Genomic DNA, 114,557 nt, shown 5'->3' with positions numbered 1-114,557 from the left:
GTCTTCGCCGGCACCAGCGAGCAGGCCTGGTATTGGGCCTTGCCGCTGACCTTGGGCAAAACCGTGGTGCTGTTCTTCGGCCTGCTGCTCGCCAGTCGCTGGTTGCTGCCACGGCTGTTTCATGAGGTGGCGGCCTCGCGCTCTGCGGAGCTGTTCGTCCTGCTGGCGCTGGTGATCGTGCTGCTGACTGCCTGGCTCACGCACTTGTTGGGGCTGTCGCCTGCACTCGGCGCTTTCCTCGCCGGCATGTTGCTCGGGGAAAGCCATTATCGGCACCAGATCGAAGCTGACATCCGGCCCTTTCGCGACATTCTGCTCGGCGTGTTCTTCGTCAGCATCGGCATGCTGATCGACCTGCAATTGTTTGTCAGTCACAGCATGTTGATCATCGGCCTGACGCTGGGCCTGATGCTGATCAAAGGCATCGTGGTCGCGCTGCTGGTGAAGTGGCGCGGCAGTGACAGCGAAACCGCATGGCGCAGCGGTCTCGCCCTGGCCCAGGGCGGGGAGTTCTGTTTTGCCTTGATGGCGCAGATGCAGCAGAACAGCCTGTTGCCGGCCGAACCGGGCGCCCTGCTGCTCGCGGCGACGTTCTGTTCGATGCTGCTCACGCCACTGCTTTTGCGTGCGGCGCCGCGCATCGCCGCCGTGCTGCACCGCAAGCCCAATCAGGAAGCGCAGATCGAACAAATCAGCGCGCTCAACGCCGACCTCGACCAGCACGTGGTGATCTGCGGCTACGGTCGCGTCGGCCAGTCCATCGGCCGCTTCATGGGCAATGCCGGGCAAGCCTATGTTGCGCTGGACAACGATCCGGTGCGGGTGCAGGAAGCCGCATCTGCGGAAAGCGACGTACATTACGGCGACTCGGCGCGTGGCGATCTGCTTACTGCGGTTGGCCTGTTGCGCGCCAGGCTGCTGGTGATTGCCGTGGATCAAAGTGACGTGGCGTTGCGCATTCTGCGCGAAGCCCGGCGACTCAACCGACAGGTGCCGATTCTGGTACGCACCCGTGACGACAGCCAATCGGCGGAACTCAGAGCCGCCGGCGCCACCGAGGTGGTGCCGGAGCTTCTGGAGTCGAGCCTGATGCTCGCTTCACACGCGCTGATCATGCTCGGCCTGCCCGCGCACAAAGTGCAGGAGAAGGTCGATCAAGTGCGTATCGATCGCTATCGCCTGCTCCACGGTTTCTATCCCGGAGCCAATGATGAGGAAATCTAGTCCTGACTCACCGCGCCGATCTTGTGCAGCGACAGGTCGGCGCCGTAATACTCTTGTTCCTGACTCAGGCGCAGCCCATGCAATGCCTTGATCGCGCCGTAGACGACGAAGCCTCCGACCAGCGCGACCGCGACGCCAAGCGTAGTGCCGATCAACTGGCTGATCAGGCTGACACCGCCCAGGCCACCCAGCACAGACTGACCGAAGATGCCGCAGGCAATCCCGCCCCACACGCCACACAAACCATGCAGCGGCCAGACACCCAAGACATCATCGATACGCCATTTGACTTGCGCAGCGGTAAAGCACCAGACAAACAAGGCTCCGGCAATCGCGCCCGTTACCAGCGCACCGACCGGATGCATCAGGTCGGATCCGGCACAAACCGCCACCAATCCCGCCAACGGACCGTTATGCAGAAAGCCCGGGTCATTGCGCCCAACGATCAACGCCGCGACGGTACCGCCGACCATGGCCATCAGCGAGTTGACCGCGACCAGGCCACTGACGCCTTGCAGCGTCTGCGCGCTCATCACGTTGAAGCCGAACCAGCCGACAATCAGGATCCACGAGCCCAGTGCGAGAAACGGAATGCTCGACGGCGCGAACGCGACCAGGCGTCCATCGCGATAGCGACCATTGCGCGGGCCGAGCAGCAGAACAGCGGCCAACGCCAGCCAACCGCCCACGGCATGCACCACCACCGAGCCGGCGAAATCATGGAATGCCGCGCCAAACTGCGCCGTCAGCCAACCTTGCAAGCCGAAGTTGCCGTTCCAGATCAGCCCTTCGAAAAACGGATAGATAAACGCCACGATCAGCGCCGTCGCGCACAACTGCGGGACGAAACGCGCGCGCTCGGCAATGCCGCCGGAAATGATCGCCGGGATGGCGGCAGCGAAGGTCAGCAGAAAGAAAAACTTCACCAGTCCGTAGCCATGGTCAGCCGTGAGCACCGCTGCCGGTTGCATGAAGGTGACGCCATAGGAGATCCAATAGCCTATAAAGAAATAGGCCAGGGTCGAGACGGCGAAGTCGCTGAGGATTTTCGCCAGCGCGTTGACCTGGTTCTTCTGCCGGACCGTGCCGACCTCCAGAAAGGCGAAACCGGCGTGCATCGCCAGTACCATCACCGCACCGATCAGAATGAACAACGTGTTGGAGCTGTGAACCAGCGTGTCCACAGCGCTTTGCAGATTTTCCATGAGGAGGCAGACCCAAGGCTAAAAGGCACCAAAGCGGTTCATACAGGCATTTCATGCACCAAATTACGACTCACCAGTCATTCAACGGCAGGGTCGATGAACTGATTTGGCGCATGAATCGATGTCCGAACACGAACCGCCGGCAAATGAATTAGAGTTTTTCTGCTTGGACGCCCGGCAACAGCGCACCTACGCCGAGCGACGCACCACGACACAGCAAAAGTTGTACCAGGCATTTGCACTGAACCTTCGCGCAAGGCTCATACTCGAACGCTTCAAAGCCACCTACGGAGATCCACCCATGGCCAGCATCAAGGCAAAGACTGCTCAAGAAATCCTGATGAACGACTTCCAGACTCTGGTCGCCGACACCGAACGCTTGCTCGAACACACCAAGACCCTCGCGGGTGATCAGGCCGATGAGCTGCGTGCCCAGATTCATGACAGCCTGCTGCGTGCCCGGGAAACCCTGAAGGTGACCGAAGACACCCTGCGCGAACGCGGTCAGGCGGCGGTCACCGCTACTGAAGACTATGTATCGGCCAACCCATGGCAATCGGTGGGCATCGCTGCCGGCGTCGGCTTTCTGATCGGCCTGCTGGCAACTCGGCGCTGATCATGTCGATCGGTGAATCCGGCCCGACTGCGGGCACCGCCTCCTCCACGCGTCGCCTCGGCGCCGCCGTTCTGGGCCTGCTGCACAGTCATGTCGAGTTGTTCGGCATCGAATTGCAGGAACAGAAATCACGCACCGTCAGCCTGCTGCTGTTCGCCGGCCTGGCGCTGGTGTTTGCCCTGCTGTTGCTGGTAGGTCTGTCGACGCTGGTGATGATCATCTTCTGGGACACCTACCGCCTGGCAGCGATCATCGGCCTATGCGTGTTTTACACGCTGGCGTCGATCTTCTGCGGCCTACGCCTCAAAGCGGCGATTTTCGATGAGTCCTCGCCTTTCCACGGCACGCTCGAAGAGCTGGCCAACGACCGGGAGCGCCTGCTGCCATGAGCCTGCCTGAACTTCCGCACAACAGCTCGCGCCGGGAAATGCGCAAGGCGCTGATCCGCCTGCGCATGGAAATGCACCGTCAGGAGATCCGCCACGAAACCGCGCAAGTGCTGCAACCGTTGCAGCGCATGCGTGGCATGAAGCAGAACGTGCAGGATGGTTTCGGCATCAAGCATGCGCCGTTGTGGGGCGTGGCGGCGGTGACGCTGCTGGGCTTCCTCACCGGTAAAGGCTCGAAACGCAGCGGTGGTGGCGGTTTGACGCGACTGCTGCGTCTGGGCACGACGCTTGGGCCGCTGATCAGACTGGTCATGCACAGCTCAGGCAAACGCTGAATCGCCCTTCTGGCTACATTCTTGCAGTAGCGCCGGGATGAATCTCCTTATCGGGAGATTCCATCCCGCGTGCCTATCCGGCAAGCGCGGCCAAACCAAAAACAAGATTAAGGACTTGCCGTGATCGACGGGCAACCGCTCGCCTGTTTTCAGCCTTTCATCGATACCGCCACCGGCCGCATTGCAGGCGTCGAAGCATTGGGTCGCCTGCGTCAGAGCGATGGTCAACTGACCTCGGTAGGACCGTTGTTCGCCGATCCGCGCACGCCGGCCACTGCCTTGCGCCGTCTCGACCGGCAAATCCGTGATCACGCCCTCAGCCGCCTGCATGAAGCGCCGGCCGAGTGGTTTCTCAGTCTGAACATGTCGCCACGCTGGATCAGCCGCCTGCGCGCCGATCAAGCGCTGCCAAGCCTCAAGCAACTGGCGCGACACCAGGTTGATCCGCAGCGCATCGTTTTCGAAATCACCGAACTGGGCGGTAACAGCGAACGCTTGGCCCACGTGGTCGGGCGCTACCGTGACGCAGGGGCAAGAATCGCCATTGATGATTTTGGCGCAGGCTATTCGCAGCTGGATCGGGTACTGGCCCTGCAACCGGACATTCTCAAGCTCGACATGCGCCTGTTTCAGGCTGCTGCCCTCGGCGGACCGAGCAGCGATGTGGTCAAGGCTCTCGCCCAGATGGCCGAGAAAACCGGCTGCTGGATCATCGCCGAAGGCGTCGAAACCGAAGCGCAGCTGAATTTCGCGCTGGAGTGCGGCTCGCGCTATGTGCAGGGATTTCTCTTCGCCCGGGCACAAGAAGAATTCTTCGCTACCGATGCCTTCGTTGCGCATTTCGCGCAATTGCGGCAACGCTACGTGAAGCAGAAACTCAGCGAGCGCGGGCGGCTGATGCAAATGCGTCAGCAGCTCAGCGAGCTGATGGCGATTCTGCAGCAATGGGCGCAGGCCCGGGCGCCGCTCAGCGCCTTGCCGCAATTGCAGGCGTTTCCCTGGCTGCTGCGCTTTTATCAGTGCGACCGCCACGGCACGCAACTGACGCCCAACCTCGAATGGCGCCATGACGGCTGGTTCGCCGATGACCGCTATCTGGGACACAACTGGTCGTGGCGACCGTACTTCTATCATCTGCTGGCCGAAGGCTGGGAAGAACGCCGCCTGACCCTGTCGAACACTTATCGCGATGCCACCAGCAACCAGTATTGCCTGACTGCGGGGCAGTTTTTCGATAACGGCGAACGGCTGTTGCTGATCGATATCGATGCGGCGGGTCTGTAGTTCCGCTTGCAGGCGCGCAGCCGAACCGGGAAGCTAGGGTGATCAGTCACCAGACGGAGAGAATCAGCCTTGGATTGGCCTACCCTGCTCAACCGCGAACGCCTCGGCAAGCCGCTGCACAGCCCGCAAGAACTCGGCCGCAGCCCTTTTCACAAAGACCATGACCGCATCATTTTCTCCGGTGCCTTCCGCCGCCTCGGGCGCAAGACCCAAGTGCACCCGGTCACCAGCAACGATCACATTCACACCCGCCTGACCCACTCGCTGGAAGTCAGCTGCGTCGGCCGCTCGCTGGGCATGCGTGTCGGTGAAACCTTGCGCAGCGCGCTGCCAGACTGGTGCGACCCGGCCGACCTCGGCATGGTCGTGCAATCGGCTTGCCTGGCGCATGACATCGGCAACCCGCCGTTCGGCCATTCCGGCGAAGACGCCATCCGCCACTGGTTTCAACAAGCCGCCGGGCGCGGCTGGCTGGACGGCATGAGCGAGGCCGAGCGTGGTGATTTCCTCAATTTCGAAGGCAATGCTCAAGGCTTTCGCGTGCTGACGCAGCTGGAATATCACCAGTTCGACGGCGGCACGCGCCTGACCTACGCGACGCTGGGCACCTATCTGAAGTACCCGTGGACCGCGCGCCACGCCGACTCCCTCGGCTACAAGAAACACAAGTTCGGCTGCTATCAGAGCGAGCTGCCGCTGCTCGAACAGATCGCTCACAAGCTCGGCCTGCCGCAAATCGAAGACCAGCGCTGGGCACGCCATCCGTTGGTGTACTTGATGGAGGCGGCCGATGACATCTGCTATGCGCTGATCGATCTCGAAGACGGTCTGGAAATGGAGTTGCTCGAATACGCCGAAGTCGAGTCACTGCTGCTCGGTCTGGTCGGCGACGATTTGCCGGAAACCTATCGCCAGCTCGGCCCGCAGGATTCCCGGCGGCGCAAACTGGCGATCCTGCGCGGCAAGGCCATCGAGCACCTGACCAACGCGGCGGCGCGGGCATTTGTCGAACAACAGGATGCTCTGCTCGCCGGCACGCTGCATGGCGATCTGGTCGAACACATGCACGGGCCGGCGAAGCGCTGCGTGTTGAACGCCAAGGACATCGCGCGCAAGAAAATCTTTCAGGACAAACGCAAGACCCTGCATGAGATCGGCGCGTACACGACGCTGGAGATCCTGCTCAATTCGTTCTGCGGCGCCGCGCTGGAGCAGCACAACGGTCGCACGCCGTCGTTCAAGAGCCGGCGCATCCTCGATTTGCTTGGCAACAATGCGCCGGATCCGCAGGGTTCGTTGCACAGCTCGTTTCTGCGCATGATCGATTTCATCGCCGGCATGACCGACAGTTACGCCAGTGACATGGCACTGGAAATGACCGGGCGTTCAAGCCACTGAGTCTGGTGGGGTCAGCCGGTCACTGATCTGACCGGCTGACCACCATGAGAGTTTTCGCTGAATGCCCCTGTGAACCAGGTGAGATTCAACTACGCTTGACCCATTAACCCGATCAAATAAACACCGCTAATTAAACGCAACTTTAAACATCGACAAATAATTGAATATCAATATTGGCCTTCGGATCATTTCAATCTTCGGCCAATTGATTGCTCGCCCTTCCTTACGCCGAACCTAATTTCAACGTAGTCTCTTTCCTCATTACGCGTAGGATTAATCCGATAACGTAGTCGCGACACTACCAGTCCATGCGAGTGCTCATGCATCTGAGCTAAGGTGCGCGCTTTATTCATGCTTGCATGGGACTCTATTTATGAACTCCGTTTTTATTGTGGACGATCATCCGGTCATCCGCCTCGCCGTGCGAATGCTCCTGGAACATGAAGGCTACAAGGTCGTCGGCGAGACCGATAACGGTGTCGATGCCATGCAGATGGTCCGTGAATGCATGCCCGACCTGGTCATTCTCGATATCAGCATCCCCAAGCTGGACGGCCTCGAAGTGCTGGCCCGCTTCAACACCATGGGTTCGAATTTCAAGATTCTGATTCTGACGGCGCAGTGTCCTACGCTGTTCGGCATTCGTTGCATGCAATCCGGCGCATCGGGATATGTCTGCAAGCAGGAAGACTTGAGCGAATTGGTCAGCGCAATCAAAGCGGTACTTTCCGGTTATAACTATTTCCCCAGTCAAGCGCTTAATCCGGTGCGCGCCGACGACACTCGATACGCTGAACTTGAACTGTTCAAATCCGTCAATGACCGCGAACTGATGGTATTGCAGTTATTTGCTCAGGGACGTACCAACAAGGAAATAGCCAAGGGCATGTTTCTGAGCAACAAAACCGTCAGCACTTATAAAAAGCGTCTGATGCAAAAACTCAAAGCCAGATCCCTTGTAGAACTTATCGAGATGGCCAAACGTAACGCACTCGTGTGAGACTCCGCATGCCCAGCCGTGTAAAGGACTACCTGATTGCCTTGAGCGCTGTTCTGTACCTGAGCGCCAATGCCCTCGCCGCGCCAAGCGCTTCACCGGACTATGCATTGCTCAGCCGCTCGGCCACCGAGGCCGTGCAAACTGTCCTGCAGCCGTCACAACGGCAATGGCTGCAGACTCGCAGCGAACTGAAACTGGGTACCTCCGCACCTGATTACCCGCCATTCGACATGACCGTCAGTGGCCAGGACTACGAGGGACTGACCGCCGATTACGCTGGGATTCTCGGTCAGGCCACCGGTTTGCCGATTCGCGTGCAACGCTTTCCCTCGCGCGAGGCTGCAATTCGCGCCTTGCTCGATGGCCAGATCGACCTGCTTGGCACAGCCAACGGCTACGAAGCAGGCAATGCCAACCTCGCGCTTTCCAGACCCTATGCGGTCGATCAGCCGGTACTGGTAACCCGCGAGGACGAAACCCGCTCGCTGACCGAAGGCCTCGCCGGGCTGCGCCTGAGCATGGTGTATCACTACCTGCCGGTGCCCGAGATCAAAGCGCTGTATCCCAAAGCGCTGATCACTTGCTATCCGTCCTACCAGAACGCAATCAACGCGGTGGCCTTCGACCAGGCCGATGTGTTTCTCGGCGACACCCTCTCCACCCATTACATGATCAACAAGGGCTATCTCAACAATGTCCGTATGGCCAACTTCGGCAAGCAGGAAGCCCATGGCTTCAGCTTCGCCGTGCGGCGCAGCAATCCGCAGCTGCTGGGCATCATCGACACGGTGCTCGCAGCGATCCCGGGCAGTCAGCGCGACGACATCGCCAAGCGCTGGAGCGCCGGCAGCGACCTGCTGCTCACTGACAGAAAACTGCAGCTGACTGATCGTGAGGAAAACTGGCTCAAGCAGCATCCCGTCGTCAGCGTGGTGGTCAATGAAGCTTACGCACCGTTGACCTTCTTCGACAGCGCCGGCAATTTCCGCGGCATCAGCGCCGACCTGCTCGAGCTGATCCGCTTGCGTACCGGCCTGCGTTTCGAAATCCAGCGCAGTCGCAACGATGCGGAAATGATCAGGCAGATCGACAATCACAAGGCCGATCTGATTGCCGCCCTGCTGCCCAGCGCCGAACGTGAAAAAAACCTGAATTTCAGTCGCCCCTACCTGGAAAACTCCTACGTGCTGCTGACCCGCAAAAGCGCCGACAGCCCGACCAACTTGGCCCAACTCAAAGGCAAGCGTCTGGCGATCGCCCAAGGCAATCCGCTGGTCGCCTACTTGCATGAGAATTTTCCGGGCATCGAACTGATCGAAACCCCCGACACCTTCAGCGCCGTGTCGATGCTGGCCGACAATCACGTCGACGGCGCGGTGAACTCGCTGGTGATCGCCAACTATTTCATCTCATCGCGCATATTCGATCGGCCACTGCAAATCACCACCACCATCGGCACCAGTCAGGCCGCCTTCTCGCTGGCGACCGCCCGTGACAACACCGAACTGGCCTCGATCATCAACAAGGCGCTGCTGAGCATCGCTCCCGAGGAGCTCGGCGTGATCAACGGCCGCTGGCGAGGTTACTCCACGGCATCACAGAACATCTGGCAAAACTACCAGCGCCTGTTCTACCAAGTAGTCGCAGCCGCCGGCCTGATCCTGCTGCTGTTGTTGACCTGGAACGCCTACATGCGCCACCAGATCAAACAACGCCAGGCTGCCGAACGAGCACTGAACGATCAACTGGAGTTCATGCGCTCGCTGGTCAACGGCACGCCGCACCCGATCTACGTGCGAGATCGCCAGGGTCTGCTGCAAAGTTGCAACGACAGTTATCTCGAAGCGTTCAACGCCAGACGCGAGGACATCATCGGCAAAGGCGTGATGCAGGGCACCCTGAGCAACGCGTGCGAGGCCGAGGCATTCCAGGCCGATTACCAGAGAGTCATTGCCGAAGGCACTCCGTTGATCCTCGACCGGCCCCTGCACATCGGCAACCGCCGGTTGACGATTTACCACTGGATTCTTCCCTACCGCGACTCCAGCGGTGACGTTCAAGGGATTATCGGCGGCTGGATAGACATCAGTGAACGCCGCCAATTGTTTGAAAAACTGCGTGCAGCCAAAGAACAGGCGGATGAGGCGAACCGGGCCAAAAGTACCTTCCTGGCAACCATGAGCCATGAGATCCGTACGCCGATGAACGCCGTGATCGGCATGCTCGAACTGACCCTGCGACGCATCGATCCGCAACACCCCGATCGCGCATCGATCGACACGGCCTACCATTCGGCCAAGGATCTGCTCGGGCTGATCGGCGATATCCTCGACATTGCCCGCATTGAGTCGGGACGTCTGAGCCTGTCCCCGGAGTGGATCAATCTGGTCGACACAGTAACCTCCGTTGCACGCATATTCGACGGCCTCGCGCGGCAGAAAAACCTTGCCTTGCAAGTCGTCTTCAACCCGCCGCACCCGGCTGTGGATGTACATCTGGATCCGCTGCGCTTCAAGCAGGTGCTGTCCAACCTGGTCAGCAACGCTATCAAGTTCACCGAAAGCGGCCACGTGCGGATCACCCTCGACCTGATCCCGGCAGACGCTGCTGGTCGAATATTGATGCAACTGACCGTGCAGGACAGCGGCTCAGGCATCAGCGCCGAAGATCAACAGCGCTTGTTCGAGCCATTCTCGCAGGCGGAAAACGGCAGTCGGCAGGCAAAAAACGGCGCCGGACTGGGGCTGGTCATCAGTCGCAACCTGTGCGAAATGATGGGCGGACAACTGCAGTTGAGCAGCCAGCCCGGCATCGGCACTCAGGTGTGCATATCGCTGCCGCTGGACAGCCTGCCGGCAAAGGCGAATCCGCCGAAAAGCGAACCGATGATCAAGCCTGCGACAACGCCGTTACATGTCCTGGTTGTCGACGACCATCCAGCCAACCGTTTGCTCATGTGCCAGCAACTGGAGTTTCTCGGACATCGCTTCAGCATTGCCGAAGATGGCTGCAGCGGCCTCGAGCGGTGGAAGGCCGATCATTTCGATCTGGTGATCGTCGACTGCAACATGCCCTTGATGAACGGCTACGAGATGACCCGTGGGATTCGCCAGCTTGAACTGCAAAACCATCGCCCGCCGTGCACCGTGCTGGGTTTCACCGCCAATGCCCAGCCGGAAGAAGTCCAGCGCTGCAAGCTCGCCGGCATGGACGACTGCCTGTTCAAACCGTTGAGTCTGACCCTGCTCGGACAGTGGATCGACGGCATCACGCCGGCTTCACCGGCCTCGGTGTTCGATCTGCAAAGTCTGAGCTTGCTGACCGGCAACAACCCCGGGCAAACCCGACGCATGCTGGTGGAGCTGCTCAAGAGCAGCCGCCTCGACCGCGAGGAACTGCTCAGGCTGTCACCCGAGGATGATCGCGAAGCGCTGGCGGTGGTTGCGCACAAGATCAAGGGCGCAGCACGCATCGCGCAGGCCTCGCGGTTGATCGAATGTTGCGATGAGCTTGAGGCCGCTTGCGAGCAAGCGCTCGCATCACAGGAGATTGCCCGTCGCTGGGCGGCAACCAGCCAGGCGATGCTCGAACTGGCGCAGGCCCTGCAGCAGCAATTGACCCTGGCCGATCAAGGCACAGTCAGCGAGTCTTAACTATGCTTGGACGCTGAGCAGTGAGTTAAACATTCATGGAGAGCCTGCAATGCACAGCCCACTGCGCCCCGAGCAACGCCGGTTGCCGCTGCACGTGCACATCAGCGTCATGTTCACCTTTCTTTTATTGCTCACGGGCGTGGTGCTGGGCCTGTTCAATTACCACCAGACCACGCAGATCATCCTGTCGAGCAGCGAAAAGCTGTTTGACCGCATCGAGCAGGATGTACGCCTCGATCTGCAGGCAACCTATCAGCCGATCCGCAACCTGCTGAGCCTGCTGGCAGACACCCCGGCGGCCCAGGCGAGTAGTCTGGAACAACGCCTGCCGTTGCTCAAACCCTTCAGCCAGTCGCTCACCGACAACCCGGCGCTGGCATCGCTGTATCTGGGTTATACCAATGGCGATTTCTTCATGGTGCGCGCGCTGCGCACTCCGGCTCTGAAGGCACAGCTTCAGGCGCCGGAAGCGGCGGCCTATCAAGTCTGGAGCATCGAGCACGAGCCGCAAGGCACTGTACGCTCGCAATCACTGTTCTTTGATCAGGCGCTGACGCCGCTCAGCCGCCGCGATCATCCAGGCGAGCCATACGATCCGCGCAGCCGGACCTGGTTCAGCGACGCCCTGCAACAGGCCGGGCAAATCACCACCGAGCCCTATGTATTTTTCTCGACCCACAATGTCGGCACCACGCTGGCCCGGCGCAGCGGCGAGAACGCGGTGATCGGCGCCGATCTGACCCTCGCTTCGCTGTCGACCGCCCTGGGCAAGCACCGGGTCACGCCTTCGACAGAGATCGCATTGTACGACACCGATGGCAACGCCGTGGCCTACCCCGACAGCCATCGCCTGATCATCGATGACCGCACTGCGCGTCTGGCCAGAGCGGCCGATCTCAGCCCTGAGCTGAACGCGCTGCTCAGCTCCGACACGATCGGCAAGCGTCTGCAAGTAAACGACCGGCAATGGATCGTCGCGCGCACCAGCATTGAGGAAGGCGGGCCGAAAGGCCTGCAACTGGCGCTGCTGGTGCCGGAAGACGAATTACTGGTGGATGCGTTCCGGATGCGCTGGCAAGGCGCGCTGATCACCCTGGCCATCCTGTTGCTGTGCCTGCCATTGGGCTGGGTGATTTCGCGGATTCTGGTCAAGCCGCTGCATGCCTTGGTCAAAGAAGCCGACGCGATCCGCAGCTTCGACTTCAGTTCTCCGCTGGCGCGCCGCTCGCCCGTACTGGAAGTCGATCAATTAAGCCTGTCGATGGCGCGGATGAAAGAAACCCTCGGCAGTTTCTTCCGCATCACCGACAGCCTGTGCGCCGAAACCCGTTTTGCCCCGTTGCTCGAACGCGTGCTGTTCGAAACCGTACAGATTGCTCAGGCACAGGCCGGTCTGATCTACCTGCGCGAAGCCGACGGCGCGCGCATGGAACCCTATGGACTGGTGATTGATGGCGTGCCGCAGAAGCTGGAGGCGTTCGACATTCAGGGACGCGAGCTGCATAAAAACACTGGCCCGGCGTGGTTCGAGCAACTGGCCAGCGCCAACAATACCGTCAGCCATCTGGGCTTTGATCAGGCCGGCGACTTGCAGAAAATCCTCTTGGCCATGGAATCACCGCGCATTCACCTGATCGGCATCCGCTTGCACAACCAGCACAATGAAACCATCGGCCTGCTGGTTCTGCTGGTCAATGACAGCGGCGCGCCGGGCGATCTGGAAAAGCTGCGCCCCGACCGTATCGCCTTCTTGCAGGCGGTGTCCGGCGCGGCGGCGGTGAGCATCGAAAGTCAGCGTCTGCAAGCGCGGCAGAAACAACTGCTCGACGCCTTCATCCAACTGCTGGCCAGCGCGATCGACGCCAAGAGCCCCTACACCGGCGGCCATTGCCAGCGGGTGCCGGAATTGACGCTGATGCTCGCCCAGGCTGCTGCGGCAAGCCATGACCCGGCGTTCAGCGGCTACCAGCCGAGCGAGGATGAATGGGAGGCGTTGCACATCGCTGCGTGGCTGCACGATTGCGGCAAGGTCACGACGCCGGAATACGTGGTCGACAAAGCCACCAAGCTCGAGACCATCAACGACCGCATCCACGAAATCCGCACCCGCTTCGAGGTGCTCAAGCGTGACGTGTGGATCAACTACTGGCAGACGCTGGCAAGCGGTGCAGACGAAGCGGCGCTGGCCCGCGACCGTGATAGTGAGTTGCTGATGCTCGACAACGACTTCGCCTTTGTCGCCCGCTGCAATCTCGGTGGCGAGGCCATGGCCGAGGCCGACCTGCAACGCCTCGAGCGAGTGGCGCAACGCAGATGGCTGCGCACACTTGATGATCGCCTCGGTGTGTCATGGGAAGAAAACCGCCGCCAGGCAAAAACACCGGCGGCGACGCTGCCCGTCAGTGAAACACTGCTGGCCGACAAACCCGAGCATCTGATCGAACGCGACAAGAACGAGCTGATCCCCGAGGACAACCCCTGGGGCTTCAAACTCGATGTACCCGCGTACAAGTACAACCGCGGCGAGTTGTACAACCTGAAGATCGCCCGTGGCACGCTGACCCGCGAAGAGCGCTACATCATCAACCATCACATGGTGCAGACGATCATGATGCTCAGCCACCTGCCCTTCCCCGGTCACTTGGACAGCATTGCCGAGATCGCCGGCGGCCATCATGAAAAAATGGACGGCACCGGGTATCCGAAACGGCTGAAGCGCGAGGAAATGAGCCTGCCGGCGAGGATGATGGCGATTGCCGATATTTTCGAAGCGCTGACTGCCGCCGATCGCCCTTACAAGAAAGCCAAGTCGTTGAGCGAGGCGCTGGGGATCATGGCGACCATGTGCCGTGAAGCGCACATCGATGCGCCGCTGTTCGGCCTGTTCATCAATGAGGGTGTGTACATGCAGTACGCGACGCGGTTTCTTGATCCCGCGCAAATCGACAGCGTGGATACGGCCAGCCTGTTGCACAAGGCTGGCCTCAGCGGTTGATCAGCAGTCGGTCAGGCGCAGGAAAATCGCCGCCAGTTGCTCGATGCCGGCCTGATCCTCGGCGCCGAAACGCGCCAGCTTCGGGCTGTCGAGGTCGAGCACGCCGATCAGGCGACCGTCCTTGACCAAAGGCACTACCAGTTCGCTGTTGGAAGCGCTGTCGCAGGCAATGTGGCCCGGGAAGGCATGTACATCCTCGACGCGCTGGGTTTGCAGACTGGCAGCAGCGGCGCCGCAAACACCGCGCCCGAACGGGATGCGCACGCAAGCGATCTGGCCCTGAAACGGGCCGAGCACCAGCTCTTCGTTACGATTGAGGTAGAAACCGGCCCAGTTCAAATCATCGAGCTGGTTGAACAGGAACGCGGAAAACTGCGCGGCATTGGCGATGAAATCGCGTTCGTCCGCCAGTAGCGATTCCAGTTGCGCGGCCAACATACCGTAGCCTTCGAGGCCCTGGCCGCTTTGTTGCAAATCAATCATGCCTTGTGCTCCAGCAATTTCAGTCCCACCCAGTAGCGGGCGAATTGATACGCGCAACGTCCGTTGCGATTACCGCGGCCGGTGGCCCAGCGCACGGCGAGGATGTCCAGTGCTTCGTCGCGCTGCCAGCTCAGGCCGGCCTTGGCGGCCAACTGGCCGATCCAGTGCTCGACGACGTTGAGAAAATGTTCCTGGGTAAACGGGTAGAACGACAGCCACAGACCGAAACGGTCAGACAGGGCGATCTTGTCTTCCACCGCTTCGCTCGGGTGCAGTTCGCCGTCGACGCGCTTCCAGTTTTCGTTGTCGCTTTCCTTTTCCGGCACCAGGTGGCGGCGGTTGGAAGTGGCGTACAGCAAGACGTTGTCGGGTGCCTGCTCGAGCGAACCGTCGAGCACGCTTTTCAGCACGCGGTAGTCGCCTTCGCCGGATTCGAACGACAGGTCATCGCAGAACAGCACGAAACGTTGCGGCAATTTGGCGACTTGCTCGACCACCCGTGGCAGGTCAGCCAAGTGATCGCGTTCGATCTCGATCAGACGCAGGCCGGCAGCGGCGTGCTCAGCCAGCAACGCACGCACCAGCGAAGACTTGCCGGTACCGCGCGAGCCCCAGAGCAAGGCGTGGTTGGCCGGCATGCCATCAAGAAATTGTTGTGTGTTGCGCCCCAACTGCTCCAGCTGCCGGTCGACGCCGATCAGGTCGGACAGACGCATGTCGAGGCTGACCTCCAGCGGCAACAGGTAGCCGCTGCGACCGTCACGCTGCCAGCGCGCTGCCAGGCATGTGTTCCAGTCAATGACGGGGCGCGGTGCCGGCAACAGTGGTTCGATTCGCGCCAGAACCGACTCGGCGCGTTCAAGAAAAGCATTCAATCGGGAATCCACGTCTTCTCCTCGGGCACTTTCACAGTGATGATGACGATCCAGCGACGACACACAGATAAAATCGCCTCAGCAAGCCTTGTTACAAGGCGATTCGGGAACCTCGGTATCCCTGCATGATCGACTATGCTTGAGCAGCGAAGGGAAACGGAAGTGGTTCAACAACCCATGGATATCAAATTCACCCACCGGCTGTCTTACAAGCAAGCCAGGCTTACCGTGCTGGTCGGGTTCATTCTGGGCACCCTGCTCAGTCTGCTGCAGATCGGCATCGATTATGCCAGCGAAGACGCTTCCATCAACCGGGAAATCCTCGCACTGCTGGAAATCAGCCACAATCCGGCCTCGCGCATCGCCTACAACATCGATGCCGAACTGGCGCAGGAGCTCACCCTCGGCCTGCTGCGCTCGCCGGCGATCATCGCCGCGCAATTGATCGACAACAACGAGACCGTCCTGGCCAACGTCAAACGCCCGGAACTGCAGAGCAGCTATCGGCTGATCAGCGACTTCCTGTTCGGCGCCAAGCGTCATTTCGAAGATCGCCTGTACCTCGACCATTTGCCCAACGAATCCCTCGGCGTCCTCAAGCTTGAAGTCGACACTTACGCCTTTGGCAGCCGCTTCTTGCGCCGCGCGGAAGTCACCCTGCTCAACGGTTTCGCCCGCAGTCTGCTGCTGACCGGCATCCTCCTGGCGCTGTTCTACGTGATGCTGACCAAGCCACTGGTGCGGGTCATCCGTGAGCTCAGCGGCCGCGACCCGCGCAGCGCCGAGCCGACCACGCTCGAGTGCCCGGCCGGCCACGGCAACGATGAGATCGGGGTGCTGGTCAAGGTCGCCAATCAGCAGTTCGAAAACATCGCCACCGAAATCCAGCAACGGCGCACCGCGGAAAACCGCCTGACCGAATACCTCGCGCAACTGGAAGACATCGTCTCGGCGCGCACCGCCGAGCTCAAGGCAATCAACGCCCGCCTCAGCCAATCCAACGAAGAACTGGAAGTAGCACGCCGCACCGCGCTGGACATGGCCGAAGCGCGTTCGGCGTTTCTGGCCAATATGAGCCATGAAATCCGCACACCGCTCAATGGTTTGCTGGGGATGATCGCGCTGTCGCTGGATGGCCCGCTCAACGCCGAGCAGCAGCAACAGCTGTCGATCGCCCACGACTCGGGCAAGGTGCTGGTGGAACTGCTCAACGATATTCTCGACCTGTCGAAATTCGACGCCGGGCAACTGGAGCTGGAAAACATCCCGTTCGACCTCGGCTCGCTGATCGAAGACACCGCCAACCTGCTCTCGCAGAACGCCGCGCCGAGCGTCGAGCTGACCTGCCTGATCGAGCCGCACTTCCCGGCGCTGGTACTGGGCGACCCGACCCGGGTGCGGCAGATCGTCAGCAACCTGCTGTCCAACGCGCTGAAATTCACCCGCTTCGGTCGGGTCGATGTGCGTCTGTCGGCGTACAAGGGTGGCGTGCGCATCGAAGTCTGCGACACCGGCATCGGCATTGCCCAGGAAGCGCAGGTGAAAATCTTCCAGCCGTTCACCCAGGCAGGCGCCGGTATCACCCGTCAGTACGGCGGCACCGGGCTGGGACTGGCGCTGACGTACAACCTGTGCGAGGCGATGCAGGGTCGGCTGACCATCAGCTCCGAAAGCGGCTTCGGCAGCCAGTTCTGCGCCGAACTGCCACTGCCCTCTCACACCCGCGCGCTGCCGCCGATACCGTTACGCGGCAAGGTTCTCGCCATCACCGCTGCCAGCAGTGGCTTGGCGGAATTGCTGAAAAGCCTGTTGCCGGTGTGGGGCCTGGAATACACGCAGCGCACCATTGATGATTCGCTGCTGGGCCTGAATCCGGATGTGCTGATCACCGATTGTCCGGAATGCCTGTTCGGTCTGCGCCCGAGCATCACTGCGCCGATTCTGCTGGTGACTGCTTACGGCAGTTTTCTGCCCAGCGAAGAAGCCGCTGCCCTCGCGCCCTTGCAGCAGCAAGCCCGGCCGCTGGCGCGCAACGCGCTGTACCAGCATCTGCGACGGATTCTGCAACCGGAGGTCGCCGCCCTCACCGAAGCGCAAGCGGACGCCTCGCCATCCGCGCGCCGGGGCAAGGTGCTGCTGGTCGAGGACAACCCGGTCAATCAACTGGTGGCAAAAGGCATGCTTGGCAAGCTTGGCTGCGATGTGGTGGTGGCGGGGCATGGCGCCGAGGCGCTGGATCAGCTGGAGTTCGCCGATTTCGATCTGGTATTGATGGACTGCAACATGCCGGTGATGGACGGCTATGAAGCCAGTCGGCAGATTCGCCAGAGCGGGCGCTGGCCGAATCTGCCGATTGTCGCGCTGACCGCCAATGCCATGTCCGAGGAACGCGAACGCTGCCGCGCGGCGGGCATGAGTGACTATCTGGCCAAACCGTTTCGCCGCGAAGAACTCGCCGCGCTGCTCGATCAGTGGATGCCGACTACGCCAGCGCTTTGATTTCTCCGAGCAAGTGATCGAGGCCGGCGCGCAAGTCGTTGAGCCGGTCCAGATCAACGCCACTGTCGCAGAGCAGGCGAGCTTTCAGCGGACCGACCCGCTCGCGCAATGCGGCTCCGGCAGGCGTCAGGCTCAGGTGCATCTCACGTTCGTCGCGCGCCGAGCGCCGACGCCGGACCAGATCGATCTGCTCCAGACGCTTGAGCAATGGCGTCAACGTCCCCGAGTCCAGCGCCAGACGTTCGCCCAAGGCCTTGACCGTCGGTTGCTCCGGCGCAGCATCCTGCCATTCCCACAGCACCAGCATCGCCAGGTACTGCGGGTACGTCAGGCCCAACTGATCGAGCATCGGCTTGTAGGCACGAATCACCGCCCGCGAGGCCGCGTACAGCTTGAAGCACAACTGGCTGTCGAGCTTCAGCGAGTCACCCGGCTGGCTCATTTCAGCAAAGCTTCGATCTCGCCGCTCAGGTCCTGCGGCTTGGTCGTCGGGGCGAAACGCTTGACCAACTGGCCATCCTTGCCGATCAGGAACTTGGTGAAGTTCCACTTGATGCCCTGCGAGCCGAGCAGGCCCGGGGCGCGCTTCTTCAACTGCACGAACAGCGGGTGAGCATCGGCGCCGTTGACGTCGATCTTCTTGAACAGCGGGAAGCTGACGCCGAAATTCAGTTCGCAGAACTCGCTGATGGCGCCCTCATTGCCCGGCTCCTGTTTGCCGAACTGGTTGCAGGGGAAACCCAACACCACCAGCCCCTGGTCCTTGTAGGTCTGCCAGAGTTCTTCGAGGCCCTTGTATTGCGGGGTGAAGCCACACTTGCTCGCGGTATTGACCACCAGCACGGCTTTTCCGGCGAAATCGGCCAAGGTCTTTTGCTCGCCCTTGATGGTGGTGCACGGGATATTCAGCAGGTTGTTGCTCATGGGTCGGCTCCGCAATGGTCAGGAAGCGCAAACATAACGAGCAATTGAATTGTGTGCAATCTAATTGCTTGATAAAAAGGCGACGCGATGTCGCCTGTTTCGGTTATTCCCGCGGCTCGAGATTCAGGCACACCGAGTTGATGCAATAACGCAAGCCAGTCGGTGGCGGGCCATCCGGGAACACGTGCCCCAGATGCGCATCGCATCGCGCGCACTTCACTTCAGTGCGGATCATGCCGTGGCTGGTGTCGCGGATCTCAGTCATCGCGCTATCGCCGATCGGCGCGTAAAAGCTCGGCCAGCCGCAGCCGGAGTCGAATTTGGTCTTGGAGTCGAACAGCGGCTCGTCGCAGCAGACACAGTGGTAGACACCGTCGGTTTTGGTGTCGTTGTATTTGCCCGAGAACGGACGCTCGGTGGCACTCAGACGGCAGACGTTGTATTGCTCGGGGTCGAGCATGGCACGCCATTCTTCCAGGGTTTTCTGCAACTTTTCCATCATCACACCTCAGCGGCTGAAAAAGCCCGATCTGTACCTTTTCCACGGATCGGGCGGCACGTATGATTGCGCCTCGTCACGCGCCAGTCTGGCAGCCAGACCGGGCGCATTCAAACGGATTCTGAGCGCAAAAGCGCCAGACCTCCGCCTGTGCGAAGACGCAGCAATCCCAGTACGGTTGTCCATTTGCCGCCTGGATCGTTCATTTTCGGGATCACATCGCCATGCAGTTCAGCAAATCGAACAAGCTCGCCAACGTCTGCTACGACATTCGCGGCCCGGTGCTCAAGCACGCCAAACGACTGGAAGAGGAAGGCCAGCGCATCCTCAAGCTGAACATCGGCAACCCGGCGCCGTTTGGTTTCGAAGCGCCGGACGAAATCCTCCAGGACGTGATCCGCAACCTGCCGACTGCGCAGGGCTACAGCGACTCCAAAGGCCTGTTCAGCGCGCGCAAGGCGGTGATGCAGTACTACCAGCAGAAGCAGGTTGAAGGTGTCGGCATCGAAGACATCTATCTGGGCAACGGTGTGTCCGAGCTGATCGTGATGTCGCTGCAGGCGCTGCTCAACAACGGCGACGAAGTGCTGGTGCCAGCCCCGGACTATCCGCTGTGGACCGCTGCCGTCAGCCTCGCTGGCGGTAACGCTGTGCATTATCTGTGCGACGAAGGCGCCGACTGGTTCCCGGATCTGGCCGACATCAAGGCCAAGATCACCCCGAACACCAAGGCCATGGTGATCATCAACCCGAACAACCCGACCGGTGCGGTGTACTCGAAGGAAGTGTTGCTGGGCATGCTGGAAATCGCCCGGGCGCACAATCTGGTGGTGTTCTCCGACGAGATCTACGACAAGATTCTTTATGACGACGCCGTGCACATCTGCACCGCTTCGCTGGCGCCGGACCTGCTCTGCCTGACCTTCAACGGCCTGTCGAAATCCTACCGCGTGGCCGGTTTCCGCTCCGGCTGGATTGCCATTTCCGGGCCGAAACACAACGCGCAGAGTTACATCGAAGGCATCGACATGCTGGCCAATATGCGCCTGTGCGCCAACGTGCCGAGCCAGCACGCGATCCAGACCGCGCTGGGCGGCTACCAGAGCATCAACGATCTGGTGCTGCCGCAGGGTCGCCTGCTGGAGCAGCGTAACCGCACGTGGGAACTGCTCAACGACATTCCCGGCGTCAGCTGCGTGAAGCCGATGGGCGCGTTGTATGCGTTCCCGAAAATCGACCCGAAGGTCTGCCCGATCCATAACGACGAGAAATTCGTGCTTGATCTGCTGCTTTCCGAGAAGCTGCTGGTGGTGCAGGGCACAGCGTTCAACTGGCCGTGGCCGGACCACTTCCGCGTGGTCACCCTGCCCCGCGTCGATGATCTGGAAATGGCCATCGGCCGCATCGGCAACTTCCTCAAGTCCTACCGCCAGTAATGCGCCAGCAGTGCGCAACGGATTGGCTGTTGCGCACTGTCTGATTCAGCAACACATCTTTGCTCAGCGCCTTTGCAGCCCTTCTACACTTGCGATGCGAGCCGTACAGACGTATCTGACCTAATGGCGGCGGGGCGAAAGGCTGTGTCATCCGTGTCGGAATCGAGGGTGGGAATTTTCTTTTTGCTCAGGAAACCGCTGTAGGACACAGTTTGAAATAGTCACTCGGTTGAATAGCCCGGTGCCGCACCTTATATACCCCGCAGTACGCTACATCTTTAGCTTGAGGAGAGTTCTACAACCATGATGCGCATCCTGCTGTTTTTGGCCACTAACCTGGCGGTCGTGCTGATAGCCAGCATCACCCTGAGCCTGTTCGGCTTCAACGGGTTCATGGCGGCCAACGGGGTCGACCTCGACCTCAGTCAGCTGCTGGTTTTCTGTGCGGTCTTTGGTTTCGCCGGCTCGCTGTTCTCGCTGTTCATCTCCAAGTGGATGGCGAAGATGAGCACCGGCACGCAAATCATCAGCCAGCCACGCACCCGTCATGAGCAATGGCTGCTGCAAACGGTCGAGCAATTGTCCCGCGAAGCCGGGATCAAGATGCCTGAAGTCGGGATTTTCCCGGCCTACGAAGCGAATGCTTTCGCTACCGGCTGGAACAAGAACGACGCGCTGGTCGCGGTCAGCCAGGGCCTGCTCGAGCGATTCTCGCCCGATGAAGTGAAAGCCGTACTGGCCCACGAAATCGGTCACGTCGCCAACGGCGACATGGTCACGCTGGCGTTGATCCAGGGCGTGGTGAACACCTTTGTAATGTTCTTCGCGCGGATCATCGGCAACTTCGTCGACAAGGTCATCTTCAAGAACGAAGAAGGCCAGGGCATCGCCTACTACGTGGCGACCATCTTCGCCGAACTGGTGCTGGGCATCCTCGCCAGCGCAATCGTCATGTGGTTCTCGCGCAAGCGCGAATTCCGTGCCGACGAAGCCGGCGCCCGCCTGGCCGGTACCAGCGCGATGATTGGCGCTCTGCAACGTCTGCGTGCCGAACAGGGCCTGCCGGTGCACATGCCCGACACCCTGAACGCCTTCGGCATCAACGGTGGCATTAAACAGGGCTTCGCCCGCATGTTCATGAGCCACCCGCCGCTGGAAGAGCGTATTGACGCACTGCGTCGTCGCGGTTGATTTGATCGCAATAAGAAAGAAGGCCCGCAGTGATGCGGGCCTTTTTTTGTATCTTCAGATCATGCGTTGTCGGCAAAATCCCATTCGCGAGCAGGCTCGCTCCCACCTTTGAAATGCATTCCCCTGTGGGAGCGAGCCTGCTCGCGAAGACGCCGGAGCTGCTGACAGAAAACCATCAGGCAGAAACCCGATAAACCCGCTCCACCAACCACTCAACCCCGCCCTGCACAAACTTGGGGCTCTCAGCCAGAATATCTCGCTCTTCCAGTTTCTCCAGCTGCCAACCCTGGCCCAGCAGCCGCTGCGCCTCATCATCATTCACCGCAAACGGCGGCCCGGGAATCTGCGTCTGATCGTAATCCAGGGTAATCACCAGCCCTTTCATCTCCGGCGCCAGCAACTGCTGCAGATGCGCCGCATAGCGCTGGCGCATCGCGTCCGGCAAGGCAATCAGCGCGGCGCGGTCATACAGCGCGGTGCAACCGGCAACATCCTCTGCCGTCAGCGCGAAAAAATCCCCGCACCACAGTTCGATGGCATCACTGCGATAAATCTTGAATGCGCCCTTCTCGCTGATCTGCGGCTGCAACTGATGTTCGCTGAAAAACTCCTCGACAGCCTTTTCCGCTAGCTCCACTCCAAGCACCTGATGTCCCTGCCCGGCAAGCCAGAGCAGGTCCAGACTCTTGCCGCACAGCGGCACCAGCACGCGTGCTGACGGTGCAATCGCCAGCTCCGGCCAATAGCGCTGCAAATACGGGTTGGCCTCGGCCTGATGAAAGCCGATCTGGTTCGAATCCCATTTCTTGTACCAAAACTCAGGCTGCATGGATCACTCCCGAATAACCGATGAAAAACCGCAGAAACTTATATTGGATTCAGATCGATGATCTGACTGAAGATGGTTCATCTTAGCGCTCAGGAGCCCGTCCATGTTGCCCAGCCTGTTTATCTCCCACGGTTCACCGATGCTGGCGCTGGAGCCCGGTGCCAGCGGCCCGGCACTGGCGCGACTGGCCGCCGAACTGCCGCGTCCCAACGCCATCGTCATCGTCTCTGCACACTGGGAAAGCCAGGAACTGCTGGTCAGCAGCCACCCGCATCCGGAAACCTGGCACGACTTCGGCGGTTTCCCCCGTGCGCTGTTTGAAGTGCAGTACCCGGCCCCGGGTAATCCGCAACTGGCCGCAGAGGTGGCTGAGCGGTTGAACACCAATGACCTGCCGGCGCGGCTCGATCCGCAACGACCGTTCGATCATGGTGTCTGGGTGCCGCTGTCGTTGATGTATCCGCAGGCCAACATTCCGGTGGTGCAAGTCTCGCTGCCGAGTCGTGGCGGGCCGGCGTTGCAGACGCGAGTTGGCCGCGCGCTGGCGATCCTGCGCGAACACGGCATTCTGTTGATCGGCTCCGGCAGCATCACCCACAATCTCCGCGAGCTGGACTGGCATGCCGGCCCGGAAAGCATTGAACCGTGGGCGCGGGATTTTCGTGACTGGATGATCGACAAACTGGCGGCCGACGATGAAACGGCGCTGCATGATTATCGCCAGCAGGCGCCAAATGCGGTGCGCAGTCACCCGAGTGATGAGCATTTGTTGCCGTTGTATTTTGCTCGCGGCGCGGGCGGGGTTTTCAGCGTGGCACATCAGGGTTTCACGATGGGGGCGCTGGGCATGGATATTTATCGCTTCGGTTGAAGCCTTCGCGAGCAGGCTCGCTCCCACGGTAGCCAATGAACAGGCAAAAAAAATCCCCGAACCAGTCGGGGATTTTTTATGTTCGATCAATCAGCCCAAGGGCGGATCAATCTTCGCGGTAGCGACGCAGCTTGAGCTGCTTACCAGCCACGCGAGTGTCCTTCAGCTTGGTCAGGAGCTTTTCCAGACCTTCTTCCGGCAGCTCGACGAGGCTGAAGCTGTCACGCACCTGGATGCGACCGATCGCTTCACGGGCCAGACCGCCTTCGTTGAGGATGGCGCCCAGCAGGTTTTTCGCAGCGATACCGTCACGCGCACCCAGCGCGGTACGGCAACGAGCGCGGCCTTCGCCCAAAGGCATTGGCGCGCGACGCTCGCGGTCACCACGATCAGGACGATCACCGGAACGCTCAGGACGGTCGCCACGCGGTGCGTTGTTCGGCACCAGTGGACGTTCCTTCTCGATCGCGGCCAGGTTCAGCGCTTGACCGTTGGTAGCCTTGCGCAGCAGCGCAGCAGCCAGTGCACGCGGGGTGCAACCGATGTCGGCAGTCAGGCGATCAAGCAGCTCACCGTGAGTCGATTCGGCATCAGCAACCAGCGGCGACAGGCTGTTGGTCAGTTTCTTGATGCGAGCATCGAGAACGGCTTGAGCATCCGGCAGACGCACTTCAGCAACTTTCTGACCGGTTACGCGCTCGATCACTTGCAGCATGCGGCGCTCACGTGGAGTCACCAGCAGCAGTGCACGACCTTCGCGACCGGCACGGCCGGTACGGCCGATACGGTGCACGTAGGACTCCGGATCGTACGGCATGTCAACGTTGAACACGTGAGTGATGCGCGGAACGTCCAGACCACGGGCAGCAACGTCGGTCGCGACAACGATGTCCAGACGACCATCCTTGAGCGAGTCGATCACGCGCTCACGCTGGTTCTGGGCGATATCACCGTTCAACGCGGCGGCTTTGTAGCCTTTGGCGTCGAGGGCGCTGGCCAGGTCCAGGGTCGCTTGCTTGGTGCGCACGAACATGATCAGGGCGTCGAAGTCTTCGACTTCCAGCAGGCTGAGTACGGCCGAGGTTTTCTGGTCAGCGTGAACCAACAGGTGAGCCTGTTCGATCGCGGTAACGGTCTGGGTCTTGGTCTGGATCTTGACGTGTTGCGGATCGCGCAGGTGGCGTTCGGCAATGGCGCGGATCGACTGCGGCAGGGTCGCCGAGAACAGCACGGTCTGGCGGGTCGATGGCAGAGCCTTGAAGATGACTTCCAGGTCATCCATGAAGCCCAGCTTCAACATTTCGTCAGCTTCGTCGAGAACCAGATGGTTCACGGTCGACAGGACTTTCTCGTCGCGACGCAGGTGGTCGCACAGACGACCCGGAGTAGCGACAACAATCTGTGCGCCATTACGGATTGCCTTGAGTTGCGGGCCCATCGGCGCGCCGCCGTAGACAGCCACGACGGTGACGCCTGGCATTTGCTTGGCGTAGGTTTCAAAAGCGGTTGCTACTTGCAGCGCCAACTCTCGGGTTGGCGCCAGGATCAGGGCTTGCGGTTCGCGCTTGGCAGGATCGATGCGGTGCAGAATAGGCAGTGCGAACGCGGCGGTTTTACCGGTACCGGTTTGCGCCTGGCCAATCATGTCCTGGCCGGCCATGATGATCGGGATCGATTGCTGCTGAATCGCCGAAGGCTCTTCGTAGCCAGTCGCTGCGACGGCTGCAAGAATATTCGGGTTGAGATTAAAAGCGGCGAATCCGCCGGTTTCCTGGGTCATGGGTCTGCCTCTAAGTGCATCCGCAAAGACCCATGCTCCAAAGCTGCGCATGCCGTGTTGAGACTCAAGAGTCGCCCTGGCAGCTTTGTCGGCGGGGATTTGCGAAAACGAATGAATGAAGATGAATCGTCAAGGAAGAGCCCGCAATGCGGACGTGCAGCCGAAGCTGACTTCGGGAAATGCGCTACCTAAACGCGGCCCGGTTAAAGGCCGGCGCGCACTATACCGGATTTCGCCCGAAAAGGGAGCTTTTTTTGTGGCCCTTATCCGTGTGTCACCGCCGTGTAACGGGGTTTTGCGGATAATCGCGCAACGGTCTATTTTGCAAAGGCCCGGCCCTGCGGGCGATGACGCTTAAACGGTTCACCGACCTGCGGCAAAGCGCCGCGCACCCGCCCTTCCCGCTTGAGGATTTAGCCATGAATCAGCCCTGCGCCGGCCGCGTCAGCCGAGAACGTCGTGGTCATGTGCACTTGATCGGCCTCGATCGGGCGGCCAAGCGCAACGCTTTCGATATCGACCTGCTCAACGACCTGAGCCTGGCCTACGGCGAATTCGAAGCCGACCGCGAAGCGCGGGTCGCCGTGGTGTTCGGCCATGGCGAGCACTTCACCGCCGGGCTCGATCTGGTCAATGCCAGCGCAGCCCTGGCCGAAGGCTGGCAGGTTCCGAGCGGCGGTTGCGATCCCTGGGGTGTTTTCGTCGGCCCGAGAGTGAGCAAACCGGTCATCGTCGCCGCGCAGGGTTACTGCCTGACCATCGGCATCGAGCTGATGCTGGCGGCGGACATCAACCTGTGCGCGAGCAATACTCGCTTCGCGCAGATGGAAGTGCAGCGTGGGATCTTTCCGTTTGGCGGCGCTACTTTGCGTTTCCAGCAGATCGCCGGCTGGGGCAACGCGATGCGCTGGTTGCTGACTGGCGATGAATTTGATGCCCACGATGCGTTGCATCTGGGCTTGGTCCAGGAAGTGATGGCCAGCGAAGACTTGCTGCCCCGCGCGATCGAGCTGGCCGAACGGATTGCCCGGCAGGCACCGCTGGGCGTGCAGGCGACCTTGATGTCAGCGCGACAGGCGCGTTATGAGGGTGAGACAGCGGCGGCGCAGGCATTACCGGCGCTGGTGAAGAAGTTGCTCGCCACTGAGGATGCCCGGGAGGGGGTGCGGTCGTTGGTGGAGCGGCGTCCGGGGATCTTCAAAGGCATCTGAAGATTCTGCTGCCTGTCAGGGCCTTTTCGCGAGCAGGCTCGCTCCCACAGGTAGAACGCATTTCAAATGTGGGAGCGAGCCTGCTCGCGAAGGGGGCGGTCCTGCCGGCTCAGGTCGCCGGGCGAATCGCGTTGATCAACGACTGCAACGAATAACCCAGCTGCGGCGCCAGCGCTTCGGCCCGCTGGGTCAGCGCCTGCATGTCCAGCGCCTGATCGAGATCCGCAGGAACGATCAGAATCACGTTGCCCTCCTTCACCGGCAACTCCCAGTAATGCCGGTGATAGAGCCCGCGCAACAACGCCGCGCCCAGCGGTTTGCCATCGTCGGTGGCCCACTGGTTGATCACCAGCCAGCCGCCCGGATTCAGGCGCTTCTGACAATCGCCGAGAAAACTCCAGGCCAGATGCCCGACACCGGGACCGACATCGGTATAGAGGTCGACGAAAATCAGATCCGCCGGCTCGGCAGTCGGCAGCAATTCCAGCGCATCGCCGACGCGGATATACAACCGCGGATCATCATCCAGACCGAGATATTCAATGGCCAGGCGCGGCACGTCCGGGCGCAGTTCGATGGCTTCGACGTCTTCCAGCGGCAGAAACTTCAGGCAAGCCTGGGTCAGCGTGCCCGCACCCAAACCGAGAAACAGCGCGCTCTCCGGCTGCTCGTGGCACAGCGCGCCGATCAGCATGGCGCGGGTGTAGTCGTACTCCAGCCAGCTCGGGTCGGCAGTGAACACGCAGCTCTGCTCGATCGCATCGCCGAACTCGAGAAAGCGGTAATCGGCCACTTCCAGCACGCGAATCACGCCGAACTCATCCTGTACTTCGGCGAGCAGATGCTCGACGCGCTCCTCAGTCATTTCGTCTCCTGATGGTCACCGGGCGCGGTGACGCGATGGCACCGCTGTGGCGCCGTGGCAAAGCGGCGATTGTCGGCGATGGGGCGGGAGCAGGTCACGCACTAATTGCTGCTAACATGGCGCTTCCCTGCGTACGAACTTCGAGACCGTGATGAGCCAACCGTGGAGCCCTGACAGCTGGCGCGCCCTGCCGATCCAGCAACAACCGCAATACCCCGACGCCGCGCACCTGCGCCAGGTCGAGCAAACCCTGGCCAGCTATCCGCCACTGGTGTTCGCCGGCGAAGCGCGCGAGCTGCGCCGCCAGTTCGCCGAAGTCACCCAGGGTCGCGCGTTTCTGTTGCAGGGCGGCGATTGCGCGGAAAGCTTCGCCGAATTTTCCGCCGCGAAGATCCGCGACACCTTCAAAGTGTTGCTGCAAATGGCAATCGTCATGACCTTCGCCGCTGGCTGCCCGGTGGTCAAGGTCGGGCGCATGGCCGGCCAGTTCGCCAAACCGCGTTCGGCCAACGACGAAACCATCGGCGGCGTAACCCTGCCGGCCTACCGTGGCGACATCGTCAACGGCATCGGCTTCGACGAAAAGAGCCGCGTGCCGGATCCGGAGCGTTTGCTGCAGTCCTATCATCAGTCCACAGCAACCTTGAACCTGTTGCGCGCTTTCGCCCAGGGCGGTTTTGCCGACCTGCATCAAGTGCACAAGTGGAACCTGGATTTCATCGCCAACTCGGCGCTGGCGGAGAAGTACAGCCACCTCGCCGACCGCATCGATGAAACCCTCGCGTTCATGCGCGCCTGCGGCATGGACAGCTCGCCGCAACTGCGCGAAACCAGTTTCTTCACAGCCCACGAAGCGCTGCTGCTGAACTACGAAGAAGCCTTCGTCCGCCGCGACAGCCTGACCAACGATTACTACGATTGCTCGGCGCACATGCTGTGGATCGGCGACCGCACGCGTCAGCTCGACGGCGCGCACGTTGAATTCCTGCGCGGGGTGAACAACCCGATCGGGGTCAAAGTCGGCCCGAGCATGAACCCTGATGACCTGATCCGCCTGATCGACGTGCTCAACCCGGACAACGATCCGGGGCGTTTGAACCTGATCGCGCGGATGGGTGCGAACAAGGTCGGCGATCATCTACCGGCACTGATCCGCGCGGTCCAGCGCGAAGGCAAGCAAGTGCTGTGGAGCTCCGACCCGATGCACGGCAACACCATCAAGGCCAGCAGCGGCTACAAGACCCGTGACTTCGCGCAGATCCTTGGCGAGGTGAAGCAGTTTTTCCAGGTGCACGAAGCGGAAGGCAGTTATGCCGGCGGCATTCATATAGAAATGACCGGGCAGAATGTCACCGAGTGCATCGGCGGCGCGCGGCCGATTACCGAGGATGGCTTGTCCGACCGTTATCACACCCACTGCGATCCACGGATGAATGCCGACCAGTCGCTGGAATTGGCGTTTTTGATTGCCGAGACTCTGAAGCAAGTCCGCCGTTAGACCGCGTCGCCTCCCTTCGCGAGCAGGCTCGCTCCCACACAGGACCTGTGGCCTACACAAAACCAATGTGGGAGCGAGCCTGCTCGCGAAGGGGCCAGCTCAGATACCCTCAACCTGCGCGAACGCGACTCTGAGCCGAGCCGCACTCTCGCGCTGACAATTCAACTGCACCCGCTCAAGCCCCAACCAACCCGCCATCCGCCGCAAATTCAGCGCCAGCGCCAGCATCCCCTCCTCGTCCAGTCCCGATTCTTCCTCATGCACCGCATGCACCGCCAACTGCCCTGCCGCCCGTTCGGCGCGCAGATCAACCCGCGCGGCAATCCGCTCGTTGTGCAAAAACGGCAGCACGTAATAGCCGTAAACCCGCTTGGGCTGCGGTGTGTAGATTTCCAGGCGATAGCGGAAATCGAACAAACGCTCGGTGCGGCTGCGCTCCCAGATCAGCGAGTCGAACGGCGACAGCAGCGCACTGGCAATGACCTTGCGCGGCACTTTGGGCTCCGGCAGGCAATAGGCGATCTGCCGCCAGTCGGCGATTTCACACATCTGCAATTGACCAGCTTCAACCAACTCAGTCAGACGCGGGCGCGCATCCGCAGGGTTCAGGCGAAAGTAATCGCGCAGGTCTTTTTCCGTACCAACGCCCAATGCTTGCGCCGCATGCAAGAGCAAACCGCGTTGCGCCTCGGCCTCGTCCGGCGTGGGCTGTTGCAGGATCGCTGCCGGAATCACTCGCTCAGGCAAATCGTACAAGCGCTCGAAACCGCGTCGCCCCGCCACTGTGACCTCACCGGCGGCGAACAACCATTCCAGCGCATGTTTCTCGGCACTCCAGTCCCACCATGGCCCGGCCTTGTCTTCGCGGGTCGACAGACTGCCGGCGCCGAGCGCGCCCCGCTCCTCTACCGCAGTCAGCACGCGGCGAATGGTGTCCCGCTGTTCGCGACCGAACTTTGCCAATTGCTGATAGATGTCTTCGCCACGCTTGGCCCGTTGCATGCGCCAGCCCAGCAACGGGTACATCGACAGCGGCAACAGCGACGCTTCATGGCCCCAGTATTCGAACAGCGTGCGCCGACGGCCCGAACTCCAGGCAGCCTGGTCGAGCAAGTCAGATGAATAGCAACCGAGACGGGAAAACAGCGGCAGGTAGTGCGAGCGCACCACGGCATTGACGGAATCGATTTGCAGCAGGCCCAGCCGTTCGATCAGCCGGTTGAGATGACTGGCATTGACGTTCGGCGGCTGGCGCCCGTTGAACCCTTGGGCAGCCAGCGCCAGACGTCGCGCCTGTTTGAGGGAAAAGGACACTGTCGCGGGCATTTATTCCTCCATGTCTGCTCGCAACCTACCTCACCTGAAAGGGGTTTGTGTAGCGATAGCCTCATCATTTATGCATCGGGTCGTCCCAGAACGGCCGCACGGTTTCATGCTCCACATCGGCGCGGCTGATGCCGATGTCCTTCAGCGCTTCGTCGCTGAGCCCGGCGAGCATTTCCCGCTCGCGATGTAACTCGTACCAGCGGCTGAATTTGTGCAGCAGATCGGACACGATATGGCCATGGCCGGACAGCTGTTCTTCGCTTGCATACTCTCTTTGACCTTTCATCGTCTTGCCTCCTTTTGTGGATGGCTCAAGTCTCGCGCTGGCGCTAAGATCAATCCAACGAATGTTTCTGATGGCATGCATCACGGAGATTCATCAATTGTCCGCCTACCCCAGTATCGATACCGATGTCCTGCGCACCTTCGTCGCGATTGCCGATCAGGGCGGTTTCACCCGTGCCGGCGAGATGGTCAACCGCACCCAGTCGGCGGTGAGCATGCAGATGAAACGTCTGGAAGAAGACGTGTTGCAGCGCCAGCTGTTCGAGCGCGATGGCCGTCAGGTGCGCCTGACGGCAGAAGGCCAAGTGCTGCTCGGTTATGCGCGGCGCATCCTCAAACTGCACAGTGAGGTGTTCAACACCCTGCGCGAGCCGCACATGGTCGGCACCGTGCGCATCGGTACGCCGGATGATTATGTGATGCGTTTTCTGCCGGGAATCCTGTCGCGGTTCGCGCAGTTCTATCCGCTGATCCAGATCGAGGTGCATTGCGAGTCGAGCAAGCAGTTGCTGCAACGCACCGATCTGGACTTGTCGATCGTCACCCGTGAGCCGGGCAACGAGATCGGCCAGTTGCTGCGCAAGGAGCGCTTTGTCTGGGCCGAGGCGCAGAACTTCAGCGCCCATGAACAGACGCCGCTGCCCCTGGCGATGTTCAACAGTGATTGTTTCTGCCGCTTGTGGGCGTGCAATGCGCTGGACGCTATGGGCCGCGATTACCGCATCGCCTACAACAGCAGCAGCCTGTCGGCGCTGATGGCGGTAGTCAGCGCGGGGCTGGCGATCACCGCGCAACTGGAAAGCCTGATCACCCCGGACATGCGCATCCTTGGCGCCGCCGAAGACCTGCCACTGTTGCCCGAGGCGAGCATCATGCTGATCCGCAATCTGAACAACCCGTCGCCGATCACCGAGTGCCTGGCCGAGCACATCGTCGAGGGCTTCAAACTTTAAACGCGAGCATCACCGCACACAGCACCAGAAAACCGCAGAACAGCCCGCGCAGAATTTTTTCCGGCATGGCGTGGGCAACTTTCACGCCCCAACTGATGCTGAGCAGACCTCCGACCGCCAGAGGCAGACCGATCATCCAGTCGACTTCATGGTGCACGGCGTAGGTCACCAGGGTTACACCAGTGCTCGGCAGGGCCAGCGCCAGCGACAATCCTTGAGCAACCACTTGGCTGGTGCCGAACAGGCTGGTCAGCACCGGCGTGGCCACCACTGCGCCGCCGACGCCGAACAAACCGCCCATTGTCCCCGAGGCGGCGCCGAGCACGCCCAACCACGGCCACGAATAGCGCAGCTCGGCAGTCGGCGCTGGTCGCGGACCGAACATCTTCAACAGGTTGTAGGCCGAAAGTGCTACCAAAAAGGCGACAAATCCGATGCGCATGGTCTGCGCATCGATGCCCACCGCCCAGATCGAGCCGAGCCAGGCAAAGCAGAAACCCATCACCGCCAACGGCAGCGCATGGCGCAATTCGATGCGATTGCGCTGGTGATAACGCCACAGCGCCAGCATCACGTTCGGCACCACCATCACCAGTGCCGTGCCTTGGGCGATCTGCTGATCAAGCCCAAACCACACGCCAAGCAATGGGATCGCAATCAAGCCACCGCCAATGCCAAAGATCCCGCCCAATGTGCCCAGGGCGGCGCCGAACAGCAGGTACAACAGAAAATCCATCACAACGGTAGTCCTCTAACGACAGGTGGCCAATGCTACGCACTCGCGCCTAGCGGGGAAACGCATAGCAACGCACAATGGCTGTGCCGATTTTGCACAAGCGTGGTTTCCATGAATCCCAACCAATTGACCGATCAGCTCGGCCTGTTTCTCGATGTGCTGGAGAGTGGCAGCTTTTCTGCCGCTTCGCGCCGCCATCCGCTGACACCTTCCGCCGTAGCCCGGCGCATCGACAGCCTGGAAAGTGCCGTCGGCAGTCAGCTGTTCGTGCGCAGCACCCATGCCGTGCTGCCGACTTCGGCCGGCCTGGCCTTTGCCGAGCGGGCGCGACGGATCATCGCCGAGTTGCAACTGGCGCGTGCCGAAGCGGTGTCGTTAAGCAGCGCACCGGAAGGCCTGATCCGCATCGATGCGCCAGCAGCCTTCGGGCGGCGGCATCTGGCGCCGGTGATTGCCGATTTTCTCCTGCTGTACCCGGGACTGGATGTGCAGATGCATCTGATCGACAGCTTCAGCGACATGGCCGGCAGCAGCCTGGGCAAAGTCGATCTGGTGCTGCGGACCGGACAACTGGCCGACTCGCGCCTGGTCGCCACGCCATTGGCGAGCATGGTCCGCGTCGCCTGCGCCAGCCCTGACTATCTCAAGCAGCGTGGCGTGCCCGAGCACCCGGCGCAGTTGAGTGAACACGACGGGCTCGACTGGGAAGGCCTTGCGCCGCCCTTTGCCTGGAAATTCGAAGTGGACGGGCAAATGCAACTGCACCGACCATCACGGGTGCGCCTGAGCGCCAACAATGCCGAAGCTCTGGCGTGTGGCGCGGCGGCGGGTCTGGGCGTCGCACACCTGCCGACCTGGCTGGCCAGCGAATACCTGCTGCGCGGCGAGCTGGTGCCGCTGTTTTGTGAAAATGGCCTGCCGCCGCCGGAGTCCACCGGCATTTACGCGCTGCGCATGGAACAGCAGGTCCATTCGCGCAGTCGGTTGTTGCTGGAATACCTGAAAACCCGCTTCAGCCCGGTGCCGCCGTGGGATCTGGCGTTGCAACGGCAATTCGCCCGGCACTGACGCCGGACTTATTTATCTGGCGCCTTAAAGATTCGAGCGCTAGATTAAAAAACGATCAACGATCAAGGCTTTGACAATGACTTGCGAACGCGACAACTGCGACGACCTTCTGCTCGACAATCAGGCGTGCTTCGCCCTGCATTCGACCTCGCTGATGATGACCAAGGTCTACAAGCCGCTGTTGCAAGCGCTGGGCCTGACCTATCCGCAATATCTGGCGATGATGGTGTTGTGGGAGAAGGACGGTCTGACTGTCGGAGAAATCAGCGCACGCCTGCTGACCGATCCGGGATCGCTGACGCCATTGCTCAAGCGTCTGGAAGCCGAAGGCCTGCTCAGCCGCACCCGTAGTCGCGAAGATGAGCGGGTGGTGATTGTCGAACTGACCGCAGCAGGCCGCGCCTTGCGCGACAAGGCGCAGACCGTGCCGCAGTGCATTCTTGGCGCCAGTGGCTTCACCCTTGAACGTCTGCAGAAGTTGCAGGCCGAGCTGCAAGCGCTGCGCGGACATTTGCAAGACAGCCTGAATTAAGCCCCGCTACATTCCCCTGTGGGAGCGAGCCTGCTCGCGAAAGCGTCCGATCAGACAGCGAGTCGTTGAATGTTCCACCGCCTTCGCGAGCAGGCTCGCTCCCACAGTGATTTCAGCGCCAACAAAAAAAAATTTTCCCCGCCTGCATTCCCTCGCCAAGCGCTCTAAATCAAGCCTTACCCGCCCCTTCCACGCTATGCCCTTGAGCAAAACGCGATTTTTATTAAAAATTTATCTTGCGCGCTAAACATTAGCGCTATACATTCTCTTCACACCTACTTAGCGCGCAAACAATTAGCGCACAAAACCACAACCAATGAGGCTCACACCATGCAAACTCTCTACACCGCAATCGCAACTTCCACTGGCGGCCGTGACGGTCGTGCGATCTCCAGCGACAACGTACTCGACGTCAAACTGGCCACCCCGAAAGAACTCGGCGGTGCTGGCGGTGCGGCGACCAACCCTGAGCAACTGTTCGCTGCCGGTTACTCGGCCTGCTTCATCGGCGCACTGAAATTCGTTGCCAGCCAGACCAAGCGCAAGATTCCTGACGACGCATCGATCACCGCCCATGTCGGCATCGGCCAGATCCCTGGCGGTTTCGGTCTGGACATCGATTTGCACATCAGCCTGCCGGGCCTGGAACAAGCCGACGCGCAGTCGCTGGTCGACGCCGCTCACCAGGTCTGCCCGTACTCCAACGCCACCCGTGGCAACGTCGATGTGCGTCTGCACGTAACCGTGTAATCACTCAAGTCTCCGGCCCGAACAAGGAAATTGAACATGAACACTTTCAGCAAAGTCTTGACCGGTACCCTTCTCGCCCTGTCGGTACACAGCGCTTTCGCCGGTGATGTCGAACACAACACCCAGGCATTCCTCGATGCGCTGAATTCAGGCAGCGGCAAGCCGATCGAGCAGCTGTCACCCAAGGATGCCCGCGCCGTGCTGGTCGGCGCGCAGTCCGGGGTCAAGTTGACGTTGCCCAAAGCCGATGTCAGCGAGAAGACCATCCAGGTCGATGGCCAACCGCTGAGCCTGACCATCGTCCGGCCGGCCGGGGTCAAGGGTGAGCTGCCGGTGTTCATGTTCTTCCACGGCGGCGGCTGGGTGCTGGGGGACTTCCCGACTCACGAACGTCTGGTGCGCGATCTCGTGGTCGGTTCGGGGGCGGCGGCGGTGTTCGTCAATTACACCCCTTCGCCGGAAGCGCATTACCCGGTGGCGATCAACCAGGCCTACGCTGCGACCAAATGGGTGGCGGAACACGGTAAAGAGATCAATGTCGACGGCAAGCGCCTGGCCGTGGCCGGCAACAGCGTCGGCGGCAACATGGCCGCAGTGGTTGCGCTGATGGCCAAGGACAAGGGCACCCCGGCGATCAAATTCCAGGTGCTGCTGTGGCCGGTGACCGATGCCAACTTCGACACCGGTTCGTACAACCAGTACGCCGAAGGGCACTTCCTCACCCGCAACATGATGAAGTGGTTCTGGGACAACTACACCACCGACGCCAAGCAGCGTAACGAGATCTACGCTTCACCGCTGCGCGCCACCACCGCGCAACTCAAAGGTCTGCCGCCTGCACTGGTGCAGACTGCCAGCGCCGACGTGCTGCGTGATGAAGGTGAAGCTTACGCACGCAAACTCGACGAGGCCGGAGTACCGGTAACGTCGGTGCGCTACAACGGCATGATTCACGATTACGGTTTGCTCAACGTGGTCAGCCAGGTACCGGCGGTGCGCTCGGCGATGTTGCAGGCGTCTGAAGAACTGAAGCAACACTTGAAGTAACCACCGTCCCACATGGGATAGGTGTGAAACTCAAAGCGCAGGCACAAAAAAACCCGACTCAATGGTCGGGTTTTTTCTTTCCGCAAAAAACAGTGCTTATTTCGCACGGCCTTTGTAGGAACCGCCTTCGCGGGTATCGATCTCGATCATGTCGCCGATTTCGATGAAGTCGGCAACCGACAGCTCGGTACCGTTCTTCAGTTTGGCAGGCTTCATCACCTTGCCGGAAGTGTCACCGCGAGCGGAGCCTTCGGTGTAGTCAACCTGACGCACGATGGTGGTCGGCAGTTCTACGGAAACCAGACGCTCTTCGAAGAACACGGCTTCGCAAACGTCGGTCATGCCTTCTTCAACGAAAGGCAGAACGCTTTCGATGTCTTCGGCGTTCAGCTCGTACATGGTGTAGTCAGTGGTGTCCATGAACGTGTAGGTGTCACCGCTGATGAACGACAGGGTGGCTTCTTTACGATCCAGGATCACGTCGTCCAGTTTGTCGTCCGCACCGTAAACGGTTTCGGTCTTGTAACCGGTCAGCAGGTTCTTCAGCTTGGTCTTCATGATCGCGCTGTTACGGCCCGACTTGGTGAATTCAGCTTTCTGAACCAGCCAAGGATCGTTGTCGATACGGATCACGGTACCGGGTTTGAGTTCTTTACCAGTTTTCATTGCGAATATCCGAATTTGGATGGGATTTACAAAAATCTAGGCCGCGTATCATATCCAATTTACCTAAAACTGTACCAGCGCCGTGGCAAGATCCGCTTGCAAGGCCTGTTCCAGACACCATGCCTCGGCGTTTTTCTCGAGTTCCGGCCAATGATTTCGCGCCGCCAGCCAGTGCTCGCCGATCGGTTGCCCGGCACTCCACGCTCGCCACAGACCGTTCATCGCCTGCGCCGCAGCGGGCGAAAGGCCGTGAGTGTAGAGCGCGAGAAAAGCATCGAGCTTGTCCAGATGGATGTCATCGTCCTGCTGATAGATGTGCCAGAGCATCGGCCGCCCCGCCCATTGCGCGCGCACGAATGAGTCTTCACCGCGCACCGCGTTGAAATCGCAACACCAGAGCAGGTGGTCGTATTGATCCTGACGGACGAACGGCAGCACCTGCACGGTGAGCGAATCGCGCACGTGAATCGCGCCGACCGTCAGGGTTTCTACCTCCAGCCAGCGCGCCACATCGCCGAGAATCCGCCCTTCCGGCACCAGCAGGTGAGTCGGCCGTGCATCGGCCGCCAGCACATCCAGCCAACTGGCCAACCCGGCGTTTTCATAAGCAAACAGCGAGATCAGTTGCGCATCGGGCGCGGGATCAATACCCAGACCTTGCAGGAAATGTCGCTGAGCCGGTCGATCCTGCTGAAACTGCCGACGCTGTTCGAGCAGTCCGCATTCGCGCAGCAGGCCACCGGTGCCCGGCTTGAAGCCCGGAAAGAAGAAGAACTTCTGCACCGATTTGTATTTCACCGACGGCAAGCCATGGCAGCCGGTGACCCAGTCTTCGGCGCTGAGATAATCGAGGTTGAGCCACAGCGGCGGCGTTTCCCGCGCAGCCATGCTGTCCATGTAATCAGTGGGCAACTGACAGGCGAAGGCGGCGATGACTACGTCGGCCGCCTCGGCGTGCAGCCATTCGCTCGGCCACTGTCGCACCTCGACGCCCTGCTGCCACTGCTGCGCAAGTTCAATATCGATCTCGGGACAGAGGCGCTCGAACGCGCGCAGATCATCCACCCACAGGCGCACCGGCAAGGCATGTTCGGCCACCAGTTGCCGGGCCAGGCGCCAGGTCACGCCGATGTCACCGAAGTTATCGACCACGGTGCAGAAAATGTCCCAGCGGGGTTTCGCTTCAGGCATGCCGTTCTCCCGTTGGCAAAAGACCTCGATTGTCCGCATAAATGCGCTCGCGCAGAAGAGCCGACGGCGATTAATCTTCGTGCGACAATCGCCACTTGCCCGCAACCATCCGCCAGGAGGCCGCCATGCCCTACCGTCCGAATCCGCGTCGTCCCTTGCCTGTTCAGCTTAGCGCGCTGCATCTGACCGGCAGCATTGCGCTGGGCCTGTGGCTGGGGTTCCTGGCGATTGCGCTGACCTGCTGGCTGCTTTCGCGCTTTATCTTTCCCGAGCAACTGGCCCCTGTCGCGCAAGCGGTGCAGCAGCGCGTCAATCCTCCGGCTGTGGCGCCCGTACAGGTACAGCCGGACATTCCACCGCAAAGTCCGCTGTTCCAACAGTACGAAGAAAACCTGCGCAAGAATGAACAGCAGGCCCGACTGGATCAGGCGCGCGCCAATTCGCGTAACGCGTCCAATCCGAAATGCCAGTTCTGGCTGCAGCAGGACCAGACCGCGCCGACCGAAAAGAGCCGCGCCAACGTTTTGCAATTCTGCGATTGATCATGAACAAACACAGCGTCCACCAGTTGATTCTCGACAAGCTGCGCATCGACCTCGACATCGCCGAACGCGCCGCGCAAACCGCTTACGAAACCGCGACCCACGAAGAAAACATCGCCGAAAACAAGTACGACACGCTGGGGCTGGAGGCGTCGTATCTGGCGGCGGGTCAGGCGAAGCGGGTTGAGGAAATCCGTCAGTCACTGGCGCTGTGCCAGAACCTGACCTTGCGTGCCTACGATGAAAATCGCGGCATCGAAGTCGGCGCCCTGCTCGGTCTGGAGGACGAAAAGGGTCGCGAGCAATGGCTGTTTCTGGCGCCGGATGCGGCGGGGCTGAAAGTCGACGTGGTCGGTCAGCCGGTTACCGTCATCACCCCGCGCTCGCCGCTGGGCAAAAGCCTGCTGGGCAAGTTCGAGGGCGATGAGGTGGAGATTCTGGTGGCGGGCACCCGGCAACAGTTTGCTGTCACCGAGGTGCTCTGAAGCGGGTGTTTAGTGAACGGGCAGTTCGACGCCGTCGAACAGCTCTTCGAGCTCTTGCTTGTTGTGGCACTGAATGGCCTTGGCCATGACTTCGCGGGTCAGGTGCGGGGCGAATTTCTCGATGAAGTCGCACATGAAGCCACGCAGGAAAGTGCCACGACGGAAACCGATCTTGGTGATGCTCGACTCGAACAGCTCGCTGGCATCCAGCACCACCAGGTCGTTATCGAGTTTGGTGTCGACCGCCATTTTAGCCACGATGCCCACGCCCAGCCCCAGACGCACGTAGGTTTTGATCACGTCGGCGTCAGCAGCGGTGAACACCACTTTCGGCGTCAGGCCACGATGGCTGAAGGCTTCGTCGAGCTTGGAACGGCCGGTGAAACCGAACACGTAAGTGACGATCGGATATTCGGCCAGCGCTTCGAGGGTCAGCTTCGGCAGCTTGGTCAGCGGGTGGCCGTGGGGTACGACCACGCAGCGGTTCCAGCGATAGCACGGCATCATCACCAGATCACCGAACAGCTCCAGCGCTTCAGTGGCAATGGCGAAATCGACGGTGCCGTCAGCGGCCATTTCGGCGATCTGCATCGGCGAGCCCTGATGCATGTGCAGGGCCACGTCGGGATATTGCTTGATGAAATTGCTGATCACCGGCGGCAGCGCGTAACGTGCCTGAGTGTGGGTGGTGGCGATCGACAGGGTGCCCTTCTTCTCGTTGGAGAATTCCTGGGCAATCTGCTTGATGCTTTCGACTTTGCGCAGGATCTCGCCAGCGGTGGTGATGATACGCTCGCCGGCCGGGGTGACGCGGGTCAGGTGCTTGCCGCTGCGGGCGAAGACTTCGACGCCCAGCTCGTCTTCCAGCAGGCGGATCTGCTTACTGATGCCCGGTTGCGAGGTGTACAGGCTTTGAGCGGTAGCGGAAACGTTGAGGTCGTGGTGCGCCACTTCCCAGATGTAGCGCAGTTGTTGAAGCTTCATATCAATCCCTCAAAGCAGGTAGACGCCACGGGCATCAGCGACGGTATATAACTATATTAATGGTTCGAAGAATAAATCTAGAACTTTTTTATCAAAACGCCATTATTCCTGCTTCAGCGATCCTCACGCCGCCGACGTTCCATCAGCGGCACCAGATAGACCGGCACCTTGGCCAACTGCAGGACCCGCGCCGCCGTGCGCCCCAACGGCGTTTCCGCGCCGACGCCATGGCTGTGACTGCCGACGATCAGCAGATCGACCGAGAGCTTGTGCACCTGATCGAGAATCACCTGCGACGGATCACCCTGCAGCACGCGCACCGCGCGAATGCGCTGCAGATCCTGTTCGCCGTCGTCCCCCAGCTCTTCACGAAAGCTGTCGAGCACCCGTTGTTCGATATTGGCGATGACTGTTTTCAGACCCTGACTATGGAATTCGTTCAATGCCTGTTCGTCGAGATAGCTTTGCAGCACCGACTCGGCAAACAGGCCCATGGGTTCCACCGCGTGCACTACATACAGATCGGCATTGAAGGTGCGCGCCAAGGCCAAGGCATGCTGCATCACGAACGGTGCGTACAGACCGAGGTCGGTGGCATACAGCATTGAGCGAATCATGGGACCTCCTCGCGAGCCAACGATGGCGGAGATTGATTCAGCTTAGCAGTGCCTTGGCGAGTACGACGTGCGACGCAACGTCCTGAATGAAAAGGCTCTAGATCGGCGGTTCGTTGCTGATGCCGTGGGGCACATGGCCGGTGGCGACCACTTCGCGAGCCAGTTCGCAATGGCCGGTCTGGTCATCGAAGAACACGTCGGCGGCGAAGGCTTCGAGGAACGCCGATTTGGTCAGGCCACCGAGAAACAGCGACTCATCGAGACGAATATCCCATTCCCGCAAGGTGCGAATCACCCGCTCATGGGCCGGCGCCGAACGCGCGGTAACCAGCGCCGTGCGGATCGGGCAATCGTCATCGGGAAACTCGCGCTGCAACAGATTGAGCGCTGCCAGAAAGCCCTTGAACGGCCCACCACGCAATGGCTCGCGTGCCGATTCGCGTTCCTTGGCCTGAAACGCTTCCAGCCCTCCGGACTGATAGACGCGCTCGGACTCGTCGGAGAAAATCACCGCGTCACCGTCGAAGGCAATACGTAATTCATCACTGGCCGCACGGCTCGCGCCACCGGACAGAATCGTGGCGGCGGCGAACCCGGCGTCCAGCGCCGCACGCACGTCTTCGGCGTGAGTCGAGAGAAACAGGTCGCAGCCAAACGCTTTCAGATAAGGGTACGGACTGCGCCCACCGACGAACGCCGCACGAGAAATCGCCAGCCCGTAATGATGAATCGAATTGAACACGCGCAGCCCGGTGTCGGCGCTGTTACGAGAAACCAGAATCACCTCGACCCGCGCGCGACCGAGGCGGCTGTTCAGGCTCAGGAGTTTTTCCACCAGCGGGAACGCATCGCCCGGCGCGAGGATTTCGTCTTCGTGCTCGATCTGATATTGCCGATAGGCTTCGACGCCGCTCGACAGGTAGACCTTGTGGCTTTCGCTCAGGTCGAACAAGGCGCGCGAGGAAATCGCCAGCACCAGTTTGTCATCGATGTTATTGGCCATGCCTTCCCCCAGAACAACCGACTCAGGTATTGCGTCGGTCGATAAAACCCAAATGGCGATACAACGCCTCGATGCGCGGCAACTCGCACCCCGCCGCTTTCGCCGCCGCCAGTGGCCGGGCGTAGATCGCCTCCAGCTCCAGCGGGCGTTTGTGTGCAAAGTCGTGGTACATGCTCGGCCAGTAATCGGGCATTTTCTCGGTCATGGTGAACAGGTACTCGGCATAGCCGGGCGGGATCTCGTATCCACAGGCCCGGGCGCCCTGCACCACTTCCGCCATCAACGCCTGAATCGACAGGCGGCTGTCAGCATCAGCCATCAGCGCTTCGGTTCCCGCGCCGAGCAATACCGAAAGTCCGTTATAAGGAATATTCCACACCAGTTTCTGCCAGCGCGCCTGATGCAGGTTGGCCATCGCCTGCGAGTCGATGCCGGCGGCACGGAACAGTCCGGCGCCCTCCTCGACGATCGCCATGCGCGCTACTTCATCAATGGCCGAGCCGCTGTGATAACCGACATTCACCGCGCCAAGGGCCTGATGGGTAATCTGCCCCGGCCCCTTGCGGTGCACGCAGATCAGGCACAGACCACCGAGCAGATGCAGTGAATCCGGCAACAGTGGCCGCAGGCTGTCTTCGACATCCAGACCGTTCTGCAGCAACAGCACTTTTGCGTCAGGTTTGGCGGCCTGAATGATCGCCGGGGCCAGCCCGGCGTTACTGGTGGTCTTGGTGCCGACCAGCAGCCAGTCACAGGGCGGCATGTCTTCGGCAGCGGAATAGGCATTGGCCGGATTCAGCGTCAACGGCCCGTGCACCGCACTGTTGATCTGCAAACCGCGCTCAGCCACGGCGGAAAATTCGCTGCGCAACAAAAAGTGCACCTCAAACCCGGCACGCGCCAGCATCACCCCGTAGAACCCGCCGATTGCACCGGTGCCGATAATCCCCACCACCGGTTTGCTGACTGTCTCGCTCATGGCAACTCCTCTGCAATTCGACTCAGCGATTGCGCCACCGCCTGGTTGAGTTGATCAACCGTCAGGCGAGTGTGCACTGCGCCAAAGAACTCGCCGTCGCGCACCACAAACAGCGCCGGCAAATGAAACACCTGATAACGCTCGACCAGGCCGCCGTTGTTGCCGGCGTCGATCCAGCACAGCCGATCGATCGCCAGCGGCAATCCCGGCAACACCTCGCGGGCATAACGACAACTGGCACAGCCGACGCTGGTGAAGATCACCAGAGAAACCCCGCGCATCGCCAGCAGCCGCTGGTCGGCGTCGAAGTCGGTCAGCTCGGATTCGACCACTATACTGGGGGAAACAATGTCAGATGGCCGACACAGGGAGTCTGTGCTCATGGGACGTTTCATTCCTCATCCGGACGAAGTGCCGGTTGAATTGACGTTACTCAAGCCTGAATGCATTTCCAGACAACAGCTGCACACTATCAGCCTCGGCGGCATCGCTTGCAATTACCACCGCGCCTGGCGCCACGGCACTGCGCTGCAAGTGCGCATGCCGACGCTGAATGCCGACTTCTGTTATCCGGGCTATGTGGCCTGGTGTCTGCGGCGTAAAAAAGGCTATCTGGTGGGCATTGCCTTCACTGACGAACAGACCCTGTTCAGCGCGCGAATGGGTGAGCAGGTGTGTCAGATCGAACGCTATTCACGCATGCAGGACAGCCACGACGATCTGCAGGATAGTCAGGCGCTGGCCCTGCAGTGGGTCGAGGAGCACGCCGAAGAGTTCTCCCACGACAACCTGCGCAAGGCTTTTGCGCAGCCAGCGCTGGACTAAAGCACGGTTTGCCCATTGTCGAGCCGCCTCTGACGCGCTAAGGTTCGGCTCCCCCGACGCGCTAAATCTGCTGTGCTCCGCCGCGCGGGGATCGCTGGCGGCCGGCACCCGTGACCTGACGAGTAAACGATGGCTGATTTACCGATCAACGACCTAAACGTCGCCTCTAACGAGACCCTGATCACTCCCGATCAGCTCAAGCGTGATATCCCCCTGAGCGACGCCGCCCTGCGCACCGTCACCAAGGGCCGCGAAGTCATTCGCAACATTCTCGATGGCACCGACCACCGTCTGTTCGTCGTGATCGGCCCGTGCTCGATTCACGACATCAAGGCTGCCCACGAATACGCCGATCGACTCAAGGTGCTCGCCGAGGAAGTCTCCGACACCCTGTATCTGGTCATGCGTGTGTATTTCGAGAAGCCGCGTACCACCGTCGGCTGGAAAGGTCTGATCAACGATCCGTATCTGGACGACTCGTTCAAGATCCAGGACGGTCTGCACATCGGTCGTCAGTTGCTGCTCGACCTGGCCGAGAAAGGCCTGCCGACTGCCACCGAAGCCCTCGACCCGATCTCCCCGCAGTATCTGCAGGATCTGATCAGCTGGTCGGCCATCGGCGCGCGTACCACCGAATCGCAGACTCACCGCGAAATGGCTTCCGGCCTGTCCTCGGCGGTCGGCTTCAAGAACGGCACCGATGGCGGCCTGACCGTGGCGATCAACGCCTTGCAGTCGGTGTCCAGCCCGCACCGTTTCCTCGGCATCAACCAGGAAGGTGGCGTGTCGATCGTTACCACCAAAGGCAACGCCTACGGTCACGTGGTGCTGCGCGGCGGTAATGGCAAGCCGAACTATGATTCGGTCAGCGTGGCGCTGTGCGAGCAGGCGCTGAACAAGGCGAAGATCAAGCCGAACATCATGGTCGACTGCAGCCACGCCAACTCCAACAAGGACCCGGCCCTGCAACCGCTGGTGATGGAGAACGTCGCCAACCAGATCCTCGAAGGCAACCAGTCGATCATCGGCCTGATGGTTGAGAGCCACCTGAATTGGGGCTGCCAGGCGATTCCGAAAGACCTCGCCGACCTGCAATACGGCGTGTCGATCACCGATGCCTGCATCGATTGGTCCGCCACCGAAAACACCTTGCGCAGCATGCACGCCAAGCTCAAGGACGTATTGCCGAAGCGTCAGCGCACGTAAGCACGGTTTTACGGATATAAAAAAACGCCGGACATTGTCCGGCGTTTTTGTGTGTGCGATTCAGATCTTCGCGGCGCGACGCTGATGGCGTTCCATGTAGCGCTCGACGTAGGAGCAAGACGGGATCACCGTGTAGCCCATTTCTTCGGCGTATTGCAGCGCGCGTTCAGTCAGCGCTGCGGCAATGCCACGGCCACGCAGGGCATTGGGCACGAAGGTGCGGTAGATATCCAGGGTCTGCTTGCCCAGATCCATGTAGGTCAGGTAAGCACGATGACCGTCCACAGTGGTCTCGAATTGATGACCAGCCTGGTCATGGTGGATGGACAACGCCTCGCTCATCACTACTCCTCGCGGGTCTTGAATTGTGACCCCTACCTTACCGATGTTTTTCCGGCGAAGGAACATCTACGCCACCCCGTGCCTGATGGACACTGAGAAGAGCCACACCGATCTCGCGCAATCTGACACCTGCTGAATAGTAGGCACCATTGTCGAAAATGCTCAAGGTACGCTCGTCATCGGATGGTTTGCGTGCATTGGCATCGATGGTCGCAGGTTCGGTCGCAAGACAATCTTTGCGTGCCGTTTGCCTGAACATTGCCGGAATGTTGAGACTTAAGACGTGCAACCTTTTTTAAAGTCACCTGTACATCAACAAAGATACGCGAAGCGCTTCGCAGAACCTGAACAAAAGTGTGGACGAATTCATTTAGAAAGACTTTAGCCGAAGTCGCAAAAACAGCGCGCGAGGGCGGGAACTTTTTCCGTTTGAGTCGCTCACGCCGGGGCTTGCAGCTGGATATTTTTTATACAGCGCAGTTAAAAGTTGCTCGAAAAAGAATCAACGCCTACAATTTTTTTTGCTTCTTGCGCTACGTCAGTTTACTTACTACAAGTAATGGGTAGTATGTACGCCGGCTATTTCCTCAATCGTGAGGAGACAGCCACTTAATTTGAAAGTCCTTGAAGGGGAACACGATGAACAACGTTCTGAAATTCTCTGCTCTGGCTCTGGCCGCAGTTCTGGCTACCGGTTGCAGCAGCGCATCGAAAGAAACCGAAGCACGTCTGACCGCTACTGAAGACGCAGCTGCTCGCTCCCAGGCTCGTGCAGACGAAGCTTACCGTAAAGCTGATGAAGCTCTGGCTGCTGCTCAAAAAGCACAACAGACTGCTGACGAAGCTAACGAGCGTGCTCTGCGCATGCTGGAAAAAGCTAGCCGCAAGTAATAATCCCTCGGGATTGTTATCGAGCCGATCCGGTTTTCCGGGTCGGCTTTTTTGTGCCCGGTGCTTTTCTCCGGGCAATAAAAAACCCGCCGACACTGCACGCATCGGCGGGTTTCGATCAGCTCTTATTGCTGCAGGTCGATCGGTGCACTGCTCACCATTGGCGCCGAGGTATTCGGCACGGCGATCTCTACCGGCAAGCCGTCTTCGGCGGCGACCACATCACGCACCACATCCCAGTTCATGCGCAGGTTGCTGGTGATGTCTTCACGCTTGAGCATCGCGTTGATTACCGCCGTGTGCTTGTCGACCACCGACGGGTTGCCCTTGTCGTCGAGCGGCGTGTGCGCTTCCAGATAGACCTTGCCGCCACTGCGACCGAACTTGTACGGGTCGTTGATGATGCGCACCGAGGTGCCGACCGGGACCATACCGGCCATTTCCAGCACGTTGTTGTTGAACATGCGGAAACAGCCGTGGCTGGTGCGCATGCCGATGCCGAACTTCTTGTTCGAACCGTGGATCAGGTAGCCCGGCGTGCCGAGGGTGAACTTGAACGGCCCCAGCGGGTTATCAGGACCGGCCGGCACCACATTCGGCAGCGGATCACCGTCAGCAGCGTGTTCGGCCTTGATCGAAGCCGGAGGCGTCCACGTCGGGTTCGGTGTCTTGGCGATGATCGAGGTGTGCGCGATCGGCGAGCCCCAGCCTTCGCGGCCGATACCCAGCGGGAACGTGTACACCACGTCGCGGCCTTTCGGGTAGTAATAGAGACGGTATTCGGCGAGGTTGATGACGATGCCTTCACGCGGGCCCGGCGGCAGGATGAAGCGCGTCGGCAGGACGATCTCGGTACCGGCGCCCGGCAGCCAGGCATCGATGCCCGGGTTGGCCGCAACCATTTCCGAATAGCCCAGATCATAGGTGGTGCCCAGGTCGGCGAAGGTGTCTTCGTACTTGGCTTTGATCACCTGCACCTGGCCGACGATGTCCTCGCCGGGTGGTGGCAGGGGAAGCTCCAATGCAGCAACGGGACCGGCCACACACAGGGCGGCAAGTGACAGGCAGCGGGTGACGGCAGGAAAGCGCGGCAACATCCGGAAAATCCTTCGCATGATCATCAAGGGTATAAGGGCGCGATTGTACACCGCGGCTTGGGGATTCGGGGAGGTAGCACCGCTATTGGCGACAGGGTGCGTTCAAGGTGGGAGCGAGCCTGCTCGCGAAAGCAGTGTATCAGCGACCATAAATGTCGATTGATAAAACCCCTTCGCGAGCAGGCTCGCTCCCACACTTTGATCTTCAGCGCTCAGAGTTCGAAACGCAGCTCAGGCCAGATCGGCGAGGTGCCGCGCTTCTGCGATTCGAGAATCGCCCGGCACAGCGAGCACAGGCGCTGATCCTGGAACACCCGCCGATCAACATTCGACCAGCGCGGTTGCGCCGGCAGCAGAGTGCCGCAGAGCGTGCGATCGGCCGAGCCGCCGAGTTCCAGCTGCCGCGTCACCAGATGCACCCGCACTTCCTGGCAGGCGAACAGATCCAGCTGCTCGTCAGGCTCGATCAGTTGGTAGGCAAACAGGGACCAGGCAGGACGCGGCATCGGGGGCTCCAAATTAGGGGGCGCCACATTAGCCGAAAGCCTGCCTCTAGAAAAGCCTCATAACAGCGGTTTTAGCGTCGGCCAGACATTTTCCAGCAACTTGCCCTGAGCCCCGGCGGCCGGGTGCAGACCGTCGGCCTGCATCAGCTCCGGATGACCACCGACACCTTCGAGAAAAAACGGCACCAACGGGATGTTTTTCTCTTCGGCGAGCTTGCCGTAAACCTCGGCGAACGAATCGGTGTAGCGCTTGCCATAATTGGGTGGCAACTGCATGCCGAGCAGCAGCACTTTCGCGCCGCTCTGCCGCGAGCTGTCGATCATCGAGGCAAGATTTTGTTGCAATTGCGTTGGCGGCATCCCGCGCAGGCCGTCATTGCCACCCAGCTCGAGGATCACCAACTCCGGCTTATGCTCTGCAAGCAGCGCCGGCAGCCGCGCCTGGCCTCCGGCGCTGGTGTCGCCACTGATCGAGGCGTTGACCACTTTATCGTCGAAACCCTCCTGTTTGAGCCGCTGCTCGAGCAGCGACACCCACCCCAGACGGGTATCCAGGCCGAAACCGGCGCTGATACTATCGCCAACGATCAGGACAGTACCCGCCGCTGCGTTCTGGGCCATGCACATCAAGGCCAGGCCAGCACTCAAAAACCATACACGCATCGGATTCTCCATGGGCGCAAGCATTCTCACCGCGAAGAACCTCAGCAAAGTGGTCCCTAGCGCGGAAGGTGAACTGACTATCCTGCACGAACTCAGCCTGGAACTGAACAAGGGCGACAGCCTGGCCATCGTCGGCGCGTCCGGTTCCGGCAAATCCACCCTGCTCGGCCTGCTCGCCGGCCTCGACCTGCCGAGCAGCGGCGAAGTCACTCTCGCCGGCCAGGGCCTGAGCAATCTCGACGAAGACCAGCGCGCACGAATCCGTGCCGAGCACGTCGGGTTCGTCTTCCAGTCGTTCCAGTTGCTCGACAGCCTCAACGCGCTGGAAAACGTCATGCTGCCGCTTGAGCTCGACGGCCGCAAAGATGCCCGCGAGCGCGCCACGCAATTGCTTCAGCGCGTCGGCCTCGGGCAGCGCCTGACCCACTCGCCGCGCCAGCTCTCCGGCGGTGAACAGCAGCGCGTGGCCATCGCCCGCGCCTTCGCGGCCGAACCGGACGTGCTGTTCGCCGACGAGCCGACCGGCAACCTCGACAGCCACACCGGCGAGCGCATCAGCGACTTGCTGTTCGAATTGAACAAGGAACGCGGCACCACCCTGGTGCTGGTGACCCACGACGAACGCCTGGCCCATCGCTGCCGGCGCCTGATCCGTCTTGAAGCCGGGCTGCTGGTCGCCCCTCTGGAGCCTTGATGGCACGTCTGCCGCTGTTGCGTCTGTTCAGTCTTGCCCTGCGCCAGCTCATGCGCGATGCCCGCGCCGGTGAGTTGCGCGTGTTGTTCTTTGCGCTGGTGGTGGCCGTCGCGGCGAGCACCGCGATCGGCTATTTCGGCGCCCGCCTCAATGGCGCGATGATGCTGCGCGCTACCGAGTTTCTCGGTGCCGATCTGGTCCTTGAAGGCAGCTCGCCGGCCCGCGAGGAGCAAATCCGCAGCGGCACCGAACTGCGCCTCAATCATGCGCAAGTGGTGGAGTTCTCCAGCGTCATTGCCACCGACAACGGCATTCAGTTATCCAGCATCAAAGCCGTCGACCGTGCCTATCCACTGCGTGGCGAGCTGAAGAGCGCGCCCGCACCCTTTGCCCAGGAAGAAGTCGGCGGCGAACCGCAACCCGGTGAAGCCTGGGTCGAGGCGCGTCTGCTGACCGCGCTGGATCTGAAGATCGGCGACAGCATCGACGTCGGCATGAAGACGCTCAAGCTGACCCGCGTGCTGACCTACGAGCCGGATCGCGCTGGCAACTTCTACAGCCTGACGCCACGGGTACTGATCAATCTTGACGACCTCACTGCCACCGGCGTGGTGCAACCGGGCAGCCGGGTAAGCTATCGAGAACTGTGGCGCGGTGAACCGCAGACGCTGGAAACCTATCGTGAATTGATCAAACCGGGTCTCGCTGCCAATCAGCGAATCCAGGATGCCCGCGACGGCAACCGACAGATTGGCGGCGCGCTGGGCAAGGCCGAGCGCTACCTGAACATGGCCAGTCTGGTCGCGGTGTTGTTGGCTGGCGTGGCCGTGGCGCTATCAGCCAACCGTTTCGCCAGTCGGCGTTTCGACGCCAGTGCCTTGCTGCGCTGCCTCGGCTTGTCGCGCCGGGAAACCATGGTGCTGTTCAGCCTGCAACTGACGGTGCTCGGCCTGATTGCCGCCATCAGTGGCGCCCTGCTCGGTTGGCTGGCGCAGTTGGGTCTGTTCGCCCTGCTGCATGATTTGCTGCCAAGTGACGTGCCACCGGGTGGCCTGTTTCCGGCGATGGCCGGGATTGGCACCGGGCTGGTGGCGCTGGCGGGTTTTGCCTTGCCGCCATTGGCTGCACTGGGTCGCGTGCCGCCGCTGCGGGTGTTGCGCCGCGACATGCTGCCGATCCCCTCAAGCACATGGATGGTCTACGGCGCGGCGCTGGGGGCGCTGGGCCTGATCATGTGGCGTCTCAGTCTGGATCTGCTGCTGACCTTCGCCCTGCTTGGCGGTGGCGTAGTCGCCGCGCTGGTACTGGGCGGCCTGCTGTTGTTGCTGCTGCAAAGCCTGCGCCGCCTGCTCGCCCGCGCCTCGTTGCCATGGCGTCTGGGCCTTGGCCAGTTGTTGCGGCATCCATTGGCGGCAGCCGGGCAGTCGCTGGCGTTCGGTCTGATCCTGTTGTCGATGGCGCTGATCGCACTGCTGCGCGGCGAGCTGCTCGACACCTGGCAAAACCAGCTACCGAAAAACGCGCCGAACTATTTCGCGCTGAATATCCTCCCGGCTGACAAGCAGGCCTTCGCCGATCACCTGATCAAGGTGTCCGCGCAAGCGGCGCCGTTGTATCCGGTGGTGCCAGGACGACTGATCAGCATCAATGGCGAAGCGGTGCAGCAAATCGTCAGCAAGGACTCGGCCGGTGACCGCGCCATCCAGCGTGACCTGAGCCTGACCTGGGCGGCGGATCTGCCGGCCGGCAACAAGCTCACCGCCGGCTCGTGGTGGAGCGGCCAGCCGTCCGATGATGTGCCGGGGGTTTCGGTGGAAGGCAAGGTTGCCGAAAGCCTGAAACTCAAACTCGGCGATCACATGGTGTTCAGTGTCGGCGGGGTCAATCGCGAAGCGAAGGTCACCAGCCTGCGCGAGATCAACTGGGACAACTTCCAGCCGAACTTCTTCATGATCTTCCAGCCTGGCACCTTGAAGGATCTGCCGGCGACCTACCTGACCAGCTTCTATTTGGCCCCTGGGCATGATCAGCAGATTGTCGAGCTGTCGCGGACCTTCCCGGCGGTGACCATCCTGCAAGTCGAAGCCTTGCTCGAACAGCTGCGCAGCATCCTCGCTCAGGTCACCCTGGCGGTGGAATATGTGTTGTTGTTTGTTCTGGCTGCGGGGATGGCGGTGCTGTTCTCCGGTCTGCAAGCGACGCTGGATGAACGCATCCGCCAGGGTGCGCTGTTGCGCGCGCTGGGCGCCGAGCGGCAGTTGCTGATCAAGGCGCGGCGTATCGAATTCGGTTTGTTGGGTGCGGTCAGCGGTCTGCTCGCGGCGATCGGTTCGGAGGTGGTCAGTCTGGTGCTGTACCGCTTCGCCTTCGATCTGCCATGGCATCCGCATCCATGGCTGCTGGTGCTGCCGTTGATTGGCGCCGCACTGATTGGTGGCGCCGGTGTGTTCGGCACTCGCCGGGCGCTGAACGCCAGCCCGCTGACAGTGTTGCGCGAGGGTTGATAGACTCACGCGGTCTTAATCACAAGAAGTCGCCATGAGCCGTTATCGCCCTCCCCGCACCGCCGGCACCGCGCTGATCACCCCCGAGGGTGAAGCGCGGATGCGCGCCGAATTCCATGAGTTGTGGCATGTACGTCGCCCGCAGGTCACCCAGGCGGTGAGTGAAGCGGCGGCGCAGGGCGATCGTTCGGAAAACGCCGAGTACACCTACGGCAAGAAGATGCTGCGCGAAATCGACAGCCGCGTGCGTTTTCTCACCAAACGCCTGGAAGCGCTCAAGGTAGTCAGCGAAAAACCCAGCGACCCGCACAAGGTCTATTTCGGCGCTTGGGTAACCATCGAAGACGAAGACGGCAAGCAATCGCGCTACCGCATCGTCGGCCCCGATGAACTGGACCTCAAACAGGGTTTGATCAGCATCGACTCGCCGCTCGCCCGCGCGCTGATCGGCAAGGCACTCGACGCAGAAGTGCGGGTGCAGACGCCGACCGGCGAGCAGTTCGTTTACATCGTTGCGATTGAATACCCGTAAGACTGATCAGCGCCGAGTGATCAGGCCCTGCCGTGCAACGCGGGTCAGTTGCTTGATCATTTCCGGCGCATCTTCTGCGCTCGGCGCCTGAATCACCGCCAGATCGAAGCTGTCCGTAGCGAAACGCGCCAGCGACTCGCCGTCATCAACAAACTGGATCAGGAACGCGGCAGGACCGCCGCTGCGACGTGGCCAGCCATCGAGATAACGCAACAGCGTCGGCTGGTGTTTGCCGCCAAGAAGAATTTTCGGGTTGCGCTGGGTGACATGTGCCGTGATCGGCGCGGGACGTGCAGGAGGGCGTAATGCGTTCATCGTGTCGTGTCTCTGCCTCAAAAGTCTGCATGGCAGGTGAGAGGCAACACCGAACCAGCGCTTTAGCGGTATTTCGAAGCCCTGTTCCGGCTTCTGACGGTAACTGTAGAAGTCACCTGGCGCCCCGCAAGTAGCTGTTTAAATCGGCGCATGGGCAACATCCTAGAGAACGTGACCGACCAGTGTCAAGAATCCCCCGCAACAAAAAAAGGCCCGCGCAATGCGGGCCTTTGCCTTGAGCCAGAGCCTTCAACCGGCGATGGCACGATCCGCCGAGAGCTTGCCGGCACCTTCGATCAGTACCGCGATGCTGCCGGCCAGCAGAGCCAGAGCAAACTCATAACCGTTGTTGGCCATGAACAGACCGTTGCCGATGTGCACCGAGAAGATCGCCACTAGCGAGAGGAACGCCAGACCCAGTGCCGCCGGGCGTGCCAGCAGGCCGATGATCAGCGCCAGACCGGCGAAGAACTCGGTACCGCCGGCCAGCGAGGCCATCAGATAGCCCGGGGTCAGGCCAATGCTCTCCATCCATTGCGCGGTGCCGGCCAGGCCGTAACCACCGAACAGACCAAAGAGTTTCTGCGAACCGTGGGCGGCGAAGATCACGCCGACAGCAATGCGCAGGACAGTCAGGCCGTAACCGGCGCGGGTGAACAGAACCTTGTTGATCAGAGAGCTCATGGTGCATTCCTTGTTGTGCAGAAGTGTTTGTGTGTTTGGGTTGGTCGCCATATTAATCAGTTTATTTCATGTTTAAAGCGCAAAAATTTCGCCATAACAATCGAATTGTTAGATTATTTCCGTGTGACCACTTTCTGCTGCCGGGGCTCGAGCGACTCACGCTCCCGGTCGAATGCCAGGTAATACTTGTTCACGCTATTAACATAGCTGACGGCGCCCATCCCCACCTGCTCCATGGCGATGCGCTCGACCTGGAAGAACCACTGGTTGGGATTGAGACCACGGCGGCGGGCTTCGGCGCGCATGCCCTGCACGCGCTCGGGCCCGATGTTGTAAGCGGCGAGGGTGAACGCCATGCGCTCACGCTCGTTGAGTTTCGGGCTGCTGAAGAACTTGCGGCGGATCATCGCCAGGTACTTGGCGCCGGCCTGCACATTCGCATCGAGATTCTGGATATTGCTCACGCCGACCCGCTGCGCGGCGGACGGGGTGATCTGCATCAGCCCGGTCGGGCCGCTGCCGCTGCGAGCGTTGGGCTGCAGACGCGATTCCTTGAACGCCAGCGCCGCCAGATTGAGCCAGTCCATGTTCTGCGCGTCGGCATGCTTCTGCAGGGTCGGACGGAGTTTTTCCAGACGCTGGCGATCGGCCTTGGCCAGCGGATTGTGTACTTGATACAGGCGTCGATAGATGCGCAGAAACGCCGCGTCTTCGTCCGACGGTCTCTTGTAACCGGTGAGGAAGCGATCGATGCTCGCGCGCAACATCGATGCATCGCGACGCACGAACCAATGCTCCTCGCCCGGCTCGCCGAGGCTCAGTTGCCGATCGAGACGCAGCTTCGGCAGGATCTTGCCCCAACGCTCGGCAATCGGTTGCTCGACGATGGTCAGGTGGAAAATCCCGCCCTGAACCATCTCCAGCACATCTTCGACCGCCAGCGTCGGATCGACCCATTCGATATTGATCGGCGCGAGTTTGTGCAGCGCCAGTTTCTGGTTGAGCTGGCTGACCACCTCCCCCGCCGCACTACCGGTGGGCAAGGCCAGGGTCTTGCCGGACAGTTGCTCGACCTTGGTGTAACGGCGCTGGCCCTTGATGCCGACCAGCACCAGCGGCACGTTGCTGGCAATCGGCTCACTGCTGGCCACTGCATAGCCCGATGGCAGGTCGAGCAATTCACCGGGCGCGACCATATCGCCTTCGCCGCGCTGCAAGGCGCCGAGCAATTGATCCTTGGCTTTGGGAATGATCTTGAGGGTGACTTCCTGGCCGTCCCGAGCATGGCTATTGAGGTATTGCTCGAACGCGCGCAGTCGGTGGTACTCGACACCGATGGCCTGGCCCTGGACTTCGCCGGAGCTGTTGCGGCTCTGATTGACCAGCACCCGCAACACGCGGCTGCTGCGGATTTCCGAGAGGTCGCGAACCTTGCTCGCCGGCACGGCTTGCAGCGGCCCGGGCAGGCGTGCGGCCGCCGTCATCGGCAGCAGCAACGCAGCACACAACAGCAGCAGAACCGAGGGACGATGCATCCACTCTCCGAAAAGAATACGGGGCGATTCGTCGCAAAAAAGACGACATCACCGACGAAAACAGAGCGCTCTGAGCGCTGGTAAAGTGCGAGAGACTGGCACAGTGATGGCATCGTCGCCAGCCCGGAGTTCTTCGCGGCCTCAACAGACAGCCATAAGTCTTTGTAGTTCTTGGCTTTTCTTATAAATCTACAGCTCTGATATGCTTTCCGGCCTTCGGCCCGAGGTAGCACCATGCAACTCATCGATATCGGCGTCAACCTGACCAACCCCAGTTTCGCCGACAAACACCAGGCCGTGCTCGACCGCGCCTATGCCGCAGGCGTCTGCCAACTGGTGCTGACTGGCACCAGCGTCGAGGGCAGCGAGCAGGCGCTGGAACTGTGCCAGCAACTGGATGAAAGCGGCCAACGGCTGTTCGCCACCGCCGGTATTCACCCGCATTCGGCCAGCGACTGGAACGCTGACAGTGCTCGTCGCCTGCGCAGTCTGTTGAACGAATCCAACGTCGTCGCGGTGGGCGAATGCGGGCTGGATTTCAACCGCGACTTCTCCCCGCGCCCGCAACAGGAAAAGGTCCTGGAAGAACATCTGGCGCTGGCCGTCGAACTGCAATTGCCGGTGTTCCTGCACGAGCGCGATGCCAGCCAGCGGCTGCTGGAGATCCTCAAGGACTTCCGCGATCAACTGCCGGCGGCGGTGGTGCACTGCTTCACTGGCGAGCAAAAGGCCTTGTTCAGCTACCTCGATCTGGATCTGCACATCGGCATCACCGGCTGGATCTGCGACGAACGCCGGGGCACGCATCTGCATCCACTGGTCAAAGAGATCAAAGCGGGACGGCTGATGCTGGAAAGCGACGCGCCATATCTGCTACCGCGCACGTTGCGGCCGAAGCCGAAAAACGGCCGCAACGAACCGGCGTATCTGAGCGAAGTGCTGCGCGAGGTGGCGTTGCATCGCGGCGAGACCGAGGAAGCGCTGGCCGCACATACCACCGCGTGTGCCCGAGCGTTCTTTAAACTCCCCATTCTCACCTGACTGCACACCTCCCCTGTGGGAGCGAGCCTGCTCGCGAAGGCGGTGGATCAGCTACAAATGGGCTGAATGACGCAGCGCTTTCGCGAGCAGGCTCGCTCCCACAATAGATCTCGGCATCTGTTGATTCATATCAAAACTCCCGAATCTGCATAGCGGCACAATAATGGCACCTTGCCAAAACTGTTTCCGCTATCAGAGAAGACCTCCATGGGTGCCTGGCTTAGCAACATCTCGCTGAAATACAAATTCTGGGCGGTCAATGCGGTCGCCTTTGTCACCACCCTGCTGCTCGTACTGTACGCCGTGCATCTCGAACAACAGGCCCGCAGTCATGCCTCGCAGGCATCCGCGCAGGCGCAGGCGCAATTGCTCAAGGCCTGGCCGCTCGGGCAATCGTTGCCCAAGTCCGCTCAGGTGCTGACCTTCAAGCGCGGTGAAGCGCCGCGTCTCAATGATCAACCGCTGCTGGAAATCAGCGGCAGCAACGGCTGGAACGTCATCAATGAAATGCCACTGTTCGGTGACGACCCATTGATCGGCGCCGAAGTGTTCAGCCGTACCGACGGCGAGCAAGTGGCGGTCATCGCCTATGCCCCGAGCCTGAGCCAGGTGTTCAGCGAGCGTTTCGCTAACTATGCGCTGGCGGTATTCATCCTGATGCTGGCAATGCTCGGTGCCTCGCAATTGTTGATCCGCTTTCTGCTCAGCCAGCTCAACACGTTGAAAGACGTGATGCTGCACGTTGAAAAAACCGGCGATCTTTCTGCTCGTGTGCCGCTGGTGGGCAAGGACGAAGTCGGGCAGATGGCCAATGCCTTCAACGCCATGCAGGCCGGTTATCAACGCGTCGTGACCACCGTTGCCAGCACCGCGCGACAACTGGATGACGGCGCTGCGCGGCTGGCCTCGAGCATGAATGATGTGCGCCACGGCATGCTCGGCCAGCAAAGCGAAACCGACCAGGCTGCCACCGCGATCAACGAAATGACCGCCACCGTTTATCACATCGCGCAACACGCCGGCGCCACCCGCGATCTGTCGAAAACCGCCGATGGTCTCGCTGGAAGCGGTCAGCAGGTGGTGGCGCGCGTGCAGCAATCGATTGCCGGGTTGTCCAGCGGCGTGCAGCAGACGGCAGAAATGATTCAACGCCTGGCCGAGGACAGCCAGAAGATCAACGGCGTGGTCAGCGTGATTCACAGCATTGCCGAACAGACCAATCTGCTCGCGCTCAACGCGGCGATCGAAGCCGCGCGCGCCGGGGAGATGGGTCGCGGCTTTGCCGTGGTCGCCGATGAAGTGCGCAACCTCGCCAAGCGCGTGCAGGCGTCCACCGACGAGATCACCGGCATGATCGCCGCGTTACAGGCCGGCACCCGCGATGCGGTGGATTTCATGCAGGAGAGTTCGTACAAGGCCGACGACTGCGTGCAGCAGGCGCAGGAGGCTGGCGCGGCGCTGGCGGAAATCACCGGAGCGGTGGCGCAGATGCGCGAAAGCAACACGCAGATTGCCGTGGCGGCGGAACAGCAGAGTCAGGTTGCCGAGGAGATGAATCGCGCCGTGGTGAGTATTCGTGATGTGACTGAGAACACCGTGCAGCAGACTGTGGATTCGGCGACGACCAGTAACGAGTTGGCGACGTTGGCCGGGGAACTGAACAAGGCGATAGGTCAGTTGAAACTCTGATGGCCTATTCGCGGGCAAGCCCGCTCCCACAGGAATTTTCTACAATCAACAATTGTGCGTACACCGAGCACACTGTGGGAGCGGGCTTGCCCGCGATGGCGTCCGCTCAGGCGACATCAAATATTGCCATTGCCGCTATCAACTCAATAGCCAACCTTGATTCGCCGCCCTCCGCGCCCGGGCCTATTCTTCAACCATGAAGTTCAACATGGATCGAGGAGTAGCAAACATGGGCAAACGTCACCCCAACCTTCCCGCGTGGCAATGGCGCGCGTACCCGGGCAACCATCAGCATCCGACCAATCTGGTCCTGCACTTGATTGCCGTGCCGTTGTTCATCGTGGCGTTTCTGTTGATCGTGTCGGGAGTGTTCAGCCTGAGTCTGGCCAGCGTCGCCATCGGTGTGATCGGTATCATCGCGGCGCTGGGTCTGCAGCGCCACGGCCACGGCCTGGAGGCGCAAGCCTCCGAGCCGTTCAGTGATCGCAAAGATGCCGTGTCACGTTTGCTGGTCGAGCAGTTTCTGACCTTTCCGCGGTTCTTTCTCAGCGGTGGCTGGTGGCGCGCCTGGCGTGAGCGCCACCGTCGGCATTGAGTCAGGCGAAGATCGTCACGGTCTGCCGACTCATGGCAATCAACTCTCCCTTCGCACTCCACAACTTCGCGGCGACATGGCCGTAGCCGTCGGCTGCGTATTCGATGTCGGCCAGGTATTGGCACCAATCCAGCGTGCTCAAGTCGTGTAACGGCTGCACGAATTCGATGGTCCAGGTCAGCGTGCTACCCGGCGCCGGCTTCTTCAGATACGGCAACAGCGCCGGCGGCCAGGCATCCACCAGCGCCAGCAGATGCGCCTCGTTGACCGACTCCTCTTTGACATCCCCACGCAACCGCACCCAGCCGCCCATCAAGCGCGAGGCCGTGCCGGAAAACGGAATACCGCCGACGCTCCAGCGCATCGCCAGATGGCGCATGAATTCCGGGGTCACGCCTTTGATGTAGGGCAGCTCCTGGCATTCGTCCCAGTGCTTCATCGTTGGCGCCGGGTAGGCTTCGACGGCGACTTCCGAAGGCCGCGAGGCACCGAAGCTGCCCTGAATGATCGTCACCACCTGACCATTCTGCATGGCGCGGCCCAACACCTGGCTGACGGCTTTGCCTTCACGCAGCACATCGACTTCGAAACTCACCGGCACCTCCGGCTCGACCGGGCCGACAAAGGTAATCGCCAGCGAACGCACCGGGCGCTCCGTCGGCACCCTGGCGCGCATGGCTTCAAATTGCAGCGCGGCCACCAGCCCGCCAAAACTGGCACGGCCCTGCCCCCATTCGGCGGGGATGGTCACTTCAGGTTGTTGGCGGACAGCATCGAGCAGATCGCAAAAGCGCATGGCAACCTCGGAAGCGTGAAAGGAATGCGCGGATCTTACCCAGCCCCGGGCGGCGACGCAGCGTCTATTCCGGTCAAATGGGCTGACAGATAGGCCTTGGCCCGATTCCTTCAAGCGACAAATCACCTTGTGGGAGCGAGCCTGCTCGCGAAAGCGGTCGATCAGTCGACAACGATTGCGACTGACACGGCCCCTTCGCGAGCAGGCTCGCTCCCACAGGGGAACAGAGCCATCTTCAGGAGTGTTTGAAACACGTCGCGCTGAGCTTCTCCAGCACTTGATCGGCCTTCAGCTCTGCCTTGATCAACCCCGCCTGCCAGGTGGCCACGCACGGTTGCAGATCGGCTTCCTGCTCGGCACGCGCCAGCCATTGCCAGCAATCGTGCCAGTCGCCCAGTGCGCCTTGCGCCGATTTCAGGCGTTTGTAAGCCGGTTTCGGCAAGCGATCGAGCTCGGGATAGGCTTCGATGCCATAGCGTACGCGCTTGATCAGCAGGCGCAGACGATGGCGGTCATGGGCCGGATCGTGCAGCGCCGCGTCGAGCTTCTGCCATTGTTTGCCCAAGCGTTTTTCGATGCGTTTATCCAGATCCTTGAGCAGCCCCTGACGCTGGGACGCGCGCAAAAATCGTGGAAAGGCGTCGAGAATCATCAGCAACGAAGCCAATTCCGCACTCGCCGCCAGCGCCGGATACGCTTCGGCCATTTGCGCCAGACGCCGCTGCGCAGCCTCGGGCTGATCATGCTCGAGCAGATACGCCGCGAGCACTTCGCGATCACGCCACGGTGTGGTCAACTCGCCCACCGCAGACGCCGCCGCCTCCAGTTGCTCGACACCCGGCAAGCCGCGCAACGGCCGCAACAGACTGCGCAACCGCCGCACCGTAGTGCGCAAATCATGCAACGCCTCGGGATCAGTGCGCGCAGTCAAGCGCGCCTGACATGCCAGCAGCCGCACATCCAGGCTCAACACATGAGCCACCAAGCGATCGATCATGGGGGTCTACTCCGTAGGACAGCTTCAAGTTGCAAGCTACAAGCTGAACGCGGTCGCTTTAAGCTTGCCGCTTGCAGCTAGAAGCTTGCAGCTGCTTTTTTAACGTCCTGCGCGGGACTCGCGAATGTAGAAGCGGGCTTTTTCGGCTTTTTTGCTGCAGCCTTCGAAGCCTTCGAATTGTTGCTGGGTCTTGGCGGCGGTCAGCAGCGACAGCGCTTTGGAATAGCTGACGGTGCCGGCGAAGCCTTCAGCCTTGGCCAGGTCCAGTTCGTGCCAGGCCGCGTCGAGTTGGCTGCCGCAGCTGTCGCGGTACGCGGTTTTGCCGGCGCAACCGGCCAGAACCAGAGCCATCAACGGTACACAGATCCAGGCTTTCATCACTCACACCTCAAGGTAGGTCAACAGTCGTGCAGGTAAGACGGTCAAGCGGTGAAAAAGTGCCTCGCTGACCGGTCAAACCACGTGGCGCAGAGCATAGCGCGCAAGCGTGCGCCGCGAACGAAAAACGACGTCACTGCTTCACGCAACGACCTTGGCGATTGAGCCGCTTGGCCGATGCGTGCATTGTGCAGGCTTGTCGGGAGGAAGTTTGATGAAAAAGCGTGTCGCACTGGTGCTGGGCTCCGGTGGCGCCCGGGGCTATGCCCATATCGGCGTTATCGAAGAAATTGAAAAACGCGGCTACGACATCGCCTGCATTGCCGGTTGTTCGATGGGCGCGGTGGTCGGCGGGATCTATGCCGCCGGCAAACTGGATGAGTACCGGCGCTGGATCGAAAGCCTTGATTACCTCGACGTGCTGCGCCTGGTCGATGTGAGTTTCCGTCTCGGCGCGATTCGCGGTGAAAAGGTCTTCGGGCAGATTCGCAAGATCGTCGGCGAGATCAACATCGAAGACCTGCGCATCCCCTACACCGCCGTCGCCGCCGACCTGACCAATCAGCAGGAAATCTGGTTTCAGGAAGGCTGCCTGCATCAGGCCATGCGCGCCTCGGCGGCGATTCCCAGCCTGTTTACCCCGGTGATGCAGGGCAACCGCATGCTGGTCGACGGCGGCATTCTCAATCCGTTGCCGATCGTTCCGGTGGTATCGAGCCATTGCGACCTGATCATCGCGGTCAACCTCAACGCCACCAATCAGCGCCAGTACAAGTTGCCGGTGATCGAGCGGCCAGCGGCGTTCCGTTCGCGCTTCGACAGTCTGATCAAATCCATGGGTTCGAAGTTGCCGTTCCGCCGTAAACAGGCCGAGCAATTGTTGAAGCTGGAACAGGAAGCGTTGCGCGCCGAGGCGGCGGAGATCAACCCGTGGCTCGAAGGCGTCGAACCGGAAAGCCAGCAACCGGCTGCCGCTCCGGAACGCGAAGGCGCGCCGAAATCCGCCACCGGTTCGTTCATCATCGATAACGTCGGGCCAGCGTCGTTGCTGGATCTGATCAACCAGAGTTTCGAGGTGATGCAGACCTCACTGGCGCAGTACAAGATTGCCGGGTATCCGCCGGACATCCTGATCAACGTGCCGAAGCGGGTATGCCGGTTTTTCGAGTTCTACAAAGCGCCGGAGTTGATCGCGCTGGGGCGGGAGATTGCCAGTGATACGCTGGATCGGTATGAGCAGGAGCAGGGTTGAAATCCTGAAAGTCCTTCAGTGTTTATTCTGGCCTCTTCGCGAGCAAGCTCGCTCCCACAGGGGAATGCATTCCAAATGTGAGAGCGAGCTTGCTCGCGAAAGCGCCGGATCGGCCACTACAAAGCTACAGGCCGTTCTCACTCAACAACCGATACCCAACCCCCGCCTCAGTCACGATAAACCGTGGCAGGGTCGGGTCATCCGCCAGTTTCTGCCGCAGATGCCCGACCACGATGCGCAGGTAATGACTGTCCTCGGTGTGCGTCGGTCCCCAGATATCCTTGAGCAATTGCTGCTGGGTGATCACCCGCCCCGGATGCCGCGCCAGTTGCGCGAGCACCGCATACTCCTTGCGGGTCAGGGCGACTTCGGCACCGTCGAGCAGCACGCGCCGATAGGCCAGATCCACGGTCAGAGGGCCGAAACTCAGCGCCGCTGGCTGCGCCTCCCCCGCCGGTGCCTGGCGCAACAACGCGCGAACCCGGGCGAGAAATTCCTGGATGCCGAACGGTTTGGTCACATAGTCATTGGCGCCGCCATCCAGCGCTTCGACCTTTTGCCCTTCACTGGCGCGCACAGACAACACCAGCACTGGCGTGGTCGCCCACTCGCGCAACTCGCGCAGGACCTGCTGACCGTCCATGTCCGGCAGGCCGAGGTCGAGCACCACCAGGTCCGGTTTGCTCAGCGCGGCTTGTGCCAGGCCTTCAGCGCCGGTGCCGGCTTCAAGCACTTTGTAGCCTTGTGAGGCGAGGCTGATGCGCAGGAATTTGCGGATCTGCGGTTCGTCATCGATGACCAAAATGGTCGCGGTCTGGCTCATGAATTCACATCAACACAATAGATTGGCAAGAGAGTAGCGCAGTCGACTTCAAGCTTCACCGTCCATCCCCGGTTGCGCCTGCAACGGCAGGTGCAAGGTGATGCAGGTGCCGCGCCCGTCGATGCCGTCAGCCACGGAAATACGCCCGCCGTGCGCGCCGACCATGCCCTGACAGATCGCCAGCCCCAGCCCCGTGCCCTGCCCGCCGCGATCACCGCGCGCGGCGGTGTAGAACATGTCGAAAATCTTCGCTCGGTCCTCTTCAGGGATCCCCGGGCCTTCATCGCTGACCGAAAAGAAAATCTCCTGCTCATCGGCACCGGCGCGCAGTTGCAGGCGACCATGGCTGGGCGAAAATCGCGCGGCGTTCTCCAGCACGTTAACCAGCGCCTGCTCGATCAGCGCCGCGTGCACATAGAGCAACGGCAACTCGGCTGGCACCTCGGTGCTGACCTGCAGCGGCGCCAGCACGGCGCGCAGGCGATTGAGCGAACTGCCGACGATATCGGCCGGCGATACCCAGTCGCGCGCCAGCTTCAAGGCGCCGTGGCCGAGCCGAGTCATGTCGAGCAGGTTCTGGATGTAGCGGTCGAGGCGTTCGGCTTCATCGCGGGTGCCTTCGAGCAACTCGCGGCGATCCTCCAGCGGGATCGCTTCGCCGAGAGCCAACAGGCTGTCGATGCTGCCGCGCATGGCCGTCAGCGGCGTGCGCAAATCGTGGGACACCGAGGCCAGCAAGGCGCTGCGCAACTGTTCGGTTTCGCCGTGCAGACGCGCCGCTTCGAGGTCATCAGCCAATTGCGCGCGGGCCAGGGCTTGCGCCAGCGGCTGGCTCAGCGCAGTGAGCAAGCGCCGGCGCTGACCGCTCAAGCTCTGGCCTTCCTTGGCGCAAACACCGAGCAACGCCAGCGGCCCGTCCTCGACCGACAACGGCCACCACCACCAACGCCCCAGCGGCAAGGTACCGGTGCCCTTGCCCGCCGGTTGATCGTGTTGCCAGGCCCAATCGGCGGCGGCGCGTTCGGCCTCGGTGAATTGCAGCGGCCCGCCGGTTTCGACTTTCCAGCCGCCCTGCCCGTCGCGGTTGAGCAGGCACAATTGCACATCGCTCCAGCCTTCTAGGTGTTGCGCGGCAGCGCTGATCACGGCTTGGCGATCGGTCGCGGCGGTGAGTTTGCGCGACAGGTCGAGCAGTTCGCTGGTCTCTTCCTGCGTATCGCGCAAAGCCTGCAACTGCCGCCGCTGACGCGCCGCGAGGTTGCCGGTGAGCGCCGCCATCAACAGGAAGAACAGCAGCGTCAGCACGTCTTCTTCGCGCTGAATGCTGAAGGAGAAATTAGGTGGAATGAACAGAAAATCGTAGGTGAGAAACGACAGCGCCGCACAGGCCAGCGCCGGGCCGAGGCTGCTGCGCACCGCCACCAGCAACACCGCCGCGAGAAAAACCAGCGAGATGTTCGGCAGCGGCAACACACTCGACACCGCCCAAGCCAAGGCCGTGGCCAACAACGTCGCGACCAGCGCCAGCGCATAGTCGAACCACACCAGCGTGACTGAATTACGCGGGCGCGGTTGGTGCTGCTCGTGATCACTGTCGAGCACGTTGATTTCCAGACCGTGCGCCTGACGCAGCAGGCGCGCCGCCAGACCACCGCCGAACAGTCGACGGCGCAAGCGCGGCCGCGACTGGCCGACCAGCAACAGACTGGCGCGGCGCTCGGCGGCGTGTTGAATCAGAGTTTTCGCCACTTCGCCGGCACGCAACAGCACCACTTCGCCACCAAGGCGTTCGGCCAGTTGCTGGGCGCTTTGCAAACGCAACCGCGATTGCTCGTCACGGGCACTGCCGTTGTCGACATGCACCAGACTCCACGGCAGATGCCGGCGCTGGGCGACGCGGCTGGCGTGACGCACCAGCCGTTCGGCCTGCGCATCGCCATCGATGCCGACCAGCAAACGCCCGCGCACCGCCGGCGCGGCCTGGCCGAGTTGGCGATAGCCTTGGGCGAGATCGTTGTCGACCTGCGCGGCGGCGGTCTGCATTGCCAGTTCGCGCAGTGCGGTGAGATTGGTCTGGGTGAAAAAGGCGTCGATCGCAGCGCGGGCCTGTTCCGGCACGTAGACCTTGCCTTCGCGCAGACGCTCAAGCAATTCACGCGGCGGCAAGTCGATCAGCAGCAGCTCGAAGGCTTCCTGCAGGACCCAGTCCGGCAGGGTTTCGCGCACCTGCACGCCGGTGATGCCGCGCACCTGATCGTTGAGGCTTTCCAGGTGCTGGACGTTGACCGTGGTGAACACGTCGATGCCGGCGGCGAGCAGTTCCTGAATGTCTTGCCAGCGCTTGGCGTGACGGCTGCCGGGGGCGTTGCTGTGGGCCAGTTCATCGACCAGCACCAGTTTCGGCTTGGCCGCGAGAATGCCGTCGAGATCCATTTCTTCAAGCAGCACGCCACGGTATTCGCTGCGCACCAGTGGTTGCTGCGGCAGGCCACCGAGCAAGGCTTCGGTTTCGGCGCGGCCATGGGTTTCGACCACGCCGGCGAGGACCTTCACGCCCTGGCGCAGTTGCGTGTGGGCAGCCTGGAGCATGGCGTAGGTCTTGCCGACCCCAGGGGCGGCACCGAGGAAAACCTTGAGCCGGCCACGGCCATCGCGGGGCAGGTCTGCTAACAATGCGTCGGCGCGGCCGGAGTCGCTCATGCTTGATGTCTCTCTTCCTGATGATCGTTCCCACGCTCTGCGTGGGAATGCAGTCCGGGACGCTCTGCGTCCCATAAAAGCAGACGCAGAGCGTCTATTGATGCATTCCCACGCAGAGCGAGGGAACGATCAGTATCAACTGAGTTACAGGTTTTGCAGTGCCAGGTTCAGCTCCAGCACATTCACCACCGGCGGTCCTACCAGTGGCTGTTCGATGTGCTTATCGAGCAATTGCTGCAAGGTCGACACCGGCAGGTTGCGCGCCGCCGCGACACGCGCCAGTTGATAGGCAATTGCTGCCGGTGGCAAGTGCGGATCGAGGCCGCTGGCGGAGGTGGTCAGCAAGGCCAATGGCACCGGCCCCTGCCCAGCGACTTGTTGTTTTTGCGCGTCTTCGATTACGCGGGTCGCCAGGGACGGATTGCTTGGCGCGAGGTTGCTGGCGCCGCTGGCGACCGTGGCAAAAGCCCCGGCGGACGGCCGTGGGTGGAACCAGTTGTCGCCGCTGAAATCCTGGGCGATCAGCGACGAGCCGCGGACTTTGCCGTCGGCGTCGTGGATCAGGCTGCCGTTGGCCTGGTCGGGAAAGGCTACCTGGGCAATGCCGGTGACCGCGAGTGGATAGGCGACGCCAGTGATCAGGGTCATCAGCGCCAACAGGGTCAGGGCCGGGCGTATCATTGTGGACATTTCAAAATCCTCGAATTCGTTGGGCAAACTTTTGCGGGGTGTCAGGGAGATTTTTCCCCCTCACCCCAGCCCTCTCCCCCAAGGGGGTGAGGGGGAAAGGGAGCCGATCCTTGTGCTGTTCAAAACCCGAGTTAGGCTCGGAATTTCAGGTCGGCGAACCTCGCACAAACACCTCGGTCAGTCCCCTCTCCCCCCGGGAGAGGGTTAGGGTGAGGGGCTCTTTTCAGCCTCACACCAGATGCAACGCCGTAAGCAGCATGTCGATCACCTTGATCCCCACGAACGGCACGACAATCCCGCCGACGCCATAGATCAGCAGATTGCGCCGCAACAACGCCGCCGCACTCGCTGCTTGCACGCGCACACCGCGCAACGCCAATGGAATCAGCACAACGATGATCAAAGCGTTGAACACAATGGCCGAGAGAATCGCGCTCTGCGGACTGCTCAGATGCATGATGTTCAGCACGCCCAGTTGCGGGTAAATCGAGGCGAACAGCGCCGGCAGAATCGCGAAGTATTTGGCGATGTCGTTGGCGATGGAAAAGGTCGTCAGCGCGCCACGGGTCACCAGCAATTCCTTGCCGATCTGCACCACGTCGAGCAGCTTGGTCGGGTCGCTGTCGAGGTCGACCATGTTCGCCGCTTCGCGTGCCGCTTGCGTGCCATCGTTCATGGCCATGCCGACGTCGGCCTGGGCCAGCGCCGGGGCGTCGTTGGCGCCGTCGCCGCACATGGCAACCAGGCGACCGTCGTTCTGCTCGTGACGGATGCGCGCGAGTTTCTTCTCCGGCGTGGCTTCGGCGAGCACATCATCGACGCCGGCTTCAGCGGCGATCGCTGCTGCGGTCAGCGGGTTGTCGCCGGTGACCATCACCGTGCGAATCCCCAGTTTGCGCAACTCGGCAAAACGCTCACGGATGCCTGGTTTGACCACGTCCTTGAGATGGATCGCGCCAAGCAATTTGCCGTCAGCGCAGACCAGCAACGGCGTGCCGCCACTTTGGGCGATCTTGTCGATTTCCCGCGCCAGCGCCGGGGCCAGATCGGTGCGCTGCTGACCGAGAAACGCCAGCAGCGAATCCACCGCCCCTTTGCGATACACGCGGCCCTGATAATCGACGCCGGACAAGCGGGTTTCCGCGCTGAACGGCACGGCGGTCAGGGTTTCCGGGGCCGGCTCCGGTTGTGGATGCAGGCCACGGAGGAACTCGACGATCGACTTGCCTTCAGCGGTTTCGTCCGCCAGCGAGGCGAACAGCGCGCCTTCGGCCAGCTCACGGCCGGTCACTCCCGGCGCGGCATACACCGCGCTGCAACGACGGTTGCCGAAGGTGATGGTGCCGGTCTTGTCGAGCAACAGCACGTGCACGTCACCCGCCGCCTCCACCGCGCGACCGGATTTGGCGATCACATTCAGGCGCACCAGTCGATCCATCCCGGCGATACCGATGGCCGACAGCAGACCGCCGATGGTGGTCGGGATCAGCGTGACCAATAACGCCACGAGGAATACCAGCGGCAGGCTGCCGTTGGCGAAATGCGCGAATGGTTGCAGGGTGACGACCACCAGCAGAAAGATCAGGGTCAGGCCGATCAGCAGGATATCCAGCGCGACTTCGTTCGGGGTCTTCTGACGCTTGGCGCCTTCGACCAGGGCGATCATGCGGTCGAGGGTCGATTCACCAGGGTTGGTGGTGATCTTCACCAGCAGCCAGTCGGACACCAACCGCGTGTTGCCGGTGACGGCGGAGCGGTCGCCGCCAGACTCGCGGATCACCGGCGCCGATTCGCCAGTGATCGCCGCTTCGTTGACCGCCGCAATACCTTCGATGACTTCGCCGTCACCGGGGATCATTTCCCCGGCTTCGACTCGCACCACATCGCCCTTGCGCAGATTGGCAGCCGGCACGATCTTGAAGCTGCCATCGGCTTGGCGGCAACGGGCGCTGAGGCCTTCGCTGCCGGCCTTGAGGCTGTCGGCGCGAGCCTTGCCACGACCTTCGGCCAGGGCCTCGGCGAAGTTGGCGAACAGCACGGTGAACCACAGCCACAGGGCGATTTGCGCGGCGACGAAGGTCGGCACGTCGGCATCCGGAAGGAAGCACAGCACGGTGGTGAAAATCGCCGTCAGTTCGACCACCAGCATCACTGGCGAACGGGCCAGCTGCCGTGGGTCGAGCTTGACGAAGGCTTGCACCAGCGCCGGGCGCCACAGGGCCGAGATCGCGGTTTTGACTTGTTCCGGCGCTTTGACGGCGGCGGGTTTGATTGCAGGCATATTCATGATGGATTCCTTAGAAGCCCATACTTAAATGTTCGGCGACAGGACCGAGCGCCAGCGTCGGCAAGAACGTCAGGCCGCCCACCAGCAAAATGGTCACGGTCAACAGGGTCACGAACAGCGGGCCGTGGGTCGGGAAGCTGTTCTGGCCGACCGGTGCGCTTTTCTTCATCGCCAGGCTACCGGCCAGCGCCAGCACCGGCAGGATGTAGCCGAAACGGCCGATCAACATGCCCAGGCCGAGCATCAGGTTGTGGAACGGCGTGTTCGCGCCCAGGCCACCGAATGCCGAACCGTTGTTGGCGCTGGCCGAGGTGTAGGCGTAGAGCAACTGACTGAAACCGTGCGCGCCGGGGTTGCTGATGGTCGCCGCAGCGCTGGGAACCGTGGCGGCAATCGCACCGAGCACCAGTACGCCGACCGGCATCACCAGCAGCGTCACCACCAGCAATTGCACTTCGCGGGCCTGGAGTTTCTTGCCGAGGTATTCCGGCGTACGACCGATCATCAGCCCGGCGAGGAACACCGCGATCAGCACGTTGAGCAACATGCCGTAGAGCCCGGCGCCGACACCGCCGAAGATCACTTCGCCGACCATCATGTTGACCAGCGCGACCATGCCGCTGAGCGGGGTGAGGCTGTCGTGCATGCCGTTCACCGAGCCGTTCGACGCCGCCGTGGTAGTCACCGACCACAGCACCGTCGCGGTAGTACCGAAGCGCGCTTCCTTGCCTTCCAGCGGTGCGGTCTGCTCGACGGCGGCGTTGTTCAGGGTCGGATTCGGCTGATACTCGGCCCACAACGACGTCGCACCGCCGATCAGGAACAACGCCAGCATACAGGCGATGATCGCGCGGCTCTGGCGCAGGTCCTTGACGTAATGGCCGAAGGTGAACACCAGCGCCACCGGGATCAGAATGATCGAAGCGACTTCGAACAGGTTGCTCCACGCGGTCGGGTTCTCGAACGGATGCGCCGAGTTGACCCCGAAGAAACCGCCACCGTTGGTGCCCAGTTGCTTGATCGCAATCTGGCTGGCGGCCGGGCCGAGCGGGATCACCTGATCGACGCCTTGCAGGGTCACGGCATTTACATACTGAGCGAAAGTTTGCGGTACGCCCTGCCAGACCAGATACAGCGCCAGCAGCAGGCACAGCGGCAGCAAGCCATAGAGGGTGGCGCGGGTCATGTCGACCCAGAAGTTGCCGAGGGTCTGCGCCGACTTACGGCCGATGCCACGGCACAGCGCGACCAGCACGGCGAGGCCGGTGGCGGCGCTGACGAAGTTCTGCACGGTGAGACCGACCATCTGGCTCAGGTAGCTGAGGGTCGCTTCGCCGCTGTAGGACTGCCAGTTGGTGTTGGTCATGAAACTGACCGCGGTGTTGAACGCCTGGGTCCATTCCTGGCCGGGCAGGTTTTGCGGGTTCAGCGGCAGATGATCCTGGAACAGCAGAATCGCAAACAGCAACAAGAAGCCAGCGAGGTTGAACGCCAGCAGCGCCAGCGTGTATTTCTGCCAGCTCTGCTCCGCCTGCGCATCGACCCCGGCAAGACGATAGCAACCGCGCTCGACCGGGCCGAGAATCGGCGTCAGCCAGGTGCGCTGGCCCTCCATGACCTTGTAATAGAAGCGCCCAAGGAACGGCGCCGGCAGCAGGACCAGCGCAAAAAACCCGAGGATCAGCCAATAGTCATAACTGTGCATAGCCGCTCCTAGTTCCGGTCCGCGCGCAACAGCGCAACCAACAGATAAATGAACAGCCCCACTGCCAACAGCAGTGACACCCCGTCCAGAACGCTCATGGAAGATCTCCGTGTAACGGCGTATTGCCGTGTGTGGAGGGATTGTCGGGAAGGAGGCTGTAAAGGAACGAGAGCGAGGGCCGGCGTGGGTCATAAAGAAAGCGTAAAGAGTGGGTTTATGCGGGCTTTACAGCAGGTTTTTGCAGCGTCAGGTCGGACCTCATCGCGGGCAAGCCCGACTCCCACAGGTTATGCGGTGGAATCAAATTCAGCGGACGACGCAGAAACCTGTGGGAGCGGGCTTGCCCGCGAAGGCGGCATAACAGACTCCGCTGCTCCCAACTGGCGCACAAAAATCGCTCATCCAGCTGCGAACATCCCCGCTGCGACAGCTTTGAACTCATTACGACTTGTTTCACGGCGATGGCACGCCCACTGCACACGCCCTTCCCGAAGCTTTCCAATCCTTCAGGGAGCAAGCGCATGAACACACAACTCAAACCCACGCTGGGCACGTTGCACCTGTGGGGCATTGCCGTGGGGCTGGTGATTTCCGGGGAATATTTCGGCTGGAGTTACGGCTGGGGCGTGGCCGGTACGCTGGGTTTTCTGGTGACCTCATTCATGGTCGCGACCATGTACACCTGCTTCATCTTCAGTTTCACCGAACTGACCACCGCGATTCCCCATGCCGGCGGGCCGTTTGCCTACAGCCGCCGCGCGTTTGGCGAAAAAGGCGGATTGATCGCCGGACTGGCCACACTGATCGAATTCGTCTTCGCCCCGCCAGCGATTGCCTTGGCGATTGGCGCGTATCTCAATGTGCAATTTCCGGCGCTCGACCCTAAACACGCAGCGGTTGGCGCCTACATCGTGTTCATGGGCCTGAATATTCTCGGGGTGAAACTGGCCGCGACGTTCGAGCTGATCGTCTGCGTGCTGGCGGTGGCTGAGTTGCTGGTGTTCATGGGCGTGGTCGCGCCGGCGTTCAGCTTCAGCAACTTCGCCCTGAATGGCTGGGCCGGTTCCGACGTCTTCGGCGCGCCGGCGATTGCCGGGATGTTCGCAGCGATTCCGTTTGCGATCTGGTTCTTCCTCGCCATCGAAGGCGCCGCCATGGCTGCCGAAGAAGCCAAGGACCCGAAACGCACGATCCCGAAAGCCTATATCAGCGGCATCCTGACCTTGGTGCTGCTGGCAATGGGCGTGATGTTCTTCGCTGGCGGCGTCGGCGACTGGCGCACCTTGTCCAACATCAACGACCCACTGCCGCAGGCGATGAAAACCGTGGTCGGCGACAACTCTGGCTGGCTGCACATGCTGGTGTGGATCGGCCTGTTCGGCCTGGTCGCCAGTTTCCACGGCATCATCCTCGGTTACTCGCGACAGTTCTTCGCCCTCGCCCGCGCCGGTTACCTGCCCGCCTCATTGGCAAAACTGTCGCGCTTCCAGACCCCGCACCGCGCAATCATCGCTGGCGGCCTTATCGGCATCGCGGCGATCTACAGCGACGGTCTGATCAACCTCGGCGGCATGACACTCACCGCCGCGATGATCACCATGGCCGTGTTCGGCGCCATCGTGATGTACATCATGAGCATGCTCAGCCTGTTCAAACTGCGTAAATCAGAACCGAATCTGGAGCGTACTTTCCGCGCGCCGTGCTATCCGCTGGTTCCACTGATCGCGCTGGTGCTGGCGTTGGTTTGCCTGGTGGCGATGGCGTGGTTCAACACGCTGATCGGGCTGATTTTCCTCGGCTTCATGGCGGTGGGGTTCTGCTACTTCATGCTCACCGGGCAACTGCGCGCCGATGCACCAGCCGATGCGATGCTCACCGGCCTGTAACGACCCGTCTCCTGTAGGAGCTGACGAGTGAAACGAGGCTGCGATCTTTGCTCTTCAAGATCACAAGATCGCAGCCTTCGGCAGCTCCAACAGGGATTTCGGGTGTACCGGGTGCAAGCGGCCTAGAATGGAACCACCGCGAAGTCGTTTCGCTCAAAGGTGGTATGCAGCATCGCACGGCGAAGTCCTCGCCCGTCGAGCTGCCATTAAGGAGAGCCGTTATGCCCTGGTATGCCTGGTTGATTCTGGTCGTTGCGATCGGCTCGATTGTCGGCGGATTGATGATGTTGCGCGACACCGCCAACAAGGTCGAACTGACCGATGAAGAACGCAAGCGCGTCGCACAGCGCAATGCCGAAGCGGATGCCAAGGATGCACAAGACCGCTGATACGAGCCCCGCCGCAATGGCGGGGTTTGTTTTTTCAGCACGATCGGACTTACCCGCAGGCTGTTTAGATTTTAGAAGTACAGTCACCATTTAATCTTCCGTGGTTAAGATGGCAGCATCGTCGCGGAGAGCTCCACATGCGTTACTCGCCAGATCACAAAGCCCAGACCCATCAACGCATCATCAAGGAAGCTTCCGCGCGATTTCGCAAGGACGGTATCGGCGCCACCGGCCTGCAGCCTTTGATGAAAGCCCTGGGCTTGACCCATGGCGGTTTCTACTCGCACTTCAAATCCAAGGAAGAACTGGTCGAAAAAGCCCTGCAAGAGGCCGGCGAGCAAGTCGCGGGCCTGTGCGAAGAAATCTTCGCGCAGGAAAACCCTCTCCAAGTATTCATCGACACCTACCTGTCAGAGTGGCATCAGACCTCGCCCCACGAAGGCTGCCCACTGCTGACCATTTCCTCCGAGCTGGGCCTGCGCGGCCAACCAAGCCCCACCAGTGACGAAGTCCTCAATGCTCGCCTCGAACAAATTCAGGCCACGCTCGATGGCGAGAACAGCGCCGATCGCAGCATTGTCATCATGGCGACCCTGGCCGGCGCTCTTCTGCTGTCACGCAGCGTCGCGGATGCCGACTTCGCCCAGCGCATCCTCGACGTCACCCGCGAGCATCTCAAGCAATCGAGCGATTAACCTTCCCAGCGCTTGAACAACACGCTCGCATTGACCCCGCCAAAACCGAAGCCGTTGGACAATGCATATTCGATCGCCATCGACCGCGCCTCACCATGGACAATGTCCACCCCTTCGCTCGCTGGATCCGGGTTTTCAAAGTTGAGCGTTGGCGGCACTACCTGATCACGAATCGCCAGGAGCGTGAAAATCGCCTCCAGCCCGCCGGCCGCACCGAGCAAATGACCGGTAGCGGATTTGGTCGAAGTCACGGCGATCTTGTTCTGCGTGCCAAACAACGCCTTGATCGCCGCCAACTCGCCCAGGTCACCGACCGGCGTCGACGTCGCATGTGCGTTGAGATGCTGCACCCGCTCCGGCGTCACACCGCCCTGAGCCAGTGCCAATTGCATCGCCCGGCGAGCGCCACTGCCGTCTTCCGGACCGGCGGTCAGGTGGTAGGCGTCGGCGGTGGTGCCGTAACCGACCAGTTCGGCCAGCGGCTTCGCACCGCGTGCAAGCGCATGCTCCAACGACTCGATGACCAATAGACCGGCGCCCTCGCCCATCACGAAACCATCGCGCCCACTGTCGAAGGGACGCGAAGCTTTTTCCGGGTTGTCGTTGTAACCGCTGGACAGCGCCCGCGCCGCCGCGAAACCGGCGAGACTGACGCGATCGATCGAAGCTTCAGCACCGCCGCATACCGCGATGTCCGCCTCCCCCGCCCTGATCAACCGCGCCGCATCACCGATCGCCTGAACCCCGGCAGCACAGGCGGTAACCGGTGCGCCCAACGGCCCTTTGAGGCCATGCTGGATCGACACATGACCCGCCGCGAGATTGACCAGAAACGATGGAATGGTGAACGGCGACAAACGCCGGGGGCCACGGCTGTCGGTGGTACGCACGGCATCGGCAATCGCACCGAAACCACCGACACCCGAGCCGATGATTGTCGCAGTGCGCTCCTGGCTTTCAGTGTCCGCCGGATGCCAGCCGGCCTGCTCCAGGGCCTGCCGCGCCGCTTCCATGGCAAACATGATGAAGCGATCCATCTTCTTCTGTTCCTTGGGCGGCGTCGCACGATCCGGATCAAATCCGGCCTCGGCGTCTTCCTCCACCGTCGGCACACTGCCGCCGACCCGGGTCGGCAGATCAGCCACGACTGCATCGGGCAAGTTGCGCAACCCGGAACGACCGGCCAGCAAACGCTGCCAGACGATTTCAACATCACTGCCCAAGGGTGAAACCAGGCCCATGCCCGTGACGACGACTCGACGTTGGTTCATATCGTGGTTACCCCTTATCAATTCAAAATTCGACGTGCACCGGTGTGCTGCGATTCGGCTGCTGAATCAGTCCCGAGCGAAATTATTATAGGCATAATCAAGACGCAATATGATACCCGTAATTTTAAGCGCTCAGGCATCCACCCGATCGGCACCCAATAAAAAGGCCGGTCAATGACCGGCCTCTCGGCGTTGAACTGTCAGCTTAGTTCACTTCCAGCTTTTCACGATTGCGATCCAGAATCGCCTTGCCAATCCCCTTCACTTCCAGCAATTCATCCACCGACGCGAACGGCCCGTTTGTATCCCGATACGCAACAATCGCCTGCGCCTTCGCCTCCCCCACACCCGCCAACTCCTTCTGCAACGTGGCCGCATCCGCACCGTTGAGATCGACCTTCGCGCTTGCCGAGGGCGCAGCCGCATCCATCAGCAAAGGCGTCTTTGTTGTCTCGGCGGGCGCTACAGGGGCAGCAATCGCAGCAATCGAGGCGCTGGTGAGGAAAGCAAAAATCAGCGAGTAGAAATAACCGGTACGCATAAGTGACGCTCCATCATCGTTTTAGAAAGCAGCTTTTCCGAAGCTGCTCTCCAAACGTAGGTCATGATGAAGGGAAGTCAAAAATGCGAGCGTTACAGGATGTGAAACAATCAGGGCTCGAGGCGACGTTGCTGGTAGATCCAGTCAACGATTTCGCCATCGGGGGTGTAGCCAGAGACGGTTTCGCGCAGGAGTTGGCGGACGCGGGTGTAGTCGTCGGCTTCCACGGCTTTGAGCAGTTCATTCAAGCGGGCTTTCAGAACGTCCCAAGGAAGGTGATCCTCATTGGCGCTCATGATCATCGGATGCGACGTAGCTGCGACGTTGTCACCGATCAGCAACTCCTCGTACAGCTTCTCGCCTGGGCGCAAACCGGTGAACTCTATGGAGATGTCGCCTTGAGGATTGCGCTCCGAACGGATGCTTAAGCCCGAGAGATGGATCATCTTTTCTGCGAGTTCGACGATCCGCACCGGCTCGCCCATATCCAGCACGAAGACGTCTCCGCCCTGCCCCATGGAGCCAGCTTGGATGACCAACTGTGCGGCTTCGGGGATGGTCATGAAATAGCGGGTGATTTTTGGATGGGTGACGGTCAACGGCCCGCCGGCTTTGATCTGGCTATGGAACAGCGGGATGACAGAACCGGAAGAGCCGAGCACGTTGCCGAAACGGACCATGGTGAAACGGGTTTTGTTGACTCTGGAAACGTTGGCTTTGTCGCCGAACAAAACAGGGGCGATTTCACGGCTCAGGGCCTGAAGTGTCAATTCGGCAAGGCGCTTCGTGCTCCCCATAACGTTGGTCGGGCGGACCGCTTTGTCAGTGGAGATCAACACGAAATTAGCGACGCCGCACTGCAAAGCCGCCTGAGCGGTGTTGAGGGTGCCGATCACATTGTTCAGCACACCTTCGGCAATGTTGTGTTCGACCATGGGCACATGCTTGTAGGCGGCCGCATGATAAACCGTGTCGACCTTCCAGGTTTTCATCACATCGAGCAATTTATCCTGGTGGCGTATGGACCCGAGTATGGGAAGCAATCGAACCGGAGCCGACTCTCGAGAGCTGCGTTGCTCCAGCTCTGAAAGAATGTTGTAGAGATTGAATTCACTGTGTTCGAACAACAGAAGCGCGGTTGGCTCCAACGCAAAAATCTGCCGACACAACTCCGAACCGATCGAACCGCCGGCACCTGTGACCATGACAGTCTTGCCTTTGATACAACGCTCCAGAAGATCAGGCTGAGCTGGAACGGCATCGCGCCCCAGCAGGTCTGCAATATCGACTTCCTGAATATCTTCAACTTTGACTCGGCCACTCGCCAGATCGGAAAAATTCGGCACACTGCGAACGTGCAGTGGAAAGCCTTCAAGCAAGTTGAGAATTTCCCGGCGACGAGCACGAGTCGAGGATGGCAAAGCGAGAAGGATTTCCTGCGCCCCTGTGACGTCGATCATCTGCTGAATATGCTTGGGTTTATAAACCTGCAAGCCTGAGATCGAGCGATCGGAAATACCCGGGTCATCATCGATAAAGGCGACGGGGCGCATAACGCGCCCCATGCGTAGTGCGGCAACGAGTTGATTGCCTGCTACACCTGCGCCGTATATCGCAACTTTGGTCAGACCATCGTCACGGTTGGCAAAAGGAACATGCTGCGCGGCTGTAAACCAGTCCCCCATGAAGTATTGCCGCATACATAACCGCAACCCCCCAATGATGACCAGGCTCAACCACCAGTAATTGAAAATGATCGAGCGAGGCACAACCGCTTCGTGATTGCTGTACCAATAAACGACAACCGCCAGAATCAGCGAAGACAAACTGACAGCTTTGATAATTGCAATCAATGCGTCATTGCCAAAATAGCGCATGACGGCACGGTACATGCCGAAGCGAATGAACAATGGAATGGCCACAACAGGGGCGCAGACGAATAGCCAGAAGTGGACTTTGAAGGGGTTGTACATATCATCGATACCCAAGCGCACGATGAATGCCAACCACAGGGCCACCCAAACCAGAAAAATGTCTGTGCCAACCTGTATCAGTCGTTTGCGCCGCCGTGGTAGTCCAACGAGACGCTCTCTGACTTTATCCATTAACTCTTCAAGCACCTCAGTTTCCCTCTTTCAAATGCTGATCACCGTAATGAACCACCACAAGCCGGCATCATGACTCTAAACCTAGATGACAGAATTGTTTTCTTTTCCATCATCAGCGGTCTTTTCAAGCTCCCCAGCATGAAACCTGATCGCGAGAAAAACCAGCGGGATATAGGCTAAAAGTACACCCCATACGCCGCCCAGCCCAAACCGTGTAACACCTACCGCAATCGGCAACAGCCAGCATAGATTGATCAAGCCTGTTGCCAAGGTTACGGGCAAATGCCGGCCAAATTGCCTGGAAGCAAACTGATAGGCGTGGCTTCTGTGAGCCTCATACAGTTTGTCTCCTCTGAACAGGCGCCGGAACAACGTGAAGGAGGCATCCACGATAAACACACCGAGCAGTATGAGCCAGCCCCAAAATAGTGAAGGATCATGCCACGCTGCCTGCAGAGAAAGACCGCCCAGAACAACGCCAAGAAATCCGCTACCCGCATCACCCATGAAAATTTTTGCCGGCGGAAAATTCCAGCAGAGAAAGCCCATCACCGCCGCAGCCAACATCAATGGAGCCCAGATCAACGCTGCTGCATCGACAAGCCAATACAACACACACGCCCCAAGACAAACACAAACCGCCTCGACACCTGCGATACCATCGATGCCATCCATGAAGTTGTAAAGATTAAGTAGCCATACCAGATAAAACAGTGCCAGGAAATGACCAAAGATTCCCAGATCGACCTGCGCTCCGAGTACCTCCACCACGGGCATGCCGCCCATCCAGAACAACAGCCATCCCGCAGCCAGAAAATGCCCCAGCAGACGCCAGCGCGCCGCGATATGGCCGTGGTCATCCATGAAGCCAATCACTGCAACCAGACTTCCAGCGCCGGCAACAGCAAGAAAAGCGCTACCCGAAGTAATTTTGACGCCCCATAACACTACTTGCGCAAAAACAAATGCGATCACTATCGCTACGCCACCGCCACGAGGAGTAGGCACAGAGTGCGAACTGCGCGCATTCGGAATATCCATCAAACTGCGCGCCAATGCGTAACGGCGTAACGCCCAGGTGAGGGAGAAGGATAGGCAGAGAACGACGGAAAGGAACCATCCATAAGTCATGATTTGCGGGTTTCCAGAAAGTGCGTTGCGGTCAAAGCAAGACCCTTATCGAGACTGATGGGCGGGGTCCAACCCAGTAATTGTCGATTTTTACCGATATCGACCTGCAGAGAGCCGAAAAGCCGCTGAGATATAGACCGCCGTCCTACCAGTGCCAACAGCCGCTTCATCACCCATACCGGAACAGGCAAGAGATAACTGGGCTTACCCAACGCTTGGCCTAGCTTGCGCAACAGGTCACTTGTGGAAACATCTTCGCCATCGCTCGCCATAAAAGTTTGATTGGCAGCACCCGGATGGTCGGCACAGGTCACGATGAGATCCACAAGATTGCCTACTGACACCAGACTGCGGCTATTACGCACTGAGCCAAATGGCAACGGAACACCACGATCCAGCCATTGCATCATAGTGAGAAAATTAGCTTTCACCCCCGGACCGTAGACCAGAACCGGGCGAATAATCACCACTTCCATATCCGTAACCTGCGCCAGTCGCTTCAAGCCCTGCTCGGCTTCAAATTTGGAAATGCCATAAGCGTCAAGCGGTGCAGGCACATCATCAGCGTAAAAAGGAGCGCCTGGAGAAGTGCGCTCGCCGTTAACTTTCACCGAACTGACGAAGATAAACCGTTTAACTCCCGATGCCGCAGCCTGACGAGCGAGGTTCAAAGTCGCGTCGACATTGATTTCCCGGAAGGCAGCCAAGGGATCGACCGCGACTTCGTCCATGACGTGAACGCGCGCTGCCGCATGGACGACAACATCAACTTCTGTGAGGACGCGACTCCAATCGTTAGCCCCACTGAGACCTTCGAAGGGTATAACGTCCACACATGGAGCATGCTCATGAGTTCTAGTACGCATCGGCGCTACGACAGAACAATCCGACTCCAGTATTAGCCGATCTATGAGTGCTCCCCCCAGAAAACCATTACCGCCGGTAATCAGGAATGTCTTGGATCTCATGAAAGCACCTTGAGCTAAGAAATCAATGCTTGCCTGTCGGCAACAGCCCCGTTGAAGCGGCAAATGGATGCGTGGCTGCAGCAACCATGGAGATCACTTCGTCGAGGGATATGCGAGTGGCAGTCTATTGAATTACGCGATTCTTGGCCACTTCAAAGCAGCAGGAAAAGACAACTTGCGCCACGTCATAAAAACACACCCTGAAACCCGCCTTCATTGAGGCAAAATTCACTGCTGCATTTTGCGCGCCTTACAGACTGTTAACAAACCAAGTTCTTTGGCAAACTCACGCACACACTCTGCAACAAGCAATATTAAATGAAACAAACTTTGCTTGAGAAAAACTTGCACGCAAGTAGCCAGACAATGAAACGAAAAAAAATCGACTCTAATTATCCGCAAGCATCCGCCAGACAAGGCATTGTCCTGACAGCCCATTAACATGGGTTGCGAAAAGTTTTATAGCAACGAGCGATAAATATCAGCGTAGGATTGCGCCATCAAACTTGAGGAAAAAACCTCCTCAAACCGGCGTTCGGCGGCCAAGCCCATCCTGGCAGCTGTCGCAGGTTCGCTCCACAGCCTTGTCATAGCCTGTGCCAATGCAATGGAATCCCTGGGAGGGACGACCAATCCGGTTTCTTCGGCAATATTAATGTAGGTGGTGCCCGAGCCAATTTCACAAGAGATCATCGGTTTTCCATACATAGCCCCTTCGAGCAGGGAAATTCCGAAAGACTCCGATCTCAAATGCGACGGAAAGACAAAAGCGTAGCAAAGCGTCAGCAGCGCAGCCTTGTCTTCGTCAGGTAACAACCCCAGAAAATGCACGTTGGGCACACTCGCTTCCGCGGCTTGAGCCTTGAGTTCTGCCTCAAGATGCCCGCCTCCGAGAATGGCCACCGGTAACCCGGTCGCCCTGGCTGCCTCAAGCAAGTAATCCAGGCCCTTGTAATAACGCAGGGCACCTACAAAAAGAAAAAATCGCTCACCCAACCGGTCTCGCCAGAATGCCAGTTTCTCTGCAGAAGGGACGGGATAAGTCGAGCGATCCAGACCGTAAGGAACAACACGTACCTTATCTTCAAATCGTGTCAAAACCGGGCTGCTGGCCAGATAATTTGGCGACGACGCGACAATACAGTCGACACTGGACAAGAAGCGATTCATTAGTGGCTGATAAAGTTTGAGCAGCGTTTTTTGCTTGACGATATCGGAGTGATAGCTGACCACACTGGGCTTGCCGACTCGACTCGCAAAATGAACGAGATCCATGTAAGGCCACGGAAAATGGTAATGAACAATATCCGCTTCTCGAGCCAGCTCGATGAAATCCCTGAGCGCCGAAAACGAGAATCCCGTAGAAGCAACGTGAAGATCCAGTTTTGAGCGATGGGTCAGATGATGCGCAATCGGTTCATTGCGTGCAGCCCCTCGCTCACTGAGATAGAGCACCTGGGACTCGTACCCATGCTGCAAACCACCTTCGGCAATCTGAAAGATGACTTGTTCGATGCCCCCCATTGTCTCCGGGTAATAAGTCTTGAAGAAGTGCAGAACCTTGATCATCGCCCGTCGACCACCTTCTGATAAACCTCGAACGTTTCCTTTGCGCACCGCTCCCAGGAAAACTTCGCTGCGTGCAGCAATCCCTGTTCAATGGCACTGGCGCGCCACACCTCATCTTCAAGGCCCTGGCGCAAAAGTTCAGTCAACGCCAGCGTGTCCGTTGCTTCGCACATAAGTGCCGCATTACCGGCAACCTCTGGCAGGGAAGAACTGTTGGAGCAAACGACGGGAACGCCCGAACTCATAGCCTCCAGCACCGGTAAACCGAAACCCTCGTACAACGAAGGGAAGGTAAATAGCCGCGCACCGGCAAACAACAGAGGCAAGTCTTCACTGGGAACAAAACCGAGATAGTAGGCCCAGCCCTCGCGGTGTGCGCTTTCAAGCCGGTTATGAATATCCTCGTTTTGCCATCCATAGTAACCCGTCAACACGAGTGGCCAGCGCTTGCGCAGCTCCAGTGGCAGACGTGAATAAGCATTGAGCAAGGTATCAATATTCTTGCGCGGCTCGATGGTACCCACAAACAAGCTGTAGCCGCCCGCCTCAAGACCATGTCGCGACAGAGTCAACCGGAGGTCGTCCGCAGACCGAGGATGAAACTCGGCAGAACTGGCCAACGGCACAGTATGAATCCGCTCAATAGGCCAGGAAAAATAGTCGGACAACTCTTTACGCGTGTATTCAGAGTCCGTTATCAAAGCATCAGCCCTGACCAACGTCGTCTTGAGCTCCTTCTGCAAATAGCGCACAAGTTGCGGCGCATGACAGTGGGACCACGTAAAGGGAGAAAGATCGTGAAAGGTAGCAACGCTGCGTCCGGCAAACGGAGGCAGATAATAATTGGGGCTGTGGTAAAGAAATTCACCATGACCTTTAAGCGCTCGCTTCCTGAGCAATGGCATCAGCAAACGATAGGCCTCAACCGCCAGGAAATTCTTCTGAACGGCTCGCTTCAGACCATAACCGTTACCCGACGTATCGGAAGCAGCAGGCAACGACGGTAGAAATCGCCGACCTGCAAAAAACTGCAGGTCAGTAATTTCACAATTCTGCTGCAGTCGCAGCGCCAACTCATAGGTGTAGCGACCAATGCCGGTCAGTGGAAAACGGACCGGCTCAACAGAAAGAATTAACTTCATTTATCAGCCGTCAGCATCCAGCTCAGGGTTTCGCTTAGAGGCGCCGTTGCCCATCCGGGAACCAGATCCCGCAGCTTCGAGTTATCCCCGCACAAGGTTTTCACCTCGTTGGCGCGGACAAACGCTGGATTCACGTCGACTTCGATGTCATGCCCAGTCAGCGACTTGCACAACTCGATAACTTCTCGAAGTGAGTGCGTTTGTCCCGAACTGACATTCACGATCTGCCCCAAGGGTTTCGCGTCGATCAAACCACGATAAGCCTTGACCAAAGCCCGAACATCACTGAAGTCGCGCCAAACATCGAGGTTACCCAATTCAATCCTTGGCGCCTCGCGCAGGAAATGGGAGACGATTTTCGGCAACAGGAAGTTCTCGGCCTGCCCAACACCTGTGTAATTGAATGGCCGCGCGATAACTATGGGAAGACGATCCATCCAGAGCTTGGCCATGTACTCCATGGCCAGCTTACTAACGGCGTAATCGTTGGCAGGAGCCGGCACTGTAGCTTCCGACAACATGCCTCCCGATGCATTGCCATAGACATTGGCGCTGCTGGCGATCAAAACGCAATCCGGAGCCTTCCCGCTAGCGGCAACAGCATCCAGCAGATTACGCGTGCCTATCAAGTTGACTTGATAGAACGCATCCGCCGCACCATGTCCGACAAATGCCAGAGCTGCAAGGTGCACAACGACATCCGGCTGAATCTTTGCCAGCAACGTGCGTAGACCAATACCGTCAGCCAGATCGACTTGATGATAATTGTGATCGTCGGAGGGTTGACTGCCCATCCCGACAACTTCGTAGCCATGAGCTTGCAGCTCAGCCGCCATGTAGCGACCGGTAAATCCATGAATACCCGTAATCAGCGCACGTTTGCCAGCATTGATCATCAGAAAGAGAACCCTTGCTTGTTACGACGCAGGTCAGCCTCGACCATCATGCGGCAAAGCTCTTCAAGCGAAGTTTTCGGTTCCCAACCCAACACTTCTTTGGCCTTGGCCGGGTTGCCAATCAGCAACTCAACTTCGGTAGGACGGTAGAACTTCGGATTGATGGTAACCAGTACCTTGCCGGTAACAGCATCAGTGCCCTGTTCGGCTTCAGCAGTGCCCGACCAGGAAATAGTGATACCAGCGGCCTTGAACGCCATGGATACGAAATCACGGACGGTCTCGGTACGATTGGTCGCCAATACGAAGGTATCCGGTACATCGGCCTGCAGCATGCGCCACATCCCTTCTACGTACTCCTTGGCAAAACCCCAGTCACGTTTGGCATCGAGGTTGCCCAGCTCCATTTTATCGAGCAGACCGAGCTTGATCTTGGCCACGGAGTCAGTGATTTTGCGGGTTACGAACTCACGACCACGCAGAGGCGATTCGTGGTTGAACAAAATACCGCTGGTCGCAAAAATACCGTACGACTCACGGTAGTTGATGGTCATCCAGTGAGCGTAAAGCTTGGCGACGCCGTAAGGGCTGCGCGGATAGAAAGGCGTGCTCTCGACCTGCGGAATAGCCTGTACCTGACCAAACATTTCAGAAGTCGATGCCTGGTAGAAACGTACCTTAGGATTGACGATGCGGATCGCTTCCAGAAGGTTCACGGCACCAAGGCCAGTGATTTCGGCAGTAGTGATTGGCTGCTCGAACGACACGCCCACAAAGCTCTGCGCGGCGAGGTTATACACCTCGGTGGCTTCAGTGGTTTGCAGCAAACGGATGCTGGCAGAGAGATCTGTCAGATCATATTCGACCAAATGCAGGTTAGGGTTCTGCTGGATACCCAGCTCTTCGATACGCCAGAAATTGACAGAACTGGTACGACGGTAGGTACCGTAAACGGTGTACCCCTTCTCCAGCAGCAGTTCCGCCAGGTAGGCGCCGTCTTGACCGGTAATGCCAGTAACGATTGCTTTCATGCGAATCCTCTAAACTCCATTTGAACGTTGTTGATAACAAGAAAAAATCTAGCCTGGCAATGCGGATGAGGCCAAGACTGTGCATTTTTTTGCGGAACAGGAGAATAGTACCCCATGAACCGCCATTTGCCGCCCCCTGGGCGACTTTTTAGACGCTTGGATTAACCTGCCCGGGGATCCTGGCGAAAGTCATCGGCAAGCCTGCAAGCCAAATTTTTCGCGAGCTCGCGCAATTCAGGTACAGCTGTGGCTTCCCATAAATCGGCCTTGAGCATCGGCCCTATATAGGAAAGCCATGTTGAAACATTCCCGTCAGCATTTTTAACCGCCAGGCGTTCATCTACATGCAAACCCAAACCCAGTAAGTCTGGCTGGAGAAGTCCTTCATCGCGTAATTGGGTAATCAACCGATCATCGACATACCGTAAATTCGAATTGGGCCCGGTACAATTGATAACCTGCCCGACATCGACATATTCGGTCTGATCGCTACCCCGTCTCTGAAAGCTCACACGCACGCCCTCGCCTTCAGGGCTCATGTCCTTGATTCGCCCTGCCAAGGAAATGATTCGTCCGCTGCCCAGAGCCTCTAGAAAGCGCTCATGGGTCTCAGGGGCAACACGATGACGATGCACATCCCAGTAGGGTTGCAGGTGGCGCAGAAAACGGCGTCGCTCGATCTCCGGCAATCGAGCCCAAAGCGCTGGCGTTGCGGGACGCAAGGCTGCAATGAAATCCCTCCAGTCCCGTCCTTCAGCAGCACCCGCTTTAACAAGACTGCGAACTTCGCGAAGATAATTGCTCGCTGTAGGCTCCACGCCAAACAATCGCTCGCTGATTCCTGCATTCGACGCCAGTCCCTTACCATGAGGGCGATGAGCCAATGGCTGCAAGCCACGGCGCGACAGCATGTAGATTGGGCGTGAATTGCGCTGATCGATGTTGAGTGCTACATCCAGAGCGGTCAGCCCGGCACCTATAAGAAGGACGGGCTTGCCTGCATCGGGTAACAGACGTTCACGATCCCAAGGATCCTGCTGATAGCAGCCAGCGGAGATGGCAGGTGCAACACATTGAGGATTCAGTGGGGCAAAGTGTCCAAATGCGAGCACGACGTGATCTGCACGTAATTGCTCCCCATCTGCCAGTTCTACGATCACGCCCTTCTGACCAGACCTGAGGCTGCGCACCTCCGCCGCCAATCGCTGAAGCGAAGTGTCTTCTGCACGCTCCACGGCCGAATCCAGCAAGAAAGACAGGTAATCGCCGTAAAGCTTACGAGGCACAAATGATGAACCCGAAACGCTCCGATCGGTTTCCTGGCAAAACTTTTGAAAAGATTCAGGTTCATCTACCAAAGCTGTCATGTTGCCAACCGGAACATTGAGCAGATGCTGAGCACTATTTGTTCCATACGCCAGGCCACGAGCCATACCGCCTGAGCGGTTGATCAAAATAACTTGAGCGCCAGGCGGGCAATGCTTCAAAAACTGAATGGCCGTTACTGTCCCACTAAAACCTGCGCCGATAATGACGAGAGTCTTCATGCCACTACCCGCTGATTCAGACAGTCGAGAATTTTCGCCACGCAGGTTTCCAGATTCTCTTCCAGAGTATTGACACGAACATCGGGATTCAGCGGGCTTTCATAGGCCGAGTCGATTCCCGTGAAGTTCTTGATTACGCCGGAGCGAGCCTTCCCGTATAGGCCTTTTGGATCTCTGCGCTCACACTCTGACAAGGGAGTGTCAATAAAGACCTCGATAAATTTTTCATCGCCGATCACATCGCGAGCCAAGGCACGATCATGTTGAAATGGGGAGATGAATGCAGTGATCACGATCAGGCCGGCATCCATGAACAATTTGGCCAGCTCTGCAATTCGACGAATATTTTCCTCCCGGTCAGCATCACTGAACCCAAGGTCTTTACACAGACCCAGACGTACATTGTCGCCATCCAGCAAATAAGTATGTCGACCACGCTCGACCAGAGCCAGCTCCAGCGCGTTTGCGATGGTGGATTTGCCAGCGCCACTCAACCCGGTCAACCATAAAGTGATCGGCTTTTGCGACTTGACCAGCGCTCTCGTTGAAGCGTCGACAACAGACGCCTGGAAAACTAAATTTTTATTGGACACACCGGTACCTCGTATCACTGACATCTCAGATTATCATTGAATTCGCGTACTCACGACAGCGGCGTCGGAAGCGACCTTTCACCCCGCTCCAACCCACCGCCAAGATCTCCAAGACAATAGAGGATAACCCCGTCGTACCACTGATCGATTGAAAGGTGGGCGCCGAGCGTCACTCGAGACGACCCGGCGGGTAACATTTTGTAATGCACTCGCCGAATAAGGGAACTTACTTTAGCTGGCCAATTTCAACGCGCATCAATCAATTGACAAGCAAATCTTCTTGGTTCAGTTCGAGAAATGCATTCAATTCCGCCGGTGTACCTAATACATGGACGTCATTAACAGCAAGATCAGTTATAGAAATTTTCCGGCCTTCGGCAATTAGTTGTCGATAAAGTGGCGCAATGTAACGCTCGCCGCGAACAAGATTTTGGGAGTCAGCAAAGAAACGGTCATAGGCTTTCTCATAGTCTTCAGCTCGTGAAAACCAGTACAGACCGATTGATGCGAAATCCGAAATACGCTGCTTTTCAGCCAAATCGGTAGCCCACTGATCATCGCCCAATTTTACGAAACTCCAATGATCGCCCGGAACCTGGAAGCACGGAACCCATCCATCAGCACCCTCACGAATAGACTCCGGGAGCAAGGCGCGTGGATTAACGTACGTATCGATATTATAAATAAGCAGAGGATCCTCCGGCCGCCAGAATTCACGTGCCAGATACGCACTTGTCGCTTGGCCATCAGTTACCTGCCCAATCTCGATAACGTGCACATCACGAAGCCCCATTGCCTCGCTCTGCCTGCGAACGTAATCAGCCGAGTTATTTTCTTCAAGGCATACAAAGATCACACGGCAATCGGTTGTAAGAAAATTCCGTAAAGAAAGCATCGACCAATCGAACAGACTTTTGCCGTGCGCGGGGATTTCATACTTTGGTACCGTGTATCCAGCCTCATAGAAGCGCGATCCGCGGCCCGCCATAGTAATAACAATATTCACCGACATCTCAGACTCCTACTCCTGCCCCAGCAATTTATGGATTTCTTCTTCGGTCATGTTAAGGAACTCGTCCGGGCGCACAGATCGATCATCAATATAGAAGCCGCGTTTTCTCGGCCAAGGCTTGCCAAACAGAATTTCGTCGTAAGGAACTTCCCACTTAGCGAGCCACTCGAGAAGAACTGGTGCAGTATGTTTATTAATAAGCGCCAGATTACCCTTATAAGTGTTCATATTACGCGCAGTGAACAGTAAGATTCGATAACCTTTAGCCTGGTATTCGCGAAGTTTAGCCAGCATGGCCTGATCGGGAATCAGATCTGCGTACGACTGATTCGCCGTTTTAATTCCACACAGCGTGCCGTCAATATCAACGACCAATACACCGTCGACGCTCTCAAACTCTTGATTCACTTTCAACCTCATTGAGTATGTGGTGAGCGTTCAGCAGGAAAGCAATCACCTTGTTTGGATAATCTATGTGCAGCGGCAGCATCGACAAAAACAATGATGCTTCGCCCAGACGCATGACGCGAACGTCGTGGCCTGCCGCCTTGACTCGCTGAACAAAGACAGGTTTCAGGACGGCGTGATTGGTGTGTTTAAAACTCAGCAACAACTGATTACTGTCGGTGAAACCTACATTGTAGAGACCATTGTTAATAAAATCGTAGTCGCCCAATGCGCTGTGCGACACCTTGCACAGATCATACAAAGGGTGTGTCCACAGCCCCTCCTCCGTCAGCGCCCCTTTAGGGTCGATCAGCTTTAGCAGATAGCGTTGTTGATCATAAAGTATATTGGAGAAGCAAGGGTCACCGTGCCCGACCACACGGTAATCAAATGCAAATCCTTTCTCGAAGCGTTTGTAGAGCTTCACAAAACGCTCTAGCTGGCGTGAAACATCCAGTTCAGGAGTAGCGCTAGCAGCCAAACGATTGATCCGCTGTCCCTCCTCCATCGCAAGAAACTGCTCAACCCGTTTTTCAAGTTTATTAACGAACAGTTCTCGCGCCGTGGCAGCCGACTGCTCCTTAGTGCAGGTTTGTCTTGAGCGCTCCGCGAGAAAAAACAGCAGACGGTCAACAAAAGAAGTGAACGTATCGGGCTCAAAAGCGCCGTGAACCCATTGCAAAGCAGTATCTGCCAAGTAATAACGCAGCATTTTGTAAGATGCGCGATCACCATCATCCTGAAAATCAAAAGGCTGTATCAGCCAAGGCCGCATGCCTTCGGGAGCGAGGCTATAAAAGGAATACTCCGCGCGCATCTTGGTCTTGTCAGTGGATCGCTTCGTGTAGTAATACGCGTCCATTTGCATTTCGTTGAAATGGCGCGTTGCTGTAGAACCGCTGGTGTAAGAAAGGAAATCGCGGATCTTGCCTAAATCCAGGGGTTCGACCGACTGCAAACGCTGAGCGCCCTGCCACGCCCTATCCCATGTATGAAGAGGTGCCGCCAGAAACGCCGACCATTGGTCGACCAACATGTGGGCATTGCGCAGAAATACCAGCATCGGTTTGTACAACGTATCGGTAAAGTCCTCTTCAGCATACGGCAGGCGCTCTATCAACTGGGTGAGGCGTTCTGGTTGTGAAAAGCCGGCACGCCCGGCGATAACGCAGACAGATGTATCCTCACTACACGCTTCCAGTGTAGAGCGCAGCGCGACAAGATCATCTTCATTCTGCAAACGAATCACACGTGATCGACTCCACGCCGGCAGCGCGGTAAGGAAATGTTCGATCAGTGGTCGGCGCTTGAAGACGATATCACCGAATCGGCGGGAGCCAACCAAGCTGCGCACTTCACCAAAGGCGAACTCGCGATCATCAAGGATAAGCAATAGTTTGGTATATGCTTCAGACATCTCGGGTCCTTAGAATTTTGGAGCGCGCCGGCAACGAAACGACGAGCAGAAATACCAATGTCAACGCCACCAGACCCAGCGACTGGTAGAGACCGAAGGCATTCGAGACTCCCCCGCCGCCGGGTAAGCTCGCCAGCAAACCGGAGGTGAACAGCGCCGCGAGATCCGGATCTCCGATCCCAAGCTGGTTAATAAATAAAGACAACGCCAGAATCTCGACAGACCAGATAAGTACAGAGAGCAGCAGGAAACCTGACACACGCCCCTCGACGGACTTATAGATCGCGACTTCAAGCCTGCGTAATACTTGGCTCGCGCGTAGCACGGTCAGTCCGCGCGGCGTGTAGCTAGTCAGTACAAGATGACGATTCAAATATACAAAGATCTTAGCAACAGCGAAGAACCCCAACAGACTCAAACCACTGGCCAGTACAAATAATACAAAGACAGTGCGCATTGCGGGCACGACTTGAATATTAAAAATGTACAACCCCAGAATAAAGGCGGAGATCACCACTACATCTCCAAAGCGCTCCGCCAACCATACCGCCAGCGCCTTCTGCCGTTTCCCGTACACATGAAAAAAGGAAGCAAGGCGTAAAATCTCGCCCAGCTTGAATGGCAGAAAGCTACTTGGAAAAGCTGTCAATGTATGCGCCGCAACCAGAGGAAACGCCTTATCGCGATCATCAAGCGTCAACAGCACCAGGCGCAGCATACGCAATACATGTGAGCCGAGATAAAGCAGAGTAATACCCACCAGACCAGCCCACTGTGTCTCACGACCAAAACTGGCGATATCCGGCGCACGTAACCACAGCCAACCCATCACCACGATCAGCAGCAGTCCGAAGTAGACCTTCAAGCTTTTACTCATTGGAAGCTGAGCCTTGGCTATAGCGAATTTGCCCCGTGTAAGAATCAAATGCCCGAGAGCGCAGTTCTGTAGAAACAAAGCTATCGCGGCGCATGCCAAATCCCGCAAGCAACCTCAAGACTTTAAATGCTTGACGGAACAATCTGACGTTCGATATCTGGTCGTCTTCTCTCCAACTGATGGGGAAAAAACGCACTACTTGCTTGCGCTGATAGCTTGCCAACAGCATCACATAATTGAACGTCAAGTCGTCAGGAAATGCTTTGTAGTAGAAGTCACGATACGCCGCCACACGATAAAGGTTCAATCCAGATCCCAAATCATAAATAGCACGCATTGTGACCATGGAAAACAGTGCGTTATAAACCCGATTACCGAATGTACGGAACCAGGAATATCCTTTCAAACGGCTACCACGCATGAAACGTGCACCTAACAAGCAATCAACACCTTTATCCAACTCTGATTCGAGCTGAGGCATCAAATCACGAATATCGGCCTGGTCGTCGCCATGCAGCACAACAAGGTAGTCAAACCCATTATCTACTGCATAGCGAAAGGCTGCTTTGTGCGATCCTCCCAGACCATAGTTGTCATCGTTACACCAAGCGATGAAATTACAATTCTTTAGGACCAATTTGCCGCGCTCAATGGCAGCCTCCAGGGTACCGTCAGGCGAGCGGTTATCAACAACCATAACGGTATCGATCCTAGCCTGTACGCTTTCATCAAACTGATCGATAACGCGAGTAATCTGCGTTTCACAGCGATAGGCAGGGATGAAAACCAGGATTTTCGGATTAGCTTCGGACTTGGCCATCGGAGTCAGTACTCATAAATTTCGTAAGAACAGTCATAAACAGGAAATTCGTCAATAAATTAACGGGCGTGACCATTAGCTTCGCCAGAACAGCCGCTGGCAGTGGCAGTGGCAGTACCTGATCAATCCCAAAATCTACCAGTTTTACAACGACGATGGAAATCAGCATCGAATACCCTAAGATAGACACCGCTTGATAAGTCCAATAGATCGGTAGAAAAATATATTTTCCGTGCCCACCTCGTTTGAAAACCCGATTTAGCGCAATCAACCATACGTATGTAACACCGACCATGGATGATGCGAAATTCGCAAAGGCAGGTGACACATCAAAAGCCTGGGTCAAAGTCGTATAGGAAAGCAGATCAAGAATCCACCCGACTCCAGACACCAGTAAGAACCCTAGAAACAACTTCATTATTTATTTTTTCCAGCGGCCTGAAAACCGTCAAATGAATACAACCCGGGTCCTTCGCTACCATATTCGCCGCCCGAAAGCGGAACAAAAGGAATCTTTTTGGGAGGTTTGAAATAATCATCAAAGCCTTCCGGCTTAAATATTTTAACGACCCGACCATCTTTCTGTAAGCTCATACCGAATACTGGCCACGTCCAGACCCAACGATACTTATAAGCATACTCCCGCTGCTCCGAAATCAGTATTTCTCTCACTGACTCAGGCTGTAAAATTGGCCCTGGCGCCACACTAAGCTCGTGCAGAGCGGCATTCTTGAATTCGAGCCATTGTATACTATTGGAGACCTGCCAGAGCGACGCGGACAACAGGCTGACTGAGAGCGCGACAATCGCAAAATAAGCACCACGCACATCAAAATTAACTTTTGCACGCACAAATATAATTGAAGAGAGCATCCATCCCGTGGATCCGATAGTCATCAGAAACCGATAATTAAACTCTCTGCGCGGATCAGTCAGATTGAAATCCTGTATTGCTGAAACCCCGGCATACACCGCAAGACCCGACAACGACAAAAATATTAAAAAGACCACCAAAAAAATTGCTCCGCCGCCCGCGCTTATGCTACGAGCTATCCATCCGTAAAGCCCAGCAACAATAAGTAGAACAGTTGCCAATAGACTTATTCTAGTATTGCCTACCCACATTTCCCGCGGCATTGCAAAATTGACAAGCTCTAGAAAGGCATTTGTTTCCTGACCAACCGGATGACTAAACTGCCAATATAGAACAAACAGCGACTGGGCTAGGCCGACAGCGCCAAGTACATAGAGGTGTAAATTTTTACAAAAATTACCGCCTGTTCCGCCGAACCAGAATGCAGTCAGCGCGCCAAAAAATATACTGCCGCCCCAAAGAACCAGATTTTCATGCCCTCTGAACAATATCAAAGAAACAATAGCTATCACTAGCCAGTCAAACCATCGAAAATTTATCTTCAACAGCAAATAATGAATCAGCAACCAAGCAAACGCCAAAGATATAAAAGACTGATTAAGAATAAATATATCGGATGGAATCGCGCACGTAACCAGACTTGCTAGAGCAAAGAAAAAAACGCGATAGTCATTTGCCCGACGACTCAATAAAAAACAGAAAAAATAAACAAACACCGGCCCCAAAAACGTTCCAGCACCAAACAGGAACCTCAACCAGCCTAGGTTTTCCACTCCTAACTTAATAGCAATAGCAACAGGAAGTTGATTTACTATATTCGCAAACAACCGTATGTGCTTTGGATCATCGGCAACTGGCCATACCTTATTCTGACTCAACAGTTGCACAAAAAAATTCGAACCGTCGGCGTACAAGACTCTTTCACTTAGAATCGCGTGACCAAGGTAAACCACGTAAAACACGCAAGCCAATATTACAAGGACCAATGCGAGCCACTTCAATGGCCTCACGCCAAAATCATTGCTATTCAAAACGCTGCCCCCTCGTGCCTAAACTTATTGCATCTCTGTGATTGGCAGCCGGTAAAAAACAGACGCCATCAACGTTATGCAAATATGCCACTTGAACCTTCGATCCCCCAAGCCAATAGAGGCTCAAATCACCCACCAATAAAGTCACAGCCACTTTCAAAGAATCACTTTCAATACCGACCATATTTCCTTCTCCGTCGACCAAGTAGCATGCGACCTTTATAGAATCAATTCCCTCTAACAATTCGAGGAACGACTTATAAGTAAACTCAAAGCCTGTTCCTCGCAAAAAACCAATATATAAACTCGAACGCTATATCAGAAGCTCGTTGCATGTGGTGATAAAACGATCACCGATAACCGACCAGTCATACTCATGAGTAATGCGTTGTCCGTTCTCCGCCAGTGTCGCGCACAATGCAGGATCTCGAATCAATCGAGTGATTGCCTCTTCTAATCCTTCGCGCTCCGTCAATACGGCATTGACACCATCAATCGCCATATCATGAAAAGCTGCACAAGCACTGTTCACAATTACCGGTTTACCGGCCAACCAAGCTTCCAACAGAACGATGCCGAAGCTCTCGCTACTACTCATGTTAATCAATGAAAGACACGACATGAGCGCTCCACGAACAACATTCCTAGGCTGCTTGCCCAAGTAGCTCGCATGGGCAGATAACACGGGCACACCGTCATCGTCAGGTCCAATCAGTACTACATGTAAGTTCTTACCATTTGCATTTAACTTTTCAACGGCTGCAATTGTGTCTTTATAGCCCTTCGCGCCTGATTTTCTGCCCAACACTAAAACAAAGGGGCGATCTACCGAAAAGACAGCTCGAAAGGCATCTACGTCGTCTTGATGGAATATTTCACTGGTATCAATCCCGGCTGGCAGATAACTGACATTACCCCCTCGGCGACGATAAAACTCGCAAGCAGCAAGAGGCGAAGCTAATACCAGACTAGCGTCTCGTGCCGCGTCATTAATGTCTGGAAAATGGTAAAAATCATCATCTAAGTGCGCGTGAGGTATGATAATTACCGGCACCCCGTGCCGCTTGGCACTTTCAACCGCGACAACAGCCGGGCGAAATACGTGATTATGAGTAATCACCAAATCATAATTACTTACTTGAGTCTCAACATAATTTTCAAGGGCTTCGGAGAAAGGACCGCGTATATCACTTAGCTTAACATTCAAGGGATCACGAGTCCCCTTGGCAGCGTCCGCCAACACCTCAAACGCCGTCTCGGCATCGACAGTAGCCAAATTAACCAGCGACGGGTTGGAGATATCAAGCTGCACGCTATTGAAATACAACGCTGTCATCATAAATGCCAGAGGACGAGGATCTTCATGTCGAGAGGATCCAATTGATGTTGTTATTTCCAACTCCCCTGCCGGAGCGGAAAACGCCAACACAAAGTGCCCCTGAACTTCCGAGCTCAGGATTATCACCCCTTGAGCGTCCATTACCGTCACATAAGCCTTTTGGTGGGCGAAGCCGTCAATTCGAACGTCTGTATCCTCCACAACATACAACCCACACGTGGCATACGCCCAGCGAGAGGCTTTTATTGCCTTACCTTCCGGCAATGCCCAGCCCCAAGTCAGGCCACTGCGATCAAATCCCGTTTTCACAGAATCCGAGATGATACGCTCGAATGTCGGTTGCAATTGCCAGGCACGCTCCAGCCCCTGCGTCGCGGATTGCCCCATTGATGGCTGAATAGGAAAGCGAGCAAATCTGACGTTGTGCATATTGATGAACGCACTGTCATTCGCGTTGAAATGATAGTCTTCCGCAAATCGGAATTTGCTGTGCATCGAGCTGACTTCAGGCGCAACAACATCAATTTGAAAGTTGTTATTTCTGCCAAGAGCCCTCAACAGTTGCTCAACCATCAACTCAGCACCGCCCATGGCAGGAGAGGTATAACGATAAGTTACAAAGAGCACACGCTTCTTAGGGACTGAAAGGCCTTTTAACGCGTAAACAAAATCTGCCGCCAGCGCCTGCATGGACAAGCAACGATTAAATATGGACTGACGTAACAGTCTTACTTCGGGTGTTTGCAGTTCCACATCGGACAGCGCAGTCATTATCGCCGAGGGAAAACCCTCCAGCGTCACTACATTGATATGATCTTGAATGACGTCAGGATACCCTCGCTGCCCAAAAATCGTCGTCACCACAAATAATCCGTTGGCGAGATAGTCGGCCAACTTCACATTCGAACCGCTGCCAGACATCATGGGGTTGATGGCAATGGAACATGACTGCATAACTGCGGACTTGTCCGAATCATCCAAAACACCCCATAGATGAACATTTCGAGTCATCTTGCCACTAATCGAGCTGCACACGGAGCCGATCAGATGGAACTCGACGTCCGGGCAGTTTGGAGCAATGTGCTCAACAATGTAGTTCGCGGAGTCAACATTGGGCATATGCGCGGAGCCAAGAAAAACCGCGGACCGGGCAGAAATACTGGCCTGAATTTTACTTGCATTTTCTGCATCTACTAATGCTGCAGGCGCAGATCCATTGCGTACAACTATCGCGGGCCCTGCTGTACGACGCTTTCTGAGCAGACTATCGGCATCATCGTCAGAAACAGCAATCGTCAGCGCCGAAAGTTCAACGGCTTTACGCTCAAACTCAGCAACATCATCTATCAAAGAGTGCCTGAGTGGATGGTGTTCCAATAGACGCGTTTTCAGCGTCAATTCATTATTCTGGGACGAGTAAACAAATCGGTCAGCATGTGCGACTGGTAACTCCACCATGAATGGATGCTCAATTACAACACTCTGAGAGTTCCCCCTCAAGGCCTGGTAGACTTTGACCAGCAGAGGATTAAGTGCGCAATGTCGGCCGGCAACGATGTCGTCGCACGATATATGCGATTGTGCATTGACGTATTGTAACTCTCCTAGATGCTCCGCAGTTTTTGGAACAGCGATGACTAATGTATTGTCATTGTGACGATCTACCTGCAAGAAACGATCACTGGAAAAGCATAAAAATACAACCGTACTCGTCTCGGAAACTGCGGCGTATAATCCACGCGTCCTAGTTGCACCACCGCCAATTCCCGCAAAAGAATTGTAATCGTTCAATACCGTTACAAGATTCTTTGGAGTATTTTCTTTATTGCGTTGATAGACATCTACTATTTTTTTACTAGCGTTTTCAGCAATGGCATCCCATGTATAGTTGGCATTTACAAATGATAGTCCGGCCTGACCTATACACGAGAGACGCTCAGGAGAGTTCGCTGCATCTCTAATGGCCTGACCAAACGACTCCAGTGAAGAGATGAGAAAATGCTCGTCCTCCTGACCAGAAAGTCCCCTCACACCGAACTCAGTTGAAAGAACCGGCAGACCTCTAGCCAGATACTCCAACACCTTAATATTGGACCCACTGCCAGTGGACATAGGATTCAATGCCAAGTGGCTAGCCCCCAGCAACTCCTCTTTCAGCGTATCGCTCACCCGACCATGACGGATGACGTTAGCGGGATACTTACCTTCAGGGAGGCATGCACCCAAAATATTGAACTTCACCTCTGGCACTAGAGGCGCAATTTCATTAACAAGTGTCAGCGCAGCTATCTGGTTAGGTAAATGGCCGCTGCCCATGAAAACAGTAGAAAAACCTGAGTTCGAATTTTCCTTCAAAGACGCCGTTCGAACAGGTGTCATACCGTTAGGAACAAAGACAGTTTCGAATTTCGCAGCTGGCGCCAAGTCACGGAATGCGACGAGGTCATCGTCACCGCAGTAAAAAACCAGATCCGAGAGTTCAAGTATCTTCTTTTCCAGCCCTATTACCAAGTTCGGAATATCATCCGATCCGGCATCGCTATGCAAGGAACGATAGAGGATACTTTCGCAATTCTGAGAGTTATAAACACGTAGTTTACTATCAAAACCGGCAAACACGTCATAGTCGATGGTAAATGGGAAGTCATGGATAATTATATCCGCCGACTCATACTCTTCAAGATAAGCATCGTGCAAAGCGCCTGGGTACTTGGCACACACAGCAAGGGCAGGACCTGACAGATCACCTTTCCCGGAAACTTTGGACAGTGCAGCCCAGACTTCATTAAACGCGATATCCTTAGGAATTCTACGCTCGATAAAGTTGACACCATGAAAGACACGCTCTTCATCACTGCCTTGGTGAGTTGAGCTCAACAAGGTAACTTGATGCGTACGACTCAGAGACCTGTAAAAATTAAAAACCCTAGATTCACCACCATTCGAGACAGGCGTAAATGCAGGAAAAAAGCTAAATGCCAATATTTTTTTCAAAATAAATACTCAGTAGAAAAAAGACTCAAGGGGTGATTTCAACTCTTCACCGTTCCCTTTTTTCTTAAAACTTGAAAGCTGTGCATATGAAGTTGACGTGTCTACCGTGGTGTTGGATGGACTCACGGCGCCAACATGACTCTGTTGCATTCCCCACGCAATCCGTTTAAGCCGGGCCTTCAATACCGGGCGACGCGAAAGAAAACCGACAGCCCAACCCTTGATTCTCGGATTCTCAACTGCCTTTCGCATTAAACGAGAAATGAAAGATTTTAGCTTGTGCTTGATCTTCAATAATGGAGAAGCCTTCAAATTAGTACCTGGGTCCTTTATCAGCTTGTTCAAAACTCGCAACGGCCTGGTTAGCCGCCATGAAGCACTCGTCATTAATTCTTTAATCTGTCTTTCAAGTTCGAACACTAACGCTTTAGACTCCAAATGCGCACACTCAAACTCAGCCTCCCTCAATACGAGTTTGTCCTCGACCTTCTGACGCTCCGCGTTCGCTTCCGATATTTTAGTTTCAGCTTCGACTAGGATTTCAGCAAACTCCAAACACTTGGCGTCAAGTGCTCTTACTTTTTCCGTCTCGGCTAACAAACTTGTTTCTATGGAGCTATATCTTTCGTGCTCACCAAGTAACTTCCGCTGATGATCAACGCTCGCGTCCACCACCCTCTTCTCAAAACCGAGAACTAATTCACGCGCTCTTTCAGCATCCCGAATTAGACTGGCGCCGGGATCGGTTCTATAATCACGTTGCCAAACCAGAGGCTCGCTTGCTTTACGAAGCGCAACAACCTCATCAATAAGCGTCTGTGATGTCCCTGATAGAAGTAATAGACCATGGGCCCGTTGCTCAACGCTGTTGAAGAAAGCTTTGTCTTTAGCACCGTACACGGCTTGAGGAACTGAGCATTCAGAAAAATCGAGCCCGTCGATACCCATTTCCTTAAGAGCATGGGTAGTGTCATTTCGGCACTCTAAACTGTCGCTGAGTCGATCAATATTGATCTGCAGTTCAGAGTGCTTCAGGCCTTCTTTCAAGCCTAGAAACCAAAGCACATAAAAAACAAGGTAACTGTTTTCCGGAGACAAGCGGTTCTGGTAGAACCACGAAAACTTCTGAAAAATGTTCCCTTCCGTCAAACCGTTGAATCCGATTTCGTCGATCAAGCGATTAATTATTTCGGGGTGATGCGCACCATTGATACACATCTGATTTGCATCATCAAAGTAGTGATCCACCTTGTAAGACCACCACTGATCCCAAGGATTTCGCCAGAGATAAATATGACGACCGCCCAATGCATGCTTGATCACACCGATACGAGAGCTTGTACGACACTCTTGTATAAGTGGTCTGCCTTTGGCCGAAGATATCAAACCTGATAAGTATGGTACGCCCGCCTGCTCTGGAGTGGTGGCAAAATAACCATCATAGATGCAGGACTCGTCTAGCTTCGTTATACATTCGTCAGATACGCTATATAACTCGGAATAATACGCCCCCTTCATATCCGGATGACGCAGCACTTTTGCCAGATTGTCATCTGCAGCAAGCATGCTTTCACGCTCGTTGCGCGCAGACAAGACAAACTCGCTCATCGGTTCCTGATAACACCAGTAGCCTGCGCTCGAGCTTCTAAAAACACTAAATATGTAAGTACTTCCCGCCCGAAACAAAGAGTGAACAAATACAGGGCAGGTTTTAGAATCCTTTAAAATGCTCACCCTCTTACTCCATTGCAAGTTCGAATTTTGCTGGGACATTTATAACGCCAGTTTTCGCAAACGTACCCTCATCTGCTCGCACGCGAAACAGGACAACATCAATACGGCGATGCAAAAACAAAGCAACATCACCCGTGTCATCCCGTACACCGCAGTTCACGTAATAGGTTCCGGGGGCAAATGAATTACCAAATTCAAATTTTAGCAGGAGCGTTTCGCCGGCACTGAAGGTTCTGCCTTTCACTTCAGGCATATCCGCGGTATCCATACCAAACAGCGCAATACCATCACGCGTCTTGACCATGAAGGCAAAGGCGATCTGTGTCACCTCCTCGGTAAAACGAACGCGATACTTCAGTATCAAACTATCGTTGCTGCCAAAAACGTTGGCAGGATGCCCCTCCGAGCTTTCCATCCATATCGACTCAACAACCGCGCGGCCGTCGCCATAAGAAAGTTCACAACTACTCAGCAAGCTGGGATCAACCACAGCCTCGACACTCTTTGCGGCTGGCAGAGCCGATTTCTTCCCACCGCCGAACAAAACTTGTTCGTAGGTATCGCATACGTCTTTCGCAGCACCAAAAGCGGCGACACTTCCATTCTGAAGGAAGAGCGCTTTATCGCAGATTTTTTTAACTGTTTCAGTATCGTGAGTCACAAAAAGCAGAGTTGTGCCCTTTTCACGAAACTGTTCAATCCGTCGATAGCACTTTCGCTGAAAAGCAACGTCCCCCACCGACAAGGCTTCATCGACGATGAGAATCTCTGGACGCACTGCCGTTGCCACTGCAAATGCCAGCCTCACCTGCATACCGCTGGAATACACACGCACCGGTTGATCAATGTAATCACCTATGTCGGCGAACGCCTCGATTTCCGCCATATGCAGAGAGACCTCCTCCAGAGAAAGCCCAAGCAACTGACCGGCCATATAGGCATTCTGTCTACCCGTAAAATCAGGGTGAAACCCCATACCCAACTCGAGCAGAGCGGCGACTCGCCCATTTATGTCTACACTCCCGGTTGTAGGTTGGGTAGTGCCCGTAATCATTTTCAGCAACGTGCTTTTGCCTGCACCATTGACCCCGATTATCCCTACCGCCTCACCTGCATTTACAGAAAAGCTGATGTCTTGTAATACCCACTTAAGGGTATGTCGGGGCTTTAGTTTGGGAATGAGCCACTCAGCCAATCGCCCCCAACGCGTGCGATATTGTTTGTATGCTTTGCCCAGTCCAACAACCGTAATGCTACCCATCAAAGTTCGTCCACTATTTCGCCTGCGTGCTTGCGGAAAAAACGCATACCCACAAAACACAAAAACACCGCCAGGGTGGTGATCGGCCACAAAGTTTCCCATTGCGGCCACTGACCGGAAACAAGAACCCCTTGAAAGGCGGCCATAAGGCTGGTCATCGGGTTAAGGTCAATAAACACGCGCAACTCTTTGGAGAGCGCGGTAATCGGATAGATGATGGGAGTCAGCCAAAACCAAAATGTAATGAAGATCCCAAAGAACTGTCCGACATCGCGGAAAAACACATTGAGCACCCCCAATGTAATGCCGAGCCCTATTGAAAAGAGGATCAGAATCAACAGCAACGGGACCAAGGCAAGAAATGCCAAACCAGGAAAATTACCGCTAATGATTAGAAAAGCAGTAAAAAGACCGAATGTGATGATGAAATTTATGCCGGCATTCGCGACAACCACGACTGGAAGGCACAACCGTGGAAAACTGATTTTCTTCAACAAGTTGGCATTATCGAGAAAAACAGTCTGACTTCTCCCGACCAGTTCGGCAAACAGCCCCCAAGTAAGTATCCCCGCGCACAGGTAGATACTGTATCCAAAGGTGCCTTCGACACCCGGCAACTTGGCTCTCATCACCTCAGCGAAAATAACGGTATATACGATAATCATCGCCAACGGATTGAGTATCGTCCACAACGCACCCAGCAAAGAATTTCTGTATTTGGACTGAAACTCTCGTTTGACACTTCCTGAGATAAACCCGCGATAGTTCCAGAGCGCTTTAAGCATAGAACTCATTGGTTCTCTCCTAAAATCAACCCCTCAAGCAGTGCAAGCTGCGATGAAAGCGTGGCTTCATTGGCGCGAGATTCGACGTTCAATCGCAATAGAGATTCCGTATTGGACTCTCTAAGATTGAAACGCCAGTCACCAAAGTCCATGCTCAAGCCATCAGTCATATCGATCGCTGGATTCAGCGGAAGATAGGCCTTGCGTATTTTTTCAATAATCGTCGGCACATCATCAACGCGATAATTGATTTCACCGCTGCATGGAAAATCGGAAATTCGTTCGTCAACTAACTGAGCCAAGCTCTTTCCATTAGCCGACATCAAAGCGGCTACCAGCAACCACGGAATCATGCCGCTGTCGCAGTACGCAAAATCACGGAAGTAGTGGTGAGCGCTCATTTCGCCGCCATACACTGCATCCTCCTCGCGCATACGCTCCTTGATAAATGCATGGCCGGTTTTACTTTGCACGGCGATACCACCCGCTTTCTCAACGCGCTCGATGGTGTTCCAAGTCAGTCGAGGATCGTGGATGATCTTGCTGCTAGGGTGCTTTATGAGCAGCATTTCGGCCAAAAGGCCAACCAGGTAATAACCCTCGATAAAACGCCCATTCGCATCGAAGAAAAAGCAGCGGTCAAAATCGCCATCCCAGGCCAGTCCGATATCGCACTGGTTCGCCAGTAGTGCATCACGCGTCAACTCGCGATTCTCAGGCAATAATGGATTTGGGACGCCGTTTGGGAAGGTTCCATCAGGCTCTTCATTGATAAACAGCAACTTCAGAGGTAGTCGCGCGGCCAGCGCCTGGAGTACAGGGCCGGCTGCGCCATTACCTGGGTCTGCGAGGATTTTCAAAGGTTTCAGTGCGCTGATGTCGACGTAAGTCAGCAAATGGTCGATGTAGGCACTCTTATCGAACGCCTGACGGACTGTCCCCTTTTCTGCCACCAGGTCACCCAGGTCACCCTGTTCGACGCGTTGGCGGATGGCATCAAGACCCGTGTCACCACTGATAGGGCGAGACTCTGCTTTGACGAGTTTCATCCCGTTGTAGCCTTTGGGATTGTGGCTGGCGGTAATCATCACGCCGCCATCAACTTTGTAGTGGCTTGTGGCGAAGTAAACTTCCTCCGTGCCGCAAAGCCCGATATCGATGACATCGCCGCCGGCCTCGGTAATGCCCCGCATCAGCGCTGCCGCCAAGGATGGACTTTCAAGCCGCATATCCTGACCAACCACGAAATTTTTCGCACGTAATTCAACTACGAGCGCGCGACCAATGCGGTAGGAAATATCTTCGTTGAGTTGAGCGGGAACCTGACCACGAATGTCATAGGCTTTGAAACACTGCGTCACGATAGGAGGATACATTCTACTCACATAGCTGAAATGTCCGATGCCGCCCAGAGGCGGCAACGGCAAGAATGGACCGCCAGGCTTGATTTCACTGGCGCGTGAACCCCGCAAGGCGCAGGGCTCGCTTCGGGTTCAGTTTTGTTATTTATCGACGCGACCGTAATTATCTTCAAAACGCACGATGTCGTCTTCGCCCAGATAGTCACCACTCTGCACTTCGATCAGCACCAGATCGATGACTCCTGGGTTCATCAGGCGATGCTGGTGGCCGGCACGAATAAACGTGGACTCATTGGTGTTCAGCATCAGCTCCTGCTGATCGTTGACCACGATTGCCATACCACTCACAACGATCCAGTGCTCGCTTCTGTGGTGATGCATTTGCAGCGACAAAGAAGCTTTAGGCTTCACAACAATGCGTTTGATCTTGAAACGCTCGCCGTTTTCCAGCGTGGTGTAAGTACCCCACGGACGATGCACCGTACGGTGAAGCAAGTGCACCGTATGACTGCAGGCCTTTAGCTGATTGACAATATGCTTCACGTCTTGAGCGTGATCTTTGTGAGCAATCATCACCGCGTCAGGGGTATCAATGACCAGCAAGTCCTCAACGCCGACAAGCGCAGTCAACCTATCTTCACTGTTGACATAGTTATTGCGCGAATCATGGGACAGTACCTCGCCCTCAAAGCGGTTACCGTTCTCATCGGGTTCGGTCAATTCGCTGACAGCGTTCCACGAACCGATGTCACTCCAACCAATGTCACAGGGGACAGTCGCAACTTTGGAAGAGCGCTCCATCAACGCGTAATCGATGGATATATCTGGCACCGCTGCGAATGATTCGGCATCAAGGGCCAGGCAACGGTATTTGGCGGACGAGGTCAGACGCGAGCTATCGATCGTTATGCTAACCGCCTCGACTACATCCGGAGCATGCTGACGAAGCTCTTCCAGGACGGAGCCCACACGGAAGCAGAACATCCCGGAGTTCCAGTAGTAGTTGCCCGCGCCGACATAATTTTGAGCGGTTGCAAGGTTAGGCTTTTCGACAAAACGCGCGACTTTCAAGCCACCTTTAAGAGGGGCATCCTTCTGCGCTTCAATGTAACCAAAACCAGTCTCAGGGTAGGTTGGCTGAATACCAAACGTTACCAACCAACCGTCGGCAGCCAGCGCCATGGCGCTGGAGACGGCCGCAGCGAAAGCCTTTTCGTCTTTGATCAGGTGGTCAGCAGCCAACACCAGCATCTGGGCATCGGGGCCGTGCGTGGATTCGAGTTGTAGTGCCGCTGCGGCAACGGCCGCAGCTGTATTGCGACCAAAGGGTTCAAGAATGAAAGCCTGAGCATGCTTGGCAGAATTGACTGCGCTGTACTCATCTTCAGTCTTGAACAGGAGTTCGCGGTTGGTCACCGTCAGAACTTCCACCACACCTTCCAGACGCGAAGCACGAAGGAACGTTTTCTGGATTAGATTCTGGCCATCTGGCAGCGCCATGAACGGCTTTGGGTGGGTTTCTCGAGAAACAGGCCACAACCGGCTGCCCACTCCGCCAGACATAATTACGGGAATCAGTTCCATGCTCTCAATCCTTAGTCCCCTCTCCAGTGGATACTTCCAGAAACGGGTTCAGTTATATTTCCGGTCATTTGTGCGTCCTGACTGACGCAAATACTTGCCCCAAGCCGCCAGAAAAAACTGCCGCTCGGCCTAAATCCAAATCCATTCGCAACACCCGGATCCTTGCCAATCGAAGATTGGGGTGGGGCTTCGTTTATGAGGCGTACCCAATGAGGCGAAGCCGCCCGCCCACGACCGCGAGTCGCAAGAACCGGTATGATTGCTGAACATTCTACAGCTTGTACCTGGACATTAATAACTCCCTCCCGGCGGAAGGCACAAAAAACGTCCTTAATATTCAAAGCATCCGAACAAGATCGATATCAAACCAATATCAACCCGGCTCGGCGTAACCACATCACAATCTCTACGAAAAATGGCTACTGCACCAACAATGTCAGCCCTCGCGCACTGCGGAATCCAGAAGCTTCTCCAGGTACTGTCCATAGCCGGTTTTTTTCAGGCGCTCGGCTTGAGCACGCAACTGCGCCATGTCAATCCAGCCATTACTGTAAGCAATCTCCTCAAGGCAGGCGACCTTCAAGCCCTGGCGCTTTTCGATGGTATGCACGAAGTGACTGGCCTCTAGCAGCGAATCATGTGTACCGGTATCAAGCCATGCGAAGCCGCGGCCGAGCATTTCGACCTTAAGGGTTTTTTGCTCGAGATAGGCCAGATTGACATCGGTTATTTCCAGCTCGCCGCGCGCGGATGGCTTGATCCTCTTGGCAATATCGACAACCTGATTATCGTAGAAATAGAGGCCTGTCACAGCGTAGCTGGACTTGGGCACTATCGGCTTTTCCTCGATACTCAATGCTGATCCATTAGCGTCAAACTCAACCACACCAAAGCGCTCGGGATCAGAAACGTGATACCCGAAGATAGTGGCACCCTCCTCTCGCAGGCATGCGGAACGTAGATTGTCCGAGAAGTGCTGACCGTAGAATATATTGTCCCCCAGGATCAGACAGCAGGGATCATCACCAATGAACTCTCCACCGATAATGAAAGCCTGAGCCAGCCCATCCGGGCTTGGCTGTTCGGCGTAACACAGCTTGATGCCATATTGGCTGCCGTCACCCAACAGCTTTTGGAAGCCAGGCAAATCTTCGGGCGTGGAAATAATCAGAATTTCGCGCATCCCCGCCAGCATCAGCACAGACAAGGGATAGAAGATCATCGGCTTGTCGTAGATCGGCAGCATTTGCTTGGACACGCCAAGGGTCAGTGGGTGCAGACGAGTACCCGAACCACCAGCGAGAATGATGCCTTTGCGCGTTGTCGTGGTCATTTATCTAGAACTTCCATAAGCATTCGGGTTACACCACTGCGCCAATCGGGCAAGTGCAAAGAAAAACTGTCCCGCAGTTTCCCGGTGCTCAACCGAGAGTTCAGCGGGCGGCGTGCAGGCGTTGGATAGGCTGAAGTCTCGATCGCATTAATGTCCTTCACACGGAGCTCTTTCCCTTGCGCTTTAGCGAAGTCAATCACATGAGTGGCATACCCATACCAAGAAACCTCACCAGCGGCCGCCAAGTGATAAAGACCTGACAATTCAGGACGCAGCAAAGCCTGTTGGAGGGTTAAAGCACTGACTTCCGCAATCAGGTCTGCGCCGGTTGGCGCGCCAATCTGATCAGCGATAATGCTCAGACTTTCGCGCTCCTTTGCCAGGCGCAACATCGTTTTGGCGAAATTATTGCCACGAGCGCCATACACCCAACTGGTGCGAAAGATAAGATGCTTGCAGCCGGATTCGATGATCAATCGCTCTCCCGCAAGCTTGCTGGCACCGTAGTGATTTACCGGAGCCACGGCATCGCTCTCCCGCCATGGTGCAGATCCATGCCCATCGAAGACATAGTCTGTCGAGTAATGAACCAGCCACCCGCCGAGCGCTTTCACCTCTTGTGCCAATACTCCAACAGCACAGGCGTTCACAAGATCTGCCAACTCAGTCTCGGCTTCAGCCTTGTCAACTGCGGTGTAAGCGGCCGCATTGACAACGACATCTGGCCTGATTGCGCGGAGAGTTGCTCGTAACCCATCAATATTGCTCAGGTCACCGCACAGGCCATCGGCTAATTGACGATCCAGTGCCACCAACTCACCGAGCGGCGCGAGAGAGCGCTGCAACTCCCAACCGACCTGGCCGTTTTTTCCCAGAAGAAGGATTTTCATGCCTTGCCCGCACGATCTGCGTAGTTCTGATCAATCCACTGCTGATAGCTGCCGCTCTTCACATGCGCGACCCATTCAGTGTTGTTCAGGTACCACTCCACAGTCTTGCGGATACCGCTATCAAACGTTTCTTCCGGCGACCAACCGAGCTCTTTCTGTATCTTGCTTGCATCAATCGCGTAGCGCTGATCATGACCGGGGCGGTCCTGCACGTAAGTGATCAGCCTCGCATGGGGGCGGTGAGGCGAAGCCGGGCGCAACTCATCAAGCAGCGCGCAGAGGGCATGCACTACTTCGATATTTTGTTTCTCGTTGTGGCCACCAACGTTGTAAGTCTCGCCGATGACGCCATCGGTGACGACTTTGTAGAGTGCACGAGCGTGATCCTCGACATACAGCCAGTCACGTACCTGGTCGCCCTTGCCGTAAACCGGTAGCGCCTTGCCTTCTAGAGCGTTGAGTATGATTAGCGGAATCAGCTTTTCCGGAAAGTGGTACGGACCATAGTTATTCGAACAATTGGTAACCAGGGTCGGCAGACCATAGGTGCGAGACCACGCGCGAACCAAGTGATCGGAGCTGGCCTTGCTGGCAGAGTAAGGCGAACTTGGCTGGTATGGCGTGGTTTCGGTAAACAGATCTTCAGGCCCTTCCAGGTCGCCATACACTTCATCAGTAGAGATATGATGAAAGCGAAAAACGGCTTTACGACCTTGCTCCAGGCCGCTCCAGTAATGACGCGCTGATTCCAGAAGCGTGTAGGTACCAATGATGTTGGTCTGGATGAATTCCGACGGACCCGATATGGAGCGATCAACGTGCGACTCTGCCGCCAAATGCATGACGGCATCAGGCTGGTGCTCGAGGAAAACTCGATCCATTTGTTCGCAATCACAAATGTCCACGCGCTCAAAGGCATAACGCGAGCTTTGACTGACAGCAGCCAAAGACTCCAGATTGCCGGCGTAGGTCAGCTTATCGACGTTAACGACAGAATCGCCGGTGTTGGCAATGATGTGACGGATAACTGCTGAGCCGATAAACCCGGCGCCGCCGGTTACTAGAATTTTCACGCGGTACCATGCCCTTGAGCTGCTGACAGCGATTCGGAAGCGCTGTCCAATCCATGAATGCAAAAAGCTAGTCGTCGTAGCTTTATCAAATTCAATCTGAATGGGTGTGAGTGCCTCACAACCAATAGAGGATCGCATTTTACAGCTTCATAGGCGTTTTACTATTAGATATAGCCATGCCCTGGCAGTAAGCACATGAGCCTTTCACTGCATCAAATGCTTGCGCACAGCTCTGTTTCTATCTGCAATTCTTGATGAGCGCCCCAATAACCAGCCTAACACCGGCCCGATCAGCATCCCGACAAGAAAAGCCAAAACCACGATCAACGAAATCGGCAATTGAGGCCCAGACAAACCCAGAAACAATAACGAAACCGACTGCTGATTCTCGAGGACAAACGCCAGAATCACCAAAATCAATAAAAGTATAAAAAAACCGATTAATATTCGCTTAAGGTTACGCATGAGTAATCCCTTGAAAGATAGCGACTGTCAAACCCCCTCCTCCTCTTCCTCGTTCACGCGGTCACGCAATTCCTTGCCCGGTTTGAAATGCGGAACGAATTTACCGTCCAGACTGACAGACTGGCCGGTCTTTGGGTTGCGGCCGACACGTGGCGCGCGGTAGTGCAGGGAGAAGCTGCCAAATCCACGGATCTCGATACGATCACCGGTGGCGAGGCACTGAGACATTTGTTCAAGCATGGTCTTGATGGCCAGCTCCACATCCTTGGATGAGAGTAGCCCTTGATGGGTGACAATTCGTTCGATCAACTCCGACTTCGTCATATTTTTCCCTTCTTTTTCAAGCAGCTAGATCAGCGCTTGAAAGGTTTTAGCATGCCCGGAAGATTTTGAACAGCCCAGGGATTGACATATCTTTCCCGGGGTCAAAACGCCCATTTTCAGGGCAGTCCAGTGGCGAGTCGGATCGCCACTTCCCTAACGACACATCACCAGCATGGTCCGGGTTACAAAGCCTGCGGGATTGAAGCCAAACGGGTATTCATCTTCATCTTTGGCATCATCAGAGCGGGTGATGACCTTGTAGCCCTTACCTTTGCACTCCTTCGCTGCACGCTTCTGGCACTTTTCCCAACCGGACCCCAACCCGGAGCAATCGACCTCGATACCACTGACGCCGCGCACGGCATGGGTTTTCGCACTGGTAGTGCACCCTGTCAGCGCCAAGACCACTGCAACAACAAGTAACTTGTTCATCCACTTCCTTATGCCAGGCAAGCCTGACGACTAATGCTCAAGATCAAGCTTAGTCGCGAATAGGCGATTGATCCGATTAAAGAAACAGACCCGCAGGCGAAGCCATTGGTTTCATGCACGGACGTACAAAGAACAAATCGCAGGCACAAAAAAGGGCGACCGAAGTCGCCCTTTTTAATGATCAAGCAGAACTCAGTTCTGTTTGGCCATTGCTTGACGCAGCAGTGCCGCCATGGTGGTGTCAGCTGCTTCGCCTTCCGGAGCTGCTTTCAGGCTCTGGATGGCTTCTTTCTCTTCAGCGTCGTCTTTCGACTTGATCGAGAGCTGGATTACGCGGCTCTTACGGTCAACGCTGATGATCTTGGCTTCAACTTCCTGGCCTTCTTTCAGAACGTTGCGCGCGTCTTCAACGCGGTCACGGCTGATTTCGGAGGCTTTCAGGGTAGCTTCGATGTCGTCGGCCAGAACGATGATGGCGCCTTTGGCGTCAACTTCTTTCACGGTACCGGTCACGATAGCGCCCTTGTCGTTAACCGAGACGTACTCGGAGAACGGATCGCTTTCCAGTTGCTTGATGCCCAGGGAGATGCGCTCGCGCTCTGGGTCAACCGACAGGATGACGGTGTCCAGCTCGTCGCCCTTCTTGAAACGACGTACGGCTTCTTCGCCCACTTCGTTCCAGGAGATGTCGGACAGGTGAACCAGACCGTCGATGCCGCCGTCCAGACCAATGAAGATACCGAAATCGGTGATCGACTTGATGGTGCCGGAGATCTTGTCGCCCTTGTTGAACTGGCCAGAGAAGTCTTCCCATGGGTTCGACTTGCACTGCTTGATGCCCAGGGAGATACGACGACGCTCTTCGTCGATGTCCAGAACCATGACTTCCACTTCGTCGCCGACTTGTACGACTTTCGAAGGGTGGATGTTCTTGTTGGTCCAGTCCATTTCCGAAACGTGTACCAGACCTTCAACGCCTTCTTCCAGCTCAGCGAAGCAGCCGTAGTCGGTCAGGTTGGTTACACGAGCGGTAACGCGAGTGCCTTCTGGGTAACGGGCTTTGATAGCAACCCATGGATCTTCGCCCAGTTGCTTCAGGCCCAGGGAAACACGGTTGCGTTCGCGATCGTATTTCAGAACCTTGACGTCGATCTCGTCACCAACGTTGACGATCTCGGAAGGATGCTTGATGCGCTTCCAGGCCATGTCGGTGATGTGCAGCAGGCCGTCCACGCCACCCAGATCGACGAATGCGCCGTAATCGGTGAGGTTTTTGACGATACCTTTGACTTGCTGGCCTTCCTGCAGGGATTCCAGCAGAGCTTCACGCTCGGCGGAGTTCTCGGCTTCGAGGACGCTGCGACGGGAAACGACAACGTTGTTGCGCTTCTGGTCCAGCTTGATGACCTTGAATTCCAGCTCTTTGCCTTCCAGGTGCGTGGTGTCGCGCACTGGACGGACGTCAACCAGGGAACCTGGCAGGAACGCACGGATGCCGTTAACGTCGACAGTGAAGCCGCCTTTAACCTTACCGTTGATAACGCCCTTGACCACTTCCTCGGCTGCGAAGGCTGCTTCCAGAACGATCCAGCATTCAGCGCGCTTGGCTTTTTCACGGGACAGCTTGGTTTCGCCAAAGCCGTCTTCAACCGAATCCAGAGCAACGTGAACTTCATCACCAACGTTGATGTTCAGTTCGCCAGCATCGTTGTAGAACTGCTCAAGCGGGATGAGTGCTTCAGACTTCAGACCAGCGTGAACGGTTACCCAGCGAGCCTGGTAATCGATATCAACGATAACACCGGTGATGATGGAGCCTGCCTGAAGGTTCAGGGTTTTCAGGCTTTCTTCAAAGAGTTCCGCAAAGCTTTCGCTCATTTTAATTCCTGTAGATGAGGGCGAAGTAAACGCCCATCTCCACACCCCAGACGGTGTGGGTTAGTTTCATTTAAAAGAAGCACCGCAGGACTATGACTGGTCCCCTGCGGCCCTCTTGGTCACCCGGCGATATCGCGAATGGCGATCTCGCTCATGATGCGTTCAAGCACCTGATCGATGGAAAGCTCCGTTGAATCCAGCTGAATCGCGTCGGCCGCCGGCTTGAGCGGGGCTACTGCGCGCTGGGTGTCACGCTCATCGCGTGCACGGATCTCATCTAGCAGACTCGACAGACTAACACCCTCGACTTTGCCCTTCAACTGCAAATATCGACGGCGCGCCCGCTCCTCGGCACTGGCGGTGAGGAAAATCTTCAGTGGTGCATCCGGAAAAACCACCGTGCCCATGTCGCGGCCGTCGGCCACCAGGCCCGGCGCTTCCTGGAAAGCACGCTGGCGCTGCAGCAGCGCCTCGCGCACAGCGGGCAGCGCAGCCACTTGCGAGGCGCCGGAGCCGACGCTTTCGGTGCGAATGACATCGCTGACTTCATCGCCTTCTAGAATGATCCGCTGCAGCTGACCTTCGGTCGCGGCGATGAATTGCACATCCAGATGAGCGGCCAATGTCTTCAGCAGCTCTTCATTGGTCAGGTCGACGCCATGGTTGTGCGCAGCAAACGCGAGCAAGCGATAAAGCGCACCGGAATCCAGCAGGTTCCAGCCCAGACGCTTGGCCAGAATCCCGGCGACCGTGCCTTTGCCGGAGCCGCTTGGCCCATCGATGGTGATGACCGGTGCAATGTTTTTCACGACTGAGCCTCTTGTGCCACACGAATGCCGACTTGCCCGCACAACGCGAGGAAGTTGGGGAACGAGGTCGCGACGTTGGCGCAATCATGGATGCGGATCGGTGCCGTAGCGCGCAACGAGGCAACGCTGAAGGCCATGGCGATACGGTGGTCGCCGTGACCGTGCACTTCACCGCCGCCGATCTGGCCGCCGTCGATGATGATGCCGTCCGGGGTCGGTTCGCACTTGACGCCCAGCGCCAGCAAGCCGTCCGCCATGACCTGAATCCGGTCGGATTCCTTGACTCGCAGCTCTTCGGCGCCGGTCAGCACGGTACGCCCTTCGGCGCACGCAGCCGCGACGAACAGTACCGGGAATTCGTCGATGGCCAGCGGCACCAGCTCTTGCGGAATCTCGATACCTTTGAGTTTAGCTGCCCGCACGCGCAAGTCAGCCACTGGCTCGCCGCCCACTTCACGCTGGTTTTCCAGAGTGATATCGGCGCCCATCAGTCGCAGGATATCGATCACGCCAGTGCGGGTCGGGTTGATGCCGACGTGCTCGAGCACCAGCTCTGAACCCTCGGCAATCGAGGCTGCGACCAGGAAGAACGCCGACGACGATATATCGCCCGGCACTTCGATGTGAGTCGCGGTGAGCTTGCCGCCGGACTCGACCGACGCCGTGGCGCCGTCGACGCTGACCGGGTAGCCGAAGCCACGCAGCATGCGCTCGGTGTGATCGCGGGTCGGTGCCGGCTCGGTCACCGTGGTCTTGCCTTCAGCATAGAGACCGGCAAGCAGCAGGCAGGATTTCACCTGGGCACTGGCCATCGGCATGGTGTAGGTCAGACCCTTGAGCTTGTGGCCACCGCGAATGGTCATCGGTGGGCGACCTTCGGCAGCGGTTTCGATCACGGCGCCCATTTCCCGCAGCGGATTGGCCACGCGATTCATCGGACGCTTGGACAGCGAAGCGTCGCCGGTCAAGGTGCTGTCGAAGTTCTGCGCCGCCAGCAGGCCGGAGAGCAGACGCATCGAGGTGCCGGAGTTGCCCAGGTAGATCGGGCCAGGCGCAGGTTTCAGGCCGTGCAGGCCGACACCGTGAATGGTCACGCGGCCGTGATGCGGGCCTTCGATGACCACGCCCATGTCGCGAAACGCCTGCAAGGTCGCCAGGGCGTCTTCGCCCTCAAGGAAGCCTTCGACTTCGGTGACGCCTTCGGCCAGCGAGCCGAGCATGATCGAACGGTGGGAAATCGATTTGTCACCCGGTACGCGAATCCGACCGGACAGGCGGCCACCAGGTTGAGCCAGGAAGATCAGATCGTTGGAATTCATAGCGTCCACATAGGCCCTGCGGGCCAGGATTTTACTGAAATGCTCGCGGGCAACCCGGGCGCGCGTGAAAACGCCCAACAATTGGTGCCCATCCCCTGCATCGACCGCGTCGCGCAAGGCGTCGAGGTCGCTGCGAAATGTATCGAGTGTGCGCAGGACAGCCTCGCGGTTGGCGAGGAAGATGTCGTGCCACATCACCGGGTCGCTTCCGGCGATTCTTGTGAAATCGCGAAAACCACCGGCAGCGTAACGGAAGATCTCCAGATTTTCATTGCGCTTGGCCAACGAATCAACCAGACCGAAAGCCAGCAGATGCGGCAAATGACTGGTCGCGGCCAGCACTTCGTCGTGACGCTCGACCTGCATGTGCTCGACATCGGCACCCAGTTCACGCCACAGGCGATCGACCACCGCCAGCGCGGCAGGATCGGTCTGCTCGAGCGGCGTCAGGATCACCTTGTGCCGGCGGAACAGCTCAGCATTCGAGGCTTCCACCCCGCTCTGCTCGGAACCGGCAATCGGGTGCCCCGGCACGAAACGCGCCGGCATGCCGCCGAACGCCTCGGTCGCCGCGCGCACTACGTTGCCTTTGGCGCTGCCGACATCCGTAAGAATCGCCTGCCCCAGGTCCATGACAGCCAGACGCGCGAGCAGTTTTTCCATGGCCAGAATCGGCACCGCCAGCTGAATCACATCGGCACCGACGCAAGCCGCCGCCAAGTCGTCTTCACAGCGATCGACCACACCCAATTCGACCGCGAGCTTGCGCGATTGCGGATCCAGATCGACGCCGACCACTTCACGGCACAAGCCGCTTTCACGCAAACCCTTGGCAAACGAACCACCGATCAGCCCCAGACCAACCACCACAAGGCGACCGATCATAGGTGCAGCAGGTTGCAGCGCAGTGACATCAACCACGAGCCAGAACCTTGCGCAGCGCCTCAAGGAAACGGCTGTTTTCTGCCGGCAGACCGATGGTCACCCGCAGGTGGTTCGGCATGCCGTAATTGGCCACCGGACGCACGATCACGCCTTCGCGCAGCAAGCCCTGAAAAATCGGCGCCGCGACCTGGCCGAGATCGACACAGATGAAGTTGCCTTTGGACTCGATCCAGCTCAGTCCCAGCTCACGGAAACCCGCCTGCAACTGCTGCATGCCGGATTCGTTGAGCTGACGGCTTTGTGCCAGATATTCCTCGTCCTTCAGCGCCGCACACGCCGCCGCCAACGCGAGGCTGTTGACGTTGAATGGCTGACGAACACGGTTCAGCACGTCCGCCACCACAGGTGTCGACAAGCCATAACCGACGCGCAGCGCGGCCAGGCCATAGGCCTTGGAGAAGGTGCGCGACACCAGCAGGTTCGGGTATGCGGCGAGGAAGTCGAGACCGTCCGGCAAATCACTGCCTTCGGCGTACTCGATGTAAGCCTCGTCGAGGACTACCAGCACATGCTCGGGAACGTCCTGCAGGAACTCGTCCAGCGCTTCTGCGCCGAACCAGGTGCCAGTCGGGTTGTTCGGGTTGGCGATAAACACCACGCGGGTGTTGGCATCGATGGCTGCGAGCATGGCCGGCAGGTCATGGCCCCAGTCTTTGGCCGGAACTACTTTGGCCTGAGCGCCAACTGCTTGAGTCGCGATCGGATACACCGCGAAGGCGTGATCACTGAACACCGCATTCAGGCCCGGCGCCAGATAGGCACGCGCAACCAGCTCAAGAATGTCGTTTGAGCCATTACCCAGCGTGACCTGGTTCAGCTCGACACGGCACTGCTCGGCGAGCAGCGACTTCAGGGCGAAACCATTGCCGTCCGGGTAGCGGGTCAGCTCGGCCAGCTCTTCGCGGATCGCCGCCAATGCCTTCGGGCTGGCGCCCAATGGGTTTTCGTTGCTCGCCAGTTTGACGATTTTTGCCGGATCCAGATCCAGCTCGCGCGCCAGTTCGTCCACAGGCTTGCCCGGAACGTACGGCGAAAGTTGTTGCACGCCCGGCTGTGCCAGAGCGAGGAAGTTGCCACTCATTTGCTACCGCCCCTTAGAGAACTGCTTTCGGGTAGGAACCCAGCACTTTGAGTGCTACTGCTTCCTGACTGATCTTTTCCAGCACACCTTTGATCAACGGATCACGGTGGTGGCCGACGAAGTCGATGAAGAACACGTAGGTCCATTTGCCGCTGCGCGACGGACGGGTTTCGATGCGAGTCAGGTCGATGCCATTGTCGTGGAACGGCACCAGCAGCTCGTGGAGCGCGCCGGGCTTGTTGCTCATCGACACGATGATCGAGGTCTTGTCGTCGCCGGTCGGCGGCACTTCCTGGTTACCGATCATCAGGAAGCGCGTCGAGTTGTCCGGGCGATCTTCGATCTTCTCGGCCAGACGCGTCAGGCCGTACAGCCCCGCCGCCATGTCGCCAGCAATGGCCGCCGAATTCCACTCACCCTTGACCCGTTTGGCCGCTTCGGCGTTGCTCGACACCGCGACGCGTTCGACATTCGGGTAATGCGCGTCCAGCCACTTGCGGCACTGGGCCAGCGACTGCGCATGGGAATAGATGCGGCTGATGCTGTCGGTCTTGGTGTTTTCGCCGACCAGCAGATGATGGTGGATGCGCAGCTCGACTTCGCCACAGATCACCATGTCGTGTTCGAGGAAGCTATCCAGCGTGTGGTTGACCGCACCTTCGGTGGAGTTTTCCACCGGCACCACGCCGAAATTCACCGCACCGGCGGCGACTTCACGGAACACTTCGTCGATCGCCGCCATCGGCTTGCTGATCACCGCGTGGCCGAAATGCTTCATCGCTGCCGCTTGGGTGAAAGTGCCTTCAGGACCGAGGTAAGCCACTTTCAGTGGCTGCTCCAGCGCCAGGCACGACGACATGATTTCGCGGAACAGCCGCGCCATTTCTTCGTTGCCCAGCGGCCCCTGATTGCGCTCCATCACACGCTTGAGCACCTGAGCTTCGCGCTCGGGACGATAGAACACCGGCACTTCGCCTTCGGCCAGCGAGGCCATCTTCACGCGGGCGACTTCCTGGGCGCAACGCGCACGCTCACTGATCAGCTCGAGGACTTTGGTGTCCAGAGCGTCGATGCGAACGCGCAGTGCCTTGAGTTCTTGCTCGGACATCAGCCGTGTTCCTTCTCGAATTCCGCCATGTACGCCACCAGCGCGTTGACCGCGGTGATGTCGACGGCGTTGTAGATGGAGGCGCGCATGCCGCCCACCGAGCGGTGGCCCTTGAGGTTGAGCAGGCCGCGCTCGTCGGCACCGGCGAGGAACGGCTTGTCCAGACGATCATCAGCCAGACGGAACGGCACGTTCATCCACGAGCGATCCGACTTGTTGATCGGGTTGCTGTAGAGGCCGCTGGCATCGATGAAGTCGTACAGGGTGCGCTGCTTGACGTCGTTGAGCCTGGCGATCGCTTCGACGCCGCCCTGCTCTTTCAGCCACTGGAATACCAGGCCGGACAAGTACCAGGCTAGGGTCGGCGGGGTGTTGTACATCGAGCCGTTATCGGCCGCGACCTTGTAATTAAGCATGGTCGGGCACAGCGAGCGGGCCTTGCCGAGCAAGTCTTCGCGGATGATGTTGACGACGATGCCGCTCGGGCCGATGTTCTTCTGCGCGCCGGCGTAGATCATGCCGAAACGCGAAATATCGACCGGGCGCGAGAGGATGTCCGAAGACATGTCCGCCACCAGCGGTACGTCACCGGTTTGCGGGATCCACTGGAATTCCAGACCGCCGAT

107 protein-coding genes (2 of these 107 running past the window's edge) are annotated in these 114,557 nt (G+C 58.0%); 35 read left to right on the top strand and 72 right to left on the bottom strand.

Going from position 1 to position 114,557, the window contains the following annotated elements:
* Positions 1-1,224 carry the 3' portion of a cation:proton antiporter gene (locus AAEZ10_RS11020; protein ID WP_350569166.1) on the top strand. The gene continues 489 nt to the left of window position 1, outside the view, so 1,224 of the gene's 1,713 nt are visible here — the last part of the coding sequence; its start codon lies off the left edge, out of view; the stop codon is at positions 1,222-1,224.
* On the opposite strand, the gene AAEZ10_RS11015 is transcribed toward AAEZ10_RS11020, so the two are convergent.
* Positions 1,221-2,429 carry an ammonium transporter gene (locus tag AAEZ10_RS11015; RefSeq protein WP_130929301.1) on the bottom strand — a complete coding sequence of 403 codons (1,209 nt, stop codon included), beginning with the start codon at positions 2,427-2,429 and terminating at the stop codon, positions 1,221-1,223. The two genes, AAEZ10_RS11020 and AAEZ10_RS11015, sit on opposite strands and share 4 nt — an antisense overlap.
* Before the next feature lie 301 nt (positions 2,430-2,730).
* Between AAEZ10_RS11015 and AAEZ10_RS11010 the strand changes: the two genes are divergently transcribed.
* The 8 genes from AAEZ10_RS11010 (at position 2,731) to AAEZ10_RS10975 (ending at position 14,099) form a co-directional block, all read left to right on the top strand.
* Positions 2,731-3,045: an ElaB/YgaM/YqjD family protein gene (locus tag AAEZ10_RS11010; RefSeq protein ID WP_016770842.1), complete on the top strand. Its 315-nt coding sequence runs from the start codon at positions 2,731-2,733 to the stop codon at positions 3,043-3,045.
* 2 nt (positions 3,046-3,047) lie between these two features.
* Positions 3,048-3,434, top strand: coding sequence for a phage holin family protein (locus AAEZ10_RS11005; protein WP_008079909.1), 387 nt, complete (start codon positions 3,048-3,050; stop codon positions 3,432-3,434).
* On the top strand, positions 3,431-3,769 hold the full coding sequence (locus AAEZ10_RS11000; protein WP_041478436.1) for a hypothetical protein: 339 nt from the start codon (positions 3,431-3,433) through the stop codon (positions 3,767-3,769). The genes AAEZ10_RS11005 and AAEZ10_RS11000 overlap by 4 nt, the downstream gene beginning before the upstream one ends.
* Positions 3,770-3,889: 120 nt before the next feature.
* Complete coding sequence (locus AAEZ10_RS10995) at positions 3,890-5,053, top strand: EAL domain-containing protein (RefSeq protein WP_016770845.1); 1,164 nt, start codon at positions 3,890-3,892, stop codon at positions 5,051-5,053.
* Positions 5,054-5,122: 69 nt separating this feature from the next.
* Entirely contained in the window at positions 5,123-6,451 is a 1,329-nt protein-coding gene (locus tag AAEZ10_RS10990) for a deoxyguanosinetriphosphate triphosphohydrolase (RefSeq protein WP_016770846.1), read from the top strand.
* 373 nt (positions 6,452-6,824) lie between these two features.
* Positions 6,825-7,451, top strand: a complete 627-nt coding sequence (locus AAEZ10_RS10985) for a response regulator transcription factor (RefSeq protein WP_016770847.1) — start codon at positions 6,825-6,827, stop codon at positions 7,449-7,451.
* 8 nt (positions 7,452-7,459) lie between these two features.
* Positions 7,460-11,104, top strand: coding sequence for a transporter substrate-binding domain-containing protein (locus AAEZ10_RS10980; protein WP_350569162.1), 3,645 nt, complete (start codon positions 7,460-7,462; stop codon positions 11,102-11,104).
* A 49-nt stretch (positions 11,105-11,153) separates the two neighbouring features.
* Positions 11,154-14,099, top strand: coding sequence for an HD domain-containing phosphohydrolase (locus AAEZ10_RS10975; protein WP_350569160.1), 2,946 nt, complete (start codon positions 11,154-11,156; stop codon positions 14,097-14,099).
* On the opposite strand, the gene msrC is transcribed toward AAEZ10_RS10975, so the two are convergent.
* A complete protein-coding gene (gene msrC / locus AAEZ10_RS10970) occupies positions 14,100-14,582 on the bottom strand; it encodes a free L-methionine (R)-S-oxide reductase MsrC (RefSeq protein WP_016770850.1) in 483 nt (160 codons plus the stop codon).
* A complete protein-coding gene (locus tag AAEZ10_RS10965) occupies positions 14,579-15,469 on the bottom strand; it encodes an ATP-binding protein (RefSeq protein WP_016770851.1) in 891 nt (296 codons plus the stop codon). The genes msrC and AAEZ10_RS10965 overlap by 4 nt, the downstream gene beginning before the upstream one ends.
* A gap of 165 nt (positions 15,470-15,634) precedes the next feature.
* Between AAEZ10_RS10965 and AAEZ10_RS10960 the strand changes: the two genes are divergently transcribed.
* A complete protein-coding gene (locus tag AAEZ10_RS10960; RefSeq protein ID WP_073472439.1) occupies positions 15,635-17,956 on the top strand; it encodes a hybrid sensor histidine kinase/response regulator in 2,322 nt (773 codons plus the stop codon).
* On the opposite strand, the gene AAEZ10_RS10955 is transcribed toward AAEZ10_RS10960, so the two are convergent.
* From AAEZ10_RS10955 to msrB, 3 genes are all read right to left on the bottom strand, one after another.
* Positions 17,940-18,398 (bottom strand): MarR family winged helix-turn-helix transcriptional regulator, encoded by a 459-nt coding sequence (locus AAEZ10_RS10955; protein WP_151550691.1) that lies wholly within the window; start codon positions 18,396-18,398, stop codon positions 17,940-17,942. The genes AAEZ10_RS10960 and AAEZ10_RS10955 overlap by 17 nt on opposite strands.
* A complete protein-coding gene (locus AAEZ10_RS10950) occupies positions 18,395-18,880 on the bottom strand; it encodes a glutathione peroxidase (protein WP_071173117.1) in 486 nt (161 codons plus the stop codon). Before AAEZ10_RS10950 ends, AAEZ10_RS10955 begins: the two co-directional genes overlap by 4 nt.
* 103 nt (positions 18,881-18,983) lie before the next feature.
* Positions 18,984-19,379 carry a peptide-methionine (R)-S-oxide reductase MsrB gene (gene msrB / locus AAEZ10_RS10945; protein ID WP_095182199.1) on the bottom strand — a complete coding sequence of 132 codons (396 nt, stop codon included), beginning with the start codon at positions 19,377-19,379 and terminating at the stop codon, positions 18,984-18,986.
* Positions 19,380-19,603: 224 nt separating this feature from the next.
* Here msrB and AAEZ10_RS10940 point away from each other — a divergent pair, with 224 nt between their 5' ends.
* Complete coding sequence (locus AAEZ10_RS10940) at positions 19,604-20,815, top strand: pyridoxal phosphate-dependent aminotransferase (protein WP_016770856.1); 1,212 nt, start codon at positions 19,604-19,606, stop codon at positions 20,813-20,815.
* A gap of 303 nt (positions 20,816-21,118) precedes the next feature.
* On the top strand, positions 21,119-22,006 hold the full coding sequence (htpX, locus tag AAEZ10_RS10935) for a protease HtpX (RefSeq protein ID WP_007908619.1): 888 nt from the start codon (positions 21,119-21,121) through the stop codon (positions 22,004-22,006).
* Between the two features lie 175 nt (positions 22,007-22,181).
* Here the strand turns inward: htpX and AAEZ10_RS10930 are convergent, their stop codons facing one another.
* On the bottom strand, positions 22,182-22,835 hold the full coding sequence (locus AAEZ10_RS10930; RefSeq protein WP_350569155.1) for a thiopurine S-methyltransferase: 654 nt from the start codon (positions 22,833-22,835) through the stop codon (positions 22,182-22,184).
* Between the two features lie 103 nt (positions 22,836-22,938).
* Here AAEZ10_RS10930 and AAEZ10_RS10925 point away from each other — a divergent pair, with 103 nt between their 5' ends.
* The gene (locus AAEZ10_RS10925) at positions 22,939-23,706 is read left to right on the top strand and encodes a DODA-type extradiol aromatic ring-opening family dioxygenase (RefSeq protein WP_122707260.1); all 768 of its coding nucleotides are present in this window, start codon (positions 22,939-22,941) and stop codon (positions 23,704-23,706) included.
* Positions 23,707-23,812: 106 nt separating this feature from the next.
* On the opposite strand, the gene AAEZ10_RS10920 is transcribed toward AAEZ10_RS10925, so the two are convergent.
* Positions 23,813-25,486, bottom strand: coding sequence for a DEAD/DEAH box helicase (locus tag AAEZ10_RS10920; protein WP_016770859.1), 1,674 nt, complete (start codon positions 25,484-25,486; stop codon positions 23,813-23,815).
* Positions 25,487-25,905: 419 nt separating this feature from the next.
* Between AAEZ10_RS10920 and AAEZ10_RS10915 the strand changes: the two genes are divergently transcribed.
* Entirely contained in the window at positions 25,906-26,697 is a 792-nt protein-coding gene (locus tag AAEZ10_RS10915; RefSeq protein WP_073472434.1) for a crotonase/enoyl-CoA hydratase family protein, read from the top strand.
* A 109-nt stretch (positions 26,698-26,806) separates the two neighbouring features.
* Here AAEZ10_RS10915 and AAEZ10_RS10910 read toward each other — a convergent pair whose 3' ends face one another.
* On the bottom strand, positions 26,807-27,562 hold the full coding sequence (locus tag AAEZ10_RS10910) for a spermidine synthase (protein ID WP_024013768.1): 756 nt from the start codon (positions 27,560-27,562) through the stop codon (positions 26,807-26,809).
* Between the two features lie 151 nt (positions 27,563-27,713).
* Between AAEZ10_RS10910 and AAEZ10_RS10905 the strand changes: the two genes are divergently transcribed.
* Positions 27,714-29,060 (top strand): class II 3-deoxy-7-phosphoheptulonate synthase, encoded by a 1,347-nt coding sequence (locus tag AAEZ10_RS10905; protein WP_038861070.1) that lies wholly within the window; start codon positions 27,714-27,716, stop codon positions 29,058-29,060.
* Between the two features lie 99 nt (positions 29,061-29,159).
* Here the strand turns inward: AAEZ10_RS10905 and AAEZ10_RS10900 are convergent, their stop codons facing one another.
* Positions 29,160-30,386 carry a winged helix-turn-helix domain-containing protein gene (locus AAEZ10_RS10900; protein WP_350569152.1) on the bottom strand — a complete coding sequence of 409 codons (1,227 nt, stop codon included), beginning with the start codon at positions 30,384-30,386 and terminating at the stop codon, positions 29,160-29,162.
* A 64-nt stretch (positions 30,387-30,450) separates the two neighbouring features.
* Positions 30,451-30,672, bottom strand: a complete 222-nt coding sequence (locus tag AAEZ10_RS10895; protein ID WP_024013770.1) for a DUF1127 domain-containing protein — start codon at positions 30,670-30,672, stop codon at positions 30,451-30,453.
* Between the two features lie 97 nt (positions 30,673-30,769).
* Between AAEZ10_RS10895 and AAEZ10_RS10890 the strand changes: the two genes are divergently transcribed.
* Positions 30,770-31,624 carry a LysR substrate-binding domain-containing protein gene (locus tag AAEZ10_RS10890; protein ID WP_172667885.1) on the top strand — a complete coding sequence of 285 codons (855 nt, stop codon included), beginning with the start codon at positions 30,770-30,772 and terminating at the stop codon, positions 31,622-31,624.
* Here AAEZ10_RS10890 and AAEZ10_RS10885 read toward each other — a convergent pair.
* Positions 31,614-32,360, bottom strand: a complete 747-nt coding sequence (locus tag AAEZ10_RS10885) for a sulfite exporter TauE/SafE family protein (protein ID WP_422394741.1) — start codon at positions 32,358-32,360, stop codon at positions 31,614-31,616. The two genes, AAEZ10_RS10890 and AAEZ10_RS10885, sit on opposite strands and share 11 nt — an antisense overlap.
* A 111-nt stretch (positions 32,361-32,471) precedes the next feature.
* On the opposite strand from AAEZ10_RS10885, the gene AAEZ10_RS10880 reads away from it, so the two are divergent.
* The 4 genes from AAEZ10_RS10880 (at position 32,472) to AAEZ10_RS10865 (ending at position 35,757) form a co-directional block, all read left to right on the top strand.
* Positions 32,472-33,428, top strand: a complete 957-nt coding sequence (locus tag AAEZ10_RS10880) for a LysR family transcriptional regulator (protein WP_016770867.1) — start codon at positions 32,472-32,474, stop codon at positions 33,426-33,428.
* Positions 33,429-33,504: 76 nt separating this feature from the next.
* The gene (locus tag AAEZ10_RS10875; RefSeq protein ID WP_073472431.1) at positions 33,505-33,960 is read left to right on the top strand and encodes a MarR family winged helix-turn-helix transcriptional regulator; all 456 of its coding nucleotides are present in this window, start codon (positions 33,505-33,507) and stop codon (positions 33,958-33,960) included.
* A 330-nt stretch (positions 33,961-34,290) separates the two neighbouring features.
* Positions 34,291-34,710: an organic hydroperoxide resistance protein gene (locus tag AAEZ10_RS10870; RefSeq protein ID WP_007940002.1), complete on the top strand. Its 420-nt coding sequence runs from the start codon at positions 34,291-34,293 to the stop codon at positions 34,708-34,710.
* A 36-nt stretch (positions 34,711-34,746) separates the two neighbouring features.
* A complete protein-coding gene (locus tag AAEZ10_RS10865) occupies positions 34,747-35,757 on the top strand; it encodes an alpha/beta hydrolase (protein ID WP_024013773.1) in 1,011 nt (336 codons plus the stop codon).
* Between the two features lie 96 nt (positions 35,758-35,853).
* On the opposite strand, the gene AAEZ10_RS10860 is transcribed toward AAEZ10_RS10865, so the two are convergent.
* Positions 35,854-36,423 carry an elongation factor P gene (locus AAEZ10_RS10860; protein ID WP_003226785.1) on the bottom strand — a complete coding sequence of 190 codons (570 nt, stop codon included), beginning with the start codon at positions 36,421-36,423 and terminating at the stop codon, positions 35,854-35,856.
* Positions 36,424-36,486: 63 nt separating this feature from the next.
* Complete coding sequence (gene earP, locus AAEZ10_RS10855; RefSeq protein ID WP_350569148.1) at positions 36,487-37,614, bottom strand: elongation factor P maturation arginine rhamnosyltransferase EarP; 1,128 nt, start codon at positions 37,612-37,614, stop codon at positions 36,487-36,489.
* Positions 37,615-37,739: 125 nt separating this feature from the next.
* Between earP and AAEZ10_RS10850 the strand changes: the two genes are divergently transcribed.
* Positions 37,740-38,156 (top strand): hypothetical protein, encoded by a 417-nt coding sequence (locus AAEZ10_RS10850; protein ID WP_056788478.1) that lies wholly within the window; start codon positions 37,740-37,742, stop codon positions 38,154-38,156.
* Between the two features lie 2 nt (positions 38,157-38,158).
* Positions 38,159-38,641 carry a GreA/GreB family elongation factor gene (locus AAEZ10_RS10845; protein ID WP_071173126.1) on the top strand — a complete coding sequence of 161 codons (483 nt, stop codon included), beginning with the start codon at positions 38,159-38,161 and terminating at the stop codon, positions 38,639-38,641.
* 9 nt (positions 38,642-38,650) lie between these two features.
* Here the strand turns inward: AAEZ10_RS10845 and cysB are convergent, their stop codons facing one another.
* From cysB to AAEZ10_RS10820, 5 genes are all read right to left on the bottom strand, one after another.
* Complete coding sequence (gene cysB, locus AAEZ10_RS10840; RefSeq protein ID WP_016770873.1) at positions 38,651-39,625, bottom strand: HTH-type transcriptional regulator CysB; 975 nt, start codon at positions 39,623-39,625, stop codon at positions 38,651-38,653.
* A gap of 113 nt (positions 39,626-39,738) precedes the next feature.
* On the bottom strand, positions 39,739-40,242 hold the full coding sequence (locus AAEZ10_RS10835; RefSeq protein ID WP_016770874.1) for a universal stress protein: 504 nt from the start codon (positions 40,240-40,242) through the stop codon (positions 39,739-39,741).
* A 97-nt stretch (positions 40,243-40,339) separates the two neighbouring features.
* Entirely contained in the window at positions 40,340-41,245 is a 906-nt protein-coding gene (locus tag AAEZ10_RS10830) for a 5'-nucleotidase (RefSeq protein WP_024013777.1), read from the bottom strand.
* Positions 41,246-41,267: 22 nt separating this feature from the next.
* Entirely contained in the window at positions 41,268-42,224 is a 957-nt protein-coding gene (locus tag AAEZ10_RS10825; RefSeq protein WP_350569145.1) for a putative 2-dehydropantoate 2-reductase, read from the bottom strand.
* Positions 42,221-42,607: a thioredoxin family protein gene (locus AAEZ10_RS10820; RefSeq protein ID WP_350569143.1), complete on the bottom strand. Its 387-nt coding sequence runs from the start codon at positions 42,605-42,607 to the stop codon at positions 42,221-42,223. Before AAEZ10_RS10820 ends, AAEZ10_RS10825 begins: the two co-directional genes overlap by 4 nt.
* Between AAEZ10_RS10820 and AAEZ10_RS10815 the strand changes: the two genes are divergently transcribed.
* Both AAEZ10_RS10815 and AAEZ10_RS10810 read left to right on the top strand, forming a co-directional pair.
* Positions 42,606-43,049: a PilZ domain-containing protein gene (locus AAEZ10_RS10815; RefSeq protein ID WP_024013780.1), complete on the top strand. Its 444-nt coding sequence runs from the start codon at positions 42,606-42,608 to the stop codon at positions 43,047-43,049. The two genes, AAEZ10_RS10820 and AAEZ10_RS10815, sit on opposite strands and share 2 nt — an antisense overlap.
* Before the next feature lie 129 nt (positions 43,050-43,178).
* Positions 43,179-44,255, top strand: a complete 1,077-nt coding sequence (locus tag AAEZ10_RS10810) for a 3-deoxy-7-phosphoheptulonate synthase (RefSeq protein ID WP_016770878.1) — start codon at positions 43,179-43,181, stop codon at positions 44,253-44,255.
* A gap of 60 nt (positions 44,256-44,315) precedes the next feature.
* Here the strand turns inward: AAEZ10_RS10810 and AAEZ10_RS10805 are convergent, their stop codons facing one another.
* Positions 44,316-44,597 (bottom strand): GNAT family N-acetyltransferase, encoded by a 282-nt coding sequence (locus AAEZ10_RS10805; protein ID WP_016770879.1) that lies wholly within the window; start codon positions 44,595-44,597, stop codon positions 44,316-44,318.
* 639 nt (positions 44,598-45,236) lie between these two features.
* Between AAEZ10_RS10805 and oprI the strand changes: the two genes are divergently transcribed.
* Positions 45,237-45,488, top strand: a complete 252-nt coding sequence (gene oprI, locus AAEZ10_RS10800; RefSeq protein ID WP_003183784.1) for an outer membrane lipoprotei OprI — start codon at positions 45,237-45,239, stop codon at positions 45,486-45,488.
* A 125-nt stretch (positions 45,489-45,613) separates the two neighbouring features.
* Here oprI and AAEZ10_RS10795 read toward each other — a convergent pair whose 3' ends face one another.
* The 3 genes from AAEZ10_RS10795 to AAEZ10_RS10785 all read right to left on the bottom strand — a co-directional run bounded on the left by AAEZ10_RS10795 (position 45,614) and on the right by AAEZ10_RS10785 (position 47,754).
* Positions 45,614-46,585, bottom strand: a complete 972-nt coding sequence (locus tag AAEZ10_RS10795; RefSeq protein WP_024013783.1) for a L,D-transpeptidase family protein — start codon at positions 46,583-46,585, stop codon at positions 45,614-45,616.
* Positions 46,586-46,797: 212 nt separating this feature from the next.
* On the bottom strand, positions 46,798-47,091 hold the full coding sequence (locus tag AAEZ10_RS10790; protein ID WP_016770881.1) for a hypothetical protein: 294 nt from the start codon (positions 47,089-47,091) through the stop codon (positions 46,798-46,800).
* 57 nt (positions 47,092-47,148) lie between these two features.
* Positions 47,149-47,754, bottom strand: a complete 606-nt coding sequence (locus tag AAEZ10_RS10785) for an arylesterase (protein WP_162999803.1) — start codon at positions 47,752-47,754, stop codon at positions 47,149-47,151.
* A 10-nt stretch (positions 47,755-47,764) separates the two neighbouring features.
* On the opposite strand from AAEZ10_RS10785, the gene AAEZ10_RS10780 reads away from it, so the two are divergent.
* From AAEZ10_RS10780 to greB, 3 genes are read left to right on the top strand one after another with little or no spacing between them, the layout of a single operon-like run.
* The gene (locus AAEZ10_RS10780; protein ID WP_016770883.1) at positions 47,765-48,448 is read left to right on the top strand and encodes an ABC transporter ATP-binding protein; all 684 of its coding nucleotides are present in this window, start codon (positions 47,765-47,767) and stop codon (positions 48,446-48,448) included.
* Complete coding sequence (locus tag AAEZ10_RS10775) at positions 48,448-50,952, top strand: ABC transporter permease (RefSeq protein ID WP_207807751.1); 2,505 nt, start codon at positions 48,448-48,450, stop codon at positions 50,950-50,952. The genes AAEZ10_RS10780 and AAEZ10_RS10775 overlap by 1 nt, the downstream gene beginning before the upstream one ends.
* 34 nt (positions 50,953-50,986) lie before the next feature.
* Positions 50,987-51,484 (top strand): transcription elongation factor GreB, encoded by a 498-nt coding sequence (greB, locus tag AAEZ10_RS10770; protein WP_076563732.1) that lies wholly within the window; start codon positions 50,987-50,989, stop codon positions 51,482-51,484.
* Positions 51,485-51,490: 6 nt separating this feature from the next.
* Here the strand turns inward: greB and AAEZ10_RS10765 are convergent, their stop codons facing one another.
* The 3 genes from AAEZ10_RS10765 to AAEZ10_RS10755 all read right to left on the bottom strand — a co-directional run bounded on the left by AAEZ10_RS10765 (position 51,491) and on the right by AAEZ10_RS10755 (position 54,018).
* A complete protein-coding gene (locus AAEZ10_RS10765; RefSeq protein WP_041478394.1) occupies positions 51,491-51,799 on the bottom strand; it encodes a hypothetical protein in 309 nt (102 codons plus the stop codon).
* A 249-nt stretch (positions 51,800-52,048) separates the two neighbouring features.
* Positions 52,049-52,483 carry a DoxX family protein gene (locus AAEZ10_RS10760; RefSeq protein ID WP_016770887.1) on the bottom strand — a complete coding sequence of 145 codons (435 nt, stop codon included), beginning with the start codon at positions 52,481-52,483 and terminating at the stop codon, positions 52,049-52,051.
* Positions 52,484-52,596: 113 nt separating this feature from the next.
* On the bottom strand, positions 52,597-54,018 hold the full coding sequence (locus AAEZ10_RS10755) for an MltF family protein (protein WP_350569137.1): 1,422 nt from the start codon (positions 54,016-54,018) through the stop codon (positions 52,597-52,599).
* A gap of 234 nt (positions 54,019-54,252) precedes the next feature.
* Here AAEZ10_RS10755 and AAEZ10_RS10750 point away from each other — a divergent pair, with 234 nt between their 5' ends.
* The 3 genes from AAEZ10_RS10750 (at position 54,253) to AAEZ10_RS10740 (ending at position 57,343) form a co-directional block, all read left to right on the top strand.
* Positions 54,253-55,059: a TatD family hydrolase gene (locus AAEZ10_RS10750; protein ID WP_350569135.1), complete on the top strand. Its 807-nt coding sequence runs from the start codon at positions 54,253-54,255 to the stop codon at positions 55,057-55,059.
* A gap of 207 nt (positions 55,060-55,266) precedes the next feature.
* The gene (locus AAEZ10_RS10745; RefSeq protein ID WP_350569134.1) at positions 55,267-56,748 is read left to right on the top strand and encodes a methyl-accepting chemotaxis protein; all 1,482 of its coding nucleotides are present in this window, start codon (positions 55,267-55,269) and stop codon (positions 56,746-56,748) included.
* Between the two features lie 229 nt (positions 56,749-56,977).
* Positions 56,978-57,343, top strand: coding sequence for a DUF962 domain-containing protein (locus AAEZ10_RS10740; RefSeq protein WP_016770891.1), 366 nt, complete (start codon positions 56,978-56,980; stop codon positions 57,341-57,343).
* A gap of 1 nt (position 57,344) precedes the next feature.
* On the opposite strand, the gene AAEZ10_RS10735 is transcribed toward AAEZ10_RS10740, so the two are convergent.
* The 3 genes from AAEZ10_RS10735 to AAEZ10_RS10725 form a co-directional block, all read right to left on the bottom strand.
* Positions 57,345-58,139: an acyl-CoA thioesterase gene (locus AAEZ10_RS10735; RefSeq protein WP_110601561.1), complete on the bottom strand. Its 795-nt coding sequence runs from the start codon at positions 58,137-58,139 to the stop codon at positions 57,345-57,347.
* Between the two features lie 235 nt (positions 58,140-58,374).
* Positions 58,375-59,136 carry a CHAD domain-containing protein gene (locus tag AAEZ10_RS10730; RefSeq protein ID WP_350569132.1) on the bottom strand — a complete coding sequence of 254 codons (762 nt, stop codon included), beginning with the start codon at positions 59,134-59,136 and terminating at the stop codon, positions 58,375-58,377.
* A 99-nt stretch (positions 59,137-59,235) separates the two neighbouring features.
* The gene (locus AAEZ10_RS10725) at positions 59,236-59,514 is read right to left on the bottom strand and encodes a hypothetical protein (protein ID WP_016770894.1); all 279 of its coding nucleotides are present in this window, start codon (positions 59,512-59,514) and stop codon (positions 59,236-59,238) included.
* Between the two features lie 214 nt (positions 59,515-59,728).
* On the opposite strand from AAEZ10_RS10725, the gene AAEZ10_RS10720 reads away from it, so the two are divergent.
* Positions 59,729-60,766 (top strand): patatin-like phospholipase family protein, encoded by a 1,038-nt coding sequence (locus AAEZ10_RS10720; RefSeq protein WP_039759961.1) that lies wholly within the window; start codon positions 59,729-59,731, stop codon positions 60,764-60,766.
* Positions 60,767-60,890: 124 nt separating this feature from the next.
* On the opposite strand, the gene AAEZ10_RS10715 is transcribed toward AAEZ10_RS10720, so the two are convergent.
* The 6 genes from AAEZ10_RS10715 to kdpF form a co-directional block, all read right to left on the bottom strand.
* Positions 60,891-61,589: a response regulator gene (locus AAEZ10_RS10715; RefSeq protein ID WP_350569125.1), complete on the bottom strand. Its 699-nt coding sequence runs from the start codon at positions 61,587-61,589 to the stop codon at positions 60,891-60,893.
* A gap of 48 nt (positions 61,590-61,637) precedes the next feature.
* Complete coding sequence (locus AAEZ10_RS10710; RefSeq protein WP_076563740.1) at positions 61,638-64,289, bottom strand: DUF4118 domain-containing protein; 2,652 nt, start codon at positions 64,287-64,289, stop codon at positions 61,638-61,640.
* A gap of 144 nt (positions 64,290-64,433) precedes the next feature.
* Positions 64,434-64,979, bottom strand: a complete 546-nt coding sequence (kdpC, locus tag AAEZ10_RS10705) for a potassium-transporting ATPase subunit KdpC (RefSeq protein ID WP_350569123.1) — start codon at positions 64,977-64,979, stop codon at positions 64,434-64,436.
* Positions 64,980-65,208: 229 nt separating this feature from the next.
* Positions 65,209-67,266 (bottom strand): potassium-transporting ATPase subunit KdpB, encoded by a 2,058-nt coding sequence (gene kdpB, locus AAEZ10_RS10700; RefSeq protein WP_350569121.1) that lies wholly within the window; start codon positions 67,264-67,266, stop codon positions 65,209-65,211.
* 10 nt (positions 67,267-67,276) lie between these two features.
* Complete coding sequence (gene kdpA / locus AAEZ10_RS10695; protein WP_350569119.1) at positions 67,277-68,971, bottom strand: potassium-transporting ATPase subunit KdpA; 1,695 nt, start codon at positions 68,969-68,971, stop codon at positions 67,277-67,279.
* An 8-nt stretch (positions 68,972-68,979) separates the two neighbouring features.
* Positions 68,980-69,069 carry a K(+)-transporting ATPase subunit F gene (gene kdpF, locus AAEZ10_RS10690; RefSeq protein ID WP_007899818.1) on the bottom strand — a complete coding sequence of 30 codons (90 nt, stop codon included), beginning with the start codon at positions 69,067-69,069 and terminating at the stop codon, positions 68,980-68,982.
* 423 nt (positions 69,070-69,492) lie between these two features.
* Here kdpF and eat point away from each other — a divergent pair, with 423 nt between their 5' ends.
* From eat to AAEZ10_RS10675, 3 genes are all read left to right on the top strand, one after another.
* A complete protein-coding gene (gene eat, locus AAEZ10_RS10685) occupies positions 69,493-70,857 on the top strand; it encodes an ethanolamine permease (protein WP_130929846.1) in 1,365 nt (454 codons plus the stop codon).
* 221 nt (positions 70,858-71,078) lie between these two features.
* Positions 71,079-71,246, top strand: coding sequence for a DUF2897 family protein (locus tag AAEZ10_RS10680; RefSeq protein WP_016770901.1), 168 nt, complete (start codon positions 71,079-71,081; stop codon positions 71,244-71,246).
* Between the two features lie 137 nt (positions 71,247-71,383).
* Positions 71,384-71,941 carry a TetR/AcrR family transcriptional regulator gene (locus AAEZ10_RS10675; protein WP_243240981.1) on the top strand — a complete coding sequence of 186 codons (558 nt, stop codon included), beginning with the start codon at positions 71,384-71,386 and terminating at the stop codon, positions 71,939-71,941.
* On the opposite strand, the gene fabF is transcribed toward AAEZ10_RS10675, so the two are convergent.
* From fabF to serC, 37 genes are all read right to left on the bottom strand, one after another.
* Positions 71,938-73,212: a beta-ketoacyl-ACP synthase II gene (fabF, locus tag AAEZ10_RS10670; protein WP_350569113.1), complete on the bottom strand. Its 1,275-nt coding sequence runs from the start codon at positions 73,210-73,212 to the stop codon at positions 71,938-71,940. The two genes, AAEZ10_RS10675 and fabF, sit on opposite strands and share 4 nt — an antisense overlap.
* Before the next feature lie 205 nt (positions 73,213-73,417).
* A complete protein-coding gene (locus AAEZ10_RS10665; protein WP_252868060.1) occupies positions 73,418-73,753 on the bottom strand; it encodes a ComEA family DNA-binding protein in 336 nt (111 codons plus the stop codon).
* A gap of 110 nt (positions 73,754-73,863) precedes the next feature.
* Entirely contained in the window at positions 73,864-75,858 is a 1,995-nt protein-coding gene (locus tag AAEZ10_RS10660; RefSeq protein ID WP_122707296.1) for a polysaccharide biosynthesis protein, read from the bottom strand.
* 84 nt (positions 75,859-75,942) lie between these two features.
* Positions 75,943-76,992, bottom strand: coding sequence for an MraY family glycosyltransferase (locus AAEZ10_RS10655; protein ID WP_350569111.1), 1,050 nt, complete (start codon positions 76,990-76,992; stop codon positions 75,943-75,945).
* A complete protein-coding gene (locus AAEZ10_RS10650) occupies positions 76,989-77,960 on the bottom strand; it encodes a UDP-glucose 4-epimerase family protein (protein ID WP_350569109.1) in 972 nt (323 codons plus the stop codon). Before AAEZ10_RS10650 ends, AAEZ10_RS10655 begins: the two co-directional genes overlap by 4 nt.
* A gap of 459 nt (positions 77,961-78,419) precedes the next feature.
* Positions 78,420-79,529 carry a glycosyltransferase family 4 protein gene (locus tag AAEZ10_RS10645; RefSeq protein WP_122707302.1) on the bottom strand — a complete coding sequence of 370 codons (1,110 nt, stop codon included), beginning with the start codon at positions 79,527-79,529 and terminating at the stop codon, positions 78,420-78,422.
* Positions 79,526-80,671: a glycosyltransferase family 4 protein gene (locus AAEZ10_RS10640; RefSeq protein ID WP_350569107.1), complete on the bottom strand. Its 1,146-nt coding sequence runs from the start codon at positions 80,669-80,671 to the stop codon at positions 79,526-79,528. Before AAEZ10_RS10640 ends, AAEZ10_RS10645 begins: the two co-directional genes overlap by 4 nt.
* Positions 80,668-81,567 carry a GDP-mannose 4,6-dehydratase gene (locus AAEZ10_RS10635; RefSeq protein WP_122707306.1) on the bottom strand — a complete coding sequence of 300 codons (900 nt, stop codon included), beginning with the start codon at positions 81,565-81,567 and terminating at the stop codon, positions 80,668-80,670. Before AAEZ10_RS10635 ends, AAEZ10_RS10640 begins: the two co-directional genes overlap by 4 nt.
* Positions 81,567-82,598, bottom strand: a complete 1,032-nt coding sequence (gmd, locus tag AAEZ10_RS10630) for a GDP-mannose 4,6-dehydratase (RefSeq protein ID WP_122707308.1) — start codon at positions 82,596-82,598, stop codon at positions 81,567-81,569. Before gmd ends, AAEZ10_RS10635 begins: the two co-directional genes overlap by 1 nt.
* 161 nt (positions 82,599-82,759) lie before the next feature.
* Positions 82,760-84,145, bottom strand: a complete 1,386-nt coding sequence (locus tag AAEZ10_RS10625; RefSeq protein ID WP_122707310.1) for an FAD/NAD(P)-binding protein — start codon at positions 84,143-84,145, stop codon at positions 82,760-82,762.
* Positions 84,142-84,738 carry an adenylyl-sulfate kinase gene (gene cysC / locus AAEZ10_RS10620; protein ID WP_374046154.1) on the bottom strand — a complete coding sequence of 199 codons (597 nt, stop codon included), beginning with the start codon at positions 84,736-84,738 and terminating at the stop codon, positions 84,142-84,144. The genes AAEZ10_RS10625 and cysC overlap by 4 nt, the downstream gene beginning before the upstream one ends.
* Before the next feature lie 259 nt (positions 84,739-84,997).
* Positions 84,998-85,750 carry a glycosyltransferase family 2 protein gene (locus tag AAEZ10_RS10615; protein ID WP_122707314.1) on the bottom strand — a complete coding sequence of 251 codons (753 nt, stop codon included), beginning with the start codon at positions 85,748-85,750 and terminating at the stop codon, positions 84,998-85,000.
* 9 nt (positions 85,751-85,759) lie between these two features.
* Positions 85,760-86,158, bottom strand: a complete 399-nt coding sequence (locus tag AAEZ10_RS10610; protein WP_241089713.1) for an HAD family hydrolase — start codon at positions 86,156-86,158, stop codon at positions 85,760-85,762.
* The gene (locus AAEZ10_RS10605; RefSeq protein ID WP_220556672.1) at positions 86,142-87,614 is read right to left on the bottom strand and encodes a protein kinase family protein; all 1,473 of its coding nucleotides are present in this window, start codon (positions 87,612-87,614) and stop codon (positions 86,142-86,144) included. Before AAEZ10_RS10605 ends, AAEZ10_RS10610 begins: the two co-directional genes overlap by 17 nt.
* Positions 87,607-88,479 carry a lysylphosphatidylglycerol synthase domain-containing protein gene (locus AAEZ10_RS10600; protein WP_163032979.1) on the bottom strand — a complete coding sequence of 291 codons (873 nt, stop codon included), beginning with the start codon at positions 88,477-88,479 and terminating at the stop codon, positions 87,607-87,609. The genes AAEZ10_RS10605 and AAEZ10_RS10600 overlap by 8 nt, the downstream gene beginning before the upstream one ends.
* A gap of 4 nt (positions 88,480-88,483) precedes the next feature.
* Positions 88,484-89,311, bottom strand: coding sequence for a glycosyltransferase family 2 protein (locus tag AAEZ10_RS10595; protein ID WP_122707322.1), 828 nt, complete (start codon positions 89,309-89,311; stop codon positions 88,484-88,486).
* Positions 89,292-89,729: a GtrA family protein gene (locus AAEZ10_RS10590; RefSeq protein ID WP_122707324.1), complete on the bottom strand. Its 438-nt coding sequence runs from the start codon at positions 89,727-89,729 to the stop codon at positions 89,292-89,294. Before AAEZ10_RS10590 ends, AAEZ10_RS10595 begins: the two co-directional genes overlap by 20 nt.
* Entirely contained in the window at positions 89,729-91,216 is a 1,488-nt protein-coding gene (locus tag AAEZ10_RS10585; protein WP_350569102.1) for a hypothetical protein, read from the bottom strand. Before AAEZ10_RS10585 ends, AAEZ10_RS10590 begins: the two co-directional genes overlap by 1 nt.
* Entirely contained in the window at positions 91,209-91,400 is a 192-nt protein-coding gene (locus AAEZ10_RS10580) for a hypothetical protein (RefSeq protein ID WP_163032981.1), read from the bottom strand. The genes AAEZ10_RS10585 and AAEZ10_RS10580 overlap by 8 nt, the downstream gene beginning before the upstream one ends.
* A 129-nt stretch (positions 91,401-91,529) precedes the next feature.
* Complete coding sequence (locus AAEZ10_RS10575) at positions 91,530-95,549, bottom strand: glycosyltransferase (RefSeq protein WP_350569100.1); 4,020 nt, start codon at positions 95,547-95,549, stop codon at positions 91,530-91,532.
* A 9-nt stretch (positions 95,550-95,558) separates the two neighbouring features.
* On the bottom strand, positions 95,559-97,283 hold the full coding sequence (locus AAEZ10_RS10570) for a hypothetical protein (protein ID WP_163032983.1): 1,725 nt from the start codon (positions 97,281-97,283) through the stop codon (positions 95,559-95,561).
* A 4-nt stretch (positions 97,284-97,287) separates the two neighbouring features.
* Positions 97,288-98,544 carry an ABC transporter ATP-binding protein gene (locus AAEZ10_RS10565; protein ID WP_122707332.1) on the bottom strand — a complete coding sequence of 419 codons (1,257 nt, stop codon included), beginning with the start codon at positions 98,542-98,544 and terminating at the stop codon, positions 97,288-97,290.
* Positions 98,544-99,338 (bottom strand): ABC transporter permease, encoded by a 795-nt coding sequence (locus tag AAEZ10_RS10560; RefSeq protein WP_220556678.1) that lies wholly within the window; start codon positions 99,336-99,338, stop codon positions 98,544-98,546. Before AAEZ10_RS10560 ends, AAEZ10_RS10565 begins: the two co-directional genes overlap by 1 nt.
* Positions 99,335-100,705 carry a phosphohexomutase domain-containing protein gene (locus AAEZ10_RS10555; RefSeq protein WP_350569220.1) on the bottom strand — a complete coding sequence of 457 codons (1,371 nt, stop codon included), beginning with the start codon at positions 100,703-100,705 and terminating at the stop codon, positions 99,335-99,337. The genes AAEZ10_RS10560 and AAEZ10_RS10555 overlap by 4 nt, the downstream gene beginning before the upstream one ends.
* A 126-nt stretch (positions 100,706-100,831) precedes the next feature.
* Positions 100,832-102,274 (bottom strand): mannose-1-phosphate guanylyltransferase/mannose-6-phosphate isomerase, encoded by a 1,443-nt coding sequence (locus AAEZ10_RS10550; protein WP_122707336.1) that lies wholly within the window; start codon positions 102,272-102,274, stop codon positions 100,832-100,834.
* Between the two features lie 436 nt (positions 102,275-102,710).
* On the bottom strand, positions 102,711-103,607 hold the full coding sequence (gene rfbA, locus AAEZ10_RS10545; RefSeq protein WP_122707338.1) for a glucose-1-phosphate thymidylyltransferase RfbA: 897 nt from the start codon (positions 103,605-103,607) through the stop codon (positions 102,711-102,713).
* A complete protein-coding gene (gene rfbD / locus AAEZ10_RS10540) occupies positions 103,604-104,497 on the bottom strand; it encodes a dTDP-4-dehydrorhamnose reductase (protein WP_350569097.1) in 894 nt (297 codons plus the stop codon). The genes rfbA and rfbD overlap by 4 nt, the downstream gene beginning before the upstream one ends.
* Positions 104,494-105,570 (bottom strand): dTDP-glucose 4,6-dehydratase, encoded by a 1,077-nt coding sequence (gene rfbB, locus AAEZ10_RS10535; protein WP_122707342.1) that lies wholly within the window; start codon positions 105,568-105,570, stop codon positions 104,494-104,496. The genes rfbD and rfbB overlap by 4 nt, the downstream gene beginning before the upstream one ends.
* 204 nt (positions 105,571-105,774) lie before the next feature.
* The gene (locus tag AAEZ10_RS10530; RefSeq protein WP_122707344.1) at positions 105,775-106,035 is read right to left on the bottom strand and encodes a lipopolysaccharide assembly protein LapA domain-containing protein; all 261 of its coding nucleotides are present in this window, start codon (positions 106,033-106,035) and stop codon (positions 105,775-105,777) included.
* A 27-nt stretch (positions 106,036-106,062) separates the two neighbouring features.
* The gene (gene ihfB / locus AAEZ10_RS10525; RefSeq protein ID WP_003189779.1) at positions 106,063-106,359 is read right to left on the bottom strand and encodes an integration host factor subunit beta; all 297 of its coding nucleotides are present in this window, start codon (positions 106,357-106,359) and stop codon (positions 106,063-106,065) included.
* Between the two features lie 153 nt (positions 106,360-106,512).
* Positions 106,513-106,791, bottom strand: coding sequence for a hypothetical protein (locus AAEZ10_RS10520; protein ID WP_350569094.1), 279 nt, complete (start codon positions 106,789-106,791; stop codon positions 106,513-106,515).
* Between the two features lie 192 nt (positions 106,792-106,983).
* The gene (rpsA, locus tag AAEZ10_RS10515; protein ID WP_016770920.1) at positions 106,984-108,669 is read right to left on the bottom strand and encodes a 30S ribosomal protein S1; all 1,686 of its coding nucleotides are present in this window, start codon (positions 108,667-108,669) and stop codon (positions 106,984-106,986) included.
* A gap of 119 nt (positions 108,670-108,788) precedes the next feature.
* A complete protein-coding gene (gene cmk / locus AAEZ10_RS10510) occupies positions 108,789-109,478 on the bottom strand; it encodes a (d)CMP kinase (RefSeq protein WP_024013869.1) in 690 nt (229 codons plus the stop codon).
* Complete coding sequence (locus AAEZ10_RS10505) at positions 109,475-111,682, bottom strand: bifunctional prephenate dehydrogenase/3-phosphoshikimate 1-carboxyvinyltransferase (RefSeq protein WP_241669502.1); 2,208 nt, start codon at positions 111,680-111,682, stop codon at positions 109,475-109,477. Before AAEZ10_RS10505 ends, cmk begins: the two co-directional genes overlap by 4 nt.
* A gap of 28 nt (positions 111,683-111,710) precedes the next feature.
* Positions 111,711-112,823 (bottom strand): histidinol-phosphate transaminase, encoded by a 1,113-nt coding sequence (hisC, locus tag AAEZ10_RS10500; protein ID WP_350569091.1) that lies wholly within the window; start codon positions 112,821-112,823, stop codon positions 111,711-111,713.
* A gap of 13 nt (positions 112,824-112,836) precedes the next feature.
* Positions 112,837-113,931 carry a prephenate dehydratase gene (gene pheA / locus AAEZ10_RS10495; protein ID WP_016770924.1) on the bottom strand — a complete coding sequence of 365 codons (1,095 nt, stop codon included), beginning with the start codon at positions 113,929-113,931 and terminating at the stop codon, positions 112,837-112,839.
* A protein-coding gene (gene serC, locus AAEZ10_RS10490; RefSeq protein ID WP_039760041.1) for a 3-phosphoserine/phosphohydroxythreonine transaminase crosses the window boundary here: on the bottom strand, positions 113,931-114,557 show its 3' portion. Its footprint extends 459 nt past the window's final position; 627 of the gene's 1,086 nt are visible here — the last part of the coding sequence; the start codon falls outside the window, past its right edge; its stop codon occupies positions 113,931-113,933. The genes pheA and serC overlap by 1 nt, the downstream gene beginning before the upstream one ends.

It is taken from the genome of Pseudomonas sp. H26/SER47-MNA-CIBAN-0231 (assembly GCF_040310465.1).
GTDB classification, from domain to species: domain Bacteria; phylum Pseudomonadota; class Gammaproteobacteria; order Pseudomonadales; family Pseudomonadaceae; genus Aquipseudomonas; species Aquipseudomonas atacamensis.
Note: the sequence above shows the minus strand (reverse complement) of the source record. Positions and strands in the feature narration are given on the sequence as shown.

Coding starts and splice junctions, on each gene's coding strand:
- AAEZ10_RS10825 (WP_350569145.1), bottom strand. CDS start 42,224: ATGAGCGAGACAGTCAGCAAACCGGTGGTGGGGATTATCGGCACCGGT.
- AAEZ10_RS10980 (WP_350569162.1), top strand. CDS start 7,460: ATGCCCAGCCGTGTAAAGGACTACCTGATTGCCTTGAGCGCTGTTCTG.
- AAEZ10_RS10835 (WP_016770874.1), bottom strand. CDS start 40,242: ATGATTCGCTCAATGCTGTATGCCACCGACCTCGGTCTGTACGCACCG.
- AAEZ10_RS10830 (WP_024013777.1), bottom strand. CDS start 41,245: ATGGCCAATAACATCGATGACAAACTGGTGCTGGCGATTTCCTCGCGC.
- rpsA (WP_016770920.1), bottom strand. CDS start 108,669: ATGAGCGAAAGCTTTGCGGAACTCTTTGAAGAAAGCCTGAAAACCCTG.
- AAEZ10_RS10760 (WP_016770887.1), bottom strand. CDS start 52,483: ATGAGCTCTCTGATCAACAAGGTTCTGTTCACCCGCGCCGGTTACGGC.
- AAEZ10_RS10845 (WP_071173126.1), top strand. CDS start 38,159: ATGAACAAACACAGCGTCCACCAGTTGATTCTCGACAAGCTGCGCATC.
- pheA (WP_016770924.1), bottom strand. CDS start 113,931: ATGTCCGAGCAAGAACTCAAGGCACTGCGCGTTCGCATCGACGCTCTG.
- AAEZ10_RS10885 (WP_422394741.1), bottom strand. CDS start 32,360: ATGGATTTTCTGTTGTACCTGCTGTTCGGCGCCGCCCTGGGCACATTG.
- AAEZ10_RS10530 (WP_122707344.1), bottom strand. CDS start 106,035: ATGCGTAACCTTAAGCGAATATTAATCGGTTTTTTTATACTTTTATTG.
- AAEZ10_RS10625 (WP_122707310.1), bottom strand. CDS start 84,145: ATGAAGACTCTCGTCATTATCGGCGCAGGTTTTAGTGGGACAGTAACG.
- AAEZ10_RS10775 (WP_207807751.1), top strand. CDS start 48,448: ATGGCACGTCTGCCGCTGTTGCGTCTGTTCAGTCTTGCCCTGCGCCAG.
- cysB (WP_016770873.1), bottom strand. CDS start 39,625: ATGAAGCTTCAACAACTGCGCTACATCTGGGAAGTGGCGCACCACGAC.
- AAEZ10_RS10920 (WP_016770859.1), bottom strand. CDS start 25,486: ATGACCCAGGAAACCGGCGGATTCGCCGCTTTTAATCTCAACCCGAAT.
- AAEZ10_RS10720 (WP_039759961.1), top strand. CDS start 59,729: ATGAAAAAGCGTGTCGCACTGGTGCTGGGCTCCGGTGGCGCCCGGGGC.
- AAEZ10_RS10880 (WP_016770867.1), top strand. CDS start 32,472: ATGAATCCCAACCAATTGACCGATCAGCTCGGCCTGTTTCTCGATGTG.
- AAEZ10_RS10520 (WP_350569094.1), bottom strand. CDS start 106,791: ATGAACAAGTTACTTGTTGTTGCAGTGGTCTTGGCGCTGACAGGGTGC.
- kdpB (WP_350569121.1), bottom strand. CDS start 67,266: ATGAATATGCCTGCAATCAAACCCGCCGCCGTCAAAGCGCCGGAACAA.
- AAEZ10_RS10780 (WP_016770883.1), top strand. CDS start 47,765: ATGGGCGCAAGCATTCTCACCGCGAAGAACCTCAGCAAAGTGGTCCCT.
- AAEZ10_RS10865 (WP_024013773.1), top strand. CDS start 34,747: ATGAACACTTTCAGCAAAGTCTTGACCGGTACCCTTCTCGCCCTGTCG.
- AAEZ10_RS10560 (WP_220556678.1), bottom strand. CDS start 99,338: ATGAGTTCTATGCTTAAAGCGCTCTGGAACTATCGCGGGTTTATCTCA.
- AAEZ10_RS11005 (WP_008079909.1), top strand. CDS start 3,048: ATGTCGATCGGTGAATCCGGCCCGACTGCGGGCACCGCCTCCTCCACG.
- AAEZ10_RS10660 (WP_122707296.1), bottom strand. CDS start 75,858: ATGGATAAAGTCAGAGAGCGTCTCGTTGGACTACCACGGCGGCGCAAA.
- AAEZ10_RS10915 (WP_073472434.1), top strand. CDS start 25,906: ATGAATCAGCCCTGCGCCGGCCGCGTCAGCCGAGAACGTCGTGGTCAT.
- AAEZ10_RS10555 (WP_350569220.1), bottom strand. CDS start 100,705: ATGTATCCTCCTATCGTGACGCAGTGTTTCAAAGCCTATGACATTCGT.
- AAEZ10_RS10745 (WP_350569134.1), top strand. CDS start 55,267: ATGGGTGCCTGGCTTAGCAACATCTCGCTGAAATACAAATTCTGGGCG.
- AAEZ10_RS10900 (WP_350569152.1), bottom strand. CDS start 30,386: ATGCCCGCGACAGTGTCCTTTTCCCTCAAACAGGCGCGACGTCTGGCG.
- AAEZ10_RS10730 (WP_350569132.1), bottom strand. CDS start 59,136: ATGATCGATCGCTTGGTGGCTCATGTGTTGAGCCTGGATGTGCGGCTG.
- gmd (WP_122707308.1), bottom strand. CDS start 82,598: ATGAAAGCAATCGTTACTGGCATTACCGGTCAAGACGGCGCCTACCTG.
- AAEZ10_RS11015 (WP_130929301.1), bottom strand. CDS start 2,429: ATGGAAAATCTGCAAAGCGCTGTGGACACGCTGGTTCACAGCTCCAAC.
- ihfB (WP_003189779.1), bottom strand. CDS start 106,359: ATGACGAAGTCGGAGTTGATCGAACGAATTGTCACCCATCAAGGGCTA.
- AAEZ10_RS10785 (WP_162999803.1), bottom strand. CDS start 47,754: ATGCGTGTATGGTTTTTGAGTGCTGGCCTGGCCTTGATGTGCATGGCC.
- AAEZ10_RS10815 (WP_024013780.1), top strand. CDS start 42,606: ATGGGACGTTTCATTCCTCATCCGGACGAAGTGCCGGTTGAATTGACG.
- eat (WP_130929846.1), top strand. CDS start 69,493: ATGAACACACAACTCAAACCCACGCTGGGCACGTTGCACCTGTGGGGC.
- AAEZ10_RS10930 (WP_350569155.1), bottom strand. CDS start 22,835: ATGCAGCCTGAGTTTTGGTACAAGAAATGGGATTCGAACCAGATCGGC.
- AAEZ10_RS10505 (WP_241669502.1), bottom strand. CDS start 111,682: ATGATCGGTCGCCTTGTGGTGGTTGGTCTGGGGCTGATCGGTGGTTCG.
- AAEZ10_RS10805 (WP_016770879.1), bottom strand. CDS start 44,597: ATGAGCGAGGCGTTGTCCATCCACCATGACCAGGCTGGTCATCAATTC.
- kdpC (WP_350569123.1), bottom strand. CDS start 64,979: ATGTCCACAATGATACGCCCGGCCCTGACCCTGTTGGCGCTGATGACC.
- AAEZ10_RS10975 (WP_350569160.1), top strand. CDS start 11,154: ATGCACAGCCCACTGCGCCCCGAGCAACGCCGGTTGCCGCTGCACGTG.
- AAEZ10_RS10985 (WP_016770847.1), top strand. CDS start 6,825: ATGAACTCCGTTTTTATTGTGGACGATCATCCGGTCATCCGCCTCGCC.
- AAEZ10_RS10905 (WP_038861070.1), top strand. CDS start 27,714: ATGAGCCAACCGTGGAGCCCTGACAGCTGGCGCGCCCTGCCGATCCAG.
- AAEZ10_RS10820 (WP_350569143.1), bottom strand. CDS start 42,607: ATGAGCACAGACTCCCTGTGTCGGCCATCTGACATTGTTTCCCCCAGT.
- AAEZ10_RS10790 (WP_016770881.1), bottom strand. CDS start 47,091: ATGCCGCGTCCTGCCTGGTCCCTGTTTGCCTACCAACTGATCGAGCCT.
- rfbA (WP_122707338.1), bottom strand. CDS start 103,607: ATGACCACGACAACGCGCAAAGGCATCATTCTCGCTGGTGGTTCGGGT.
- msrB (WP_095182199.1), bottom strand. CDS start 19,379: ATGGAAAAGTTGCAGAAAACCCTGGAAGAATGGCGTGCCATGCTCGAC.
- AAEZ10_RS10860 (WP_003226785.1), bottom strand. CDS start 36,423: ATGAAAACTGGTAAAGAACTCAAACCCGGTACCGTGATCCGTATCGAC.
- fabF (WP_350569113.1), bottom strand. CDS start 73,212: ATGAACCAACGTCGAGTCGTCGTCACGGGCATGGGCCTGGTTTCACCC.
- AAEZ10_RS10635 (WP_122707306.1), bottom strand. CDS start 81,567: ATGATCAATGCTGGCAAACGTGCGCTGATTACGGGTATTCATGGATTT.
- AAEZ10_RS10655 (WP_350569111.1), bottom strand. CDS start 76,992: ATGACTTATGGATGGTTCCTTTCCGTCGTTCTCTGCCTATCCTTCTCC.
- AAEZ10_RS10665 (WP_252868060.1), bottom strand. CDS start 73,753: ATGCGTACCGGTTATTTCTACTCGCTGATTTTTGCTTTCCTCACCAGC.
- hisC (WP_350569091.1), bottom strand. CDS start 112,823: ATGAGTGGCAACTTCCTCGCTCTGGCACAGCCGGGCGTGCAACAACTT.
- rfbD (WP_350569097.1), bottom strand. CDS start 104,497: ATGAAAATCCTTCTTCTGGGAAAAAACGGCCAGGTCGGTTGGGAGTTG.
- htpX (WP_007908619.1), top strand. CDS start 21,119: ATGATGCGCATCCTGCTGTTTTTGGCCACTAACCTGGCGGTCGTGCTG.
- AAEZ10_RS10940 (WP_016770856.1), top strand. CDS start 19,604: ATGCAGTTCAGCAAATCGAACAAGCTCGCCAACGTCTGCTACGACATT.
- AAEZ10_RS10755 (WP_350569137.1), bottom strand. CDS start 54,018: ATGCATCGTCCCTCGGTTCTGCTGCTGTTGTGTGCTGCGTTGCTGCTG.
- AAEZ10_RS10875 (WP_073472431.1), top strand. CDS start 33,505: ATGACTTGCGAACGCGACAACTGCGACGACCTTCTGCTCGACAATCAG.
- AAEZ10_RS10735 (WP_110601561.1), bottom strand. CDS start 58,139: ATGCGCTTTTGCGATCTGCTCGATGCTGTCCGCCAACAACCTGAAGTG.
- AAEZ10_RS10710 (WP_076563740.1), bottom strand. CDS start 64,289: ATGAGCGACTCCGGCCGCGCCGACGCATTGTTAGCAGACCTGCCCCGC.
- msrC (WP_016770850.1), bottom strand. CDS start 14,582: ATGATTGATTTGCAACAAAGCGGCCAGGGCCTCGAAGGCTACGGTATG.
- AAEZ10_RS10605 (WP_220556672.1), bottom strand. CDS start 87,614: ATGTCTGAAGCATATACCAAACTATTGCTTATCCTTGATGATCGCGAG.
- AAEZ10_RS10765 (WP_041478394.1), bottom strand. CDS start 51,799: ATGAACGCATTACGCCCTCCTGCACGTCCCGCGCCGATCACGGCACAT.
- AAEZ10_RS10640 (WP_350569107.1), bottom strand. CDS start 80,671: ATGAAGTTAATTCTTTCTGTTGAGCCGGTCCGTTTTCCACTGACCGGC.
- AAEZ10_RS10725 (WP_016770894.1), bottom strand. CDS start 59,514: ATGAAAGCCTGGATCTGTGTACCGTTGATGGCTCTGGTTCTGGCCGGT.
- oprI (WP_003183784.1), top strand. CDS start 45,237: ATGAACAACGTTCTGAAATTCTCTGCTCTGGCTCTGGCCGCAGTTCTG.
- AAEZ10_RS10870 (WP_007940002.1), top strand. CDS start 34,291: ATGCAAACTCTCTACACCGCAATCGCAACTTCCACTGGCGGCCGTGAC.
- AAEZ10_RS10750 (WP_350569135.1), top strand. CDS start 54,253: ATGCAACTCATCGATATCGGCGTCAACCTGACCAACCCCAGTTTCGCC.
- AAEZ10_RS10895 (WP_024013770.1), bottom strand. CDS start 30,672: ATGAAAGGTCAAAGAGAGTATGCAAGCGAAGAACAGCTGTCCGGCCAT.
- AAEZ10_RS10650 (WP_350569109.1), bottom strand. CDS start 77,960: ATGAGATCCAAGACATTCCTGATTACCGGCGGTAATGGTTTTCTGGGG.
- AAEZ10_RS11000 (WP_041478436.1), top strand. CDS start 3,431: ATGAGCCTGCCTGAACTTCCGCACAACAGCTCGCGCCGGGAAATGCGC.
- AAEZ10_RS11010 (WP_016770842.1), top strand. CDS start 2,731: ATGGCCAGCATCAAGGCAAAGACTGCTCAAGAAATCCTGATGAACGAC.
- AAEZ10_RS10715 (WP_350569125.1), bottom strand. CDS start 61,589: ATGAGCCAGACCGCGACCATTTTGGTCATCGATGACGAACCGCAGATC.
- AAEZ10_RS10960 (WP_073472439.1), top strand. CDS start 15,635: ATGGATATCAAATTCACCCACCGGCTGTCTTACAAGCAAGCCAGGCTT.
- AAEZ10_RS10580 (WP_163032981.1), bottom strand. CDS start 91,400: ATGGTCGGTATTGAAAGTGATTCTTTGAAAGTGGCTGTGACTTTATTG.
- greB (WP_076563732.1), top strand. CDS start 50,987: ATGAGCCGTTATCGCCCTCCCCGCACCGCCGGCACCGCGCTGATCACC.
- earP (WP_350569148.1), bottom strand. CDS start 37,614: ATGCCTGAAGCGAAACCCCGCTGGGACATTTTCTGCACCGTGGTCGAT.
- AAEZ10_RS10565 (WP_122707332.1), bottom strand. CDS start 98,544: ATGGGTAGCATTACGGTTGTTGGACTGGGCAAAGCATACAAACAATAT.
- AAEZ10_RS10590 (WP_122707324.1), bottom strand. CDS start 89,729: ATGAAGTTGTTTCTAGGGTTCTTACTGGTGTCTGGAGTCGGGTGGATT.
- AAEZ10_RS10645 (WP_122707302.1), bottom strand. CDS start 79,529: ATGATCAAGGTTCTGCACTTCTTCAAGACTTATTACCCGGAGACAATG.
- kdpA (WP_350569119.1), bottom strand. CDS start 68,971: ATGCACAGTTATGACTATTGGCTGATCCTCGGGTTTTTTGCGCTGGTC.
- AAEZ10_RS10950 (WP_071173117.1), bottom strand. CDS start 18,880: ATGAGCAACAACCTGCTGAATATCCCGTGCACCACCATCAAGGGCGAG.
- AAEZ10_RS10810 (WP_016770878.1), top strand. CDS start 43,179: ATGGCTGATTTACCGATCAACGACCTAAACGTCGCCTCTAACGAGACC.
- AAEZ10_RS10595 (WP_122707322.1), bottom strand. CDS start 89,311: ATGGCCAAGTCCGAAGCTAATCCGAAAATCCTGGTTTTCATCCCTGCC.
- AAEZ10_RS10740 (WP_016770891.1), top strand. CDS start 56,978: ATGGGCAAACGTCACCCCAACCTTCCCGCGTGGCAATGGCGCGCGTAC.
- AAEZ10_RS10925 (WP_122707260.1), top strand. CDS start 22,939: ATGTTGCCCAGCCTGTTTATCTCCCACGGTTCACCGATGCTGGCGCTG.
- AAEZ10_RS10955 (WP_151550691.1), bottom strand. CDS start 18,398: ATGAGCCAGCCGGGTGACTCGCTGAAGCTCGACAGCCAGTTGTGCTTC.
- AAEZ10_RS10675 (WP_243240981.1), top strand. CDS start 71,384: ATGCGTTACTCGCCAGATCACAAAGCCCAGACCCATCAACGCATCATC.
- AAEZ10_RS10680 (WP_016770901.1), top strand. CDS start 71,079: ATGCCCTGGTATGCCTGGTTGATTCTGGTCGTTGCGATCGGCTCGATT.
- kdpF (WP_007899818.1), bottom strand. CDS start 69,069: ATGAGCGTTCTGGACGGGGTGTCACTGCTGTTGGCAGTGGGGCTGTTC.
- AAEZ10_RS10795 (WP_024013783.1), bottom strand. CDS start 46,585: ATGTTGCCGCGCTTTCCTGCCGTCACCCGCTGCCTGTCACTTGCCGCC.
- AAEZ10_RS10550 (WP_122707336.1), bottom strand. CDS start 102,274: ATGGAACTGATTCCCGTAATTATGTCTGGCGGAGTGGGCAGCCGGTTG.
- AAEZ10_RS10615 (WP_122707314.1), bottom strand. CDS start 85,750: ATGTCGGTGAATATTGTTATTACTATGGCGGGCCGCGGATCGCGCTTC.
- AAEZ10_RS10910 (WP_024013768.1), bottom strand. CDS start 27,562: ATGACTGAGGAGCGCGTCGAGCATCTGCTCGCCGAAGTACAGGATGAG.
- AAEZ10_RS10850 (WP_056788478.1), top strand. CDS start 37,740: ATGCCCTACCGTCCGAATCCGCGTCGTCCCTTGCCTGTTCAGCTTAGC.